Origin of the sequence: Micromonospora sp. CA-111912 (assembly GCF_050948415.1) — a bacterium.
GTDB lineage: Bacteria > Actinomycetota > Actinomycetes > Mycobacteriales > Micromonosporaceae > Micromonospora.
Window position 1 is genome coordinate 4128715 of sequence record NZ_CP192007.1, and the last position, 113838, is coordinate 4242552.

Sequence of the window (113838 nt, forward strand, 5' to 3'; positions counted from 1 at the left end):
GTCACCGCTTCCGCGCGGCCTTCCCCGACCGCCACCTCCTGCACGAGCCGGATCGAGTCCTCCGGGCCGATGATCCCGATCACGATGCTGCCTCCACGTGGTGTCCCGCTGGCCTAGAGGATGGGTGCTCAGCCCGTGCAGACCGTGCCGACCAGGCCGGCGCTGACCGGCGACGCCAGCAGCACCAGCACCGAGGCGACGTCCTCGGGGCGGCCTAGCGCGGCCTCGATCGCGGCGACCCGCCCGCCGTCGGTGCCGTTGACCCGCGCCTCGTCCAGCGACCGCCGCATCAGCGGTGTGTCGATGTCTCCCGGGCAGAGCGCGTGCACGCGGATCCCCTGTGGACCGAGCTGTCGGGCCAGCGTGATCGCCAGGCCGTGCAACCCTCCCTTACTCGCGCCGTAGGGTACCGAGCCGGAGCCGGTCTGGATGCCCGCCTTCGATCCGACCAGCACGAGCACCCCGTCGCCGGGGCTCAGGTGCCGGGCGGCGTGCTTGGCGACCAGGAACGGGCCGGTGAGGTTGACGGCGATGACCCGCGCCCACAGCTCGACCGGCACGTCCCGCACGTCCAGGCCCTGGCCGCCCATGATCCCGGCGACGTGCAGCACGGCGTCGACGCCGCCCAATTCGGCGGCGACGGCGTCGAGCGCCCCGGCGACCTCGGCCTCGACGGTGACGTCGACGCCCCGGGCGCAGGTGCTCGCCCCGGCGGACCGGGCCTCGGCGGCGGCCTCGGCCGCGCCGGTGGCGTCGGCGTCCAGCACGGCGACGGCCGCGCCGGCCCCGGCGGCGGCCAGCACGGTGGCCCGGCCGATGCCGGACGCCCCGCCGACGACGACCACCCGCCGCCCGGCCAGCAGGCCGACCGACGGGCCGACCGACGTGGTTCCGCCGTCCAGGCCCGGTCCGACCGACGCGGTTCCGCGGCCCACGCCCGGTCCGGGCGGCGGGGTGCCACCGCCGCCCGGGCCGGCCGCCGGGACGCCGCCGCTCATGCGCGGACCGTGCGGCGCACCGCGTCGGCCACGGTCGCCGCCTCGGGCACCACGGCCGCCTGGAGGGCGGGCGCGGCGGGCATCGGCACGTCCGGGGCGGCCACCCGGGCGACCGGGGCCCGCAGGTCGGCGAAGCACTCAGCGGCGGCCCGGGCGGCGATCTCCGCGCCGAAGCCGCCGGTCAGGTTGGCCTCATGGGCGACGACCAGCCGGCCGGTGCGGGCCACCGACGCGGCGACCGTGTCGAAGTCCAGCGGGTTGAGCCAGCGCAGGTCGATCACCTCGACGTCGACGCCCTCCTCGGCGAGGGTCGCGGCGGCGTCCAGGGCCGCCGACACCATCCGGGACCAGGCGACGACGGTGACGTCGGCGCCGGGCCGGACCACCCGGGCCCCGCCGATTTCCTCGACGGGGGCGTCGGTGCGCACCGGGCCCCGGGTCGGGTAGAGCATCCGGGCCTCGGCGACCACCACCGGGTCGTCGCTGACGACCGCGGTGCGCAGCATCTGGTACGCGTCGTCCGGCGTGGCCGGCAGCGCCACCCGCAGGCCGGGGGTGTGCGCGAAGTACGCCTCCGTCGAGTGCGAGTGCTGGGCGCACGCCCCGGGCGAGTAGCCCTGCTGCATCCGGATCACCAGCGGGGCCTTCCACCGGCCCGCGCTGGAGTAGTGGATGTTGGCGATCTGGTTGACGATCTGGTCCATCGCCACGAACGAGAAGTCGGCGTACATGATCTCGGCGATCGGCCGCAGGCCGGTCATGGCCGCGCCGAGGGCCATGCCGAGGAAGCCGGTCTCGGAGATCGGGGTGTCGAAGATCCGGTCGGAGCCGAACCGCTTGTGCAGCCCCTTGGTGGCGCCGAACGGCCCGCCGGGCAGCGCGACGTCCTCGCCGAAGTAGATGGTGTCGGTCCGGCTGTCCAGGGCCCAGGTAAGCGCCGCGTTGACGGCCTGGATGTAGCGCATCGACTCAGACATAGACGTGCTCCTTGGCGGTCGCCGGGTCCGGGGTGGGCACGGCGCGGGCGGCGGTGACGGCGGCCTCGATCTCGTCGGCCACCTCGGCGTCGATGGCGTCGAGCCGGGCGGCCAGGTCGGCGTCGGCGGCCCGGCGGATGCGGGCCAGCGGCTCGCGTTCCCGGGCGGCGGCGATCTCGCCGGCCGGGCGGTAGTGCTGCACGTCGCCGCTGTAGTGGCCGACCAGGCGCTCGGTCATGGCCTCCACGATGGACGGTCCGGAGCCCTCCCGGGCCCGGTCCACGGCCTCGGCCATCGCCTCGGCGACGGCGTCGGGGTCGTTGCCGTCGACCACCCGGCCGGGCAGGCCGTAGCCGGCGGCCCGCTCGGCGAGCTGCCGGACCCGCACCATGTCCTCGATCCGGGACATCTCGGAGTAGACGTTGTTCTCCACCACCAGCACCAGTGGCAGGTCGAGCACGGCGGCGAGGTTGAGCGCCTCGTGCACGTTGCCCTGGTTCATCGCGCCGTCGCCGATGCTGACCACCGACACGGCCCCGCTGCCGGTGCGCTGGGCGCTGAGCGCCGCGCCGGTCGCGATCGGCACCCCGGCGCCCACGATGGAGTTCTCGCCGACGAACCAGCGCCCCGGGTCCGACAGGTACGGCGACGCGGCCCGCCCGCCGCAGAGCGCGGAGTCGCGGCCCATCATCTCGGCGAACAGGCCGGTGAGGTCGACGCCCCGGGCGATCGCCCAGCCGTGTCCCCGGTAGGTCGCGGTGACGTGGTCCCCGTCGCGCAGCGCCCGGCAGGCGCCGACCGGGACGGCTTCCTGGCCGTTGCACAGGTGGATCGAGCCCGGGATCTCGCCGGCGTCCTTGAGGGCGGCCAGCCGCTCCTCGAACCGGCGGATCCGGGCCATCAGCCGATAGTCGTCGGGCAGGCCCATCACACCCCCTGAGATAATTGAGCCTTATTCCGGCTCGTTGGTTGAGGAGCCTAGACCAGCAGTCCAAGGCTATGGAAGAGTGCACAAGCAAGTTTGTGGCCGTTATTGGTCTCTAATTTGGGGAGCGGGCATGGAGATCGCCGAGGTGGAGTCCGTGGTGCGCGGCGACGCGCACTTCGTCCAGCTGCGCACGTCGGACGGGCTGACCGGGGTCGGCCAGTCCGCCTGCTGGGGATACCCGACGGCGGTGCACGCCGTGGTGGAGACGTTCCGGCCGTACCTGCTCGGGGCGGACCCCAACCGGATCGAGCACCACTGGCACCACCTCTACCGGATGGGGCCGTTCCGCGGCTCGGTGCTCACCGCCGCCGTCTCGGCCGTCGACCTGGCCCTGTGGGACCTGCTGGGCAAGCGGCTCGGCGTGCCGGTGTGGCAGCTGCTCGGCGGCCGGGTCCGCGACCGGATCCGGCTGCACCTGCTGCTGGGCGGCACCGGGGCGGAGGCCCTCGCGGCCCAGGCCGCCGCAGCCGTCGCCGACGGCTTCACCGCCGTGAAGTTCGACCCGCTGCCGGCCGACTACGGCGACGTGTCGCTGGCCCGCCTCGTCGCCGAGACCGAGGCCACCACGGCGGCGGTGCGCGACACCGTCGGCCCGGACGTCGACCTGCTCGTCGAGCTGCACCGCAAGCTCACCCCGTTGCAGGCCACGGCCGTGGTGCCGGCGCTGGCCCGGCACCACCCGCTGCTGGTGGAGGACCCGATCCAGATCGACAGCGTGAGCAGTCAGGCCGAGGTGGCCCGCCGGGCGCTCGGCGTGCCGATGGCCAACGGGGAACGGCTGCACACCATCTGGGAGTTCAAGGAGCTGCTCGCCCAGGGCGGCGCCCAGTACGTCCGGCCCGACGTCGGGCTCGCCGGCGGGCTCAGCCACGGCCGGAAGATCGCCGCGCTCGCCGAGGCGTACCACGCGGCCGTGGTCACCCACAACTGCCTCGGCCCGCTGCTGACCATGGCCTCGGTGCAGCTCGACACTGTCATCCCGAACTTCGTCACCCAGGAGTACTCCCCGATCGACGACCGGCTCGCCGACGGGCCGGCCCGGGCCTGCGTCCGCCGCGAGGGCGGATTCCTGCCGGTGCCGCAGGACCCGGGGCTGGGCGTGACGCTCGACCTGACCGACGAACGACCGCTGGACCTCACCGGCCGGCCGCTGACCCGCATCCCGCTGCGCGCCGACGGTTCGGTCGCGTACGCGGTGTAAGGAAGGGCACCTTCTACCCGCCGCCGCCTGCGGCGACCCGCGATACGACCGGGGTCAGGCTGGTCCCCCGGCGTCTGGTGATCGGCGCGAGGGCGAGCAGGAAGCCGGGTACGGAGATCCCCCGCATCCTCAGACCACCACCCGGTAGTGGGTGGTCAGCAGCCCCGCTTCGTCGTAGAGGTGGAACGCCACCCCGGGCGGCTGTCGCAGGTCGACCAGCGGCCCGTCGCCCTCCCAGGGCAGCCGGAGCGTGGAGACGACGCCGGGCGCGATCCGCAGTGGCCGACCGGCGAAGGTGCTCGCGGCGGCGGTGTGGAAGTGCCCGGTCAGCACCGCGACGACCTGCGGATGGGCGGCCAGCAGCTCGGCCAGCGGCTCGGTGGGAAGCAGCCGGGTCGGGTCGATGACGGGGTGGTGCAGTTCGACCGGCGGGTGGTGGAAGGAGACGAAGACCGGCGTCCGGGCCGGCACCGAGCCGAGTTGGCTGGCGAGCCAGTCCATGGTCTCCGCGTCGAGGTGGCCGTCGTCCTGGCCCGGGATCGACGAGTCGGCGAGCAGGAAGACCGCGCCGGCGACGTCGTGCCGGGTGTTGATCGGGCCGTTGCCGCCGACCTCGTCACCGAGCAGGCCCTTGCGGTACGCGTCACGGACATCGTGGTTACCGGGGCAGACCATCACAGGCAGTGGGGACGCGAAGAGCTTCGCGGCGGTCCGATACTCGGCCACCTCGCCGTGGTCGGCGATGTCCCCGCTGATCAGGATCGCGTCGACCGGGCGGGGCAGGGCGTGCAGGTGGTCCATCACCCGGGCGGTCCGTTCGGCTGACCGAGGATGGCTGTCGAGGTGCGTGTCGCTGAGATGCGCGATGACGAGCATGCTTCCCCTAATGGTCGTTCGCATCCTGGACATTAGGGAGGCTACGCTCGCTGACCATGCCCGCGGCAGGTAGCGGCGCGACAGTTCAGCGGGTCGGCGGGCGGCCGGGGTGGTGGAAGACCGGGTGCGCCCACAGCGGCTCGCCGTCGGCGTCGGCGATCTCGGCGAACAGGTGGGCCAGCGACGCCGTCCAGCGGGCCTGCACGTCCGAGGCGCCGGTGACCGCGCCCGCGCGGGCGAAGCCCCACCGGGTGCGCAGCACGCAGATCAGCAGCAGGTCGCGCCGATAGATGGCGTAGTCGTAGATGCCCGCCTCGTCCAGCAACGCGGACAGCTCCGGCCATATCTCGGCGTGGCGGCGCTCGTACTCGGCCTCCGCGCCGGGGCGCAGCCGGTACAGGTGGCAGACCTGCTCCCCCGGCCCGGCGGTCGCGCTCACCGCGCGCCCCGCCGGGCCGACTTCGCTGGGACCGTCACTTGCCGGAGCCGGCGAGCGCGCCGGAGACGAGCTGCCGCTGGAAGACCAGGTAGATGATCAGCACCGGCAGCAGGGCGACGATCAGCCCGGCGCTGACCAGCGGCACCGACACGTCGTACTGGCCGCTGAGCATGGAGACGCCGACCATCAAGGTCTTGCTGTCCGAGCCGCCCATGATGACCAGGGGCAGCAGCAGGTCGTTCCACATCCAGACGAAGTTGAAGATGGCCAGCGCCGCCAGGGCCGGGGTGGCGATCGGGGCGAGCAACCGGAACAGGATGGTCAGGTGTCCCGCGCCGTCGACCCGGGCCGCCTCGATCAGTTCGTCGGGCACCTGCTGGAAGTACCCGGCGAGCTGGTACGTGCCCAGCGGCAGCCCGAACGCGGCGTACGCCAGGATCAGGCCCTGGTACTGGCCGGACATGCCCAGGTCCAGCACCGTCTGGTAGAGCGGGTAGATGATCGCCTGGCTGGGGATCGTCAGCGTGACGATGATCAGCAGGAAGACGATCTTCCCGCCCCGGAAGCGCATCTTCGTCACCGCGTACGCGACGAACAGCGCGGCGAGCACCGACAGCACCAGCCCGCCGAGCGTGGTGATCAGCGAGTTGAGCAGCAGCCGGGGCATGTTCATCCGGCGGAACGCCTCGAGGTAGTTGTCCAGGGTGATCCCGGCCGGCAGGCCCAGCGGGTCGTGGGCGAAGCCGGACTGCGTCTTCAGGGAGCTGACCACGGTGAACAGCAGCGGGTAGATCGCCGCGACCGCGACGACGACCAGCGCGAAGGTCAACAGGTAGCGCCCGATCCGGGCGGAGTGGCGCGGGTTCATCGCGGCTTGCGGGTCCCCTCTGTGAACATGTGCCGCACGCTGAAGATCGACAGCACGGCGACGAAGACGAACAGGGCGATGCCGATGGCCGAGCCGTAGCCGCGGTCAAGGAACTGGAAGGTGGTGAGGAAGACCAGGTACTCGGGGAGCATGGTGGCGTCGCCCGGCCCGCCCTGGGTCAGCGCGTAGATCAGCGGGAACAGCCAGATCAGCACGCCGGAGGCGCAGACCACGCTCCAGTACGCCACGGTCGGGCGCAGCATCGGCACGACCACCGACCACAGCCGCCGGAAGAACCCGGCGCCGTCGAGGTACGCCGCCTCCAGCATCTCGTCGGGGATGGTGGACAGGCCGGCCAGGTAGGTCATCACGCCGAGCCCGAAGAAGCTCCACAGGGCGACCGCCACCAGCGAGAACAGCGCGCTGTACCGGCCGTTGAGCCACTCGATCGCCAGCGGTTCCAGGCCGACGCCGCGCAGCAGGGCGTTCAGCGGCCCGTCGGGGGAGAGGATCTGCCGGAACATGATGCCGACGACGATGGGCGCGATGGTGTACGGCACGAAGTAGACGGCCCGGAAGAACTTCCAGCCCGGCGAGCGCTGGTGAATCAGTAACGCCAGCACCAGCGGGAGCACGATCCACACCGGCAGGGTGGCCACCACCAGCAGGGCGTTGCGGAAGCTGGTGAGGACCATCGAGTCGTCGAACATCCGGGTGTAGTTGTCCGCCCCGGCGAACTCGCTGCCGCCGAACCCGCTGGACGACTCGAAGCTGGTGAGCACGCCCCGCACGAGGGGCACCAGCTTGAACAGCACGGCCAGCACGAGGGCGGGCAGCACCAGCGCGACGGCCAGCCACCACTCCCGGGCCCGCCCGGGTCGTGGCGGGCGGCGGGCCGGCGCGGGCGGGGTGTCGGCGGCCACCGGCTCCGACACCGGCGCGGTGGAGATCGTCATCAGGGTTCCTTCCCCCGGGCTGGCCGGGCGGGGCGACACGGCGTCACCCCGCCCGGAGTGCTGCTACTTGGTCTGCTTCTTCGTCGGGCTACGCTCCAGTGCCTGCTGCATCTGGTCGGCCCACTTGTCGACGGTGAGTTGGCCTAGGGTGACCTGCTGCCAGCCGCGGGCCAGGGCGTCGGCCTCGGGGCCGGAGAGCATCACCCCGGCGTGCAGGGTCGGCTGGGCGACCATTTCCTGGATCTTCTGGAAGGCCGGCGACGAGGGCAGCAGCGCCTTGTCGACGTTCTTGTTCAGCGGCTGGCCCTTGCCGTGCTTGACCCACAGCTCGCCGTTCTCCTTGCCGGCCAGCCAGCTGATGAACTCCAGGCCGGCCTGCTTCTTCTCGCTCCACTGGGTCACGCCGTAGACGGCGCCCTCGATGCCGGAGAACTTCTGCGCCAGCGGCGCGGACGGGTCGACCGCCGGCCACCGGGTGACGCCGAGCTTGTCGTCGCCGAGGGCCTTGCCGAACGCCTCCCAGTTCACCGCGTCGGAGATGATGGTGCCGGCGAACGCGGCGTCGCCGCGCTGGAAGATGTCGGCGCCGTCGGGGAGCATGGTGATCGACGGGGCGTTCTTGTTGGCCCAGCCCTTGGTGGTGATCTCGGCGAGCTTCTCCAGCACGGCAACGAGCTTGGGGTCCTTCCAGGACAGCTTGCCGGCGAGCAAAGCCCGGATGTCGTCCTCGGTGAGGTAGTTGCGGGCGATCTCCGGGAAGTCCCAGTAGGCCGGGAAGGTGCCGGACAGCCCGAGGGCCAGGCAGGTCTTGCCGGCCTTCTTCACCGCGTCGCAGGCGGCGCCGAACTCGTCCCAGGTCACCGGCGGCTTCTCCGGGTCGAGCCCGGCGGCGGTCAGGACGGCCTTGTTGTAGTAGAGGACGTTGCCCTGGTAGGAGAAGGGCACGCCGTAGCAGGGCTTGGCGGTGTCGAAGCCCTCGCAGGCGCCGCTGTAGGTGACCAGGTCCTTGGTGATCTCGGCGGCCTTGTCACCCAGCGGCACGTACGCGCCGCGCCGGTCGAACAGCTCCAGCCCGGCGTTGTTGGCCATCACGTCCGGCCCCGACTGCGAGGTGATGTACGGGCCCTGCACCTCGGGGTACTTGTCGAACGGTACGGACTGCATCTCCAGCTTGATGTCCGGGTGGCCGGCCTCGAAGCTGGTCTTGACCTGCTTCCAGTACTCGGTGCCACCCGGCTCCCAGGTCAGCACCTTGAGGGTGACCGGGCCGTCGGCGGCGTCGTCGCCGCCGCATGCGGTCAGCAGCGCGGCGGCTGCCATGCCGGCGGCGAGGACGCCGGCCAATCTCCGTCGAAACATCGGGTAGCTCCTGTCACAAGTGGGGGCTCGGGGGGATCCGGCGGACCGCGCCGCCGGCGGTGGCGCTGTCGGCCACGGCCTCGGCGACCCGCACGACGTGCAGGCCGTCGGCGAGCGGGACGACCGCCGTCGATTCGGTGCCGTCGACCTGGCCGAGGAAGTGCCGCAGCTCGGCGGCGAGCGCTCCGCCGCCGTCGACCGGGGAGAGGAGCCAGTCGGGCGCCTCGGTCGACTCGCCCTGGACGAGCAGGGTGGGGTGGCCGAGGTCGACGTGCGCGACCCCGTCGGTGCCGTACACCTCGACCAGGTCCGAGGTGTGGTTCGGGGTGTGCTCGGGGAGCAGGTAGCTGTTGCGGATCGACGACACGACGTCGTTGGCGTGCCGCAGCTCCGCCCACACCAGGACCGGGGTGGCCGATCCGGGTCGGGTCCGGGCCGCCGCGCGGACCTCGACCACGGGCGCTCCGGCGTACCAGAGGGCCAGGTCGATGTCGTGCACGGCGGTGAGCAGCGCGGGGTGTTCGCGCGGGAAGAGCCGGCTGAGCGTCCGGGGCCGGTCGCGGCGGGACGAGACGGCGAGCACGTCGCCGAGCCGGCCGGCGCGGACCGCGTCGTGCAGGGCCCGGTGCGGGGCGCTGTAGCGCAGGATGTGCCCCGGCTGGCAGAGCACGCCGGTGCGCCCGGCGGCGGCCACGATGGCGGCGGCGTCGCTGACGGTCGCGGCCAGCGGCTTCTCCACCAGCACGGGCACCCCGGCGGTGAGCAGGTCCACGGCCACCGGGCGGTGCGCCGGGCCGGGCACGCACACCGACGCCGCGTCGGGCGGGGCGGCGGCGAGCAGGTCCGCCACGGAGGCGTACGTCTGCGGCACCCCGTACTCGACGGCGACCCGCTGCCGGGTCGCGGCGTCCGACTCGACCAGCGCCCGCACCGGCACGCCGAGCGACCGGTACGCGGCCAGGTGCCGGACGCCGAACGCCCCCGCGCCGACCACGGCGACCGACGGGCGGCTCATGCGCGGACCGCCTCGACGGCGCGGTCGCCGGGGCCGACCCCACCGGCTGCGTCGGTGCCGGCCTCGGCGAGCCGGCCGGCGAGGACGGCCCGGGTGAGGCGCTCCAGGGCGGTCACCCCGACCCCGATGCACCGCTCGTCCACGTCGAACGCGCCGGAGTGCAGCGGCGCGCCGCCGCGCTCCCCGGTGACCCCGAGCTTGACGTACAGGCTGGGGCCGAGCGCCCCGAGCAGGGCGAAGTCGTCGGTGGTCAGCGGGGGCGCGGTCAGGTCGGCGACCTCGACCAGGCCGGGCAGCTCGGCGTGCGCGAGCGCCACCAGCGAGGCGGCGTTGCGCACCGGGGGCATCTCGTTGGCCCAGGTGAACCGCAGGCCGAGGTCGAGCGCGGCGGCCTGCTGCCGGGCGATCCGCTCGATGACCTCCTTGAGCCGGGCGCGGGTGGCCTCGTCGTGGGTGCGCAGCGTGCCGGTCGCCTCCGCCCGCTCGGCGACCTGGCTCTGGCTGGCCCCGCCGTCGATCGTGCCGATGTTGAAGGCGACCAGCTCGTGTGGGTTGCGGGAGCGGGCCACTCCGGCGTGCAGCAGGGTGATGATGCCGGCCAGGCCGAGGATGGCGTCGCGGCCGAGCGCCGGGGTGGCGGCGTGCGCGGCCCGGCCGAGCACCTCGACCCGGAAGGCGTCCTTGGCCGCCATCGCGGTCGTCCGGTCCACGCCGACCGTCCCGACGGGCAGGTCGGGCCAGCAGTGCAGGCCGAGGACGGCGTCGAAGCGCCGGCCGCGCAGGGCGTCGTCGGCGAGCACCGCGGCGGCGCCGGAGTCCTCGCCGAACGGGATTTCCTCGGCCGGCTGGAACAGTACGGTCACCGAGCCCCGGGCGGGCGGGTCGGCCGCGAGCCGGGCCGCGACGCCGTGCACGACGGTCATGTGCACGTCGTGCCCGCAGGCGTGGCAGACCCCGGCGTTGCCGGACGCCCAGGGCACCTCCTTGGCGTCCTGAACCGGATAGGCGTCCATATCGGCCCGAAGCAGAACGGAGGGTCCCGACGCACGTCCTTCGATCTCGGCTACGAGGCCGGTTCCGGCGACTCCGGAGCGGACCCGAGCGATCGGGGTGAGCCGGTCGGCGAGAACCGCTGCGGTCTGCCGTTCCGTGAACCGCAGCTCCGGGTGCTGGTGGAGCTGCCGACGCAGCCGTACCAGATCGTCAACGTCCTCGTGCGCCTGCACCACGCGGTCCACCCCTCACCTGCGGCCGATAATCCGGACCTAATTGAGACAAGAACCTAAAGGAGGGGTCCTCCCACGTCAATGGGGCTGCCGGAATCGGTTAGGGTCCGGCCATGCCACGCGCCGACGCACACCTGCACCTGTTCGCCGACGGTTACCCCGGCCGCTACGGACGGTCCCCGGCCGGGGGCGACGAATTCGCCGTCTACCAGACGTTGCGCCGCGAACACGACATCGACCGGGCGCTCGTGGTCGGCTACGAGGGCGCACCCGAGTTCGCCGGCAACAACGGCCATCTCGCGCGGCTCGCGGCCGAGCACGACTGGATCGCGCCGCTGGCGTATTTGCCGGCCACCGGAACGGACCGGCGCGGCCTGGACCGGCTCCGGTCGGCGGGGTTCTCGGGCGTCGCCGCGTACCTGCCGGACCCGGCCTCGGCCGACGCGTTCGCCGGCTGGGCCGCGACGGCCGCCGGGTCGCTCAACGACGCGGCGGCGGTGGTCAGCCTCAACGCCGCCCCGGAGGCCGCCGGCCGGCTCGGTCGGGCGTTGGCCGCCCTCGACGGGTGCGCGGTGCTCCTCAGCCATCTCGGCCTGCCCGGCCGGCACGCGACGGTCCCGACCCCGGAGGCGGTCGCGGGCCGGCTCGCCCCGCTCACCGAGCTGGCCCGGCTGCCCCACGTCGGGGTCAAGGTCTCCGCCCTGTACGCCGTCAGCGACCCCGCCGACGCGTACCCGCACGCCGCCGCCCGGCCGTTCGTCGACCTGCTGCTGGACCGCTTCGGCCCGGCACGGCTGTACTGGGGCTCGGACTTCTCCCCCAGCCTGGACCACGTGTCGTTCGCGCAGACGCTGCACCCGATCGGGCTGGACGGGCTCTCCGCCGCCGAGGCGGCCGACGTGTTCGGCGGCAACCTCCGCCGCGCCCTGGGCCGGCGCTGACGCGGGCGCGTCACGTCCACCCGGCCCGCGCGCACGTGGCCCCGACGGAGTTCCGGCGGGGCTCCCGGGACCGGGCGGAGATAGGGTCGGCACCCATGCGGACGAAGCAGGAGTTGGGCGCGGACATCCGGCGGGAGCGGCGGGCGGCGCTGGTGGTCAACGCCCGCTCGCGCCAGGGCCGCCGGCTCTACGAGCACGCCCGTTCCCGGCTGGCGGAGGCCGGCTTCACCCTGCTCGGCTGCTACCCGGCCGATCGCCCCGGCGAGCTGGAACGGAGCCTGGACGACGCCCTCGCGCTCGGGCCGGACCTGCTCGTGGCGGGCGGCGGCGACGGCACGCAGAGCGCCGCCGCGCGGCTGCTCGCCCACCGCGACGTCGCGCTGGGGCTGCTGCCGCTGGGCACCACCAACAACTTCGCCCGCACCCTCGGCCTCCCGCTCGACCTCGACAGCGCCGTGGCCGTCCTGGCCGAGGGCAAGGTGATAGACGTCGACCTGGGGCTGGCCGGGGACGTGCCGTTCGCCAACCACGTCGGCGTCGGGCTGTCGGCCGACATCATGCTCCGGACGCCTCCCGCCCTGAAGCGGGTCACCGGCCGGCTCGCGTACCCGGCCACCGCGCTGGCGCTGCTGGCCCGGCACCGGGCGCTGCGGGCCACCGTCCGGACCGGGGGGACGACGCACGAGTTTCACACCCACCAGATCTACGTGGCCAACGGCGGCTTCCACGCCGGTCGGCCGATCACGGCGGACGCCGACGCCGACGACCGGCTGCTGGTCGCGTACCCGGTCGGCGGGCCGACCCGGCGCGGGCTGTTGCGGGACACGGCCCGCAACGCGGCGACGGGTCACCGCCGCACGCTGGCCGAGACCCCGTTCCTCGCCGTCGGCGAGCTGTGGCTGGAGACCGACCGACCGGCGCGCGTCGAGGTCGACGGCGAGCTGTGCGGCCACACCCCGATCCGGATCGGCCTGGCCGCCAACGCGCTGCGCGTGATGGCCCCCGCCGACACCGAGGACCGCTGACCGGCCGCCACACCGCCCCAGGCCGCACGCCCCTCCGGCCGTCCGCGCAGGGTGGAGCCGGGGTCGGCGCGGTGCGCCGACCCCGGCGGGGTGGTGGGTGGTGGTAGGTCAGTGCTGGGCGCCGGCCGTCGCCGGGGCCGGCCAACTGCCGGTGAAGACGCCGGGGGCGGTCGCGCTACGTGCGGCGAAGCCGAAGAGCGAGTCGACCCTGGCGGCCTCGGCGGAGCTCGGGTACGGGTTGGTGCAGGAGGTGCCGGCGCTGCCGCCGGACATCAGGAGGGCGCAGTTGCCGTTGTAGTTGTCCGGCAGGCCGAGGATGTGCCCGATCTCGTGGGTCATGATCCGCAGCGGGCTGTACTGCTGGGCCTGGTAGTAGTCGATCACCACGCGGCCGTTGCCGAGGCTCGTGCGCTGGGCGTACGAGCCGCCGCCGTAGGTGTAGGAGATCACGAGGTTCGAGCCGCACTGGGCCATGTTGATGTTGTTGGTGTAGTTGTTCCAGATCGTGGCGGCCTGGTTGGCGTAACTGGCGAAGGGGCCAGCCTGGCTGGTGTTGTAGCAGACGTTGCGGACGGCGGCGGAGGCCGGCGCGGCCTGCACGGCGGTGAGGCCGAGCGTCGCCATCGCGGCGGCGGCGAGGGTGGCGAAAATCCGGGACACCTTGGACAGACGCATGGGTCACGCTCCACTGAGTGACGGGACGAGCGGGGACGGGGTCAGCGTATTCATCGACATAGATCGATTGCAACGCCTCTTTTTATTTAACAATCTTTACTGATACGCTCCCGCCCATCGACGAGAGGAGATGTCATGAGACTTCGACGCGGGGCCATCGCCCTGATGGCGGGGGCGACGCTGGTCGTCGCCACCGGGGCCCTCACCGCCACGGGCGGTCTCGCCGCGGCGGCCACCGACCCGGCGACGGTCGCCGCCGTGGCCTGCTCCGCCCCCGGCTGGGCCGAGGGCACCAGCTATCCGGCGGGCACCCGGGTCAGCTACGCCGGCCGGATCTACCAGGCCCTCGTGACGCACACCCCGCCGGCCGGCGCGGGCTGGAACCCCGCCGCCGCGCCCGCGCTGTGGAAGGACTTCGGGCCCTGCGACGGCACCCCCTCCCCCACGCCCACCGTGTCCTCGTCGCCCTCCCCCACCGTGTCGCCGACCGCATCGCCCACGCCGACGCCGACGCCGACCACGACACCCTCGCCGGGCACCGAGACCTGCGCGGTCAAGCCGAGGCCGGCCGGCAAGGTGCTCCAGGGGTACTGGGAGAACTGGGACGGCGCGGCCAACGGCGTGCACCCGCCGCTGGGCTGGATCCCGATCACCGACTCCCGGATCACCGCCCACGGGTACAACGTGGTCACCACCGCGTTCCCGGTGATCCGCGCCGACGGCACCGCGCTGTGGGAGGACGGCATGGACGTCACCGTGAAGGTGCCCACCCCGGCCGAGATGTGCCGGGCCAAGGCCGCCGGCCTGACCGTCCTGATGTCCATCGGCGGCGCGGCGGCCGGCATCGACCTCGGCTCGGCGACCGTCGCCGACCGGTTCGTCGCGACCATCGTGCCGATCCTCAAGCGCTACAACTTCGACGGCATCGACATCGACATCGAGACCGGCCTCACCGGTAGCGGCAACATCAACCAACTCTCGACGTCGCAGGCGAACCTGATCCGCATCATCGACGGCGTGCTCGCCCAGATGCCCGCCGGGTTCGGCCTCACCATGGCGCCGGAGACCGCGTACGTCACCGGTGGCAGCGTCACCTACGGCTCGATCTGGGGCGCGTACCTGCCGATCATCAAGAAGTACGCCGACAACGGCCGGCTGTGGTGGCTGAACATGCAGTACTACAACGGCTCGATGTACGGCTGCTCCGGCGACTCCTATTCGGCCGGCACCGTGCAGGGCTTCACCGTGCAGACCCAGTGCCTCAACAACGGGCTGACGATCCAAGGCGTGACGATCAAGGTTCCGTACGACAAGCAGGTGCCCGGCCTTCCCGCGCAGCCCGGAGCGGGCGGTGGCTACATGACCCCGTCGCTGGTGTCGCAGGCGTACAACAGCGTCAGCGGCCTCAAGGGCCTGATGACCTGGTCGATCAACTGGGACGGATCGAAGGGCTGGACCTTCGGCGACAACGTGAAAGCCCTCCAGGGTCGCTGAGGCGGGTCCACCCGCGTGGCGTCCGGCCCGGTGCAAACCGGGCCGGACGCGCCCCGGCCGGCTTGTCCATCAGGCCAGCAGCGGACGGACGTCCCGGGCGACGAAGCGTACGAAGCCCTCCGGGTCGGGATCGTCCGGGGTCGGTTGCAGGACGATCGTGTCCGCCCCCGCCTCGGCCCACCGCCGCACCCCGGCCGCCACCGTCTCGGCGTCGCCGGAGACAGACCGGTCCACCATCGTCGAGTAGCCCCGGCGTTCCCGCTCCCGCTCCAACCGCGCGTCGGCGTTTGGTCCGGTGGCCGCGTGCAGGTAGACGACGACCGGGTACGCGCCGACCCGCCCGGCCTGCTCGCGCCCCTCTTCGACGAGGGCGAACGCGTCGCGTACCCCCTGCGGGGTGGTGCCGCCGGTCAGCACCAGGCCGTCGGCGGCGCCGCCGCACAGCCGCATGGACTTCGGTCCCGTCGCCCCGGCCAGCACCGGGGTCGGGGCCGCCGGAGGCCAGTCCAGCGCCACCTCGGAGAGCTGCACGTACCGGCCCTCGGTCGTCACCCGCTCCCCGGCCAGCAGCGCGCGCAGCGCCGTGAGGTACTCCCGCAGCAGGGTCAACGGCGACTCGACCCGGGCACCCACCTGCCCCATCCAGTCCTGCACGCCGTGGCCCACGCCGACGCGGAACCGGCCGGGGAAGAGCCGTTCGAGGGTGGCGACCTCCATCGCGGTCAGCGCCACGTTGCGCAGCGGCGCCGGCAGCACGCCCACCCCGATGCGGACCCGCCCGGTCCAGGCCAGGGCGGCCGCGGCCGTAGCGATGCCGCTCTCCAGGAAGCAGTCCTCCCAGAGCCACAGCTCCTCCAGCCCGGCCTCGTCGGCGGCCAGGACGATGTCACGCAGCCGCTCCGGCGGCGACTGCGGCAGGAACACCACACCGAGATCCGTCATGCCGGTATTGTCTCCCGGCGCGGCGGGGTGACTCAAACACCGGTGTTCGTCGCGGCGTCCGAAGGGCCGGCGGCTGCCACGGGACACCGAACCCGATCCCCCCTTCTCGAAGGCGCTCAGCCGCGGAAGGTGCGGTCCAGCAGGTCGAACAGGGCGGCCCAGTGTCGCTCGGCGGCCCGCTCGTCGTACGCGGCGGTGTCGGCCATGGTAAACCCGTGGGCGGCACCGACGTACAGCTCGGAGCGGTGCCGGACCCCGGCCGCGTCGAGCGCCGCCTCCAGCGTCGCGATCTGCTCGGGCGTCATGGACCGGTCCTGGTCGGCGTGGGCGAAGTACAGCTCGCCGGTCACGGAGCCGACGCCCAGGTGGGGGCTGTCCGGCGCGTCGGTGACGACCCGCCCGGCGTGGAAGCTGGCCATCGCCGCAATCCGGTCGGGATGCGCCTCGATGGCGCGCAGGGCGTTCGTGCCTCCCATGCAGTAGCCGGTGACCACCACCGGGCCGGACGCGACGTCGTCCCGGGTGGCCAGGGAGTCCAGGTAGGCCGCCGCGTCCCCGGCCATCACCTCCGGGGTCAGCGCGGCGACGAGCGGCATGATCCGCTCGAAGGCCCGGCCGCGCTCCTGCGGGTCGTCCAGGCGGGAGAGGTCGAACAGCGGGGCCCGGCCGGCCCGGTGGAACAGGTTGGGCGCCAGCACGACGTGCCCCCGCGAGGCGATCCGCTCGGCCATCTCGACCAGCCGGGGTCGCAGGCCGAACGCGTCCATGAAGAACAGCACGGCCGGGAACGGGCCGTCGCCGTCCGGCCGGGCCAGGATCGCGTCGGCGACCCCGTCGCCCACCGGCACGTCCACCGTCGTCGTGTGCGCCACGTCATCCTCCGTCGGGTCGTCGTCCCGCCGCACCCTATCCGCCTGGTCGTGCTTCGGCCCGCCGGCGCGGTCGGCCCGGGTCGCGGCGCGGTCAGCCCGGGTCGCGGCGCGGTCAGCCCGGGTCGCGGCGCGGTCAGCCCGGGTCGCGGCGCGGTCGGGGTGGCCGGTCGTCCCGGTCGATGCGCAGCTCCCGCTCCAGCTCGCCGATGACGGCCCGCAGGTCGTCCAGCCGCTGGGTGAGCGCGATCCGGTCCACCTCGTCGGGCACCCCGTCGCCGTCCTCGTCGTGGCCGGGTGCGAGTCGCTCGGTCATCTCCAGCCGGCGGGCCTCCTCCATCGAGTTGACGATGACCGCGATCAGGATGTTGAGCAGCAGGTTCACGGTGATGATGACGTAGCTGACGTAGTAGACCAGGGTCCACGGCGACAGGGCCATGCCCTGCTCGACGAGGTCCGGCAGCGTCTCCAGGGACAGCAGCACGAACAGCGTCAGAAGCGACCGCCCGATGTCGCCGTACTGCTCCGGCTGGGCCTCGCCGAAGATGAGCCAGCCGGCCATCCCGTACACGTAGAGGGTCACCCCGGCCAGCGCGAGGAAGCCGGCGACGCCCGGCAGGCTGCGCAACAGTGCCGCGACGATGGTGCGCAGCCCGGGCGAGAACCGCACCAACCGCAGCATCCGGGCGACCCGCACGACGCGCAGCAGCGCGGAGTCGCCGTGCAGGCCGGGTAGGAAGATCGCGACTGTCACGACGAAGTCGAAGACGTTCCATCCGTGCCGGAAGAAGTCCTGCGGCCGGCGACCGTAGGCCAGCACCCGGACGGCGATCTCGGCGACGAAGGCGGCCCGGAAGACCCACTCCAACCATTGCAGCACCGGCCGCGCCGGCCCCAGGTCGCGGTACGTCTCGACGCCGAGCACCACCCCGTTGGCCATGATGAGCACGACGATGGCGACCTCGAAGAGCCGCGACCGGACGACCCGTAGGCACCACCCGGCCAGCCCTGGCGGCCCGGCCCGGCGCCCCGGTCGATCCTCGGTCGACGCCGGCCAGGGTACGTCGAGCATGGCCCCACCCTACCGAGGACACCGACCGGCGACGCCACGCGCCGGGACGGGCGTACGCAGGTAGCGTCGAACGACGACCCCGCCACCGACGGGCTCAGGCCCCGCCACGAGCGCGGAGCCTGACCCACCACAGGAGCACCGCCGGGATCAGCCCCAGGTTCCGGCGTACGCGAGCCGCCAGTGCTGGTTGGTCCCACCCCAACAGTCGCCCTGCACGACCCGGGCCGCGTGGGCGGTGCTGGCGTTCGCCACGTCCAGGCACTTGTCACTGTGCCGCGCCCGGATCTCGTAGAAGCCGTTGGAGAGCAGAACGAAACGCCAGTGCTGGTTCGTCCCGCCCCAGCAGTTGCCCTGCACGACCGGCGTGCCGTGGGCGGTGCTGGCGTTCGCCACGTCCAGGCACTTGTCACTGTGCTGCGCCCGGATCTCGTAGTAGCCGTTCCCGACCGCGATCCACCGCCAGTGCTGGTTCGTCCCGCCCCAGCAGTTGCCCTGCAGGATCGGCGTGAGGTGGGCGGTGCTGGCGTTCGCCACGTCCAGGCACTTGTCGCTGTGCTGCGCCCGGATCTCGTAGTAGTCGATCGCCTGAGTTCCCGGTGTCGCACTCCCCCGATCCTGCGGCGTGCCGGCGGCCTGGGCTGCTCCGGCGCCGAGCAGCAGCAGGCTGCTGGCCAGGAACACACCGAGCAGCGACTCCAGCACGACACGCAGGGTCCCCCGGCGATCGCGTGCCCTGCCGGGCGGGCTTTCCGACTGTGTCTTTCCGCTTACTTCGATCACTACAGCTCCTCACCTGTGGTGGTAATCGGACGGTGACCAGGTCGATCCAGCATCGCGGCGGCCGGTGCTGTCCGGTGGTTTCCCGGACAGCACCGGACAGGGGCGACTCGTCGCAGCGCCCCGGCCGGGAGCGTCGACCGGGCGATCCGAGCGGTGGGCCGCGCCGCCTCGGCGCGCAGCTTCGGGCTCATGCCAGCACCCCGAGGGGGCCGCGGCCTACCCGGCCGGGTCGTGGTCGGCCGCCCGCCGGGCGGCGTTGCGGATGGCGCGCAGGCGCAGCAGCACGTCGTCGCCGCCCCGGCCGAAGTGGTCGTGCAGCCGCCGGTACTCGGCGTACAGCGCGTCGTAGGCGCGGGCCCGCTCCGGATCGGGCCGGTACCCGTCGCGGTCGACCCGGCCCATCGCCGCCGAGGCGGCCGACACGTCGGGGTACGCGCCGGCGGCGACCGCCGCGTGGATCGCCGAGCCCAGTGCCGGGCCCTGCGCGGAGCCGATGATGCCCAGCGGGCGCTTCGTGACGTCCGCGTAGATCTGCATCAACAGGGCGTTGGCGGTGAGCCCTCCGGCCACGATCAGCTCGTCGACCGGCACGCCCGCCTCGGCGTACGCCTCGATGATCATGCGGGTGCCGTACGCGGTGGACTCCAGCAGGGCACGGTAGACGTCCGGCGGCCGGGTGGCCAGGGTGAGCCCGACGATCAGCCCGCTGAGGTCGTGGTTGACCAACGGGGAGCGGTTGCCGTTCCACCAGTCCAGCGCCACCAGGCCGTGCGCGCCGACGGGCTGAACGGCGGCGGCAACGGTCAGTGCCTCGTGCGAGGCGTAGCCGGCGGGGGCGGCGTGCGCGACGTACCAGCCGAAGATGTCGCCGACGGCGCTCTGGCCGGCCTCGAAGCCCCAGGAGCCGGCGCTGATCCCGCCGTCCACGACGCCGCACATGCCGGCCACCTCGGCCGGCTCGGTGGCGTTGACCAGGTGGCAGGTGGAGGTGCCCATGATGACGACCAGCCGGCCCGGGTCGAGGGCTTGCGCGGCGGCGGCGGTGACGTGGGCGTCGACGTTGCCGACCGCCACGGTGACGCCCTCGGGCAGGCCGGTCCACGCCGCGGCCCGCGCGGTCAGCCCGCCGGCCCGGGCACCCAGCGGGGCGAGCGGACCATCGATCTTGGCGACGAAGTCGGCGAAGCCGGGGTGCAGGGCGGCCAGGTAGTCCCGGGACGGGTACCGGCCGTCCTGGTAGAGGCCCTTGTAGCCGGCGCCGCACACGTTGCGGGTCTCCACGCCGCAGAGCTGCCAGACGATCCAGTCGGCGGCCTCGATCCACCGCTCGGCCCGGTGGTAGACCTCCGGGTCCTCCTCCAGCAGTTGCAGGCCCTTGGCGAACTGCCACTCGGCGGAGACCTTCCCGCCGTAGCGGCCGATCCACGGCTCGTCGCGGGCGTGGGCCAGGGCGTTGATCCGGTCAGCCTGGGGCTGGGCGGCGTGGTGCTTCCACAGCTTGACCCAGGCGTGCGGGCGGGTACGCAGCTCGGGCAACTCGCACAGCGGGGTGCCGTCGGCCAGGGTGGGCAGCACCGTGCAGGCCGTGAAGTCGATGCCGACGCCGACGACGCGACGCGGGTCGACGCCGCTGGCGGCCAGGGCAGCCGGGACCGCGTGTCGCAGCACGTCGCGGTAGTCCTGCGGGTCCTGCAGGGCCCAGTCCGCCGGCAGCGCCCGCCCGTCGACGGCGAGCGCCGAGTCCATCACGCCGTGCCGGTAGTCGTGCACCGCCGTGCCCAGCTCGGCGCCGTCGCCGACGCGTACCACCAGCGCCCGACCCGACAGCGTGCCGTAGTCGACGCCGACGACGTACCGGTCCCCCGGCCCTGGCGAAACGCTCATGACACCCTCCGCTCACCCGCTCGCGACATGTTCGGCAACGCTCGATCAGTCACCGCCGGCCCTCGACCCTCGACCTGCGTCCCTCGGCCCGCGACGGAGCGTTCGCGTGGGTCATCGCATCGGCTGGCCGACGCGGGGTGCGATGGATCGCCGTAGCGGCAGGCCGATGAGCAGTGCGACCGCCACCAGGAGACCGCTGACCCACACCGGGCCGAGGTCGCCAGCATCGGCCCCGAGGGTCGCTGCCGCAACGACGGGGCCGCCAGCGGCACCGATGTTGAGCGCCGCGGTCGCATAGGACCCTCCCATGGTGGGGGCGCCCGCCGCCTCATAGAGCACCCTGGCGATCAGGGTGCTGCCCAACGCGAAGGAGAGCGTGCCCTGCACGAACACGAGGAGCAGAAGCGCCACCGGCTGGGCAGCAAGGGTCGCCAACGCGACCCAGCCGAGCAACAGCACCGGGCCGCCGACAGCGATCACGGTGCCGGGACGCTGATCGGAGAGCCGTCCCGCAAGGGTGACGCCGACGAAGGACCCCACACCAAAGAGCACCAGCACGACCGGGACCCACAGCTCGCCCAGGCCGGCGGTGTCAGTCACGATCGGTGTCAGGAAGGTGAACGTGGCGAAGGTGGCAGCGTTGACCAGGGCGCCGAGCAGCATGACCAGGACCAGCCTGGGCATCGCGAGTTGGGCGATCTCGTGCCGAAGGGACGAGCCGGCCCGAGTGTCCCGAGGGGTCCTTCCGACCCGGGCCGGGATGCCCTTCACGACGCCGAAGGCAGCGGGAAGGCAGAGCAGTGCGATCGCCCAGAAGGTCGCCTGCCAGCTGAGCACCGTGCCGAGCACCGCACCGCCGGGAACCCCAGCGATGGTGGCCACCGTCGTACCCGAGAGCAGCACCGCCAGCGCGCGCCCTTTCTGATCAGGTGCGACGAGCGTGGCCGCCGTGCTCAGTGCCACAGCCAGGAAGCCCGCGTTGGCCAGGGCGGCGATCACCCGGGTGACGAACAGAACCGCGAAGCTCGTGGTGAGGGCGCCCGCGACGTGGGCCACGGCGAAAACCAGCACGAAGGCCAGCAGGCTGGCCCGGGCGGGCCACCAGCGCGCAAGCGCCGCCATCAGCGGCGCACCGACGATCATCCCGACGGCGAACGCCGAGGTCAGGAGCCCGGCGGCCCCGACCGACACGTCGAGGCTTGTGGCGATGTCCGGCACCAAGCCGGCGAGCATGAACTCCGAGGTGCCCATGGCGAAGACCGCCACGGCAAGCAGGTAGAGCGGCAGAGGCATCAAGAGCTCCGAGGTGAGAGGAAACGAGGAGACGTCTCGTCACCGCGGCCAGCGCCCCAGGGGCGCGCGCGAATGTCCCATGCAGCGAGACTGCTGGGAAGCGGGCGATGAACTCAGTGGTTCAGGGGGCTGACGGCGTGACCGAAAGCCCCCACCTTGGATGCCTCAGGGCTCGACATGGCGCGAACACTACCCAGAACCACCGGTCATCACGCAACCGGGTTTTGCCCCGGGCCGCGTGTCGTCCACCTCGCGCCCCACGACAGCGCTCGCATACATCGTCGTCGAGATGCTGGCCATCGAGGTCTGCGGCCGACCCCGGGCGACCGGAGGTTTCGGAGATGTTTCGGCTGCCGAGCGGTGGCGGAGGAGACGGCCGCGACGACTGGAGCGGCACCGGTTCCGGGAGGGCCGACCGCCGAAAGTTTCGGGATATGCTGCGGCCGGGCCGATCTCGTGAGGGAGATGTCATGGAGCAGCGGCGGGCGACACTGGCGGAGATCGCGCACGCCGCCGGCGTGTCGGTCCCCACCGTCTCGAAGGTGCTCAACGGCCGACCCGACGTCGCGCCGGGCACCCGCCAGCGAGTGCAGACGCTGCTCGACGAGCGTGGCTACACCGCGCGCGGGTCCAGCCGGCCGGCTGCCCGGGCCGGGCTGATCGACCTGGTGCTGCGGGACCTGGGCAGCCCGTGGGCGATGCAGATCATCGACGGGGTGGAGGAGTTCGCCTACCGCGCCGGGTTCGGCGTGGTCGTCTCCGCGGTGCACGGCCGGCACCGCAACCGCCCCGACCGCCGGTGGACCGAACAGCTCGCCGCCCGGCGCTGCGACGGCGTGCTCCTCGTGCTGTCCGACATCTCGACCGGCCAGCGCGGGCAGCTCGACGAGCTGGGCATCCCGGTGGTGATCATCGACCCGGCCGGGCAACCCGAGGCGAACATTCCCTCCGTCGGCGCCACGAACTGGGCGGGCGGGCGCGCCGCCACCGAGCACCTGCTCGGCCTCGGGCACCAGCGGATCGCCGTGATCGGCGGGCCGGCCGCCGTGCCGTGCAGCCGGGCCCGGGTCGACGGGTACCGCGCCGCCATGGACGCCGCCGGGCGGCGGATCCCCGCCGGCTACGTCCGCGCCGGGGACTTCACCTCACCGTCGGGCTACCGGGAGACGAACGCCCTGCTCGACCTGACCCGGCCGCCCACCGCGATCTTCGCGTGCTCCGACGAGATGGCCTGGGGTGCGCACGAGGCCCTCTACGAGCGCGGGCTGCGGGTGCCCGACGACCTGAGCGTCGTCGGCTTCGACGACCTGGACGCCGCGCGGTGGGTGGTGCCGCCGCTGACCACCGTCCGCCAGCCGCTGACCGAGATGGCGGGGATGGCCGCCCGGATGCTGCTCAACCTGATGGACGGCGAGGAGTTGGGCAGTCACCGCATCGAGCTCGCCACCCCGCTGATCCTCCGGCACAGCACACGCGCCCGCTGACCGCACGACGCCGCACGCACCACACGGGACCGGGCAGCGGGCTTCCCGGACTTCGATGTATCGACATGTTGCATGAAGGTTACGGACGCCTCTAAGCTGCCGTGGGAGCGCTCCCGAGGATTTCGCCGATCTGCCGGCGGATGCGCGCGTAGGCACGTCCCGCACCACACCCCCACCGCCGGGGCGACCCCCGTCCCGGGCCCCGCCCCACCACCCCGACGGAAGAGACGGTCCGATGAAGAGAGTCCCCCGCCCGTCCCGACGACACCTGGCCGTGGCAGCCGCCGTCGGCGCGCTGACCCTGGGCGCGACGGCGGTCCTGCCGGCCACCAACGCCATCGCGGCCACCGGCTGCGCCGTCACCTACACGACCAACAGCTGGGCCGGCGGGTTCACCGCCTCGGTCACCATCAAGAACCTCGGGGCCGCGGTCAACGGCTGGACCCTCGGCTTCAGCTTCCCCCACTCCGGGCAGCGGGTGGTGCAGGGCTGGTCGGCCACCTTCAACCAGACCGGCAGCGCCGTCACCGCGCAGAGCCTGAGCTACAACGGCTCGCTGGCCACCGGAGCGAGCACCAACATCGGCTTCAACGGCTCCTGGACGAGCAGCAACCCGGCGCCGACGTCGTTCACGCTCAACGGCACGGTGTGCACGGGCGGGACGACGCCCACCACCGCGCCGCCGACCACGCCGCCACCGACCAGCACTCCCCCGCCGACGACGCCCCCGCCCACCACGCCGCCGCCGGGGGGCACGACGCCCGTGGCGATCAACGGCCAGCTCCGGGTGTGCGGGGTCAACCTGTGCAACCAGTACGGCAAGCCGATCCAGTTGCGGGGCATGAGCACCCACGGCCTCCAGTGGTTCTCCCAGTGCTACAACGACGCGTCCCTCGACGCGCTGTCCAAGGACTGGCTGGCCGACCTGCTGCGCGTCTCGATGTACGTGCAGGAGGACGGCTACGAGACCGACCCCGCCGGCTTCACCAACCGGGTCAACACGCTGGTCGACGAGGCCACCGAGCGTGGCATGTACGCGCTGGTCGACTTCCACACGCTGACCCCCGGTGATCCGATGTTCAACCTGGAGCGGGCCAAGACGTTCTTCGCCGCCGTGTCGGCCCGGCACGCCAACAAGAACAACGTCATCTACGAGATCACCAACGAGCCCAACGGCGTGAGCTGGTCGACCATCAAGAACTACGCCGAGCAGGTCATCCCGGTCATCCGCGCCAACGACCCGGACGCGGTCGTCGTCGTCGGCACCCGCGCCTGGTCCTCGCTCGGGGTCTCCGAGGGCGGCAACTCCACCGAGGTCGTCAACAACCCGGTGAACGCCGGCAACATCATGTACGCGTTCCACTTCTACGCCGCCTCGCACAGGGACAGCTACCGCGCCGAACTGGAGCGCGCCGCCGCCCGGCTGCCCATGTTCGTCACCGAGTTCGGCACCGTCACGTACACCGGTGGCGGCGCCGTGGACGCGGCCAGCAGCACCGCCTGGCTGGACCTGCTGGACCGGCTGAAGATCAGCTACGCCAACTGGACGTTCTCGGACGCCGACGAGGGCAGCGCCGCGTTCCGCCCGGGCACCTGCTACGGCGGGACGTACACCGGCCCCTCCGTGCTGACCGACTCCGGCACCTTCATGCGCAACCGGATCCGCACCCCGGACAACTTCCCCACCAGCTGAGCCCGCCACCCGTACCCGGTGGGACCGCACGTGCTCGGCGGCCCCACCGGGTGCGTCGTGGTCAGAGCGGCTGCACGAAGTACGGGGAGACGTCGAACCAGCCGTTGCCGGCCGCGCCGCCCAGCCGGCCGCTGCTGGCAGTGGACAGGGTGTACCAGGAGTCCACATAGTCCGGGTCGTCGGTGTACCAGGAGGTCGGGATGGCGTCGAGGATCGCGCTCACCAGCGGCTGGTACACCCCGCCGTCCACGATCACCAGCAGCGCGCCGACGATCGCCTGGACCAGGGCCTTGTAGTTGGTGTCGCCGTCGTCCTCCATCATCACCACGTCGGCCAGGTTGTACTTGTAGGCCGAGAAGTGCACCAGGAGCTGGTTCGGGCGGTAGGTCGTGCCGTCGTGGTCGAGGTAGGGCATCTGGACCAGGTCGACCGTGGGCTTGCCGTCGAGCCCGAACCCGGCCACGAGGCTGTAGATCTCGGCGTCGCCCTTGAGCCAGGGCTCGTGGTCGTCGTTGAGCCGTACCGCGTCGACTTTGGTGGCCCAGTAGCCGGACGCCGCCGAGGTCCGCGCGGTGGTCGCCGCCCGTGCGGCGGCGGTGTCGGTGACGCCCCGGCGGGCCAGTTCCCCGCGCATCAACTTCAGGCCGGCGGACAGCGCCCGGCCGGTGTCGACCTCCACCAGCAGCACCGGGCGGTCGGGAACCCGGGCGACGTCCAGCCGCACCGGCCGGGCACCCCGGTCGTAGGCGGTGACGTTGGTCAGTTCGTCGTCGGTGGGGGTCGCCGCCACCAGCGGAACCGCGCCCCGGGTCGCCGCGGCGCGCATGTCCGGGGTGGCCCAGCGCAGCCGCAGCAGCGATCCGGCCGTCGCAGGCAGGCCCTTGGCCGCGAGCACCCGCCGGTTCGCGGCCCGCGCCTCGCCGGACAGGCCCGACGCCCCGAGCGGGACGGCGAGCAGGTCGGCCGGGCCGTCGGCGGTGGCCGCGAGGACCGCCCGGGTCGCCGCCGGGTCGGCGAGGGCCCCGGCGAGCCGGCGGGCCAGCCCGTCGGTGACCGAGAGGACGGCGCCGGCCGGGACGGCGGCGGGCGCGGGGCCCCGGTGCTCGGGGAAGGCGTACGCGGGGGTGGCAACCGGGGCGGCCAGGACGGCCGCCGCGAGGCCGGCCGCAAGCGCGGCGCGGCGGAGGGTGGGAGTGTGCACGCGGGCTCCTCTGCATGGTCCGACCGCCGGCTCGTGGCGACGGTGCAGAGAAGATATACATCCAGACTGTTGCACTTATCAATGTTATGGGTCGGCCCGCATCGCGCGGACGGCCTCCCCCGCGTACAGGCAGGCGGCCTCGTGCCCGGCGGCGACCTCGACCAACGCCGGGTCGGTCTCGGCGCAGTCGGGGCGGGCCTGCGGGCACCGGGTGCGGAACCGGCAGCCGCTCGGCGGGTCGACCGGGCTCGGGACGTCGCCGCTGAGGATGATCCGCCGACGGTGCCGCTCCACCTTCGGGTCGGCCACGGGGATGGCCGACAGCAGCGCGGCGGTGTACGGGTGGGCGGGCGCCCCGTACAGCTGCGCCGGCGTGCCGGTCTCCACGATCCGGCCCAGATACATCACGGCGACCCGGTCGCTCATGTGCTCGACGGCGGCCAGGTCGTGCGCGATGAACAGGTAGGTCAGCCCGAGATCGCGCTGGAGCCCGCGCAACAGGTTCATGATCTGCGCCTGCACGCTCAGGTCGAGCGAGGCGATCGGCTCGTCGAGGACGATCAGGTCGGGTTCCCCGGCCAGCGCCCGGGCGATGCCGACCCGCTGGCGCTGGCCGCCGGAGAGCTCGTGGGGATGCCGGCCGGCGAGGTCGGCGCGCAGGCCGACCATCTCCAGCAGCTCCGCGACCCGCCGGTGGCGGGCGTCCGCGGAGTCGACGAGCCGGTGCACCACCAAGGGCTCGGCGATGCTCGCGCCGATCGTGAGCCGGGGGTCCAGCGACGCCTGCGGGTCCTGGAACACCATGGCCACCTGGCGGCGCAGGCCACGCAACTGGCGGCGGGACCACCACGTCACGTCCCGGCCACCGACGCGGACCGACCCGCAGGTCGCGTCGACCAGGCGCAGCAGTGCCAGGCCGGCGGTCGACTTGCCGCTGCCCGACTCGCCGACCAGCCCGAGCGTCTCGCCCCGCCGGATGTGCAGCGACACCCCGTCGACGGCGCGGACGGCGGTGCCACCGGGCGCGGGGAACCACACCCTGAGCTGGTCGAGCTCGGCGACGGGCTCGCCCGGACCGGCGGCGGGAAGGGGTACGCCCCGGGCGGTGTCGGCGGTCATGCGTCCTCCGAGAGCGGGTAGAAGGTGCGCACCTGGTGACCGGGGGCGACCGGGACCAGGGGCGGCAGCTCGTGCTCGCAGCGGGCGTCGCCGCGGACCGGGCAGCGGGGCCAGAAGGCGCAGCCGGCGGGCAGTTCGAGAGGGCTCGGCGGCGACCCCTCGATCGCCGGCAGGTCCCCGTCCCGGAGGCCAGGGCCGGGCCGAGCCGCCAGCAGCGCCCGGGTGTACGGGTGCGACGGCGCGTCGAACACGGCGTCGACCGGCCCCTGCTCGACGATCCGCCCCCCGTACATCACGGCGACGGTGTCGGCGACCCCGGCGACCACGCCGAGGTCGTGGGTGATCCAGACGACGGCGGTGCCGAGCCGGCGGCGCAGGTCGGCGACCAACTCGACGATCTGCGCCTGGGTGGTGACGTCCAGCGCGGTGGTCGGCTCGTCGGCGATCAGCAGGGCCGGCTCGCAGGACAGGGCCATCGCGATGACGACCCGTTGCCGCATCCCGCCGGAGAACTGGTGCGGGTACGCGTCCACCCGCTGCCGCGGCGACGGGATGCCGACCAGGTCGAGCAGTTCCACGGCCCGCTCCCGGGCCTGGCGGCGGGTCATGCCCAGGTGCTCCTCGCACGCCTCGGAGACCTGCCGGCCCACGGTCAGCACCGGGTTGAGCGAGGTCATCGGGTCCTGGAAGACGAAGCCGACGTGCCGGCCGCGCAGCCGGCGGCGGCGCGGCTCGGGCAGCGCGGTCAACTCCTCGCCGAGCAGCCGGACCCGGCCGGCGACCCGGGCCGTTCGGGGGGCCAACCCGGTGGCGGCCAGCACGGTCATGCTCTTGCCGCTGCCGGACTCGCCGACCAGGGCGAGGGTCTGCCCGGCCCGCACCGACCAGCTCACGCCGGCGACCGCCCGCGCCGGGCCCCGGCGGGTGCCGAGCGTCACCGTCAGGTCCTCGATGGCCAGCACCGGCTCGGCGTCGGGGTCGCGGTGGGCCGTCCCGTGGTCGGTCACGGTGCCGGGGTCGCGGTGGGCCGCCCCGGCGTCGCGGCCGGACTGTGCCGGGGTTCCCGTCCGCTCGTTCATGCCCCGCTCCTCCTCGCCTCGTTGACGGTGAGCTGACGCGGGTCCAACACGTCCCGCAGCGCGTCGCCGACCAGGTTGAAGGCGAGCACGGTGAGGAAGATGGCGGCGCCGGGGAAGACGCCGAGCCACCACGCCTCGGTGACGAACCCGCGCCCGTCGTAGAGCATCCGGCCCCACGCCGGGTCGGGCGGCTGAATGCCGAGGCCGAGGAAGGACAGCGCCGCCTCGGACAGGATGGCGAAGGCCAGGGACAGCGACGTCTGCACGATCAGCGGGGCCGCGATGTTGGGCAGTACGTGGCGGCGGATGATCCGCGCGTCCGACGCCCCGATCGACACGGCCGCCCGGACGAAGACCTGCTCCCGCACCGAGAGCACCCCCGCGCGGGTGACCCGGGCGAAGATCGGGGTGTAGACCACCCCGATGGCGACCATCGCGGTGAGCAGGCCCGGCCCCAGCACGGCGACGATCGCGACGGCGAGCAGCAGCACCGGGAACGCGAAGAGCACGTCCATGCCGCGCATCAGGACGTTGTCCACCCAACCCCGGTACCAGCCGGCGAGCAGCCCGACGGTGACCCCGACCAGCAGCGCGATGCCGACGCTGACCAGGCCCACCTGCAACGACACGCGGGCGGCCACGAGCACCCGGCTGAGCACGTCCCGGCCCAGCTCGTCGGTGCCGAACGGGTGGTCGACGCTGGGCGGGCGCAGCATCCCGTCGACGTCGACGTCGTTGACCCCGTCCGGCGCCAGCCACCGGCCGGCCACCCCGACCACGAGCAGCAGGAGCAGGACGACGGTGCCGACGACGGCCGGCGGGTCGTGCCGCAGCGCGGACAGCGCCCGGCGCAGCGTGCCGTCCCCCGGGCCGTTCTCCCGGCCGCTCACCGGACGCCGATCCGCGGGTCGAGGCGGGCGTAGAGAATGTCCACCAGCAGGTTCATCAGCAGGAACAGGGCGGCAACGAACAGCACCGCGCCTTGGAGCACCGGGTAGTCGCGGGCCTGGACAGCGTCGTAGGTGAGCCGCCCGACGCCCGGCCAGGCGAACAGCACCTCGATCACGATCACCCCACCGATCAGGCTGGCGAACTGCACCGCCACCACGGTGACCACGGGGATCAGCGCGTTGCGCAGCACGTGCCGGACGACCACGACCCGGGAACGCAGCCCCTTGGCCTCGGCGGTGCGCACGTAGTCCTCGGAGAGCACCTCTAGCACCGAGGAGCGGATGAACCGGGTGAGGATCGAGGCGGTGACCAGCCCGACCGCCGCAGCCGGGAGGAACACGTGGGACGCCCACCCCGCCGGGTCCTCGGTCAGCGCCACGTACCCCGACGGCGGCAGCCAGCCGAGCACTCCGGCGAAGAGCAGGATGCCCATGATGCCCATCCAGAAGTCGGGCACCGACACCCCGAACTGGCTGAACACCCGGGCGGCGTGGTCGAGGGCCGAGCCGCTGCGCACGGCGGAAAGCACCCCCAGCGGGAAGGCGACCAGCAGGGCGAGCAGCACGGCGGTCACCGCCAGGGACAGCGTGGCCGGCAGCCGCTCCAGCACGATGGTGGTGACGGGCTGGCCGCTGCGGAAGCTGACCCCGAGGTCGCCGGTCAGCGCGTGGCCGACGTAGCTGACGTACTGCGCGACGAGCGACCGGTCGAGGCCCGACCGCTCCCGCAGCGCGTCGTAGGTCTGCTGGTCGAAGCGGGTGCCGAGGGCGACCCGGACCGGGTCGCCCGGCACCAGTTGGAGCAGGAGGAAGACGACGAGCGTCACCCCCAGCAGGACGACGACCGACTGGAGCAGCCGGCGGAGGACGAAGCGTGCCACGCGAGGCTCCCGTCAGCTCACCGGTCGAGGCCGACGTCGCGGAACCGGACGGCCCGGTCGGAGCGGACCTGGTACCCGGTCACCTGCTTCGACCAGCCCTGCACCACCTCGGGGTTGTACAGGTAGAGATAGCTGGCGTCGTCGACGATCTGCTTCGCGGCCTGGTCGTACGTCTGCTTGCGGGCCGCCGGGTCGGTCTGGGTCCGGCCGGCGTCGAGGAGCTTGTCGACGGCCGGGTTGCTGTACTTGTGGAAGTTGAACGTCGCGCCGGTGCGGTGCTGGGCGTAGTAGAACTCGTCCGGGTCGATGTTGCCGAGCCAGCCCAGCATGAACGCGTCGAAGTTGCTCTTGCCCTGCTCGTCGAGCCACTGGGCGAAGTCGAGGGTGCGGATCTTGACGGTGATCCCGACGTCCTTGAGCTGGGCGGCGATCACCTGGGCGGCGGCAACCGTCTCCGGGTACTCGTTGGTCACCATCAGGTCCATGGTCAGCCCGCGCACGCCGGCCTGCCCGAGCAGCTGCCGGGCCTGGGCCGGGTCGTGCCGGTACGGCGCGTACTCGTGGTACCAGGAGCTGCCCTCGGGGATGGCGGTCTGGTTCGGCTTCGCCAGACCGAACTTGGCCGCCTTGGTGATCGCCTCGCGGTCCAGGGCGAAGGCGATCGCCCGGCGCACGTTCGCGTCGTCGTACGGCTTGCGGCCCTGGTTGAGCGCCAGGTACCAGTAGTCGGTGGAGGGCCTCGACTCGACGGTGACGCCGCCGCCTTTCTCCTTCAGCGCCGCGACCTGCTGGGGCGGGAGGTTGTCGGTCCACTGGACCTCGCCGCCGCGCAGGTTCTGCAGCGCCACGGTGGGGTCCTTGACGAAGGTGAAGGTGACCCCGTCGAGCTTGGGCCGGCCGCCCCAGTAGGCGTCGTTGCGGACCAGCTTGACGCTGTCGCCGGAGGTGTAACCGGCCACCGCGAACGGCCCGCTGCCGACCGGTTTGGTCTTGACCGCCCCGGACTCCACGTTGGACTTTTCGACGATCGCGACGCCCTTGAAGCCGCCGAGGTTGGCCAGCAGGTTCGGGGTGGGCTTGGTGAGCGTGACGACCACGGTGGTCGGGGCCGGCGCGGCCACCGACTTCACGGTCTCGAACTTGTACGCCTGGTTCAGCTTCTCGGAGATGATCCGGTTGTACGAGTAGGCGACGTCCTCCGAGGTCAGCGGCGATCCGTCGGAGAACCTGACCCCCTCGCGGAGGGTGAAGGTCCAGGTGAGCTGGTCGTCGCTGGTGGTCCACCTCGTCGCCAGCGACGGGCCCATGCGCAGATCCGCGCCCGGCTCGACCAGGGTGTCGTAGACGTTCTCCAGCACCTGGAAGCTGTAGTAGGCCGAGGTCCGGTGCGGGTCGAGCTGGTCCGGTTCCCCGCCGATGGCCGCCGCGAGCGTCCCCCCGGCACTCCCGCCGCCCGGGTCACCGGCGCCGCCGACGTCGACGCTCTCGCCGGAGCTGCACCCGGCTGTCGCAGTGAGCGCGAGCGCGAGCGCCGCGCCGGCCAGCCTGGATCTGGTCATGGACCGGTCCCCTCCCCTGGTGAGCGGGGCGGGCCCCGCGGCCGTCGAGCGCCGCGATCCGTCCCGTCCACTTTCGACGGCTTCCCACCACCATGCCCGCCCCGGCCCGAATGCGAAACCTGAGGCGACGAAACCAGGGGGCGTCACCGCCGCGACCCCGCCGATCCCGGCGGCCTTCGGTTTTGTCACACAACTGTCATACGACTGGGAGATCCCCTCCAAAACCACGTAGCAGGGTTGCGGTTGCCCAGCCGCCGCGGCGGCCCCGTGCCGCCGCCAGGCGGTGACCGACGGGTCCGGGCCGGGTCGGTCTGCGTCACCCCGATGCCCGGCCGACGTCCTCCGGGGCCCGACCGCGGCAGCGGACAACGAGAGGAATCCGGGATGACCGTCGTACCGGACGATCGCCTGATGACGCTGATCTGCGACGACTGCGGCGACACCACCACCGGTCACGCCTGCGTGCTGCCCGACGCCGAGGTCGTCTGGACGCTGGTGTCCGAGCACGGCTGGAGCGGCTCACCCTTCGCGGTCGGCCCGCACCGCTGCCCGCCGTGCAGCATCGCCGGCCCGGAGGGCGGCCCCCGCTGGGCCGGGCCGGCCCTCGGTCTGGACCACGTCGACGACTGCGACGAGGTCGCGGGCCGGGACGAGGGGGCCCTGCGCGCCGCGCTCGACGACACGGTCGAGTTCGACGGGCGGGCCGTCGTGGACCTGCACGGCGTGGCGCAGATCGACCCGGCCGGGCTGGGCCTGCTGGTGCGCGCGCACCAGCAGGCCAGGAACCGGGGCGTCGTGCTGTGCCTCGCCGCCCCGTCCCGGTTCGTCCGCACCGTGCTGCACACGATGCGACTGGACGGCGTCTTCCCGGTCTTCGACACCCAGCGCGAGGCCCTGCTGGACCGCCCCCGGCCCGTTCGTACCCCCGGGCGGTGAACCCCAGCCCGCCGCCCGGGCGCTGCGGGTCACCCGACCGGGCGCCGTCGTGCTCGGTGCGGTGAACCCCGGCCCGCCCCGGCCGGGGTGACCACCGGACCGGGCGGGTGTGGATCCGGCCGGTTCAGCGGCCGTCGGGCCGCCCGGGCTCCGGCTGGTAGACGTCGGGCACCCCGTCGCGGTCGAGGTCGACGTTCTCGGCCTCGTGCACCTGCCGGTACAGCCGGCTGCGCCCGCGCAGGATCACCGTGGCCAGGACTGCGGAGACCAGGGAGCCGGTGAGCACCGCCACCTTGACGTGGCCGTCGCGCTCGCTGCCGAGCCCGAAGGCCAACTCCCCGATCAGCAGCGAGACGGTGAACCCGATCCCGCCCAGCAGCGCCAGGCCGAGGACATCGAGCCAGTTCAGCCCTTCGTCGAGGTCGGCCCGGGTGAACCGGGACACCAGCCAGGTGGCCAGCATGATGCCGATCGGCTTGCCGAGCACCAGGCCGACCACGACGCCGACCGCCGCCCGGTCGGTCAGGGCGGTGGCCAGCCCGGCGAGGCCGCCGATGGTGACACCGGCGGACAGGAACGCGAAGACCGGCACCGCGACGCCGGCGGAGAGCGGACGGAACCGGTGCTCGAAGTGCTCGGCCAGGCCCGGACCGGCGTCCGGGCCGCCGGCGGCCCGGCTGCGGAGCACCGGCACGGTGAAGGCCAGCAGCACACCGGCGACGGTGGCGTGCACCCCGGAGGCGTGCATCAGGGCCCAGGTCGCCGCCGCCAACGGCAGCAGCAGCCACCAGGAGCGCACCCGGCGCCGCACCAGCAGGGCGAAGACCGCCAGCGGGACCAGCGCGCCCAGCAGTGGCCCGACGGCCAGGTCGGAGGTGTAGAACACGGCGATGATGACGATGGCCAGCAGGTCGTCGACCACGGCGAGGGTGAGCAGGAACGTGCGCAACGCCGCAGGCAGGAACCGCCCGACCACGGCGAGCACGGCCAGCGCGAAGGCGATGTCGGTCGCGGTCGGGATCGCCCAGCCCTGCGCCGCGTCGGCGTCGGCGATCAGGGAGTAGAGGACCGCCGGCACGAGCACCCCGCCTGCGGCGGCGGCCACCGGCACCGCGGCCCGGCGCGGGTCGCGCAGGTCACCGGCGACGAACTCGCGCTTGAGCTCCAGCCCCGCGACGAAGAAGAAGATCGCCAGCAGGCCGTCGGCGGCCCAAGTGGCGAGGCTGAGGTCCAGGTGCAGCGCCGCCGGGCCGAACCGGAGGTCCCGCAGCGCCTGGTATCCGTCGGACCAGGGCGAATTCGACCAGATCAGGGCCAGCAGGGCCCCGGCGAGCAGGAGCGCCCCCCCGACGGTCTCCTTGCGCAGGATGGCCGAGATGCGACTGGTCTCACCCCACGAGCGTCGGGCGAACAGGCTGGTACGGCGCCGGGGGGCGTCGGTCACGGGGTCTCCTCGTCGGCAGGGGTCGCGTCATCCATCGCCGACCAGACTTCCCGGCACACCAGGACACCAACTTTAGCCTGCACTCGGGCCGGACCGCAGCGGGGGAAGGATCACCCGCCGGCGCCGGCCGCCCCGCCCACCCCCGCCGCGGCAGGGGCGCGGGCACCGGGCACGGGTGCGGATGACACCGCCACCCCGGCCCCCGAGGTTGCCAGACGGACACAGGCTATCCATACTGATGGATGTTTCTGAGCCGGACATGATCGGGCGCCGGGCAGCCTCGATCGGCAACCCTGTCGCAGTCGCATTCTCCGGAGGAACCCGTCCATGAGAGCGAAGATCAGACTGCTGTGCGCCGCCCTGGCCGCCGCCGCGGTGACCGCGCTGACGGCGCTGGCCGTCCCCACCCCCGCGTCGGCCGCGGCGCTGACCGAGGTCACCGGCTTCGGCACCAACCCGAGCAACCTGCGCATGTACCTGTACGTTCCGGACAACGTCGCGCCCCGACCGGCGCTGGTGGTCGCGGTGCACTACTGCACCGGCACCGGGCCGGCCATGTACTCCGGCACCCAGTTCGCCGCCCTGGCCGACCGGTACGGCTACATCGTGGTCTACCCGTCGGTGACCCGGAGCAGCCAGTGCTTCGACGTCGCCTCGCCCCAGGCGCTGCGCCGCGACGGTGGCAGCGACCCGGTGGGCATCAAGTCGATGATCGACTACGTCCGGCAGCACTACCCCGTCGACCCGAACCGGATCTTCGCCACCGGCATCTCCTCCGGGGCGATGATGACCAACGTCCTGCTCGGCCTCTACCCCGACGTGTTCGCCGCCGGCGCGGCGTTCGCCGGTGTTCCGTTCGCCTGCTTCGCCACCACGAACGGCTCGGAATGGAACAGCGAGTGCGCCAACGGGCAGCTCACCAGGACCCCGCAGGCGTGGGGCGACCTGATCCGCAACGCCTACCCCGGGTACACCGGCATGCGGCCCCGGATGCAGCTCTGGCACGGCACGAACGACGAGGTCCTGCGCTACCCCAACTTCGGGGAGGAGGTCAAGCAGTGGACCAACGTGCACGGGCTGAGCCAGACCCCGACGTACACCGACACCCCGCAGTCCGGCCACACCCGCACCCGGTACGGCGGCAGCGGCCCCACCGCGCCGATCGAGGCCATCAGCATGAGCGGCGTGTCGCACAACCTGCCCGTGGACGCCGCCCAGGTCATCCGCTTCTTCGGCCTCGACAGCACCACCCCACCGACCACACCGCCGCCGCCCACCACGCTGCCGCCCACCACGCCGCCGCCCGGCGGGGCCTGCCGGATCGGGTACGCGGTCAACGCCTGGAACAGCGGCCTGACCGCCTCCGTCACCATCACCAACACCGGCAGCGCTGCGGTCAACGGCTGGACCCTGGCGTTCACCCTGCCCAGCGGACAGACCATCACCAACGGCTGGAACGCGTCCTACTCCCCCAGCGGCGGGGCGGTGAGCGCCCGTAACGTCTCCTACAACGGCGCCATCGCGCCGAACGCCTCGGTCGACATCGGCTTCCAGGCGACCCACACCGGCAACACCGCGAAGCCGGCCTCGTTCACCCTCAACGGGGCGGCCTGCGCCGTGGCCTGACCGTCCGCGCGGGCAGCGGTGGGCGTCGAGGACGCCGACGCCCACCGCCACCCCGCCCGCGCGTCGGTGAGGCCGGCTCCTGCGACCGGCTCAGCTCCGGGACATGATTGCCGTCGCGCTTCATCCAGGCAAAGATCCATGGATGCCTACGAGCGTATCCACTGACCGGCTCCACGACCTACGGACCCGCACGGCCGAGATGGTGGGGCAACTCGGCCGTCTGGTCTCGGTCGAGACGCCGTCCAACGACCTGTCGGCCTGCCAGGCCGGGGCGGAGACGGTGTCCGGTATCGCCGAGGAGATCATCGGCGTGCCCGCGGATTCCGTCGAGGTCGACGGACGTACCCACCTGCGGTGGCGCTGGCCCGCCGCGTCAGGCCAGCCGACCGTCGCCCTGATCGGCCACTACGACACCGTCTGGCCGTTGGGCACTCTGGAACGCTGGCCGTTCACCCTCGACGACGCGACCGGGACCGCCACCGGCCCCGGCTGCTTCGACATGAAGGCCGGGATCGTGCAGCTCTTCCACGCCGTGGCTGCGCTGCCGGATCGCGCCGGGCTGGAGATCCTGCTGACCTGCGACGAGGAGATCGGCTCTCCCACCAGCCGGAAGCTCGTGCAGGAGACGGCCCACCGCTGCGACGCCGCTCTCGTCCTCGAACCGTCCGTCGACGGCGCGGTGAAGACGAGTCGCAAGGGGATCGGCCGGTACCGCTTCGACGTGCACGGACGCGCGGCCCACGCCGGGCTGGACCCGGAGCTCGGCCGCAACGCGCTGACCGTGCTGGGTCGCCTGCTGCTCGACGTCGGGGAACTCGCCCGGCCCGACCTCGGCACGATCGTCACGCCGACCATGGCCGGTGGCGGCACCGCCGGCAACGTGGTGCCCGCGCACGCCTGGCTGGGGGTCGACGTCCGGGTCGCCGTGGAGAGCGAGGCGGAGCGCGTGGACGGGGAACTGCGCTCCCTCAAGCCCATCCTGCCCGACGTGTTCGTCGAACTCGCCGGTGGGGCGAGCCGGCCGCCGCTGCCGGCGTCCTCCACCGCGGCCCTGTTCGCGCGGGCTGCGGCCCTCGCGCCGGCACTGGGCCTCGGTCCGCTGCGGGGCGCCGACGTGGGTGGCGGGTCGGACGGCAACTTCACCGCGGCCGTGGGCTGTCCCACGCTCGACGGTCTCGGCGCCGTGGGGGACGGCGCGCACTCCGAGGGCGAGCACGTCGTCGTCGCCGCCATGCCGGAGCGGGCGGCGCTGGTGGCGGAACTGATCGAGGACATCCGCCGGAACCAGAACGGGATTCCACAGGATCGCTGACAGGGTGTCTGCGGGCCGCTTGCCGGCGACGGTGTCCTCCTGTCGAGGGCCGTCGCCGTGGCGGCCTGCGCCGGTGGGTCGATCGGTGCGCTGACCGGACGGTCTCCGTGCTGGCGGCCGCCGGGGTGGTCGGGCTGGCCCTGGTCGCGGGCCGCCTCGCAGCCGGACTCGCCGTCCGCTGCTCCGGCACCGACCCCGTCTTCCTGCTGGTAGAGCAGGGGCACGCAGATCAGGGGTGCCTGTTCGTCAGTGGCGATCGGCGTACGCCCGGACCTTGGCCCGGTTGCCGCAGACGGCCATGCTGCACCAGCGCCGCCGGCCCCGGGGGTCGAGGAACAGCCACCCGCAGTCGGCCCCGGGGCAGGCGCGGACATGGGCCCGCGCCGGCGTGCAGAGCAGGTCCGCGGCGGACCGCGCGCACGCGAGCAGCGGCAGGTCGAGGGTGTTGTCCGGAGAGAGGATCCAGGACGCGACGCCGTCGGCGCCCGCCGTCAGCCGTGCGGCGGCGGCGGCGCGCCGGGCCTGGGCCGCGACGGCGCGGAACGCCCCGGCGTCGCCCGGGTCGAGAAGGAGGGTACGCAGCGAGGTGCGGAAGGACCGCGCCGCGGCCAGGGCCCGCTCGGCCGTGGCGGGCTCCCGACGCGCGGCGGCGCGCAGCCGCCGTACGGTGGACACGTCGATCAGCGAGGCGTGCCCGGCCCAGGTGGCGAGGTGGTCGTAGCCGCGCAGCCACTCCCGGTGCGGGCCGGGGGGATGGCCCCAGCCCGCCCAGGTGTTGCAGAGCTCCAGCCCTGGGTGACCGGCGAGCAGCACTGGCATCCGGAGGCCGTCGACATCGGTCCAATGCACGACACCAGTATGCCTTGACCAGCCCTCCACTAACCAGACATTGTCAACACACCGGTTAATCCTATGAGAATGGTTAGGTGAGGCATGTTGCTCTCCAAGGTCGCTTCCCCGGGCCTACGGGTCGTGCTGGTGCTGGCCGCGGTGGCGGCGGCAGTCCCCGCGCCCGCAGTGGCAGCCGGCGCCGACCTTTCCGCCCAACGGTCCCGCCAGCCCGAGCCCTGGCGGCCCTGGACGCAGGAGGAGTGGACCGCTCCGGCCGGCCGGTACTGCGCGTTCCCGCTGCGGGTCCAGGTGGTCTCACAGGACGTCCGGGTCCGGGTGGTCGACCGGTATCCCGACGGGGCCGTCAGGCGAGAGGAGTTCGCCGGTCCGCTCGTGGTCGACTTCGTCGACGTCACCACGGGACGGATGACGCGCCGGGACGCGGGCGGGTCCGGCGCGGCCGACTACCGCCAGGACGGCGGGTGGCTGCGGTACACCATCGTCGGCCCCGCAGGCTTCGGGTTCCGGGCCGGGGATCACTATCCGCAGGGCTACTACCTGCTCGACGGGCTGCACGTCATCACGTTCGACGCCGCCGGAACCCGCCGGATGGCGGTCGCCGTCGGCAAGCAGGACAACGTCTGCCAGACGCTCGCCGGCCCGGCCTGACCGGCCCGGTCAGGTGGGCGGCAAGGTGGTCCCGACGATCGTGTCGGGCCCGGCAGGGGCTGGTCCGGCCGGGCCCGACACGATCGCCGGGACCGGGCCCCGGTGGCGGGTCGTGGCGTGGGCGGTGTTGACCGGTACCAGCGGGTTGACCGCCGCCTCCGTGGTGGCATGGTGTGTGGCGGCGCCGCCCTGGCACCCGTGGATGCTCTACACGCTGGTGGACCTGGTGGTCGGCGCGATCTACGGGGTGGTCGCCTGGCTGACCCTGCTGCGCCGCACCCACCTGGCCGCCTGGATCATGGCCGTGGCGGGCGTCGGCGGGTCGCTGTCGGCGGCGGCGGCCTGCTGGAGCATGGTGGTGTACCGCTGGCCCGACCTGTGGACGACCGGACAGCTCGCCGGCGTCGCGTACTGGGCCTGGGTGCCCGGCTTCTACGCCCTCGTCGTGTTGCTGCCCTGGCTCCTGCCGGTACGGCCGCTCGACCGGAGTACCCGGGTCGCCGTCGGCGCCGGTGCCGTCCTCATCGTGGTCGCGCAGGCGTGCGCCCTCACCCTGCCCGGTGGCCTGCACGCGATCCCCCTCACCGACGACACCCTCCTCGCGGCCCGCGCGGCGGTCGATCCCTGGCTGGAGCCCGCGCTCGTCGTGCTCGGCGTCGCCGCCGCCGTCGGCGTGCTGGCCCGGCGCCGTACCCTGCCCCGGCAGCAGCGGCACGGCCTCGGTTGGCTCGCCATCGGCACCCTGCTGCTGGCGGCGGCCTTCCTGCCGCTCGCGCTGAACCCGGCCTTCCACGTCTCCGTCCCGGTGCCGTTCGCCCCGCTGCTCATGCTCGGTGCCCAGGCCTTCTTCCCCGCCTCCGTGCTGGTCGTGGTGCTGCGTCAGCGGCTGTGGGGCCTGGAGTTGACCATCCGCCGGACACTGGTCTGGGCGTTGATGACCGGGCTGGTGATCGGCGCGTACGTCGTGGGTGTGCTGCTGCTCGGCACGGTCCTGCCGGCGACCTCGGCGGTGCCCGAGGCCGTGGTGACCGCGCTGCTCGCCGCCGGGTTCCAACCCGCGCGCGCGTGGGTGCAACGCAGGGTGGACCGACTGGTGTACGGCGACGACGGGCCACGCCTGATCCGGCAGGTCGCCGACCGGCTGCGCGCGGCGGAGCACAGCACCCGGATGCTCGACGCGGTGGCGGACGGCATCGCCGACTCGTTGCGGCTGGCCTCGGCCACGATAACCCTGACGGGAGTCCCGCCCGTACCCCCGCGCCGCGCCCCGGCCCGGGAAGGTCCGTCGGCGCGCGGGCCGGCCCTGGTGGTGTGTCTGGACGGCGGGAACGGGTCGGTGGGAGAGCTGTGGGCCTGGCCGCGCCCCGGTGAGCGGCTCGACGGGCGGACCGCCGCGCTGCTGCACGACCTGGCACCGGTCGTCACCGCGCTCGCCCTGCTCGCCCTCGCCCAGCGCGACCTGGACCGCTCCCGGGTGCGGCTGGCGCAGAGCAGGGACGAGGAGCGCCGCAAGCTGCGCCGTGACCTGCACGATGACCTGGGGCCGGCGATCAGCGGAGTCGGGCTCGCACTCACCGCCGGCCGCAACATGCTGCGCCCGCACCGCCACCTGTCCGAGATCGCGGCAGCCGACGACCTCCTCGGCCGGCTCGTCGCCGAGATGGACCGCCAGGCGGCGGGAGTCCGGGAGATCGCCCGGGACCTCGTGCCGCCACCGCTGGAGGGCGGCGGGCTGCGGCCGGCGCTGTACCGGCTGCGGGAACGCTACGCCGATGCCGGGTTGACGGTGCTGGTGCGGGCACCCGACGTGGAGCTTCCCGACACCGTGGCGACCGCGGTGTACGGCATCGTGGGCGAGGCCGTGCGCAACGTGCGCCGGCACGCCGGTGTGGACCGGTGCGCCATCGACGTCTCCGTGGAACCGGACAGCCTGGTCGTGTGCGTCACGGACCAGGGGGTGGGCATCCCCGCCCCGCTGGTCGCCGGCGTCGGCACCGCGTCGATGCGGGAACGCGCGGAGGGCATCGGGGCCGCGCTCACCATCGCGTGGGCGGATCCCGCCCACGCCCGCCCCGGCACCACCGTCCAGCTCGTGCTGCCCGTCCCGGCGCTCGTGGCCCGCTGATTCATCCCGGCGGTGCCAGACTGGCCGCCATGACGGCGATCGACAACCTGGCGCTGACCAACTACGGGCACTTCACCACGATGCGGGTGCAGGACGGTGCGGTCCGCGGCCTCGGCCTGCACCTCGACCGGTTGGTCACCGACTGCGCCACGGTGTTCGGGGCCGAGCTGTCCCGCGGGCACGTCCGGGAGCGGATCCGCGCGGCGATCGCCGAAGCCGACGGCCCGCTGACGATCCGGGTCACCGTGGCCGACCCCGGCCTGCGGCTCACCCACCCCGCCGCCCCGGCCGATCCGCAGGTGCTGGTCACCACGCGCGCCGCCACGCCGCAGGCGCAGCCGCCGATGCGGGTGCGCTCCACCACCTACGTGCGCGACGTGCCCGCGGTCAAGCACACCGGGCTGTTCGGCCCGCTGTTCGAACGCCGCCGAGCCCAGCTCGACGGCTACGACGACGCGCTGTTCGCCGACGGCGGTGGGCGGGTCGCCGAGGGACCGACCTGGAACGTCGGCTTCGTCGACGGCGACACCGTGGTCTGGCCCCTGGCCGACATGCTGCCCGGCGTGACCATGCGGCTGCTCGCCGCGGCCCACGACGGCCCGCAGCGCACCGAGCCGGTCGAGCTGTCCCGGCTGGCCGGCATGGCGACCGCCTTCGCCACCAACGCGGCCGGCGCGATCCGGCCGATCGCCGCCGTCGACGGGGTCACGTTCGCGACCGGTCACCCGATCATCGGCCTGCTGCGCCGACGGTACGCCGAGGTCGTACCGGAAGCCGTCTGACCGCGACGGGCGGGCCGGTCGGCTGAGCTGTCCTCCGTAGACCGGGCACCGCTCGCCGGGTACAGCCACGGTGGCCTCCGTCAGTGGGGTTCGGTGAGATAGGCGCGGTACTCGTCGGCCGTCATCAGCGCCGGCGGGTCGGTCACCCGCAGCCGAAACAGCCAGCCGTCCCCGTAGGGGTCACTGCCGATCAGGCTCGGGTCGGCGACGACCGCCTCGTTGGTCGCGAGGATCCGGCCAGTCACCGGCATGTACAGCTCGGCCACCGACTTGGTGGACTCGACCTCGCCGCAGACCTCCCCGGCCCCCAGGTCAGTACCCGGGTCGGGCAGTTCGACGTAGACCACGTCGCCGAGCGCCGAGGCGGCGAAGGCGGTGATGCCGACCGACGCCGGCTCGACGCTGTCGTCGACCCACTCGTGGTTGGCGCTGTAGCGCAGGCGCGCGGGAACATCCATGTCCACTACCTCTTCGGTCCGCGGGCCTCGGCCTGTCCGAGGTGGAGCAGGCCGGCCCGTTCTCGTACGGCCCGGCCCTCGGCGGTCTCGCTGCCGTGGCGCAGCCGCATGGACCAACCGGCGAACCCGGGGGACCGGGCGCCCAGTTCGACGTGCAGGGGTGGGCGGGTCAGGGTCGTCGGACGCTGATGCATGGAGGCTCTCCTTCGTCCCGACGCGGTCGCGTCGTACGGTCGGTTGCCTCCCGCTCTGTCATGGACCTGAGAGCTTCACCGCCGGACGGCGGTTTGCACCGTGGGTGAGACGACGAATCGTCTACTTTCCAGAGTTCACCTCACCCGCGCGGTAACGGGGCCTGAGAGTTTCTTGGGAGTTTGCTCCTTCGGCGCCCCGACCATGGCCGGGGGCTCTCCCGCGCGGGTTCGAACGGTGTCTGTGCAGTTGTGGGCGATGCTGCCCGCGACCCTAGGCGACCGGCCGAACACGTGTCAACGATGCGGCACCGACTGTCCAACCCGGACCGCAGCGGAGCGCCCCGGCCCGCTGGGCGGTCGAAGGCCCAGGCCAGCGCGGCCCGACAGCAGTCCCGATGATCGATCATTAACATTGCTTTACACGATGTGTGATGTGTGCCATTGTACTGGCCACGCCCGGTGCGACGCCGATCTATATCGACGACTGCCAGTTGCGATCGACGATGTCCGTCCCCCGCCGAACCCCAACCGCACTCCCCGCCGGCCGGCCCCAGCCCGGTCAACATCCCGCCAAGGAGGCGACCCGTGACGATCAGACTGTTACGAGAGCGACGTACCCGACTGGCTGCCGTGCCCCTGGCGCTGGCGCTGGCACTGGGAATGAGCCCGCTGACCACCCCCGCCGCCGCAGTCGCGGCACCGGCGGCGAAGCCCGCTCAGGGCGCCGCCCCGGCCGACGCCGGCACCGGCGACCGGCACGTCCAGCGGGATCCGCTGCCGCTGGACGAACGCGCCCCGCTGCCCGCCGTCCGCGACGAGCTGCGCCGCGACTACGACGAGCCCGACGGCGGGCAACGACGCGCCGCGCCGTCCATGCGCGGCCGGGCCGCCCTGGCCGCCGCCCCCTGCGCGACCAGCGACTTCACCAGCCGCACCGGCAGCGCCCTGGTGCAGCAGATCAAGGCGTCCAGCACCGCCTGCGTCAACACGCTGTTCAGCCTGACCGGCAACGACGCCTACCTGGCGTTCCGCGAGGCGCAGATGACCAGCGTCGCGTACGCGCTGCGGGACGACGCCGCCTCCTACGACGGCACCAACCGCACCGGCACCGCCTCCCTCGTGCTGTACCTGCGGGCCGGCTACTACGTGCACTGGTACTACCCGTCCACGGTCGGCGCCTACGGCAGCGGCCTGCGCACCGCGATCCGCGCCGGCCTGGACGCCTTCTTCGCCAACGGCCACTCCGGCGACGTCAGCGACGCCAACGGTGAGATCCTGGCCGAGGCCGTCACCCTCATCGACAGCGCCGAGGAGAACGCCCGCTACCTGTACGTGGTGAAGCGCCTGCTGACCGGCTACAACAGCTCGTACAACACGTCCTGGTGGATGCTGAACGCGGTCAACAACGTCTACCTCGTGCTGTTCCGGGGCCACCAGCTGCCCGAGTTCGTCACCGCCGTCACCGCGGACCCGAGCGTGGTGGACACGCTGTACGCCTTCGCCTCCGGCCACCGCTCCCTGCTCGGCACCGACCAGGGCTACCTGGTCTCCAACGCCGGACGGGAGCTGGGCCGGTTCCTGCAGCACACCGCGTTGCGGGCCAAGGCCCGGCCACTGGCCCGGGGGCTGCTCACCCTGAGCGCGATCACCGGCCCCACCGCCGCCCTCTGGGTCGGCGTCGCCGAGATGACCGACTACTACGACCGCTCCAACTGCGCCTACTACGACACCTGCGACCTCCAGGCACGGCTGGCCGCCGTCATCCTGCCGATCACCTACACCTGCGGCGCCAGCATCCGGCTGCGCGCCCAGCAGATGACCACCGCCGAGCTGGACCGGGCCTGCGCCAGCATGCGCGGCCAGGACGCGTACTTCCACTCCGTGGTGGCGGACCCCGGGCCGGTGGCCGACGACCGCAACACCACCCTCGAGGTGGTGGTCTTCGACTCCAGCACCGACTACCAGACGTACGGCGGGCCGATGTTCGGCATCGACACCAACAACGGCGGCATGTACCTCGAGGGCAACCCGGCCGCCACCGGCAACCAGCCGCGCTTCATCGCCTACGAGGCGGAGTGGCTGCGCCCCACCTTCGAGATCTGGAACCTCAACCACGAGTACACCCACTACCTCGACGGCCGGTTCGACATGTACGGCGACTTCACCGCGAACATCTCCACCCCGACGATCTGGTGGATCGAGGGCTTCGCCGAGTACGTGTCGTACTCGTACCGGAACCAGACCTACCAGGCCGCGATCACCGAGGCCGGGAAGAAGACGTACGCCCTGCGCACCCTCTTCGACACCACCTACGACCACGACAGCACCCGGGTCTACCGCTGGGGATACCTGGCCGTGCGGTACATGCTCCAGTCGCACCGCGCCGACCTGACCACGTTGCTCGGCCACTACCGCGCCGGCAACTGGAACGCCGCCCGGACGCTGCTCACGAGCACCATCGGCAGCCGCTACGACGCCGACTGGTACGCGTGGCTGGACACCTGCGCGGCCGGCGACTGCGGCGGCGGCACCAACCCGCCCGCCAACCAGGCCCCGGTCGCCGCGTTCACGGCGGTCACCAGCGGCCTGACCGCCACCTTCACCGACCAGTCGACGGACGGCGACGGCAGCATCGCCTCCCGGGCCTGGACCTTCGGCGACGGCACCACCTCGACCGTGGCCAACCCCACCAAGACCTACCGCACCGCCGGCACCTACCCGGTCACGCTGACGGTCACCGATGACAAGGGTGCGACCGGCACCACCTCACGCAGCGTCACCGTCACCGGTGGCACCACGCCGTTGCCGGAGTGCACCGGGAGCGACATCCGGACGCTGGGCAAGAACTGCCGGCGCGGCGGCCTCCAGGCCACCGTCGGGAACCTGTACCACCTGTACTTCTACGTCCCGGCCGGCACCACCAGCGTGAAGCTCACGTCGTCCGGGGGCACCGGCGACGCGGACCTGTACTACAGCTCCACCGGCTGGGCCACCACGACCAGCTACACCCGCCGGTCGGTCAACACCGGCAACGGCGAGACGATCACGGTCAGCAACCCGGCGGCCGGCTACCACTACGTGAGCCTGTACGCCCGGCAGGCGTTCACCGGGGTCACGGTGACCTCGGAGTACTGAGCGCGCCGCAGCGCCGTCCTCTTCTGAGGCGGTGTTCCCGCCCCGGCGGGACCACCGCCTCAGCGAAGGGCGGCGCGGTCCGTGCGGCGTCGCCGCCGGACAGGAGCGGTCAGCCGCCGGGCCGGAGCGGTCAGACCCGGCGGCCTGGTACGGCGCGGTGGCCCGGTACGCCGGCGCGGACAGCGCTTCCGGACAGGAGCGGTCAGCCGCCGGCGGCAAGGTCGCCGAGCGTGACCGGCTGCGCGACCGGGCGGGTGGCGAACCCGGCCAGGTCCGCCCCGGTGAGGGCACGGCCGGCCGTCCGCGCGGACAGGCAGGCGGTGGCGTAACCGCACGTCCGCCCCTGGCACCAGCCCATGCCGGCCCGGGTCATCAGCTTCGCGCCCCGCGCGTCGGCGGCGGACAACTCCCGCACCGCCTGCCGTACCGCCCCGACCGGCACGTCCTCGCAGCGACAGACCAGCGTGTCGTCGGCGCACCAGTCCGGCCAGCCGGCCGGCACCGGGTGCACCGCGTGCAGCGCCGAGGCGAACCGGCGCAGCCGGCGCCGGGTCCGCAGCAGCCGGCCGTGCCGCCGGCCCGACCAGGGCAGCGGGCGGCCCAGGGACAGCGCCGCGCCGGCCCCGGCCAGCTCCCCCTCCACCAGCGCGAGCCCGGCCCCGCCCACCCCGGTCACCTCACCGGCGGCGTACACCCCGGGCACCGAGGTCGCCTGCGCCGCGTCGACGGTGAGCACCAGGCTCCCGTCGCCGTCGAGCCGGGTCGCGCAGCCCAGGGCGAGGCCCAACTCCACCTGCGGGGTGAAGCCGAAGCCCACCGCGAGCCCGTCGCACTCCAGCTCGGACTCGGTGCCGGCCAGCACCGCGCCGCCGGCGTCGACGCAGGCGAGGGTGACCCCGGTCAGCCGGTCGGTGCCGTGCGCGGCCACCACCACGGTCCGACGCCGGTACGGCACCCGGTGCCGCAACATCCGCCAGCCGTACCGCCCCGCCTCGGCGAGCTTGCCCGCCGCGCCGGCGACCGGGCGGAGCTGGCGGGCGTACCCGAGCGGGTCGTTCGCCTCGCAGACGCCGACCACGACGCTGCCGGCGGCGGCCAGGCCGGTCGCGACGGGCAGCAGGAACGGGCCGGTGCCGGCCACCACGACCCGGCGCGCGAAGCTCACCCCCTGCCCCTTGAGCAGGGCCTGGGCGCCGCCGGCCGTGACCACCCCGGGCAGGTCCCAGCCAGGGAAGGGCACCACCCGGTCGTGGGCGCCGGTGGCCACCACCAGCCGCCGTCCGTACACCGTCCCGGCCCGGGTGTGCACCGCGAAACCCGGCTCCCCGGCGGTGGTGTCGGCCTCGACGAACCAGACGGCGGCGTCGGCCCGGTAGGTGACCCGGCCGAGCTGTTCGCGCAGCCGGGTGAACGTCTGCCAGTCGGGGTGGCCGGACCCGTCAGCCCCGGGGCGGTGCCGCCAGAACTGCCCGCCGGGCCGCGCCGCGGCGTCCAGCACCACCACCAGGCAGCCGGCCCGCGCCGCGCCGGCCGCCGCGGCCAGCCCGGCCGGGCCGGCGCCGACCACCACCACGTCGTACCCGGTCATTCCCGCTCCTCGCCGTCGTCCTGGCTGTCGACCACGTCGCCCGGGCGGGCCACCACCAGGCAGGCCCGCTGCGCCGGCACCCCGTTGACCCGTACCAGGCAGTCGAAGCAGACCCCGATGCCGCAGAAAACGCCCCGGGGGCGGCCCTCGACCCGGCTGCGCCGCCAGGAGTTGATCCCGACGGCGAGCAGCGCGGCGGCGATGCTCCGCTCCCCGTCGCTGGGCACCGGCCGGCCGTCAAATGTGAACATCGTGGCGCTCCGGGGCGAAGGGTCGGAGGTCCACCTGCGGGGGACGCCCGGTCAGCAGGGCCGCGACGGCGTGCCCCGTCGCCGGGGCGAGCCCGATCCCGGCGCCCTCGTGGCCGCAGGCGTGGAACAGGCCCGGCACCCGGGGGTCTTCCCCGATCATCGGCAGGTGGTCGGGGCTGTACGGCCGGAACCCCCGGTACGCGCGGATCACCGACACCGAGGCGAGGGCCGGGAAGAGACGCACCGCGCCGGCCGCGAGCCGGCGCAGGGCCGACAGCGGGACGGTCCGGTCGAAGCCCACCCGCTCCCGGGTGGAGCCAATCAGGACGGTGCCCGCCCGGGTTCCCTCGACCACCGGGGAGACCTCCAGCCCCTCGGAGCTGCGCCCGACGTTGGCGACGTAGCCGGCCGCGTACACCTTGTGCCGGATCAGCGGCGGCAGCGCCTCGGTGACCAGGACGAACCCGCGCCTGGGCAGGATCGGCAGCGCCACCCCGGCCAGGTCGGCGATCCCGGCGGCCCACACCCCGGCGGCGTTGACCACCGCCGGGGTGGGCAGCGGTCCCCGGTCGGTGACCACGCCCCGGATCGCGCCGGCCGCGTCGCGTTGCAGGCCCGTCACGGTGGTCCCGGTCAGCACCGGCACCCCGGCCGCGCGCAGCAGGTGCGCGGCGGCCAGCATCGGCTGGACCTGCATGTCCTGCGGGTAGTGCAGACCACCGGCGAGGTCCCGGGCCAGGTGCGGCTCGTGCTCGGACAGCGCGTCGGCGGGCACCTCCGCCACCTCGACCCCGGCGGCGCGCTGGCCGGCGGCGAACGCCCGCAGCGCGGCCTGCTCCACCGCCGAGGCGGCCACCACCAGCCCGCCCTTGCGTTCCAGCTCGATCCGCTCGCCGCCCAGGGCTTCGCCCAGCTCGTGCCAGAGCCGCACGGAGTGCCGGGCCAGCGCCAGCTCCGGCCCGGGCGGCTTGTCCGACAGCAGGATGTTGCCCTCACCAGCGCCGGTGGTGCCGCCGGCCACCCCCGCCCGGTCGACCACGGTCACCGCCAGCCCGGCCCGGGCGGCGTAGTAGGCGCAGGCCGCGCCGACCATGCCCGCCCCGATGACGACGACGTCCGCGCCGGTGGCGCTCATGAACCGATCCGGTGCATCCACGCCTCGACGTCGTCGGCCCGGCGGGGCAGGCCGTCGGAGAGCATCCGGTAGCCGTCGTCGGTGATCAGGATGTCCTCCTCGATGCGGAAGCCCAGTCCGCGCAGTTCGACCGGGATCAGCTCGTCGTCCGGCTGGAAGTACAGCCCCGGTTCCACGGTGAGCACCTGCCCGGCCGCGAGCCGACCGTCCAGGTAGGCGTCGGCCCGGGCCGCGGCGCAGTCGTGCACGTCCAGACCGAGCATGTGGCCGGACCCGCACAGGGTCCACCGCCGGTACAGGCCGGACTCCTCCGCCAGCGCCTGCTCCGGCGGGCAGGGCAGCACCCCGAGGTCCGCCAGCCCGTGCGTCAGCACCGTCATCGCCGCCCGGTGGAACGCCCGGAACTCCACGCCCGGCCGCAGGCAGTCCAGCGCGGCGTCGTTCGCCCGCCGGCACAGCTCGTACAGGTCCCGTTGCAGGGGGCTGAACCGGCCGGAGACCGGCAGCACCCGGGTGATGTCGGCGGTGTAGAGCGACCGCGTCTCCACCCCGGCGTCGAGCAGCAGCAGGTCCCCGTCGCGGACCGGCCCGTCGTTGTCGGTCCAGTGCAGGGTCGCCGCGTGCGCGCCCGCCGCCACGATCGAGTGGTAGCCGACGTCGTTGCCCTCCAGCCGGGCCCGCTGCCAGAACACCCCCTCCAGGTGACGCTCGGAGGTGCGCATCGCCGTCGGCAACGCCCGGACCACGTCCTCGAAGCCCCGGGTCGTGATCGCCACCGCCTCCTCCAACTGGGCGATCTCCCACTCGTCCTTGACCAGGCGGAGTTCGGCCAGCACGGAGGCGAACTCCGCGTCGGCGCCCCCGGCTCGGCCGGGCACCAGGGTGTCGACGTGCCCGTCGACGCCGCGTAGCACCCGGGTCGGCGCGGCCACGGACACCGCCTCGGCCAACTCGGCGACGTGCCGGGTCGGCAGCCCCAGCCGCCGGCTGCTCTCCCCCAGCGTCGGGCGCCGACCGGCCCACAGCTCGCCGTAGACCCGGTCCCGGAAGAACTCGCCGTCGGCCCGGCCGGAGCGGGGACGCAGGAAGAGCGTCGCCTCCCCGTCCGGCTCGACCACCAGCACCCCGTCGGAGGACTGGTCACCGGTCAGCCAGGCGTAGGCCGAGTGCGGCCGGAACCGGTGGTTCTGGTCGTTGGCCCGCCGCTGGTAGCCACCGGCCGGCACCACGAGCCGCTCGCCGGGGAACATCCGGTGCAGCCGGGCGCGGCGCGCGGCAGCCCAGTCGGCCACCTCGTCGACCGGCAGGTCGCGGTGCTCGGTGTCCGCCCAGCCGGTCAGCATGAACTCCTCGAGCGCGGAGCTGACCGGCAGGTCGTGGCTGCCGGTACGCAGGTTGGTACGGGTCACAGCGACTCCTTCACGGACGGGGTGGGGGCGGCCGGGCGGGGGCGGTGGCCCGGTCACGGCTCCGACGGGGCCGCGAAGGTGACGGTGCGGGTGGCGGTGTAGAAGTCCAGGGCTGCGGTGCCCTGCTCGCGCGGGCCGTAGCTGGACGCCTTCTCGCCGCCGAAGGGCGCGTGGAAGTCCACCCCGGTGGTCGGCGCGTTGACCCGGACCAGGCCGGTGTCGAGGCCACGTACGGCGTGCAGCAGCGCCCCGACGTCCCGGCCGTGCACCGAGGTGACCAGGCCGTAGCGCACGCCGTTGGCCAGCTCGACGGCGCGGGCCAGGTCCGGCGCGGACAGCACGGTCGCCAGCGGGCCGAAGGTCTCCTCCTGGGCCACCGGGTGGGTCGGGTCGACGCGGTCCAGCAGCACCGGTGCGACGAAGAAGCCGTCCCCGGTTTCGGGCCCGCCCCCGGTGAGCACCCGTGCCCCGGCCTCCCGCGCCGCCGTGACGGCGTCGCGCATCCGGGTCCGGGCGGCGGCGCTGATCACCGGACCGGCGGCGACCGCCGGGTCGGCGGGATCACCGACCCGGACCGCCTCGACCGCCGCCACCAGCGCCTCGGTGAACTCCGCGGGGTCACCCACGACCACGATCCGCCGGGTCGCGGTGCACTTCTGCCCGGCGTACCCCATGGCGGCGCCGGCCAGCAGCGCGGCGGTCGGGCCGGGGTCGGCGTCGGGCAGCACCACGGCGGCGTTCTGGCCGCCCATCTCCGCCTGCACCGGCAGGCCGGCGCGGGCGGCGGCGACCGCGACCTCCGCGCCGACCGAGGCGGAGCCGGTGAACGAGACGACGTCGCTCGCCGCGACGACCGCTCGCCCGGTCTCCGGCCCGCCCTGTACGACCTGCAGCAGCCCGTCCGGCAGCAGCCCGTCGAACAGCCGCTGCACGGCCTCGCCGCAGGCCATTGCGTCCGGGGAGGGCTTGAGCAGCACCGCGTTGCCGGTGGCGAGGGCCGGTGCGGCCTTCCACAGCGGGATGGCCAGCGGGAAGTTCCACGGGGTGAGCAGCCCGGCGACGCCGCGCGGCCGGCGTTCGGTGTAGAGCAGTCCGGGCTGGTCCGCCGGCAGGGACGGTGGCAGCAGCTCGCCGGTGGCGGCGAGGCACGCCTGCGCGTAGTAGTCCAGGATCGCCGCGCCCCGGGCCACCTCGGCGCGGGCCTCGCCGACCGGCTTGCCCACCTCGCGGACGATCAGGTCGGCGAGCACGGCGGCCCGCTCCCGCAGCCGGTCCGCGGCGGCCCGCAGGGCGACGGCGCGTCCGGTCGCCGGCTCCCGACACCAGCCAACCTGCGCGGTACGGGCCCGCGCGGCCAGCGCGCGGACCTGGTCCGGGGCGACCGCCGCCCGCTCGGCGACCAGCTCGGTGGGGCGCTGCGGGGAGCAGCTACGGATCAGTTCGCTCACAGCTGGAATCCTGCCGGGAAGGGGTCATCGGGGTCGAGGAAGAACTGTGCCGTGCCGGTCAGCCAGGCCCGCCCGGTCACCGTCGGCACCACCGCCGCAGCGCCCGCCACCGTGGCGGTGTCGACCAGCCGACCGACGAACCGGGTGCCGAGCAGCGACTCGTTGGTGAAGTCCCGATTCAGCGGAAGCAGCCCCCTGGCGTGCAACTGCGCCATCCGGGCCGAGGTGCCGGTGCCGCAGGGCGACCGGTCGAACCAGCCCGGATGGATCACCATGGCGTGCCGGGAGTGCTGCGCGTCCGAGCCCTCCCCGGCCAGGTACACGTGGCGGCAGCCGGAGATCTCCGGCTGCTCGGGGTGCACCGGCCGGTCGGCGGCGTTGATCGCCGCCATGATGGCCAGGCCCGCGTCGAGCAGCCGCTGCCTGTCGCCCCGGTCCAGCCGCAGTCCCACCTCGGCGAGGTCCACGATGGCGTAGAAGTTGCCGCCGTAGGCCAGGTCGTAGCGGACCCGACCCAGGCCGGGCACCTGCACCGAGGCGTCCAGCGCCACCACGAAGGACGGCACGTTCCGGATGGTCACCGCGGTGGCGCGACCGCCGGTCACGGCCACCGACGCCACCACCAGCCCGGACGGGGTGTCCAGCCGTACGGTGGTGACCGGCTCGGTGACCTCGACCATTCCGGTCTCGACCAGCACGGTCGCCACCCCGATCGTGCCGTGGCCGCACATCGGCAGGCAGCCGGACACCTCGATGTAGACCACGCCGACGTCGGCGTCCGGCCGGGTCGGGGGTTGCAGGATCGCCCCCGACATCGCCGAGTGGCCCCGGGGTTCGTACATCAGGAAGGTCCGCAGGTCGTCGAGGTGCGCAATGAGGTGTTCCCGGCGCTGGGCCATGGTGGCGCCCGGGATCACCGGAACGCCGCCGGTCACCACCCGGGTGGGCATCCCCTCGGTGTGCGAGTCGACCACGTGGATCACCCGGCTGCTGCGCATCAGCGGTGACCCGCCGCGAGCAGCCGTTCGGTGGTCTCCCGGATGGCCGTGGCGGCCGCCGGCGACAGTGGCTGGCGCGGTGGGCGGGTGGGCCCGCCCGGGCGGCCGGCGACGTCCATGGAGAGCTTGATCGCCTGGACGAAGTCGGGCCGGGAGTCCCAGCGCAGCAGCGGGTGCAGCGTGCGGTAGAGCGGCAGTGCGGTTGCCAGGTCCCCGGCGACGGCGGCCTGGTAGAGGCGGACACAGCTGACCGGGACCGCGTTCTGGTAGCCGCCGATCCAGCCGACCGCCCCGCCGAGCAGAAGTTCGAGGGACACGTCGTCGGCGCCGGCCAGCAGGTCGAGACCGGGGGCGAGCTCGGCCAGCTCGTACGCCCGGCGCACGTCGCCGCTGAACTCCTTGACCGCGCCGATCAGGCCCTCGTCGTAGAGCCGGCGCAGCAGGGCCGGGGTGAGGTCGACCCGGGTGTCGAGCGGGTTGTTGTAGGCAATCACCGGCAGGCCCGCCTTGGCCACCTCGCGGTAGTGCGCAACCACGGCGGCGTCGTCCGCCCGGTAGGCGGTGGGTGGCAGCAGCATGACGGCCGGGCAGCCCGCCTCGGCGGCCTGGTCGGCCCAGCGCCGCGCCTCGTCCGCGCCGTACGCCGACACGCCGGGAACCACCGAGAAGCCGGGCGGGGCCGCCGCGACCGCGGTGCGCACGACCTCCGTGCGTTCGGCCGCGGTGAGCGTCTGGTACTCGCCGAGCGAGCCGTTCGGCACGACGCCCTGGCAGCCATTCTCGGCGAGCCACCTCACGTGCGTAGCGTAGGCCTCGTGGTCGACGCCCAGGTCGGGAAGCCGGAACGGCAGTGCGGTGGCCACCAGGACGCCCCGCCACGGAATTTGTTCCACCGAACCTCCAGTAGTATGTTACATGGCACCGTAGCACGGTCGACGAGGTCGACCAATAGCCATGAATGTCTCCCGACAGGCGCCGCCGCCCCCGATTCGTGGGTGGCGGCGGCTGTGAGGGACGGTGCGGCCGGAGACCGCGGGCGGCGTCGGACGCCGCCGCGCCGCTACTGCTCGGGCCGGGCGGCCCAGATCCCCCGTACGTGCTGCAGGTGCCGGCGCATCAACGCGACGACCGCCGGCCGGTCCTTCGCCTCCAGCAGGTCCACGAGCTGGACGTGCTCGTCCGCCGAGCCGACCAGCTGGCCGTTCTTGACCAACCCGTCCAGCCCGTACAGCCGGGTGCGGTTACGCAGGTCGGCCACGGTCTCCACCAGTCGCAGGTTGCCACCGGCGCGCAGCAGGGTCAGATGGAACGCGCTGTCCGCCTCGATGTACGCGACGACGTCGCTCCGGCTCGCCGCGGTCACCACGGCTTCCGCCAGGGTCCGCAGTTCCCGGAGTTGCTCCTCGCCGAGCCGGCCCACCTGGTCGGCGACGACCGGGATCTCCAGCAGCTCGCGGATCTCGGTGATCTCGTCGAGCTCCCGGTCGGAGAGGGACTTGATCCGGAAGCCCTTGTTCTTGACGATCGTGATCAGGCCCTCCTTGGCCAGATCGAGAATCGCCTCCCGCACCGGCGTCGGGGAGACGCCGAACTGGGCCGCCAGGGTCGGCGCCGAGTAGATGGTGCCGGGCCGGATCTGGCCGGCCACGATCGCGGCGCGGAGCGCCTGGGCCACCTCCTCGCGCAGGCTCAGCCGGCCCTGCAGGGCCACCAGCGCCAGTCCCGACCCTGCTGCGCCGGCACCCCCTCCTGCCTGCCAGTCCACTGTCACGACCACTCCCACCCCGGCTCGTCCGCCCACGTCACGACCCACCACGCCCGGCGTCACCGCCGGGTCTCCCGGGGTCGACCGGGCCGGCCGGACGACGATCGGCGACCGGTCCGCCGGCGCGTGCTCACCCGCCGACAGTACGCGCGCTGGAGGATGCAGCTTACCGACCGACCGGCCCGCACCGGGCCAGGTGACCGCCGGCGGCCCACCGGCCCGAGACCGGCAGGGAGCACGGTCAGGGCTCGGGCCCCACCCGCTCAGCGGCGAATCAGGCCGAGATCCGTCGCCGCGGCGACGGCGGCGGTACGGGAGTCGACGCCGAGCTTGGCGTAGACATGGGCCAGGTGGGACTTGACGGTGCCCTCGGTGAGGTGCAGCCGCTGGCCGACGGCCTGGTTGGACAGCCCCTCGGCGACCAGGGCGAGAACCTCGATCTCGCGCCTGGTCAGGGCGGCCCTGGGGTCGCGCAGCCGGTTCATGAGCCGGTCGGCGACGGTGGGAGCCAGGGTGCTGCGGCCGGCGGCGGCGGTGCGCACGGCGGCGGCCAGGTCCTCGGGCGGGGCGTCCTTGAGGAGGTAGCCGGTGGCGCCGGCCTCGATGGCGGGCACGACGTCGGCGTCCGTGCCGTACGTGGTGACGATCAGGACCCGGGGGGCTCCGGGCCGGGCGGTGATCACGGCGGTGGCCTCGGCCCCGTTCATCCCCCTGCCGAACTGCAGGTCCATCAGGACGACGTCGATGTCGCCCTCGGCGGCGCGGGTGACGGCGGCCTCGGCGGTGGCCGCCTCGGCCACGATGGTGAAGCCGGGCTCGGTCTCCAGCACGGCGCGCAGCCCGGCTCGCACCACCGGGTGGTCGTCGGCCAGGAGCAGCCGGATGAGCGACTCAGTCCTGGTCACGGGTGGTCCCGGCGGTGGTGAGCGGGAGCTGGGCGGCCAGGGCGGTGCCGCGGCCGGTCGCGGACTCGATGGTGAGCGAGCCACCCAGGGCGTCCACGCGGGCGCGCATGGCGGCCAGACCGAAGCCGCCGTGGGGCGGGCCGGCGGTGGGCGGCCGGTCGTGGGCGAAGCCGGCTCCGTCGTCGACGACGTCGACGGCGACGCGGTCGCCGAGATAGCTGAGGGTGACCTCGGCGTGGACGGCGCGGGCGTGACGGACGGTGTTGGACAGGGCGGACTGGGCGATGCGCAGCAGGGCGACCTCGTGCGCGGTGGGCAGGGGCACGGGATCACCGGTGAGGTGGAAGCGGGCGGTGAGCGGGTGGCGGGTGGAGGTGGTGGCGCACAGGCGTTCCAGGGCGCCGGCCAGGGTGGCGCCCTCCAGGGTGGGCGGGGTGAGCGCCGCGACGAAACGGCGGGCCTCGGCGAGGTTGTCCACGGCTGCCTGACGGGCCTGGTCCACGTGGCGGGCGGCGGCGTCGGGCCTGCCGGGCAGGGCGCGTTCGGCGGCGCGCAGCAGCAGTTGGATGCTGGACAGCCCCTGGGCGAGGGTGTCGTGGATCTCGCGGGCCAGGCGTTCGCGTTCGGCCAGCACACCGGCGGCGTGCTGGGCCTCGGCCAGGTCGGCGCGGGTGGTGGTGAGTTCCTCGATCAGCCTCCGGCGCTGTTCGCTCTCCCGGTACAGCGCCTGGTACCCCCACACCACCGCCACTGCCACGGCCGCCCCGAGGGCCGGGCCGACCGCGATGGCCAGGGTGAAGGCGCCGTTGTGGGCGGCGAAGGCCGCGACGGCCGCCGCGGCGGTGGCGACGACCGCGACCAGGCCGGCGCGGCGCGGCAGCAGGTGGAGCTGGAGGAAGTACAGCGGGAAGGCGACCCAGACCCCGTCGGAAGACAGGGCCAGCAGCACCAGCCACACCGCGCCGACGGCGGCCAGCCACACCGCGGCGGCGCGGCGGTCGGCGCGGACGCGCGGCAGCAGTTGGCCGGCCGCGTACGTCATCCCCATCGCGGCGGCCGTCACGACGACGGCCGTGGACCGTGGTGCCCCGTCGGCCACGGCCCTGGCCGCGGCCAGGGCGAGCAGGCCGACGACCAGCAGGTGCAGGCACCACGAGAGTGTGCGGGTGGTGGGGGTCGGCGCGGGAGCGGTCGTGTTCACGGTCCTTCCAGCGTAGGAGACGACGACCCGCCGGCGCGTCGATCGAAAGTTAGAGACCGCCGGCCACCCTCCGACCCGGGAACTGTCCCCCTGCGCCAGATGTCCCGACCGGGGACCGGCTGCGACGGTGGACGGGTACCACTTCCACCGAATGAAAGTGCAGGTCATAGCATGTTTGTCGCCTGGAGGGACCTCAGGTTCGCCAAGGGGCGGTTCGCCCTGGTCGGGGCCGTCATCGTGCTGATCACCCTGCTGGTCGGGCTGCTGTCCGGGCTGACCGCCGGACTGGGCCAGCAGAACGTCTCCGCGATCACCGGCCTGCCCGCGAACAAGATCGCCTTCGAGCCTCCAAGCGGCGGGCAGGAGCTGTCCTACGCCAACTCGACGGTCACCGAGGAGCAGTGGCGGCAGTGGGCCGGGGCCCCCGGCGTCACGAGCGCCGAGCCGCTCGGGATCACCACGACCAAGGCCACCGCCGGGGACAGGAGCGCCGGCGTGTCCGCCTTCGGCGTCCGGCCCGGCGCCTCGCTGGCCCCGGACAGCGACAGGATCGACGATGAGTCGGCGGTGCTGTCCCGCGACGCCGCCGACGAACTCGGGCTCGGGCCCGGCGACACCCTCAGCATCGCCGGCCACCCGCTGACCGTCGCGGCCGTGAGCGGTGACGCCTCCTTCAGCCACACCCCGGTGGTCTGGGTCAGCCTCGACGCCTGGCAGAAGATCACGCCCACCGTCGGCGACGACCACGCCCCCAGCGCCACCGTCATCGCCCTGAACACCACCTCCGGCGTCGACGTGAAGGCCACCGACCAGGCCACGGGCACCAGGACGGTCTCCACGAGCAGTTCGCTGTCCGCCATCGGCTCCTACTCCTCCGAGAACGGCTCGTTGCAGCTGATGCGCGGCTTCCTGTTCGCCATCTCCGCCCTGGTCATCGGCGCCTTCTTCACCGTGTGGACGATCCAGCGCAGCGCCGATGTCGCCGTCCTCAAGGCCCTGGGCGCCTCCACCGCCAACCTGCTGCGCGACGCGCTCGGCCAGGCCGTCGTCCTGCTCGCCGGCGGCACCCTCGTCGGCACGGTCGTCGCCGTCGCGCTGGGCGCCCTCCTCGGCGGCACCGCCGTACCGTTCCTCCTCACCCCCGCCACCGTCCTCACCCCCGCCGCGGTGATGATCCTCCTCGGCGCGCTCGGGGCCGCCCTGTCCATCCGCCGGATCACCTCCGTCGACCCGCTGACCGCCCTGGGGAGCGCCCGATGAGCCTCAACCTGACCGACGTCACCCTCACCTACCCGGACGGGGACAGCCGCCTGACGGCCCTGGACCACGTCACCCTGGACGTCCCCAAGGGCACCCTGACCGCCGTCATCGGCCCCTCCGGCTCCGGGAAGTCCAGCCTGCTCGCCGTCGCCGCCACCCTGATCACCCCCGACTCCGGCACCGTCACCGTCGACGGCACCAGCACGACCGGCATGACCCGCGGCGAACTCACCGACCTGCGCCGCCACAAGATCGGCATCGTCTTCCAGCAGCCCAACCTGCTGCCCTCCCTCACCGCCGCCGAACAGCTCCAGGTGATCGCCCACCTCGACGGCCGCTCCCCCGCCCGGGCGCGCGGTCGCGCCATGGAACTGCTCGACGCCGTCGGCCTGGCCGCCCAGGCCGACCGCCGCCCCCACCAGCTCTCCGGCGGCCAGCGCCAGCGGGTGAACATCGCCCGCGCCCTGATGAACGACCCCACCGTCCTGCTGGTCGACGAACCCACCAGCGCCCTCGACCACGAACGCGGAGCGGCCGTCATCGACCTGATCACCCGGCTCACCCACCAGCAGGCCACCGCCACCGTCCTGGTCACCCACGACCGCACCCTCCTCACCGCCGTGGAACAGGTCGCCGAGGTGGACGACGGGCGCCTGCGGCTGCCCGCCCAGGCGCGCTGAGCAGCACCCGGCCGGCAGCATCGAGAGCGATGAACTCCAACTACCCGCGCTGGTCGGCGGAGTAGCTCCGCCCCGTGCTCCTCGATCTGGCGATCCCGGCTGACCACAGCAGCGCGCCGCCGCCGGGTTCCGGTCTCCACGTACACGTCGAACAACGGGGACGGACCGACTGACGTCGCTGGGCCTGGAGCCGGCAGAACCTACTAACCAAGATCGCCGAAGACACCGTTGACGAGAAAGCCCCACGTCGCTCGGGCGGGGCTCGCCAACGCCGGGAACGGTGGCCGGTGGTGTCGGAGAACCGTTGCGGCGCCACGTGTGTCGATCGACCAATATAGAGGCATGGTGTGGCTGGAACACAACGATCGTGCGGGGGACGACACGGTGGGCGTCAGGGTTCGGGACGTGGTTCGCGATGTCGTCACGGAGGTCGCCCCGGCCGAGTTGCCGGTCGTGACGGGGCTGGCGACCTTCGACGACGCCGTGGTGGTGCGGCGGTTGGGCCGGCGGTCCCGGCGGCGTGAGCCGCTGGGGTTCGGTCTGGGCGAAATTGTGCCACTGGTGACCGCAGTGGTGTGGCTGGTGCTGGACCAGGTGGCACAGCAGGCGGCGGGCTCGGTGGCGGACCGCGCGGGCAGGGGCGTGGGTGCCCTCTGGCGCAGGCTGTTCCGCCGCAGGTCCCTGGCCGTGGTCGTCCCCGCGCTGACCCCGGCGCAGCTCGCCGAGGTGCATCAACAGGTGATCGAGGTGGGCGTGCGGCAGGGCCTGGAGAGGGAACGGGCGGCGGCAGTCGCCGACGCGGTGCTCGCCAGGCTGGTGCTGGCGTCGCCCGAGCGCGGGGGGCAGGGACGGCTCGGTCCTGGCGACGCAGTCGGCGGCGACCAGGGCTGACGAGGGCGCCTGGCGCCGCCCGGCCACGGGTCACCGGGTCCGGTCCTGCTCCGGCCTCTGCGCCTGCTCCCGCCTCTGCTCCCGCAGCGAGGGCCGGAGCTGACTCCGCCGTACCCGCAGCGACCAGCTCGCCGTCGGTGCCGTACCGCGCACGCCTGACGGACCGAACCGGGGCATGGTCGGGTGACACCACCGGCCCGACCCGATCGGACGGACGTGGCAGGCATCGACGCGTCGCTTCTTTAAGATCTTGAAATTAGCCATGTTTCGTTATCTGCACGTTATTGACGTGGCCCGCGTCACTCCGGTTGACTGCGACCGGAACCGCTTCCGCAACCGGTTCCGAAACATCCCCTCAACACCTCCGACCCGGGAGCGTCACGTGCCGATCACCATCGCCGACGTCGCCATCCGGGCGGGGGTGAGCAAGACGACCGTCTCCCGGGTCCTCAACGGCAAGGGCGAGCTCGGCCAGGCCACGGCGGCCCGGGTCCGCGCCGTGATCAAGGAGCTGGGCTACGTGCCCAGCGACCGCGCCGTCGGGCTGGCCCGGGGCCGGGCCCGGGTGGTCGGCATGCTGGTCCCCTCGCTCACCTGGCCGTGGATGGGCGAGGTGCTCCAGGGAGCGGTCGACGTGGTGGAGAGCGAGGGCTACGGCCTGCTGCTGTTCACCTGCAACCGGGGGGACGAGTCGATGCGGCGGTTCGCCTCCCAGGTCTCCGCGAAGTCCTTCGACGGCCTGCTGGTGGTCGAGCCGGAGGGCACCCTGGACTACATCACCGCGCTGCACGACCGGGGGCTGCCGGTGATCCTCATCGACGACCGGGGGCACCAGCCGCAGTTCCCCTCCGTCCAGACCACCAACCGGGCCGGTGCACTGGCCGCAGCCGAGCACCTGCTCGCCCTCGGCCGGCACCGCCCCCTGGTCGTCACCGGGCTGCACCGGTTCGGCTGCACCGGTGAGCGGCTGGACGGCTTCGCCGAGGGCTACGCCCGGGCCGGCCTGCCGCTGGACCCGAACCTGGTGGTCGAGGGCGACTTCACCCTCGACTGCGGACGGGCGGCGGCGCAGCGGCTGCTGGCGGCCGGCACGCCCTTCGACGCCGTCTTCGCCCACAACGATCTGTCCGCCGCCGGGGCACTCCAGGCGCTGCGCGCCGCCGGCCGGCGCGTCCCCGAGGACGTGGCGGTCGTCGGCTTCGACGACCTGCCGCTGGCGGCGCACACCCACCCCCCGCTGACCTCCGTGCACCAGCCGTTGCGCCAGATGGGCGAGGCCGCGGCCCGCGCCCTCATCGCCCACTTCGACGGCACCCCGATGCCCGGCACACCGACCGTCATACCCACCACGTTCACCGTTCGTGGCTCGACCGCCGGGGCCTGAGCCGGCGACGCCCACCCGCAACCCGAGAAGACACACCATCCACGCCACCGGTCGGGGCTTCGAACCGACCGGGCGCGACACCGCACACCCTTGCCCCCACCACCGACCCCGCGCCCGCAGCGGGGAGCATCGAGGGAGACCACCATGAGAAGACGCCAGTTCGTCGCCGTCGCGCTGGCCGGCGCGATCGCCGCCACCGGGACCGCGTGCAGCGAGACCGCGAACACCCGCAACCGGGACAAGGGCGGCAGCGGCGCGACCGTGCTCAACGTCGGCATGCCCAACGGCCCGCAGACGGAGAACCACAACCCGTTCCTGACCACCTCGTCGGCGGCGTCGCTGGGTTACCGGTGGCAGATCTACGAGCCGCTGATGATGTGGAACCCGGTCAAGCCCGCCGATCCGTTCAAGCCGTGGCTGGCCACGAAGGCCGAGTGGACGGCGGACTACCGCTCGGTCACCGTCACCCTCCGGGACAACGCCACCTGGTCCGACGGCAAGCCGGTCACCGCCGCCGACGTCGCGTTCACCTACAACCTGCTCAAGGCCAACGAGGCGCTCAACATCGCGGCCACCCCGTACACCTCGATCACCACCGCCGGCAACCAGGTGACCCTCGGCTTCGCCTCGCCGCAGTTCGTCAACCAACAGAAGATCATCGCCCAGGTGCCGATCGTGCCGCAGCACATCTGGTCGGCGATCAAGGACCCGGGCACCAACGTCAACAAGAACCCGGTGGGCAGCGGCGCGTACACGCTCACGTCGTTCACCCCGCAGACCACCACCCTGACCGTGCGCACCAGCGGCTACTGGCAGGAACTGCCGAAGGTCAAGGAGCTGCGCTACACCTCGTTCACCGACAACAACGCGCAGACCACCGCGCTGGCCAACGGCGAGTCCGAGTGGAGCTTCGTCTTCATCCCCAACGTCAAGACGGTGTTCGTCGGCAAGGACCCGGCCAACCACAAGGTGTGGGCGCCGCCGGTGCTCGGCATCCACGGCCTGTACATCAACACCACCCGTAAGCCGTTCGACAACCCCGCCCTGCGCCGGGCGATGAACATGGTCGTCAACCGGGAGGACATCTTCCAGCAGGCCTCGGCCGGGTACTTCCACCCGGTGGTGACCAGCGTGACCGGGCTGCCGAGCCCGGCCGGCGACGCCTACGTCGCCGCCGAGTTCAAGGGCCAGCAGCAGCGGATCGACGTCGACGGCGCGAAGAAGGTGCTCACCGAGGCGGGCTTCCGGTACGCCGGCGAGAAGCTGGTCGACCCGAGCGGCAAGCCGGTCACCCTCACCCTGACCGACCCGTCCGGCTGGTCGGACTACCAGACGAGCCTGGAGATCGTGAAGGACAACCTGTCCACCATCGGCATCACCGCCACCGTGGAGAAGGCCAACCAGGACGCCTGGTTCCGCAACGTCGAGGAGGGCCGGTTCGACGCGACCTTCCGGTGGACCAACGGCGGGGCGACCCCGTACGACATCTACCAGACGGTGATGGACGGCCGGCTGCTCAAGCCGATCGGCAAGGCCTCCCCCGCCGGCAACTTCGGCCGCTTCGACAACCCGCAGGCCACCGCCGCGCTCGCCGCGTACGCCAACGCCACCGACGACGCCGCCCGCACCGCGGCCCTGGCCACGCTCCAGAAGGTCTTCGTCGAGCAGACGCCGATCATCCCGGTCGGCGCGGACAACGTCGGGGCCGCGTACAGCACGAAGAACTGGACCGGCTGGCCGGACGACGCGAACGCCTACGGCGCGGGGCAGCCGACCCAGCCCAACGCGGCGGACGTCGTGCAGCACCTGCGGCCCGCCGGATCCTGAGCCGGGCGCCGGTGGCCCGGGCGGTCCACCCTCCGCCCGGGCCACCGGCGGCCCCGCCGCGACCATCCCTGAGCAGACAGGAACCCGGCATGACGACGCCCACCCCGTCGGCCCCGGCCGCCGGCGAGGAGGTGCTGGAGGCGATCGGCCTGACCAAGCACTTCCCCGTCCGCAGGCGGCTGCGCGGCCTGTTCTCCCGTACCCGAACGGCCGTGCACGCGGTCGACGACGTGCAGCTGACCCTGCGCCGCGGCCGGGTCACCGCCCTGGTCGGCGAGTCCGGCTCCGGCAAGTCGACCGTCGCCCGGCTGCTCGCGCAGCTCTATCCGCGCACGGCGGGCACCATCGCGCTGCACGGCAAGCCGGTCACCGTCCGTGGCGGGCGGCCGTTCCGGGCGTACGCCCGGCAGGTCCAGCTGATCTTCCAGGACCCGTTCGCGTCGCTGAACCCGGTGCACACCGTGCGCTACCACCTGACCCGGGCGCTGCGCGTGCACGGCAACGCCGGCCGCACCGACGCCGACCTCGACGCCGCGCTGCGGCGGCTGCTCGAACGGGTCCGGCTCACCCCAGCCGAGCGCTACCTGGACTCCTTCCCGCACGAGCTGTCCGGCGGGCAGCGGCAGCGGGTCGCCATCGCCCGCGCGCTCGGCGCCGACCCGGAGGTGCTGCTCGCCGACGAGCCGGTGTCCATGCTCGACGTGTCGATCCGGCTCGGCGTGCTCAACCTGCTGCGCGAGCTCAAGGAGCGGTTCGACCTGGCGATCCTCTACATCACCCACGACATCGCCTCGGCCCGCTACTTCGCCGACGAGACGCTGGTGATGTACGCCGGCCGCCTCGTCGAGGGCGGGGACAGCGAGACGGTCACCCAGCACCCGGCGCACCCGTACACCCGGCTGCTGATCGGCTCGGCGCCCGACCCGGACCGGATCACCGGCGACGGCGGGGCGGAGGTGGCCGAGCGCGGCGACGGCGAGCCGCCCAGCCTGATCCGGCCGCCCACCGGCTGCCGGTTCCACCCGCGCTGCCCGGTGGCCCTGCCGCGCTGCGCCGAGGAGCTGCCCCCGAGGCTGACCGTCGGCGACCACGACGGGCACTGGACGGCCTGCTGGCTCTACCACCCCGACGTCACGGGGGCCGGCGCGGCGGCGGCGACGGTGGGCGGGGAGGCCGGCCGATGATCTTCCTGCTGCGGCGCGTCGCCTTCTACCTGTTCACCGCCTGGGCGGCGCTGACCATCAACTTCTTCATCCCCCGGATGATCCCCGGCGACCCGGTGAAGTCGCTGGTCTCCCGCTTCCAGGGGCAGCTCAGCACCGACGCCATCCACTCGCTGTACGTGCTGTTCGGCCTCGACTCCGACGACAGCCTGTGGGACCAGTACGTCGACTACTGGCGACAGCTCGCCCACGGCGACCTGGGGCTGTCGTTCACGGCGTTCCCGTCGCCGGTGTCGGAGGTCATCGGCGACGCGCTGCCCTGGACCCTCATCCTGGTCGGCGTCACCACCGCGGTCAGCTTCGTGCTCGGCACCGGGCTCGGGGTGCTGGCCGGCTGGCGACGCGGCTCCTGGGTGGACGGGCTGCTGCCGGTCACCACGTTCCTGTCCTCGGTGCCGTACTTCTGGCTGGGCCTGGTGGCGATCGCGGTGCTGGCCGGGCCGGGCAGTTTCTTCCCGTCCTCCGGCGGCTACGAGCCGGGCCTGGTCCCCGCCCTGGACAGCATCTTCCTGGGCAGCGCGGTGCAGCACAGCCTGCTGCCCGCAGCCACCATCCTGATCTCCTCGATGAGCGGCTGGATCCTCAGCATGCGCAACATGATGGTCACCGTCGCCGCCGAGGACTACATCACGGTGGCGCACGCCAAGGGCCTGCCCGAGCGGCGGGTCGCGATGAGCTATGCGGCGCGCAACGCGCTGCTGCCCAACGTCGCCGGGTTCGCCCTGTCGCTCGGGCTGATCGTCGGCGGCACCCTGCTCGTGGAGATCGTCTTCTCGTACCCCGGGCTCGGGTTCCTGCTCTTCCGGGCCGTCAGCGCCAAGGACTACCCGCTGATGCAGGGCATCTTCCTGGTCATCACGTTGTCGGTGCTGGTGGCCAACCTGCTCGCCGACGTGGTGTACCTGTTCCTCGACCCGCGTACCCGCAAGGAGGGCTGAGCCGTGAGCATTCCCACCTCCAGCGTGGAGCAGGTCATCCCGGAACAGGGCGCGATGGCCCAGCCCAGCGTCCGGCCGGGCCGCCGCCGTCGGTTGCGGTTCGTCAGCGGCGGCAAGGCCGCCACCGGGCTGGCCGTGGTCGCCGGGTACCTGCTGCTCGCGGTGATCGGCCCGTGGATCGCGCCGTACGACCCGGACGCCCGCAGCGCCGACCTGCTCCAGCCGCCGTCGGCGGCGCACTGGTTCGGCACCACCCACCTCGGGCAGGACGTGTTCAGCCAGATCCTGGTCGGCACCCGCGGGGTGATGCTGGTCGGCCTGACCGCGGGCGTGGTGGCCACCGTGCTGTCCGTCCTGGTCGGGGTGACCGCCGGCTACCTCGGCGGGCTCGCCGACGACGGCCTGTCCGCGCTGTCCAACGTGTTCCTGGTGATCCCGGCGCTGCCGCTGATCATCATCGTCACGTCCACGGTCGAGGGGGCCGGCGACCTGGTCGTCGCCCTGGTCATCGGGCTCACCTCGTGGGCCTGGGGCGCCCGGGTGCTGCGCGCCCAGACGCTGTCGCTACGCCGGCGCGACTACGTGGAGGCCGCGCGGGCCACCGGCGAGCACACCTGGCGGATCATCGGCTTCGAGATCCTGCCGAACCTCACCGCGATCATCGCCTCGGGCTTCGTCGGCACGGTGATCTTCGCGGTCATGTCGGAGATCACCCTGGCCTTCATCGGCATCTCGTCGGTCTCGTCGTGGAACTGGGGCACCATCCTGTTCTGGGCGCAGAGCCAGCAGGCCCTGGCGCAGGGCGCCTGGTGGTGGTTCGTGCCGGCCGGGCTGGCCATCGCGCTGCTCGGCACCGCCCTGGCGCTGATCAACTTCGGCATCGACGAGTTCGTCAGCCCTCGCCTGCGCAGCGCCGGGCGGTCCCGGATCCGCACGGCCGACGGGCGCACCGTGCGGATGCGGGTGGGCTTCACCCCGGTGCTGGCGCCCCGGCCGGCGTCACCGGCCGCGCCCGGACAGCGAAAGGAGGCCGGTCGATGAGCGAACCGGTGCTGGAGATCCGTCGGCTCAGCGTCGACTACGGCCTCGGCGACTCGGCCGTGCGCGCCGTCCGCGAGGTCGACCTCACCCTGCACCGGGGCGAGGTGCTCGGCCTGGCCGGGGAGAGCGGCAGCGGCAAGTCCACCCTGGCGTACGGGCTGACCCGGCTGCTCCCGCCGCCCGGGGTGATCAGCGGCGGCGAGGTGGTCTACCACCCCGTCGACGGCCCGCCGGTCGACGTGCTCACCCTGTCCCCCGCGCAGCTACGGGCGTTCCGCTGGGCGGAGACGTCGATCGTGTTCCAGGGGGCGATGAACTCCCTCAACCCGGTGCACAAGGTCTCCACCCAGCTCGTCGACGTGATCAGGGCGCACCAGCCGGGGCTGAGGCGCCCGGCCCGGCTGGCCCGGGCCCGGGAGCTGCTGCGGCTGGTCGGCATCTCCGCCGACCGGCTGGACAGCTACCCGCACCAGCTCTCCGGCGGCATGCGGCAGCGGGTGATGATCGGCATGGCGCTGGCCCTGGAGCCGCAGGTCGTCATCATGGACGAGCCGACCACCGCCCTGGACGTGGTGATGCAGCGGCAGATCCTCAGCCAACTCGCCGAGCTGCGCGAACGGCTCGGCTTCGCGGTGCTGTTCATCACCCACGACCTGTCGCTGCTGGTGGAGTTCTCCGACCGCATCGCCATCATGTACGGCGGCCGGATCGTCGAGCAGGCCCCGGCCGCGCAGCTGTACGGCGCGGCGCTGCACCCGTACACCGACGGGCTGCTGCACTCCTTCCCCGCCCTGCGCGGGCCGCGCCGGGAGCTGACGGGCATCCCCGGCTCCCCGCCGGACCTGCGCGCGATGCCCGAGGGGTGCGCGTTCCACCCGCGCTGCCCCCGGGCGGTCGCGCCGTGCGACAGCCGGCTGCCGACGCTCGGCCCGCCGGCCGACGACCCGGGCCGGGCGGTCGCCTGCTGGCTGCACCAGGCCGACGAGGCGGTCGCCCGGTGACGAGCACGTTCCCGCGTACCGGCCCGGCGTCGCACCGAGGAGCAGCATGAAGTCCACCGCCGCCGGGTCGGCGACCACCGACCCGATCGACACCCTCCCGGCTTCCTTCCGCTGGGGGGTGGCCACGTCGTCGTACCAGATCGAGGGCGCGGTCGCCGAGGACGGGCGGACACCGTCGATCTGGGACACCTTCTGCCGGGTCCCGGGGGCGGTGGCCGGCGGCGACACCGGCGACGTGGCCTGCGACCACTACCACCGGATGCCGCAGGACGTGGCGTTGATCGCTGACCTGGGCGTGGACACGTACCGGTTCTCGACGGCATGGCCCCGGGTGCAGCCGGGCGGGCGGGGCCCGGCCAACCCGGCGGGCCTGGCCTTCTACGACCGGCTGGTCGACGAGCTGCTCGGCCGGGGCGTCGACCCGTGGGTCACGCTCTACCACTGGGACCTGCCGCAGGAGCTGGAGGACGCCGGCGGCTGGCCGGCGCGGGACACCGCCTACCGGTTCGCCGACTACGCGATGCTGGTCTTCGACGCCCTCGGCGACCGGGTACGGACGTGGACGACGCTCAACGAGCCGTGGTGCTCGGCGATGCTCGGCTACGCGTACGGCGAGCACGCCCCGGGCCGCCGCGACCTCGGCGACGCCGTCGCGGCGGCGCACCACCTGCTGCTCGGCCATGGGCTGGCGACCCGGCGGATCAGGGCGGCGGCCACCACCCCGGTCGAAGTGGGCATCACGCTGAACCTGGCCACCGCCGACCCGGCCACCGACAGCGCCGCCGACCGCGACGCCGCCCGGGCCGCCGACGGGCTGGGCGCGCGGCTCTACCTGGACCCGCTCGTGCACGGCCGGTACCCCGACGACGTGCTGGCCGACCTGGTGGCCGACGGGGTGACGGTCCCGGTGTACGACGACGACCTGGCGGTCATCGCCGCCCCGCTCGACGTGCTCGGGGTCAACTACTACTTCGGGCAGGTCTTCTCCGGGGTGGACGCCGACGGCCGGGACCGGGACGCCGACGGCCGGCCGGTGCGCCGGGTCGTCCCCCGGGGCCGACCGCGCACGGCGATGGACTGGGAGATCGTCCCGGAGTGCTTCACCGACCTGCTGCTGCGGATCAGCCGCGACTACCCCGGCCTGCCGATGGTCATCACCGAGAACGGCGCGGCGTTCGACGACCGCCCGGACGCGCGCGGCTTCGTCGCCGACGACGACCGGGTGGACTACCTCGCCGAGCACCTGCGCGCGGTGGCCCGGGCCCGGCGGGCCGGCGCGGACGTTCGCGGCTACTTCGCCTGGTCGCTGCTGGACAACTTCGAGTGGTCGTACGGCTACGACAAGCGGTTCGGCATCGTCCGGGTCGACTACGACACGCAGGAACGCGTCCCGAAGCGCAGCGCGCTGTGGTTCCGCGACACCGTCCGGCGGGTGCGCGGGCGGGGCTGAGCGACCGGGCCACGACGGCGGGGAGGCGGCGACGATGCCGTCACCCCGCCCCTGTCCATGCCGGCCCGTCGCTTTTTTCAGTGCTTGACATAAGAGTTACTACGATGTTTCCTCAATCATGACCATCGATTCCACATCCCTCACCCCACCCACCATCCACCGCTCGCCGGCCCGCGCCGCGCTGGCCGGGGCCCTCACCCTCTGCCTGACAACCGGCGTCCTGACCCTCGCGGCCTCGCCCGCGCAGGCCGCCGGTGAGAGCGTGAACGTCTGGCTCACCACCACCTCCGACGCCGGCGGCCGCGCCGTCACCCGCGGGCTGCAACAGCAGGCCCCGGTGAGCTTCGCGGCGTCCAGCGGCGGAGCCACGCACACCGTCACCGTCGACGAGAACACCCGATACCAGCCGTTCGAGGGCGCCGGCGCGTCGATCACGGACACCACCGCGTACCTGCTGCGCGGCGGCCCGGTCAGCGCGGCCACCCGCGACGAGGCGATGCGCAAGCTGTTCAGCCCCACCGACGGCATCGGGCTGTCCTTCGTCCGCAACCCGATCGGGGCCTCCGACCTGTCCCGCCCGGGGCACGTCTCCCTCGACGACACCTGCTGCGACCTCACCGACTTCGGCGCCAACGGCTACGACACCGACGTGGAGCTGCTCACCGCCCAGGCCCGGCAGCTCAACCCCGCCCTGCGGGTCAAGGTCGTGCCGTGGAGCGCGCCCGGCTGGATGAAGGACAACGGCCGGATGGATCGGATGGGCTGGCTGAAGTCCCAGTACTACGCCACCTACGCCCAGTACTTCGTCAAGACCGTCCAGGCGTACGCGGCGCGCGGCGTGAAGGTCGACTACCTCTCGGTGCAGAACGAGCCGAACTGCTGCCAGTCGGGCAACCCGACGGCGATGGACTACCCCGGGATGAGCTGGAACTCCTCCGGCCTGGCCGAGCTGACCAAGAACTTCGTCTACCCCGCGTTCCGGGCCGCCGGCATCACCACGAAGGTGCTGGTGCACGACTGGAACTACGGCGACTACGCCACCATGGGCGCCGGGGTGCTCGGCGACGCCGCCGTCCGTAACGACCCGCTCTTCGGCGGCATCGCCTGGCACGGCTACTTCGGCGACCCGGCGGTCGGCAGCCAGGTGCAGGGCCAGTACCCGTCGGTGCCGCAGTTCAGCACCGAGCACTCCGGCGGCACCTGGATCGGCAACCAGCACAACGAGGACATGGCCGACATCGTCAACTACGCCCGGAACTGGAGCCGGAGCATCGTCAAGTGGAGCCTGGCGCTCAACCAGAACATGGGCCCGCACAACGGCGGCTGCGGCACCTGCACCGGCCTGATCACCGTGCAGGAGGGCGGCTCCCGCGCCGGCCAGGTCGACTACACGATCGAGTACTACACGACCGGGCACCTGACCAAGTTCGTCCGGCCCGGGGCGCAGCGGATCGCCTCCACCGCCAACGGCACGGTGCAGAACGTCGCCTACCGCAACGCCGACGGCAGCAAGGCGCTCCTGGCCCACAACGGCGGCACGTCCGCCCAGTCGGTGAAGGTGGTCTGGGGCGGGCAGTCGTTCACCTACACCCTGCCGGCCCGGACCACCGCCACGTTCACCTGGGCGGGCACCCAGTCCGGGCCCGGGACGCCCACCGGGCCGACCGGGCCGATCACCGGCCTCGGCGGCAAGTGCCTGGACGTCACCGACAACAGCAGCGCCGACGGCGCCGCGGCGCAGATCTGGAGCTGCGCCGGCAGCGCCAACCAGAGCTGGACCCGCGCCTCCGACGGGACGCTGCGGTCACTGGGCAAGTGCCTCGACGTCTCCGGCGGCGGCACCGCCGACGGCACGAAGGTACAGCTGTGGACCTGCAACGGCAGCGCCGCGCAGCAGTGGACGTGGACGGCCGGGCGGGACCTGGTGAACCCGCAGGCGAACAAGTGCCTCGACATCACCGGAAACGTCTCCACCGACGGCACGAAGACGCAGGTCTGGTCGTGCACCGGCGGGGCCAACCAGAAGTGGAACCTGCCGGCCTGACGGCCCGTACGGTCGGCGGCGCCCAGGCCAGGGCTCCGCCGACCGGAGATCGAAGGAAAATTTCACGGCTGGGGTTTCGGGGTGTAGACATTATTCTTGCCGCCGCTTATCGTCACCGCATCACCCATAGGTGCAGATCGATCTAAGGAGTGTGTCGATGGGACAGTTGCGGCGGTGGGCTGGCATTCCGATGGCTCTGTTGGCGGCGGGGATCCTGATCGGCGGTAATCCGGCGAGCGCCGGTGCGGCGCCGAAGCCGGTGCCCCCGACCGTCACCGAGGCCGTGACCAACAAGCTGCTCGATCAGGCCGAGCGTTCCAGCACGGGTGAGGTCGCGACACCCGAAACCCGCGTCACGATCAGCCGGCAGGAGGGGCGGTGGGCGTTCGGCACCGCCGTCGCGGTCGCCCCCCGCGAAAAGGACGCCCACCCGACCGGCTCGGTGTTCATCGCGCGCGCCGACGCCGGGCAGTGGCGGGTCGCGTTCGACGGCGAGGCCGACTTCAGCGAGCTGGCCGGCGAGTCACCCCTCGTGTCGGAGCGGGAGCGGCAGGTCTTCAAGACCACGCCGGCCCCCACGTACGCCGGCGGCGACTACCGGACCGGGATGGCCCTGCCGTTCGCGGTCGGCCAGACCTGGACGCTCACCAGCGGCCCGCACGGCTGGGGCGGCAGCGAGTCGCCGTACAGCTCCGTGGACCTCGCCGGCGGCGACCAGGTCGTCCGCGCCGCCCGGGGCGGCACGGCGTACACGATGTGCCAGGGCTGGATCCGGGTGATCCACGACCGGGGCTACTCGACCGACTACTACCACCTGTGGAGCAGCATCTCGGTCAACGGGGCGGCGGTCGGCGCGGGCGCCTACCTGGGCTACACCGGCACCGACGTCACCTGCGGCGGTGCCGCCTACGGCCGGCATGTCCACTTCGGGCTGCGGCAGAACAGCGCGTACGTCCCCATCGCCGGTCACGGCATCGGCAAGTGGGCGTTCGAGAACGGGGCCGCATCCTACCAGGGCGGCGCGCGGCACGGATCGGCCTGGGCCGGGGCCGGCAGCGCCGTTTACAACTACGGCGCGCTCGGCTTCACCCAGGGAGTGGTGGACGCCAACGGCGGTGGAAGCCTCACCCGGCGCGCCGGGCCCGGCACCGGCTACGCCGCGCTCGGATCGGTCGGCGACGGGGCCACCGTCACGATCTCCTGCTCCGCGAACGGAACCTCACACGCCGGGCGGTACGGCACCACGTCGCTCTGGAACCGGCTCAGCGACGGTAGCTGGGTCTCCGACGCGTACCTCTGGACCGGGGTGAACGGCACGATCAACGGCTGGTGCTGATCGCCTGCCCGGCGCGGGGGCTCGCCGCCGCGCCGGGCACGCACGCCTGGCAGGACCTCCCGGTAGGGCACAACGGCCGGGCTGGGACAATGACGGCATGCAGAAGATCTCGCTCGCAGCCCTCGCCCGCCAACAAGTCGATCGCGCAGCTGACGCCGGTGGCCGGCACACCGCCGACACCGTCTACGGCGGCCACGAGAAGGTGCTACGCCAGACGGTCATCGGCATGAGCGGGGGCGCACGCCTCGCGGAGCACGAGAACCCGGGCGAGGCCACGGTGCAGGTGCTCCACGGCCGGGTCCGCATGATCGCTGGTGAGCAGTCGTGGGAGGCGCGCACCGGAGACCTGCTCATCGTGCCCGACGCACGCCACAGTCTCGAGGCGTTGGAGGATTCCGCGATCCTGCTGACCGTTGCCAAGTTGCCCTGATCCGTTGGTGCCGGACAGACCACCGGCAGGCCGGGCCGACGCCCCGTCGCCGGTGGCTGCCGGCCATCCAACCGGGGCTTCGTTGGCGGGAATGGATACCCTAGGGGGTATGTTGTAACGGTCGGGCCGGCGAGAAGCACCCGGGGCCTCGCCTTCGGCAGGGCCGACACCGAGGCTGACCGGATACCCCCCGGGGTAGGTGTACGGTGAGAGCGGAGGTGGTCGAGATGAAGTTGCGTCCCGAGATGACCGGCGAGGCGCTGACCCGCCTGAAGCGAGCGCGAGGGCAGCTCAACGCGGTCATCGAGATGATGGAGAGCGGTCAGGACTGCCGCGAGACGCTGACCCAGCTCGCCGCGGTGTCGAAGGCGATCGACCGGGCGGGGTACAAGATCATTGCCTCCGGCATGCGGCACTGCTCCGGCGCCCGCGATCGCGGCGAGCAGCCGGAGATGACCGAGGAAGAGCTGGAGAAGCTGTTCCTGGCGCTGGCGTGATCCGCCGGGGCTGACGCCCCCCGGGCGGCGTGTTCGCCGCTGGGGCGGGTAAGCGCATGTTCGAGTTCGGCCAAGGGTGACGAATGTCCCCCGCATACCCCCCGGGGTATGCGGGATGGTGAAAGGAGTAGACGGATGACGGTGCAGGTGTCGGTCCTCGCGACCTCGTCCCTCGGGGACCGCAGCTACCTGGCGACGGACGGCCGGGTGGCGGTGGTGGTGGACCCGCAGCGGGACATCGACCGAGTCATGTATCTCGCGGGTGAGAAGGGGGTGCGGATCACCCATGTGGTGGAGACGCACGTCCACAACGACTACGTCTCCGGCGGCCTGCAACTGGCCCGGCTGACCGGCGCGGAGTACCTGGTCTCCGCCGCCGACGAGATGGGCTTCGCCCGGCTGCCGGTCAACGACGGCGACGAGGTGGCCGTGTCCGACCTGCTGCGGCTGCGGGTGGTCGGCACTCCCGGGCACACCTTCCACCATCTGTCGTACGTGCTGGACGAGGCCGGCGACGGCGGCTGGTCCCCGGTGGGGGTGTTCACCGGCGGGTCGCTGCTGTTCGGCACGACCGGGCGTACCGACCTGCTCGGCCAGCAGCACGCCCACACCCTGGCCCACCAGCAGCACGACTCGGCGCGGAAGCTGGCCGACCTGCTGCCCGACGGCACCCAGGTGTGGCCCACCCACGGCTTCGGCAGCTTCTGCTCGGCCAGCCAGGCCGACGCCCCGGAGTCGACCATCGGCCGGGAGAAGCAGGCCAACCCGGCGCTGCGGCTGGCCGCCGACCAGTTCGTCACCGAGACCCTCGCCGGACTGGACGCCTACCCCGCCTACTACGCCCACATGGGAGTGGCCAACGCCGCCGGGCCCGCCCCGGTCGACCTCAGCCCGGCGACCCGGGCCGACGCCACGCAGTTGCGGGGGCGGATCGCTGCCGGGGAGTGGGTGGTCGACCTGCGCCACCGCAAGGCGTACGCGGGCTCGCACCTCGCCGGCACCGTCAGCCTCGGCCTCGACGGGCCCATGTCGACGTGGCTCGGCTGGCTGATCACCTGGGGGGTGCCGATCACCCTCCTGGCGGAGACGCCGGAGCAGGTCGCCGACGCCCAACGGGAACTGGTCCGCATCGGCATCGACCGCCCGGCCGCCCAGTCCACCGGAACCCCCGAGCAGTGGGCGACCGGCCCGGCCGACCTGCGGGAGCTGACCGTCGCCGACTTCCCGGCACTCGCGGCCACACAGGCCGGGAACACCCCCGAGGGCCTGCCCGCCCCGCAGGTCGTGCTCGACGTGCGGATGACCAACGAGTGGAAGGCCGGCCACATCGACGGCGCGGTGCACGTGCCGCTGCCCGACCTGCCCAAGCGGCTCGGCGACGTGCCGGCCGGCACCGTGTGGGTGCACTGCGGCTCCGGCTACCGCGCCACCGCCGCCGCGTCGCTGCTGGCCAACGCCGGCCGTGAGGTCGTCCTGATCGACGACATGTTCGGCCATGCCGAGCAGGCCGGCGTCCAAATGGCCGCCACCGCCTGACCGGAACGACTTTCGACGGAGGAAGAATGACCACGACCCCGACCACCCCCTCGACGCTCGACGCGGCCACCCTGCGCGAGCTGATCGCCGCCGGGCGGACGCCCCGGCTGCTCGACGTGCGCACCCCGGGCGAGTTCGAGACCTCGCACATCCCCGGTTCCTACAACGTGCCGCTGGACCTGCTCAAGGAGCACCGCGAGGAGCTGCGCCGCCACCTCGACGAGGACGTCGTGCTGATCTGCCGCTCCGGGGCCCGCGCCGCCCAGGCCGAGCAGGCCCTCGCCGGGGCCGGTCTGCCCAACCTGAAGGTGCTCGACGGCGGCATCATGGCCTGGCAGGCGGCCCACGCGCCGATCAACCAGGGCAACCCCCGCTGGGACCTGGAGCGCCAGGTCCGCCTGGTCGCCGGCTCCATCGTCCTGGCCAGCGTCCTCGGCTCGGTGTTCGTGCCGCAGCTCAAGTGGGTCGCCGGGTTCATCGGCGCCGGCCTCACCTTCGCCGCGGTGACCAACACCTGTGCGATGGGCATGCTACTCGGCAAGCTCCCCTACAACCGGGGCGCCAGCTGCGACCTGGACACCGTCGTCGGCCAACTCCGTGAGAGGTCGACGGCCGGGCGGCGGGCATGACGGGCAGCGTCGCGCTGACCGTCGGGCTGGCCGTGCTGATCGGGATCAGCCTCGGCCTGCTCGGCGGCGGCGGCTCGATCCTCGCCGTGCCGCTGCTGGTCTACGTCGCCGACCTGCCGGCCAAGGAGGCCATCGCCACCTCGCTGCTCGTCGTCGGGGTCACCAGCGCGGTCGGCGTGCTGCCGCATGCGCGAGCCGGGCGCATCCGGTGGCGCACCGGGCTGATCTTCGGCGTGGCCGGCATGACCGGCGCGTACGCAGGCGGTCGTCTCGCCGAGTTCATCCCGGCCGGGGTACTGCTCACCGGGTTCGCGCTGATGATGCTGGCCACCGCCATCGCGATGATCCGCGGTCGACACGGCGCCGACCGCCGGCCCGTGCCGCACGAGCTTCCCGTCGGGCGGGTCGTCCTCGACGGTGTCGTGGTCGGCCTGGTCACCGGCCTGATCGGCGCCGGTGGCGGCTTCCTGGTGGTGCCGGCGCTGGCCCTGCTCGGCGGCCTGCCGATGCCGGTCGCCGTGGGCACCTCGCTGGTCGTCATCGCGATGAAGTCCTTCGCCGGCCTGGCCGGCTACCTGTCCAGCGTCAGCATCGACTGGCGCCTGGCCGCCGCGGTGACCGCCGCAGCCGTCGTCGGCAGCCTGCTCGGCGGCCGGCTCACCGGCCGGATTCCCGAGGACGTGCTGCGCAGGGCGTTCGGCTGGTTCGTCGTGGTGATGGGCGTCTTCGTCCTAGCCCAGCAGCTTCCCGACGCGGTGCGGACCAACCCGCTGCTGTGGACCGCGCTCGGCCTGGCCGCCGTGGTGACGGTCGGCGTCACCGTCCGGCAGAACCGCCGGCGGGGCCGGCACCCCGCCCGTGAGGCCGTGGTGGCCGGACGGTCGTGACGCGCAGGCAACGTGCCGGGGCGCTCGTGCGGGGTCAGCGGGCGCGCGGCCTGCGGGCCGGTCGGGTGGACGCCACGGGGCGGGCGGCGGCCGTGCGGGGCACGCCGCCGTCGCGCAGCAGCCGGGCCATCGGCAGGGTGGCCGCGCCCATCGCGACCGCGTCGGGCCCGAGCTGGCACAGCTCGATCGAGGCCTGGGCGTACGGCTGGCGCAGCGCATGCCGTGCGGTGGCCTCCCGGATCCGGGGCAGGAACCGCTCGCCGAGGGCCAGCCCGGCCCACCCGCCGAGCACCACCCGCTCGGGGTTGAACAGGTTGATCAGGGTCGCCACCCCGGCGCCGAGGTAGCCCACGGTCTCGTCGAGCACCGCCTCGGCGGTCTTCGTCGAGGCACGCAGCAGTTCGCCCAGCGCGCTCTCCTCGTCGCCGCCGGCCGCCGGCCGGCCCCGGTTGGCCTGCCGGTAGCGGTCGAGGATGCCCTCCGCCCCCACGTACGCCTCCAGGCAGCCCAGGTTGCCGCAGCGGCACCGGCGACCGCCGTACGCGATGGTGGTGTGCCCCCACTCGCCGGCGCTGCTGTGCGCGCCCCGGTAGCTCACCCCGTCGGTGATCACGGCGGCGCCCACCCCGGAGCCGACCAGCGCGACGACGGCGTGCCGGGTGCCCCGGCCGGCGCCGAACCACATCTCGGCCTGGCCGAGCGTCTTCGCCCCGTTGTCGACGTGCACGGGGATGTCGGTGCCGGCGCGGAGCATGGCGCCCAGCGGCACTCCCTCCCAGCCGAGCGTCTGGGCGTGCACGACGGCGTCGGCGGTGCGCTCCACCGTCCCCGAGATTGCCACCCCGAGCCCGAGCACCGCGGCGGGGTCGACGCCGGCCTGCTCGGTCACGGCGGTCAGCCCGTGCAGCAGGTGGGCCACCACCGCGCCGGGGTCGGGCTCAGCGGCGGCGATCGGGTACTCCGCCTTGGCCAGGGCGGTCATCGTCAGGTCGAACAGCTCGACCTGGATCCGGGTCTCCCCGACGTCGGCGCCGACCAGGTAGCCGTAGCTGGGGGTCACCCGTAGCAGCACCCGGGGGCGGCCGCCGTCCGACTCGACCGAGCCGGCCTCCTCGACCAGCCCCTCGTCGATCACCTCGCCGACCAGGTTGCTCACGCTGGCCAGGCTCAGCGCGGTGGACTGCCCCAGCTCGTGCCGACTCAGCGGGCCGTCCAACCAGATCCGGGTGAGCAGCACCGCGCGGTTGGCGCGACGCATGTCGCGCACGGTGGTGCGTCTGGCGTCCATCGGTCCGGTCCTCCCCTGGGGCGCCAATGACCGGCACCCCCACCAGCATGCATCAGCACCACGATTAATGCCATGAACTAAGGTTTGAAGTATGCTGCGGACCGGCCGGCGCGCCGGTTCTGCCCGGCCGGCACCCCGCCCGACGCGCGCCGCCGCGACCACCCCGTCCCACCCCCTCCTGCCGTCCCGCGCCACCCCAACCGGAACCCAAGGAGCACGCCCGTGGCCGACCTGACCGCCCTGCCCGCCCACTTCCGCTGGGGCGTGGCGACCTCCGCGTACCAGATCGAGGGTGCCGTCGACGCCGACGGCCGCGCACCCTCCATCTGGGACACCTTCTGCCAAGTGCCCGGCGCCATCGACAACGGCGACACCGGCGACGTCGCCTGCGACCACTACCGGCGCTGGCCCGAGGACGTCGCCCTCATGCGCGGGCTCGGCGTCGACGCGTACCGGTTCTCGGTGGCCTGGCCCCGGGTGCTGCCCGAGGGCACCGGCCGGGTCAACCAGGCCGGGCTGGCCTTCTACGACCAACTGGTCGACGCCCTGCTGGAGGCCGGCATCCGGCCGTTCGTCACGCTCTACCACTGGGACCTGCCGCAGGCCCTGCAGGACCGGGGCGGCTGGCCGGCCCGGGACACCGCGTACGCCCTGGCCGACTACGCGGCCGTGGTGGCCGGCGCGCTCGGCGACCGGGTCCGCGACTGGACGACGATCAACGAGCCGCTCTGCTCGGCCTGGATCGGCCACCTGGAGGGCCGGATGGCCCCCGGCGACGCCGACCTGGCGCTGGCCGTCCCCGCCGCCCACCATCTGCTGCTCGGACACGGCCTGGCAACCGCGGCGATCCGTGCGAACGCCGTCGAGCCCGCCTCCGTCGGCGTGGTGTGCAACCTCAGCCCGATCGAACCGGCCAGCGACCGCCCCGAGGACGTCGCCGCCGCCGCCCGCGCCGACGGGCACGTCAACCGGTGGTGGCTGGACCCGCTCTTCGGCCGTGGATACCCCGCCGACATGCTGGAGGTGTACCGCACCGCGCCGCCGGTCCGCCCCGGCGACCTGGAGACGATCGCCACCCCGCTGGAGTTCTTCGGGCTCAATTACTACTTCCGGCAGCGGGTCGTCGCAGACCCGGACGGTCCCCCGCCCTACGCCCGCCAGGTGCCGGTGCCCGGGGCGGTCGAGACGGCGATGGGTTGGGAGACCCACGCGGCCGGCCTGGAGCAGTTGCTGGTGCGCCTCGCCGAGGAGTACGGCGCCGGCCCGGTGCATGTCACGGAGAGCGGCTCCGCCTGGCCGGACCGGGTGAACCCGGACGGCACGGTCGACGACCCGGAGCGCACCCGCTACCTGGAGGAGCACCTCGCGGCGTGCGCCTCGGCGGCCCGGCGGGGCGTGGACGTGGCCGGCTACTTCGCCTGGTCGCTGCTGGACAACTTCGAGTGGGCGTACGGCTACGACAAGCGGTTCGGCCTGGTCCACGTCGACTACGCCACCCAGCAGCGCACCGTCAAGGCCAGCGGCCGCCGGTACGCCGACCTGATCCGAGCCCACCGCAGCGTGCTGGCCTGACCGTCGGGCCGGCCGGGACAAAGGTGGCCCGCGGAGCACAACGCTCCGCGGGCCACCGTCACGATCGGTACACCGTCAGGGTCAGAGCAGGCCGAGCCCCTGCACGGCCGTGCGCTCCTCCTGGAGCTCGGCCACGGACGCGTCGATGCGCTGCCGGGAGAACTCGTCGACGCCCAGGCCCTGCACGATCTCGAACCGGCCGTCGCGGGCGACCACCGGGAACGACGAGATCAGGCCCGCCGGCACCCCGTAGGAGCCGTCGGAGACGATCGCGGCCGAGGTCCAGTCGCCCTCCGGCGTGCCGTTGATCCAGTCGTGCACGTGGTCGATCGCGGCGGACGCGGCCGACGCGGCCGACGACGCCCCCCGTACCTCGATGATCTCGGCACCGCGCTTGGCGACGCGGGGGATGAACTCGTCGGCCAGCCAGGACCGGTCGTCGAGCAGCTCGGCCACCGGACGGCCGTCGACCTCGGCGTGGAAGACGTCCGGGTACTGGGTGGCCGAGTGGTTGCCCCAGATCGTCAGCTTCTTCACCTGCGCGACGGTGACCTGGAGCTTGCGCGCGAGCTGCGCGATTGCCCGGTTGTGGTCCAGCCGGGTCATCGCGGTGAAGCGGTCCGCGGGCACGTCGGGGGCGTGCGCCTGGGCGATGAGGGCGTTGGTGTTGGCCGGGTTGCCCACCACGAGCACCTTGATGTCCGGTGCGGCGCCGGCGTTGATCGCCTCGCCCTGGGGCTTGAAGATGCCGCCGTTGGCCGCCAGCAGGTCCCCGCGCTCCATCCCCTTGGTACGGGGCCGCGCGCCGACCAGCAGCGCCACGTTGGCGCCCTCGAACGCCTGCTTCGGGTCGTCGAAGACGTCCACGCCGGCCAGCAGCGGGAACGCGCAGTCGTCCAGCTCCAGGGCGGTGCCCTCGGCCGCGCGCACCGCAGCCGGGATCTCCAGCAGCCGGAGCTTCACCCGCCTCCCGCCACCGAGCAGTTGCCCGGACGCGATCCGGAACAGCAGCGCGTAGCCGATCTGTCCGGCTGCGCCGGTGACGGTAACGGTAAGGGGCGTCTCTGCCATCAGGGCTTCTCCTGCCGAAGGGACGATCGGTGCCGATCAGGGGCGCAGTCACCATATCGCGAGTCCCGAAACGCGGGCTCAGCAGCGCCTGGTGGCCCCGGTCACCTCCCCGCCGCCCGGTTCGGTGGCCGGGTCGGCAGCGGCACCCGGCCCCACCGACGCGACGACGGGCCGCCCCGGGTGGGGGCGGCCCGTCGTCGCGGGTCCGGGCGGGTGTACGCCCGTCAGGTCATCTCGTCGTAGCGGCGGTCGATCGGCGTCGGGGCGGCGACCGGTTCCGGCGTGCCGATCGAGTCGGCGGCCTCGACCCGCTGGCCGGGGGCGACCGGATCGTCGTCGAGCTCCAACGGCGACACCTCGTCGTCGTCGATCCCGGCGTAGGCCTCCTTGCCCCGCCCACGCCGCCGGTCGTTGAGGAACGCCACGCCGACCGCGCCGAAGTACAGCGCGATCAGACAGAGGGCCAGGGCCGTCATGCCGAACGGGTCCGGCGTCGGGGTGACCACGGCGGAGAAGGCGAAGAACACGAAGACCGCGATCCGCCACCAGCTGAGCAGCCGCTTCGCGCTGGCCAGCCCGACGAAGTTGAGCATCAGCACGATGAGCGGGAACTCGAACGCCACCCCGAAGAGCAGGATCAGGTTGGTGACGAACGAGATGTACCGGGTCACCTCGAGGGTCGTCGCGATGTCGTCGCCGGAGATGTTGAGCAGGAACTCCAGCCCCTTCGTGGTGACGAAGAAGGCCAGCACCGCGCCGGCGGCGAACAGCGGCGCCGCGAGCGACGTGAAGATGTACGCGTACCGGCGCTCGTGCCGGTGCAGGCCCGGGGCGATGAACGCCCACAGCTGGTAGAGCCAGACCGGGGCGGCGACGATCAACCCGACCCAGAGGCCGATCTTCAGGTTGAGCAGGAAGACGTCGGCGACGCCGAGCTGCACGAAGTTGCACTTGCCCGTGTCCGGGTCGATCGACGCCGGAAGGTCGCAGTACGGCTTCGACAGCAGCTTCCGCACCGGCTCCGCCAGCCAGAAGCCGAAGCCGAAGCCGACGAGCAGGGCCAGGGACGCCCGGAACAGCCGGTTGCGCAGCTCACGGACGTGCTCGATGAGGGTCATCGAGCCGTCGGAGGCCCGTTCGAAGGTGCTCGGACCACGTTTACGCAGGGCGAAGGCCACGGTGGTGGGCCCTTCGGTCAGTTGTCCCGGACGCGCTGCACCGGGTCGATGACCGGCTGCTGCGGCGCCTGCGGGGCGTAGGGCTGCTGCTGCGGCTGGACATGGGGCTGCGGCGCGTACGGCTGCTGCTGCCCGGCGGCCTGCGGCGGCAGCGGCTGGTAGGCAGCCTGGGCGTCGGCCTTCTCCGCCAGGTCACGGTCGTCGTCGTGCAGGCTCTTCGTCTCGGCCTTGATGATCCGCAGCGAACGGCCCAGCGAACGGGCCGCGTCCGGGAGCCGCTTCGCACCGAACAGCAGGATCAGCACGACCACGAGTACGGCGATGTGCCACGGCTTGAGGGCACCCATGGGAAGCTCCAGTCGCTCTGTGTCGTCTCTGAGGGGTGTACCGGAGCCCATCGTACGTGCGTGAGGGCCCGTTGCCACCCGCCGGGCCGCTGGTGGTCACGGCCGGTCGGTGAAGTCTTGACCAACCCCGCTCGTCCCGTCAACCATCGGCGGCCGACCGATTCTGCGCGCTATCGCCCCAAACGCGCGGCGATCGCGCACCGGACCGACCGCCGCCGATCAGTGGCCGCGCTTGGCCTTGATCACCGCGACCCGCTGCTGGGCGACGGTCACCTGACCCTGGAGGGCCTCCGCGCGGTCCTGGAGTGCCTCCGCGCTGACCTGCAAAGCCTCCGCCTCGGCCTGACGCCTCTGCAACGCCACCGCGGCCCGCCGCAGCCGGGGCAGCCGCGCCACCACCGGCCGCACGGCCAACGCCAGCACCACGAGCGCGAACAGCACCACCGCCACCACGATCCACGTCACCACGGCGGCCAGCCTACCGGGACCCCACGGACCCCGCCGGGGTGGCATCGGGAGTGGCGTACGCCTCCAGGGCGGCGACCGCCTGGGCACGGACCTGCTCGGCCAGCTCCCCCGGGGCCACCACGGTGACGTCCGGGCCCAGCCCCAGCACGAACCGCCGGGCCCAGCCGAGGTCGGTCACCCGCAGCGACACCAGCCACTGGTCGCCGTCGCCGGCCTCGACCCGCTCGCACGGGTAGTACTCGGTGATCCACCGCTCGCCCCGGCCGATCCGCAGGGTGATCAGCGGCAGGTCCGGCGAGGGTCGGAACACTCCCTCGGACAGGTCGTACGGGCGGGCCTGCGGCGGTGCCGCCGCCGGCTCGTCCAGCTCGGTCACCGCGTCGATCCGGTCGACCCGGAACAGCCGCACCGCCTCCGCGCGGCGGCACCACGCCTCCGCGTAGGCCCGGCCGCCCACCATCAGCATGCGCAGTGGGTCGATCACCCGCTCGGTGGTCTCGTCCCGGGCGGCGGTGTAGTAGGTGATCCGCAGCGCCCGGCCCCGCGCCACGGCGGCGCGCAGCTCCTCGACCCGCCGGCTGTCGACGGGGAGGCGCACCTCGACCGGGGCGGCGACCAGGTCACCGGCCGCGTCCTCGATCTTGGCGAGGGCCCGCTCCACGGCCTCCCGGTTGGTCACCCCCGGGGTCTCCGCCAGCATCCGCAGCGCCACCACCAGGGCGAGGGCCTCGTCCGGGGTCAGCCGCAGCGGCCGGTCGATCCCGGCGTCGTAGGTGATGGTCACCCGGTCGCCGTCGAAGGCCATGTCGATCAGGTCACCCGGGCCGTACCCGGGCAGGCCGCACACCCACAGCAGCTCCAGGTCCTCCCGCAGCTGCCGCTCGGTGACCCCCAGGTCCCCGGCCGCCTCGGCGATCTCGATCCCCGGGCGGGCCAGCAGGTAGGGCACCAGGTTCAGCAGCCGGGCCAGCCGGTCCGCCGAGGCCCGGTTGCCGCCGGGGCGCGCAGCCGCCGAGCGGGCGGCGGGACGGGTCATCGGGCACCTCCGGTCACGGTCAGCTCCTCGTGCCGGACGGCGATCTCCTTGAGCCGCTGGATGACCGCCTCGCGCACCTCCGGCGGATCCACCACCCGCACGTCCGGGCCGTACCCCACCAGTTGCCGGGCCAGGGACTCCGGGTCGGCGTACGGCAGGACCAGCCGGTCGCCGTCCGGCCCGGACGCGGCCTCCACCGCCCAACGGCGCAGCCCCACCGCGCGCCCCGACGCGACCAGCACGGTCGCCCGCCCGGTGCGTTCCACCGGCCCCGACCAGCGGGCCACGTGGCTGATCAGGTCCACCCCCGCCGGCGGCTGGTAGCCGCCCGGCGCGCCGGCCACCCGGACGGTGCCGACGACCCGGGAGAGCCGGAAGCAGCGGGTCGCCGCCCGGTCCAGGTCGTGACCCACCACATACCACCGGCCGCGCCAGCAGACCACCCCCCACGGCTGCAACCGGCGGCGGGTCGGGGCGTCCCGGTCGGGCACCCGGTAGTCGAAGCTGACCTCGCGACGGTCCCGGGCGGCGGCGGTCAGCGGCGCGAACGCCGGGTCGACCGTGACCATCGGCTCCAGGCCCAGAGTGGCCTGCGGGTCCACGTCCACCCCGGCGGCACGCAGCTTCGCCAGCCCGGACGACGCCGCAGCGGCCAGCCCGGCGTGCTGCCACAGCCGCGCCGCGATGCCCACCGCGGCGGCCTCGTCGGGCTCCAGCGGGATGTCCGGCAGCGCGTATTCCCGGTGGGCGATCCGGTAGCCGGGCTCGGCGTCGAAGACGCTCGCCGTGCCGGTCTCCAGCGGCACCCCGAGCTCCCGCAGTTCGGCCTTGTCCCGCTCGAACTTGCGCTGGAACGCTTCGTGATCCTTCGCGTCGTCCGGATCGTGCTCGTAGCCGGGCACGGTCGCGGCGATCTGCGCGGCGGTCAGGAACCGTCGCGTCGACAACAGGCAGATCACCAAGTTGACCAGGCGTTCGGTGCGGGTCCGCGACACGGGGTGAACGCTAGCAGCCCGCGTGGCACGCCCGTGCACCCGCGCGGGCGCGTCGCGCCTACGCCTCCGGCGGTGACTCTCCGTCTCCGGGCGAGGACCTCGACGCGGTCATATGGTGACCCCATGTCGGAAGCGGACGTCAGGGCCGAGAGTGTCGGCACCGTGGTGGTGGCGGGCGCGGCGAACCTCGCCATCGCCGTGGCGAAGCTGGCGGCCGGCCTGATCTCCGGCTCCGCGGCCATGCTCTCCGAGGCCGCCCACTCGGTCGCCGACACCACCACCGAGGCGCTGCTCTACCTGGCGCTGCGCCGGGGAGCGCGCCCCGCCGACGTCCGGCACCCCTTCGGGTACGGCAAGGAGAGCTACGTCTGGGCCTTCCTCGCCGCGCTGTTCACCTTCGTCGCCGGCGCGGGCTTCGCCATCACCCACGGCGTCACCACCATCCTGGTGCACGAGCACAGCGGCAACTACCTCGTCTCGTACGTCGTGCTGGCGGTCTCGTTCGCCATCGAGTCGGTCTCCCTGGCTCGGGCGGTGCGGCAGATCCGCCGCGAGTCCCGGCGCTGGCGCACCACCCCCCGGCGGTTCCTGCGGCTCACCGCCGACACCACCGTCAAGGCCGTCTTCCTGGAGGACAGCGCCGCCCTCGTCGGCCTGTTGCTGGCCGCGGCCGGCCTGACCCTGTCGCACTGGACCGGCGACGAGCTCTACGACGGCCTCGCCTCCATCGCCATCGGTGTGCTCCTGCTGGTCGTGGCCGGCACCCTCGCCAAGGCCAACATCTCCCTGCTGGTCGGCCGGGCCATCCCCGAGCGGCTGCGCCTGGAGATCGAGCAGGAGCTCAACGGGCTGCCCGCCGTCGAGCGCATCGACACCCTGCTCACCATGCAGCTCGGCCCGGACGACATCCTGGTCGCCGCGAAGGTCGACTTCCGGGACGAGGCCACCGGCGCCGTCATCGAGGCCGCCGCCGACGAGGCCGAGCGGCGCCTCATCGAGCGCTACCCCGAGATCGGCTACGTCTTCCTCGACCCCACCCCCTCCCGACCCGAGGCCCGGCACCGCCGCGCCCGGCACACCCAGGAGGACCCCTCCCCCTGACCCCTCCGTGGCGGCCCGCACCCGGGGGTCGCTAGCGTGCGGGCATGGTGCGATGGCGGGCGGGAACCGTGACGGCGCTGCGGCGGGAGTGGACCGGCGCGGTGGAGCTGGATGTCGAGCTGACCGACGGCGGCACCATGCGGGCCCTGGCCTACCCGGAGCTGGTCGGCCGGCCGGTACCCGGCGACCGGGTGCTGCTCAACGCGGGCGCGCTGCTGATGGGCCTCGGCACCGGCGGATACGCGCTGGTCGTGGCGCTGCCCGACCGGCTGCCGGCGGATCCGGCCGAGGCGGGCGACACCCGCGAGGCCGGGCACCTGGTCAAGGCCCGCTACACCCCGCTGCAACCGATCCTGCTCGGCGTCGACGAGGAGGCCAGCCCGCACCGGGCGGCGCTGGAGACCGCCGAGGACGTCGCCGGGCTGCCGGTGGTCACCGCCGACCTGCACTCCGCCCTACCGGCGATCCTCGCCGGGGTTCGCGCCGACGCCCCCGACGCCCGGGTGGCATACGTGCTCACCGACGGCGGGGCGCTGCCGGCGTGGTTCTCCCGCACCCTCGACGGGCTGCGCGACCAACTCGTCGGCACGGTCAGCGTCGGGCAGGCGTTCGGCGGCGACCTGGAGGCCACCACCGTGCACAGCGGCCTGCTCGCCGCCCGGCACGTCCTCGCCGCCGACGTGGTCGTCCTCGCCCAGGGCCCCGGCAACCTCGGCACCGGCACCCGGTGGGGGTACTCGGGGGTGGCCGTCGGCGAGGCGGTCAACGCGATCGCCGCCCTCGGCGGGCGGCCGGTCGGCTCGCTGCGGATCTCCGACGCCGATCCCCGCCCCCGGCACCGCGGGGTGTCCCACCACAGCCTCACCGCGTACGGCAGGGTGGCGCTCGCCCCGGCGGACCTGGTCGTGCCCGACGGCCTGGCCCCGGACCTGGCCCGGGACGTGGAGGCCGCGCTGGCCCCGCTCGCCGGGCGGCACCGGATCGTCCGGGTGCCCGCCGACGGGCTCGACGCCGCGCTGCGCGCCAGCGCCGTGCCACTGTCCACGATGGGCCGCGGCCTGGACGCCGACCACGCCTACTTCCTGGCCGCCGCCGCCGCCGGACGGCACGCCGCCGCGCTCGCCCGTTGAGTCGGTCAGGCCTGCCGACAGGGCTGCGGGGCTGCGGGCCGTCAGGTTAGGAAGATCAGCGCCAGCCAGCCGCCGACGATCACCGCCAGCGCGACCGCCAGCACCCAGGTCGGCACCTTGTGATCGCCGCGCCGGTTGCGCTCGACCTCGGCCCGGATCTTCTCGCGCCGGCGCTCCACCCAGTTCAGCTTCTCGGCGCCTCGGTCGCGCTCGGGAGGTTCAGACATCGTCATGGCAGGGCCAGCCTACCCGGCGGGCCCCCGCCCGCCGCGGCCAGCGCCGCGGACGGAAGCCCGGCCGGTCACATGCTGGCGATCAGGCGTTCCACCCGCTCGTCGTACGCCCGGAACGGGTCCTTGCACAGCACGGTGCGTTGCGCCTGGTCGTTGAGCTTCAGGTGCACCCAGTCGACGGTGAAGTCCCGCCGCTTCTCCTGCGCGTGCCGGATGAACTCGCCCCGCAGCCGGGCCCGGGTCGTCTGCGGAGGCGTCTCCTTGGCCTCGAAGATCTCCGGGTCCGTGGCCACCCGGTCCACCTCCCCGCGCCGCTCCAGCAGCCCGTACAGGCCCCGCCCGCGCCGCACGTCGTGGTACGCCAGGTCCATCTGCGCCACCCGGGGGTGCGACAGCGGCAGGTCGTGCTTGCGCTGGTACCGCTCGATCAGCCGCAGCTTCGACACCCAGTCGATCTCCCGGGACACCGGCTCCAGGTCACCGGTCTCCACCGCGCTGAGCACCCGGCCCCACAGCTCCACCACCCGCTTGGCCGTCTGGTCCCCGCCGCGTCGCTCCACGAACTCGGTCGCCTTCGCCAGGTATTCCTGCTGGATCTCCAGGGCGCTGACCTCCTTGCCGGAGGACAGCCGCACCTTGCGCCGGCCGGTGATGTCGTGCGACACCTCGCGGATCGCCCGGATGGGGTTCTCCAGCGTCAGGTCCCGCATCACCACCCCCGCCTCGATCATCCGCAGCACGATGTCCGCGGAGCCGACCTTCAGCAGCGTGGTGACCTCGTTCATGTTCGAGTCGCCGACGATGACGTGCAGCCGCCGGTAGCGCTCCGCGTCCGCGTGCGGCTCGTCGCGGGTGTTGATGATCGGCCGGCTCCGGGTGGTCGCCGACGACACGCCCTCCCAGATGTGCTCCGCGCGCTGGGACAGGCAGTACACCGCGCCGCGGGGCGTCTGCAGCACCTTGCCCGCGCCGCAGATCAGCTGCCGGGTGACCAGGAACGGGATCAGCACGTCCGCCAGCCGGCCGAACTCGCCGTGCCGGGAGACCAGGTAGTTCTCGTGGCAGCCGTAGGAGTTCCCGGCCGAGTCGGTGTTGTTCTTGAACAGGTAGATCTCGCCGGCGATGCCCTCGTCGTGCAGCCGCTTCTCCGCGTCGATGAGCAACCCCTCCAGGATCCGCTCCCCCGCCCGGTCGTGGGCCACCAGGTCCACCACCGAGTCGCACTCCGGGGTCGCGTACTCCGGGTGGGAGCCGACGTCCAGGTAGAGGCGGGCGCCGTTGCGCAGGAACACGTTGCTCGACCTGCCCCACGACACCACCCGACGGAACAGGTATCGCGCGACCTCGTCGGGGGACAGCCGCCGCTGCCCACGGTAGGTACAGGTGACGCCGTACTCGGTCTCGATGCCGAAGATTCGCCGCTCCATGATGTGACATTAGCCCTCTCAGGCCCCGAATGGGCAGGGCTGACCGCCCCGGAGCCCGACCGCCCGGCGGGTACGGCGCCGGCCCGCCCGCCATCCGCCGGGGCGGCGGTGGGCGGCCGGGTCCCCGCCGACACGTCCGGGCCGCTGGGGTGGTGTCCGGACACACGCGACCGGCCGCCCCCTGAGGGGACGACCGGTTGCGTGACGGTGCCGTCGGCCGGGACGGACGGGCTACGCCTCGGGCGTGTCGTCCGCCCGCTGACCCTCCAGGTCCGCCGAGCCGGCCGAGGTGGTCGGCTTCTTCGCCTCCTCGGTCGGCGTGGCCGGATGCTCCGGGCGCTCCTCGGTCGACGCCGAGTCGTTCGCCGCGTCGGCGTCCGCGTCCAGCAGGGTGGTCAGGGCCGCCCCGGTGATCCGCCGGAACGTCCGGCCCACCCGGCCCCGGTCCAGGACCGCCACCTCAAGCTGGTTGGCCGCGATCGTGCGGGCCGCACCGCCCTCGCCGCCGACGCTGCTCAGCGCCGCCAGGGCCAGCCGGACCGCCTCGCCGAGCGACATGTCCGGACGGTGCTTCGACTTGAGCGAACCGGAGATCGCGTCGGCCTGCCCGCCCATCGCCATCCGGCCCGGCTCGTCGTTGACCGACCCGTCGTAGGTCAGCCGGTAGAGCGCGTCGTCCTGCGGCGTCGCGCCCACCTCGGCCACGCAGATCTCCACCTCGAACGGCTTCGACTGCTCGGTGAAGATGGCGCCGAGGGTCTGCGCGTACGCGTTGGCCAGCGCCAGGCCGGTGACGTCGCGCCGGTCGTAGCTCAGGCCGTTGAGGTCGGCCATCCGGACCCCGGCACGGCGCAGGTTCTCGAACTCGTTGTAGCGGCCGACGGCGGCGAAGCCGATCCGGTCGTAGATCTCGCTGACCTTGTGCAGGGTGCTGGAGAGGTTCTCCGCGACGAAGAGCACCCCGCCGGAGTAGCTCAGCACGACCGCGCTGCGGCCCCTGGCGATGCCCTTGCGGGCCAGCTCGGAGCGGTCGCGCATGATCTGCTCGGGCGAGGCGTAGAACTGCATGGCCACGGCGGCGGTTCTCCTTCTGGGCGCTGTGCTGACGACTGCTGACTGGGCGGGGGCGGGCTCAGCCGCCCGGGTTCTCCATCCGGCCGGCGACCACGGCCTCGGCGACGGCGGCCGTCTCGGCGTCGGTGAGCCGGTGGGTGCCCTCCGCCGTCGCGGTCATCACCACCGGGTAGATCCGACGGGTCAGGTCCGGCCCGCCGGTCGCCGTGTCGTCGTCGGCCGCGTCGTAGAGCGCCTCGACCGCGAGCCGCGCCGCGTCGTCGATCGACAGGCCGGCGCGGAAGCGCTTCTTCAGCGCGGACCGGGCGAAGATCGAGCCGGAGCCGATCGCGTCGTAGCCGGTCTCCTCGTAGGGGCCACCGGTGACGTCGAAGCTGAAGATCCGGCCGGCCCGCGCCGGGTCGCTCGCGGCCAGGTCGAAGCCGGCGAACAACGGGATGACCGCGAGGCCCTGCATGGCCGCGCCCAGGTTGCCGCGGATCATGGAGGCAAGCCGGTTGGCCTTGCCGTCGAGCGAGAGCATCGCGCCCTCGATCTTCTCGTAGTGCTCAAGCTCCACCTGGAACAGTCGCATCAGCTCGATGCCGATGCCCGCGGTGCCCGCGATGCCGACCAGCGAGTAGGCGTCGGCCGGGTGCACCTTCTCGATGTCGCGCTGGGCGATCAGGTTGCCCATGGTGGCCCGGCGGTCGCCCGCCAGCACCACGCCGCCGGCGGCCGAGATGGCAACGATGGTGGTCGCGTGCGGCGCCAGGTCGGCGGCCATGCCCGGGGGCAGCGGCCGGCGGCCGGGCAGCATCTCGGGAGCGGCCCTGCTCAGGAATGTGGTGAAGGAGGACGTCCCCGCGTTGGTGAACACATCTGGTAGACGCCCGGATGGATCAAAGCCCGCTGCCACGTGGTTCCTCTCAGGTACGTGATCGCCCTGGCCAGCCTCGTGGGACTGTCACGGAACTGGCCAAGACCACCGTTGCAGTTGAAGCAGAGTATCCCGCGCGATGATCCCGCGCGATGATCGTGGTCCAGATGTTCCGTATCGGGATCGCCACGCAGGGGCACGGCCGCCGCCGGTCATCGACCACTCGCGTGGGCACCCGCGCGCGACGTGCCGACCGCTGCCAGGACGCCCGGCGCGCGGTCAGCTGTCGGCGCCCACGACCGTCGCGCGAGGTGAGCCACCCTCAGGCAAAGCGGACGTTACGCCTATTCTCCGCCTTTCTGGACGTAACCCCTCACGAATTCCTCGGCGTTCTCCTCCAGGACGGAGTCGATCTCGTCGAGCAGGTCGTCGACGTCCTCGGTGATCTCGGCGTGCCGCTCGGCGACCTCCGGGTTCGCCTCGGTGGTGACGTCCTCGATCTCCTCGCCCTGCCGGGCCTTGCCCGACTGCGACTGCCCGCCGCTGTCATGAGTGGCCATTGCCGCCTCCTCCACGATCGTCTCCGATGAACTTACCTCGCGGGAATGACGAAAAGCCCGTCGCGCGCCAGCTTCTCCAGCGTGCGACGGGCTTTTGTCCCGGCGGGTCAGCCGCCGGTCAACGTCTCCAGCAGGTCCTTGGCGCTGACGCACCGGTCGAACAGCGCGCCCACGTGCGCGCGGGTCCCCCGCTCCGGCTCCATCATCGGCACCCGCACCAGCGACTCCCGGCCCACGTCGAAGATGACCGAGTCCCAGCTCGCGGCCACCACCTCCGAGGCGTACTGCGCCAGGCAACGGCCCCGGAAGTAGGCCCGGGTGTCCTCCGGCGGCTCGGTCATCGCGGTACGGGTCTGCTCGTCGGTCAGCAGCGTCTTCATCGAGCCGCGCTGCACCAGCCGGTGGTAGAGCCCCTTCTCCGGCCGCACGTCGGAGTACTGCAGGTCGACCAGCTGGAGCTTGTGCGCGCCCCAGCCGAGCTTCTCCCGCTCCCGGTAGCCCTCCAGCAGCCGCAGCTTCGCCACCCAGTCCAGCTCGTCGGCGCACAGGAACGCGTCGCGGCCGAGCCGGTCCAACACGCTCTCCCACCGGTCCAGCACGTCGTTGGTCTGCGCGTCGGCGTCCGCGCCGTACCGGTCGTCCACGAAGGACCGCACCCGCTCGAAGTACGCCCACTGCACGTCCAGGGCGGTCAGCCGGCGCCCGTCGCGCAGCCGCATCCGGTGATTGAGCGACGGGTCGTGGCTGACCGCGCGCAGCTCCGAGACCGGGTCGGCGATGCCCAGGTCCGGCCCGAGCGCCTTCTCCTCGATCATGGTGAGGATCAGGGCCGTGGTGCCGACCTTCAGGTACGTGGAGATCTCCGACAGGTTCGCGTCGCCGATGATGACGTGCAGCCGGCGGTACTTGTCGGCGTCGGAGTGCGGCTCGTCCCGGGTGTTGATGATCGGCCGCTTGAGGGTGGTCTCCAGCCCGACCTCGACCTCGAAGAAGTCGGCGCGCTGGGAGATCTGGAAGCCACTGGCGCCGCCGTCCTGGCCGATGCCGACCCGGCCCGCACCGCAGACGATCTGCCGGGTGACGAAGAACGGCGTCAGGTACGCCACGATGTCGGAGAACGGCGTCTGCCGGCGCATCAGGTAGTTCTCGTGGGTGCCGTAACTGGCGCCCTTGTTGTCGGTGTTGTTCTTGTACAGGTGGATGGGCTGGGTGCCCGGGATGGTGGCCGCCCGGCGGGACGCCTCGGCCATCACCCGCTCCCCGGCCTTGTCCCACCGCACCACGTCCAGGGGGTTGGTCACCTCCGGTGTGGAGTACTCCGGGTGGGCGTGGTCGACGTAGAGCCGGGCACCGTTGGTGAGTATCACGTTGGCCAGTCCCAGGTCCTCGTCGGCGAGGGCCTCGGCGGGGTCGTACGCGGCACCGGAGTAGGTGAAGCCGCGGGCGTCGCGCAGCGGCGACTCCTCCTCGTAGTCCCAGCGCGCCCGGCCGCCCCGGTTGAGTTCGGGGCGTGCCCCGTAGGCGTTGACCACCTGGGACGAGGTGACCATCGGGTTGGCGCCTGCCTGGCCGGGCACGGAGATGCCGTACTCGACCTCGGTGCCCATGATCCGTCTTACGCTCATCGACCTACCCGCTTCACTCGCCGACCCGGTCCCCCGTCATGTCGAGCGTAGTCCGCGCCGCGCGGTGCGGGGGTGTGGCGGGCGGGCCGCGTCGGGTGTCGCCCGAGGACGGTCCCGGGCGGCGGGACGCGATGGGGCCCGCGACAGTGGTGTCGCGGGCCCCGCAGCGTGCTGGTCGGCCTACAGGTACTGACCGGTGTTGCTGGCGGTCTCGATCGCCCGGCCGGCCTCCGTGCCCTTGCCGCCGGAGACGAGCGTGCGGATGTAGACGATCCGCTCGCCCTTCTTGCCGGAGATCCGGGCCCAGTCGTCCGGGTTGGTGGTGTTGGGCAGGTCCTCGTTCTCCCGGAACTCGTCGACGCAGGCGTCGAGGAGGTGCTGCAGGCGCAGGCCCTTGCGACCGGAGCTGAGGAACTCCTTGATGGCCATCTTCTTGCCCCGGTCGACGATGTTCTGGATCATCGCGCCGGAGTTGAAGTCCTTGAAGTAGAGGACTTCCTTGTCACCGTTGGCGTAGGTCACCTCGAGGAAGCGGTTGTCCTCGGTCTCGGAGTACATCCGCAGCACGACCGCGTCGATCATCGCCGCGACGGTGGCCTGGGGGTCGCCGCCGTGCTCGGCCAGGTCGTCGCCGTGCAGCGGCAGCCCGACGAGGATGTACTTCGAGAAGATGTCCTTGGCCGCCTCGGCGTCCGGCCGCTCGATCTTGATCTTCACGTCGAGCCGGCCGGGGCGCAGGATGGCCGGGTCGATCATGTCCTCCCGGTTGGAGGCGCCGATGACGATGACGTTCTCCAGGCCCTCCACGCCGTCGATCTCGCTGAGCAGCTGGGGGACGATGGTGTTCTCCACGTCCGAGGAGACGCCGGAGCCACGGGTCCGGAAGATCGAGTCCATCTCGTCGAAGAACACGATCACCGGGGTGCCCTCGCCGGCCTTCTCCCGGGCGCGCTGGAAGATCAGCCGGATGTGCCGCTCGGTCTCGCCGACGTACTTGTTGAGCAGCTCCGGGCCCTTGATGTTGAGGAAGAAGCTGGTGTGCCTCTCCTTACCCAACCGCTCGGCGATCTTCTTGGCCAGGGAGTTCGCCACCGCCTTGGCGATGAGCGTCTTGCCGCAGCCTGGCGGCCCGTAGAGCAGGATCCCCTTGGGCGGGCGGAGCTGGTGCTCGCGGAACAGGTCGGCGTGCAGGAAGGGCAGCTCCACCGCGTCGCGGATCTGCTCGATCTGTGACTGGAGGCCGCCGATGTCGGTGTAGTCGACGTCGGGCACCTCCTCCAGGACCAGCTCCTCGACCTCGCTCTTCGGAATCCGCTCGTACGCGTACGCCGAGCGGGGCTCGATCATGAGCGAGTCACCGGCCCGGATCGGCGAACCGATCAGGGTGTCGGCGAGGTGCACGATCCGCTCCTCGTCGGAGTGGGACACCACCAGCGCCCGGTCACCCGGTGCGCCGTCGGGACCCGCGAGGATCTCCTTGAGCATCACCACCTCGCCGACCCGCTCGAAGCCGAACGCGTCGACGATGTTGAGCGCGTCGTTGAGCAGGACCTCCTGGCCACGCCGCAATTCCGCGACGTCCAGCGAGGGTGAGACGGCGACCCGGAGCTTGCGCCCCCCGGTGAACACGTCCACCGTGCCGTCCTCGTGTGCCGCCAGGAAGACACCGTAGCCACTCGGCGGTTGCGCGAGGCGGTCGATCTCCTCCTTGAGCGTCACGATCTGCGCCCGGGCCTCCTTGAGAGTGCCGACGAGCCGTTCGTTGTTCTCGGTCAGCCGCGCCAACTGTGCCTGGGTGGCCGCCAGCCGCTCTTCGAGCTGCCTGACGTGTCGGGGGCTTTCGGTCAACTTGCGCCGCACCAGAGCGAGTTCCTCTTGAAGGAACGCGACCTGCGTGGAGAGATCGTGGGCCTCCTTCTCCCACCGTGCGGCGCGCGAGTCCGCGTCGTCGCTGCGTGCCACGTCCCACCTCCCCGGGGGGCTTGAACGTTCTGCCCTAACACTAGCCGCTATGAGGCCGATTCGGTCCCACGCAACGCCCTCGTCACCGAACCTTGATCGCCAGGGTGGCCGCAGGGGCAGGTCCGGGCGTTCGGGTACCGTCGTGACGTGGGACGGGAGAACATGGGGGGTGCACCGATGGCCGAGGTCGCGACCGACACGTTGCAGGTCTGGGTGGATCAGGACCTCTGCACGGGTGACGGCCTGTGCGTGCAGTACGCGCCGGAGGTCTTCGAGTTCGACGTCGACGGCCTGGCGTACGTCAAGGGCCCCGACGGCGAGCTCCATCTGGCCCCGGCCAGCCGGGTGGACGTGCCCGCACACCTGCGCCTGGAAGTGATCGACTCGGCGAAGGAGTGCCCGGGCGAGTGCATCCATGTGGTGCGCGGCAGCGACGGCGTCGAGGTCGCCGGCCCGGAGGCCGAGGACGACTGACCGCGCCGGGCCGCCCCGACCGGGGCGGCCCGGGTCTTTCAGAGCACCGGACGGCCGACCACCGAGGCGACCAGCCGGGAGAACTCCTCCAACCGGGCGATCTGCCCCGCCCCGCCGTCGTCGAGGGTCTTGCCGAACCGCAGCGCGTCGTGCCTGGGCGCTCCGGCTGCCTCGTCGCCCGGCGGCGCCTCGTCCAGCGAGGTGAGCAGCAGGTAGACGTCGATGCTGTCGACCCGGATCCCGCCGTCGTCGGCCCGGGTGAGCCGCCGCCGGCAGCCCACCTCGGTGACGGTGGACACCGGCACCACCCGCAGCGACGAGGTCATCGCCCCGGGCGGCCCCTCGCCCGGCGGCACGTCCTCGCCGTGCCACAGCACGAGGCGGCTGCCGTCGCAGACCACCACCTCCTGCCACACCCCGTTGACCTCGTTGACGAAGCGTTCCAGGGTGAAGCCGAGCACGGACGCGCCGCGCAGCACCCCGCCGAGGGCCTCCAGGGCGACGTCCGGATCCCGCAGATAGGCCCGCGCCGCCGATTCCAGGTCGGTGTAGGGCGACCAGTCGGGGAAGACCGCCGGCACGTCCTGACCGCCGAAGCCGGGCTGACTCACGACGCCTCCCCCCGTTCGCCGCCGTCGCCGCACCGGCCCGCGCCGGGCCGGTGCGTCCGCTCGCCCATGCCGCCTCCCGCCGGCCGGGCCGGGCCGGCGGGTCGCGCCCCGCCCGGCCCGGTGGCCCGTCCGCTCACGCCCGACCGTTTCGCTGGCTGGTCACGGCGCGTCCCGCTCCTCCGTGGCCTCGGGACGCGCCTCGGCGGCCGAGGCCGCGGCGGCCTGTCGGGCCGCTTCGGCCTCCCGCAGCACCTGCCGCCGCTCGGCGTACGCCTCGGCGCCCTTGCTGGGTTTGCGCCGCCGAGGCGGGGCGGTCACCCCCGGGGCGAGCTTGCGGGCGGAGACCAGGAACGCGGTGTGCGCGATCATCCGGTGGTCGGGGCGCACGGCCAGGCCCTCGGCGTGCCAGTCGCGCACCAGCGACTCCCAGGCCCGCGGCTCGGTCCAGCCGCCGCGCTCGCGCAGCGCCTCCACCAGCTCGGACAACTGCGGGGTGGTGGCCACGTACCCGATGAACACGCCGCCGGGCAGCAACGCCCGCTCGACCATGTCGAGGGTCTCCCACGGCGTCAGCATGTCGAGGATGATCCGGTCGAAGCCGGTCTCGGGGCACCCGGCCACGTCGCCGACGTTCAGGCGCCACGCCGGGTGCGGGCCGTCGAAGAACGCCTCGACGTTGCGCCGGGCGATCTGGGCGAAGTCGTCGCGTACCTCGTAGGAATGCAGCTCGCCGGTGCTGCCGACGGCCCGCAGCAGCGAGCAGCTCAGCGCCCCGGAGCCGGCGCCGGCCTCCAGCACCTTCGCCCCGGGGAAGATGTCGCCCATGGCGACGATCTGCGCCGAGTCCTTCGGGTAGATCACCTGAGCACCGCGCGGCATGGACAACACGTAGTCCGACAGCAGCGGGCGCAGGGCGAGGAACGCGGTCCCGCCGCCGGAGGTGGTCACGACGCTGCCGTCGGGCAGCCCGATCAGGGTGTCGTGGTCCAGGATGCCCCGGTGGGTGTGGAACGCCTTGCCGTGCTCCAGGGTGACCGTGTGCATCCGCCCCTTCTGGTCGGTCAGCTGCACCCGGTCGCCGGGGCGGAACGGCCCCCTGCGATGGTTCCGGCTCGGTGCCTCTGACGCCGCGTCGCGACCTGGAGTCATCGGCACGGGCGGCGGCGCCGAGGGGTCGGCGGGCACCGGTGTGCCGGGGTCGGCCGGCAGGGCGGAGGGATGTGCGGTCACGTGTTCATCTTCCGTTTGGGTTCCAGGAGCTGCGCCAGATCCGCGATGTGCAGAACGCCGACGACATCTTCGCCTGCCGTCACGACGTACTGCGCGCCCGGGTGGGTCTGCACGACCTCCATCACCGCTTCGCCGTCCAGGCCGACCGGCAGGGTGGGCAGGGTGGCCAGGGAGCGGGACACCGTGTCGACGGCGATCCACGGCTGCCGCTCCGGCGGCACCGCGGCGGCGGCGACCGGGTCGAGCAGGGCCACCGGCCGGCCGGTGGCGTCGGTGACGACGAGGGCCGCGTCGGGCCGGGGGCCCTCGGCGCGGCGGCGCTGCGCCTCGGCCAGCGGGGTGCCGGTGGGCACCGGGAAGACCGGGCGGGCCAGCCGGCGCAGGTCGATCAGCGGGAACCGGCGGCTGATCCGGGCCAGCCGCACGGACTGCCCCGCGCCGCGCCACAGGGTGAACGCGACCAGCAGCATCAGCGGCAACGCCAGCGGCACCAGCAGCCGGTTCACCGCGAGGACGACGACCAGCACGGCGGTGCCGACGGCGACGGCCCGGCCGACCCAGCCGGCGACCTCGGTGCCGGTGTGCCGGTCCCGGGTCAGCGCCCACACGGCGGCGCGCAGCGCCCGCCCGCCGTCCAGCGGCAGCCCGGGCAGCAGGTTGAACACGGCGACGATGACGTTGCTCACCGCGAGCTGGAAGGCGAGCTGGTTGGCCAGGGTGCCGTCGGGCAGGGCCAGGGTGGCGGCCACGGCGGCGGCGCCGAGCGCCGCGGAGACCGCCGGGCCGGCCAGCGACACCAGCAGGTCCACCCGGGGACTGGGGGCGTCGCGGTCCATCTCGGTGTACCCGCCGAGCAGCTCCAGGGTGATCCCCCGCACACCGATGCCGTACCGGCGGGCGGTCAGGGCGTGGCCCAGCTCGTGCAGCAGCACCGAGCCGAGCAGTGACACGACGAATCCGAAGCCGATCAGGTAGCCGCCGAGCTGGGACAGGTCGAGCTGGCTGCGGGCGAACTCGGCGTACATGACGGTGACCAGCAGGGTCAGCAGCAGCATCGACCCGTTGAGGTGCAGCGGCACCCCGAACACCCGGCCGACGGTGAATCCGGCGGACCGCTGTGGCCGCCGCCGCGGCCGGGTCGTCTGCTGCTCCATCGCCCCGATGCTACGTACCCGCCGCCGACGCCCACCGCTCGGAGCGGCGGGGACGGGCATGTCGGACCGGTGGCCTAACCTTCCGGGCATGACGGCGGAACCGGTGATCGACCAGCAGCAGGCGCGGGCCACGGCGGGGATGCCGGCCACGACGGGGATGCCGGCCACGACGGAGGTGCCGGCCACGGTCCGGGCGTCGCTGTCGCCGTCGCGGGCGGCCGACTTCAAGACCTGCCCGCTGCTCTACCGGTTCCGCAGCATCGACCGGCTGCCCGAACGGCCCAGCGTGGAGCAGGCCCGGGGCACGCTGGTGCACGCGGTGCTGGAGCGGCTGTTCGACCTGCCGGCGGCCGCACGCACCCCGGAGGCGGCCGGCGATTTGGTGGGCCCGCAGTGGGACCGGCTGGTCACCGAGCAGCCGGAGCTGGCCGGCCTGTTCGACGCCGGCGACCCGGCCGGCACGGCCGAGTTCCTGCGCGCGGCGGCAGGGCTGCTGGAGGGCTACTTCGCGGTGGAGGACCCGCGCCGGCTGGAGCCGGCCGAGCGGGAGGCGCTGATCTCCGCGGTGGTCGACGACGAGCTGCTGATCCGGGGCTACCTCGACCGGCTGGACGTGGCCCCGGACGGGGCGCTGCGGGTGGTCGACTACAAGACCGGCGGTGCCCCCCGGGAGGCGTTCGAGGCCCGGGCGCTGTTCCAGCTCAAGTTCTACGCGCTGGTGCTGTGGCGCACCCGCGGCGTGGTGCCCCGGGTGCTGCGGCTGCTCTACCTCAAGGACGCCGAGGTCTGCGACTACGCCCCCGACGCCGACGAGTTGCTGCGCTTCGAGCGGACCGTGGTGGCGTTGTGGCAGGCGATCGAGGCGGCCACCGCCCGGCAGGACTTCCGGCCCCGCCCGAGCCGGCTCTGCGACTGGTGCAACCACCAGGCGCTGTGCCCGAGCTTCGGCGGCACCCCGCCGCCGTTCCCGGCCGCCGCCGGCAGCGCGAATCCGCTGGTCGACGCCCGGTCCCGGCCCGCACCGCCCGAGGCGGACGAGTGAGCCTCCTCCCTGAGGAGGAGACGGGGTTCACCGCCGGCGACGATCGATCGCGCGGGGCGGCGGCTAGCGTTCCGGTATGACCGGAGGGCCGAGGGCGTTGCTGCGCCGCCACCCGCTCGCCGCCGACGCGCTGTCCGCCGTCGCCGTGGTGCTGGTGGACGTCGTGTTCGTCCTGCTCTCCCCGCAGGAGTTCCAGCTCGGCCCGTTGCCCGTCGCGGTCGGCTGGAGTGTGCTGTGCGCCGCTCCGGTGGCGCTGCGCCGGGTCGCACCGTGGCTGGCGGTGGTCGCCGCCGTGGCCACCCTCGCCCTGCCGGCGCTGCTCGGGCTCGCCCCCACCACGCAGAGCCTCACCTTCGTGGTGCTCACCTACACGATGGCGGCGCACCGGCCGGTGCGGACCGCCGCGGCGGCCACAGTCGTGCTGTGGCTGCCGGTGGCGGCGGTCAACGTCCTCACCCCCGCCGACGACGCGGTGCTCGGGGCCGGCCCGGCGTACCTGGTGCTCAACAACCTGCTCACCGCCGTGGTGGCGTACGCGGTGGGGCGGGCGGTGCACGCCCGGCGCACCTCGACGGAGGCGCTGCGGGAGCGGGCCCGCTCCGCCGAGCAGAACCAGCAGTCCCTGGCCGAGCAGGCCGTCGCCGACGAGCGGCGCCGCATCGCCCGGGAACTGCACGACGTGGTGGCGCACCACGTGAGCGTGATGGGCGTGCTGGCCACCGGCGCCCGGCGGGTGCTGCGCCGGGACCCGGACGCCGCCGACGAGGCGATCGCCACGATCGAGGACACCAGCCGGGCGACCCTGCGGGAGATGCGCCGGCTGCTCGACGTGCTGCGCACCGACGCCGAACCGGCCGCCGACCTGGCCCCGCAGCCCGGCCTGGCCGGCATCGAGGCCCTGGTGGAGCAGGTGCGCGAGGCCGGACTGCCGGTGACGCTGCGCACCGAGGGCACCCCCGGGCCCCTGGAGGAGGGGGTGGCGCTGACCGTCTACCGGATCGTGCAGGAGGCGCTGACCAACGCGCTCAAGCATGCCGGGGACGCCACCGCAGTGGTCCGGCTGACCTTCGGCGCGGCGTTCCTGGCCGTCGAGGTGACCGACACCGGCCGAGGTCCGGGGCCGGCCCCGGACCGGATCGGGCACGGCATGGTGGGCATGCGGGAGCGGGTCGGCCTCTACGGTGGGACGCTGCGCACCGGGGCCCGCCCGGGCGGTGGCTACCGGGTGTACGCGAGGATTCCCGTGGAGCGGTTCGGGGCGGTGCCGGCGTGACCGGGGCCCGTGCCACGATCAGCGGGCCCACGACGGGCCCGGCGCGACGGGAGGACAGGCCATGAGTGACGGCGTGACGACGGCGCGGCCGGTGCGGATCCTGCTCGCCGACGACCAGCCGCTGCTGCGCACCGGCTTCCGGATGGTGCTGGGCACCGAGGACGACCTGGACATCGTTGCCGAGGCCGGCGACGGCCTGGAGGCGGTGGAGCTGTCCCGCCGGCTGCTGCCCGACGTGGTGCTGATGGACATCCGGATGCCCCGGATGGACGGGGTCGCCGCGACCCGGGCCATCGTCGACGCCCGGCTGCCGGTGCGGGTGCTGATCCTGACCACGTTCGACCTCGACGAGTACGTGGTGGGGGCGCTGCGCGCCGGGGCCAGCGGGTTCCTCGCCAAGGACGTGCCGGCGGAGGATCTGGTGACGGCGATCCGCACGGTCGCCGCCGGGGAGGCGGTGGTGGCGCCGCGGATCCTCAAGCGGCTGCTGGACCGCTTCGCGGACGTGCTGCCCGATCCGGCCGCCGCCCCGCCGAAGGCGCTCAACGCCCTCACCGAGCGCGAGCGGGAGGTCCTCGTGCAGGTGGCCCGGGGGCTGTCCAACGCGGAGATCGCCCGGGCCTTGTCGGTCAGCGAGACCACCATCAAGACGCACGTCGGCCACGTGCTGACCAAGCTGGGGCTACGCGACCGGGTGCAGGCCGTGGTGCTGGCGTACGAGTCGGGTCTGGTGCGCCCCCGGGCGTAGCCGTGGCGGCGCCGGGCCCGCCGGCACGCGTATCGAGGTGTTGCGATCATCACCTACCGTGACCGACGGTGAGCTGGCGGGGTTTGACCCTGAGTGGTGCCAGGTCCTGGCGTCCGAGTCCGGGGAACGCCGCCAACGTGGTCGGAAACGGTCAGGGTGAACCCTGAGTCCCCCTCCGGGCCGACCCGCAGCGGGAAATCCGCCACCGCTCCCCCCGGAGTCGGACGGATCGGCGGCACCGGTCGCCGAGGATGGTGACATGCCGCACCGGCCAGCGGGGGCGGTGCGGAAGCAGCCAGACGGAAGAGGTAGATGACGTGACCGCCACGGTAGGCCGCCAGGCGCGGGCCGCAGCCCGGGCAAGCGATGTGTGGAAGGTGTACGGCAGCGGCGAGGCGCAGGTCGTCGCGCTGCGGGGGGTGAGCGCCGAGTTCGAGCGGGGCCGGTTCACCGCGATCATGGGCCCGTCCGGTTCGGGCAAGTCGACGCTGATGCACTGCCTGGCCGGCCTGGACTCAGTCACCCGGGGCACGGTGTCGATCGGCGAGACCACGGTGACCGGCCTCGGCGACTCCGGGCTGACGAAGCTGCGCCGGGACAAGGTGGGCTTCATCTTCCAGCAGTTCAACCTGCTGCCCACGCTGACGGCGAAGGAGAACATCCTGCTGCCGATGTCGATCGCCGGCCGCCGGCCGGACCCGGCCTGGTACGACACCGTGATCGACACGGTCGGGCTGCGCGACCGGCTCGACCACCGCCCGGCGCAGCTCTCCGGTGGTCAGCAGCAGCGGGTGGCGTGCGCCCGGGCGCTGGTGGCCCGCCCCGAGGTGATCTTCGCCGACGAGCCGACCGGTAACCTCGACTCCCGCTCCGGCGCGGAGGTGCTGAACTTCCTGCGCAACTCGGTGCGCGAGCACGGCCAGACCATCGTCATGGTGACCCACGACCCGACCGCCGCCGCGTACGCCGACCGGGTGGTGTTCCTCGCCGACGGGGAAATCGTCTCGGAGCTGATCGAGCCGACCGCCGACACGGTGCTGGACACCATGAAGAAGCTCGACGCCCCGGTCATCACCGAGGTGAAGAACTGATGTTTCGGGCCACCCTCAAGAGCCTGCTGGCGCGCAAGGTGCGGCTGATCCTCTCCGGCCTGGCCGTGGTGCTCGGCGTCATGTTCGTCTCCGGCGCCTTCGTGCTCACCGACACCCTTGGCCGGTCCTTCGACGCGGTCTTCGCCGACGCGTACGCCGGCGTCGACGTCAACGTCGCCGCCAAGCCGAAGCTCGCGGTGGGCGAGGCGGAGGGCGGACAGGTCTCCCCCGCGTTCCCGGCCGACGTGGTGGGCCGGGTCCGGGCGGTGCCCGGCGTGGCCGAGGCCACCGGCATGGTCAACGCCGACGGCGCGCGGCTGATCGGCAGCAACGGCAAGGTGGTCACCTCGTTCGGGCCGCCCCAGCTCGGGCAGAACTGGATCGGCGAGAGCGACCTGGTGAAGCTGCGGGAGGGGCGCGCGCCGCAGGCCGACGACGAGATCGTGGTCAACGCGGCCCTGGCGACGGCCGCGAAGGTCAAGGTGGGCGACCGGGTCGGCGCGCTGACCGCGTTCGAGTCCAAGCGCCGCGACTTCACCCTGGTCGGCGTATTCGGCTACAGCGGCGGGCGGGACTCCATCGGCGGGGTGAATGAGATCGCGTTCACCACCCCGGCCGCGCAGCAGCTGATGCTCGGCAAGCCCGGCACGTTCAACAGCGTGACGGTGCGGGCCGCCGGCGGGGTGACCCCGGAGGCGCTGCGCGACGACCTGACCCGGGCGCTCGGCGCGCAGTACGAGGTCAAGACCGGCGAGCAGCTCTCCGCCGACGCAGCGGCCAGCCTCAAGGAGGGGCTGTCCTTCTTCAACAAGGTGCTGCTCGGCTTCGCCGCGGTGGCGCTGCTGGTCGGCACGTTCCTGATCCTCAACACGTTCTCGATCATCGTGGCGCAGCGGACCCGGGAGCTGGCCCTGATGCGGGCCATCGGGGCCAGCGGGCGGCAGATCATCGGCTCGGTGGTGCTGGAGGCCCTCGCGGTCGGGCTGATCGCCTCGGTCCTCGGCCTCGGCGCGGGCATCGGGGTGGGTGCGCTGCTGGCCTGGGCGTTCGGCACGTTCGCCGGCGGGCTGGCCCTGGCCGGGCTGGGCGTGCCGCCGGCCGCCGTGGTCAGCGCCTTCGCGGTCGGCATGCTGATCACCGTGGTGGCGGCGCTGCTGCCGGCGCTGCGGGCCGCCCGCATCCCGCCGATCGCGGCGATGCAGGACGTGGCAACCCCGGACCGGCCGCTGACCAAGATCACGGTCTCCGGCGCGGTGGTCACCGCCGTCGGCGGCACGCTGCTGGCGGTGGGGCTGACCGGCAACGCCGGCGGCGCCACGCTGCAGGTGATCCTGGCCGGGGTGCTGTTCACGTTCATCGGGGTGGCGCTGCTGACCCCGCTGCTCAGCCGGCCGGTGGTGTCCCTGCTCGGCGGGCTGTTCGCCTGGTCGGTGCCGGGCCGGCTGGGGCGGCTCAACTCGGGGCGCAACCCGCGCCGAACGGCCATCACCGCCGCCGCGCTGATGGTCGGCATCGCCCTGGTCACCGGGGTGACGGTGATCCTCGACTCGGCCAAGTCCAGCATCGCCGGTGCGGCGGAGAGCACCGTCGACGCGCAGTTGGTGATCGCCGGGGCGCAGACCGGGCCCCGGCCGCCGACGTTCGACCCGGCGGTGGTCGACCGGGCGGCCGCGGTGCCGGGGGTGAACACGGTGCTGGGCGTCTACAACGACAACGCGGTCGTCGACGGCGACCGGACGTACGTGGTCGCGCTGACCGACCTGGCCGCGATGGGGCAGATCTACCACACCACCGCGCAGGCGGGCACGATCGCCACACTACGGCCGGACCAGGTGGCGCTGAGCGTCTCCGGCGCGAAGGAGCTGGGCAAGTCGGTGGGTGACCGGCTGACCGCCCAGTTCGTTCGGGGCGAGGGCCCGCACACGTACACGGTGACGGCGGTCCTGCCCGACGACCGGACCATCGGGTCGATCATGCTGCCGAAGGAGGCGGGGGCGGAGTTCACCAGCCCGCAGCCGTTCACGGCGCTGGTTCAGCTCACCCCGGGCACGGCCGTGTCGCAGGTGCAGCCGCAGTTGGAGGCGCTGGTCGCGGACAGCCCCGAGGTGTCGGTGGCCGACCGGGCCAGCTTCATCGAGCAGCAGACCAGCGGCTTCGACACGCTGCTCACGATGATCCAGATCCTGCTGGCGCTGGCCATCGTGATCGCCGTGTTGGGCATCATCAACACCCTGGCCCTGTCGGTGCTGGAGCGGACCCGGGAGTTGGGCCTGCTGCGGGCGATCGGGCTACGCCGGGCGCAGACCATGCGGATGATCACCGTGGAGGCGGTGGTGATCTCCGTCTTCGGCGCGCTGCTCGGCGTCGTCGTCGGCACCGGCCTCGGCGCGGCGGTGGTCCGGGCGCTCCAGGACGAGGGGATCACCGACCTGGTGCTGCCCTGGTCCCAGATCGGGATCTTCCTCGGCCTGGCCGCGCTGATCGGGGTGGTCGCGGCGGCGCTGCCGGCGATCCGCGCCGCCCGGCTCAACATCCTGGGAGCGATCGCCCACGACTGAGCCGCGGGTGCCCCTGCCACCTCGTCGGGTGGCAGGGGCGCCTCGCGCGGGTGCTGACCCCAGCCGGCAGGTCAGGCCGGCGGTTCGCCGAGCAGGGCGGCCAGCAGCTCCAGGTCCGCCCCGGTCAGGCTCTCCAACTGGTGTACGCCGTCGGCCGGCGCGATCGGCACCTCCGCCGGCACGGCCAGCACCGCCGCGCCGGCGGCCAGGGCGCTGGCCACCCCGGTCGGGGAGTCCTCGATCGCCACACACCGGGCGATCGGCACGCCGAGCAGCCGGGCGGCGGTCAGGTACGGCTCCGGGTGCGGCTTCGTCGCGTCCACCTCGTCGCCGCAGACCACCACGTCGAAGCTGTCCCGCCCCAGGGTGTCCAGTGCCACCTCCACCAGGGGCCGGGTGCTGGAGGTGACCAGGGCGGTCGGAACGCCCGCCGCGCGGACCGCGCCCAGCAGCGCCAGCGCGCCGGGCCGCCAGCGCAGCCCGGTACGGAACAGCTCCAGGATCCGCACGTCGATCCACGCCGCGCTGACCAGCGGGTCGCGGTGCGGCTGACCGAGGTCCTCATGCAGGATGCGCATCGAGTCGGCCATGTTGGTGCCGACCATCGACATCCGGGCGGCGGCGGACAGGACGCCCCCGTACTCGGCCGCCAGCTCACGCAGCGCGACGTCCCACAGCTTCTCACTGTCGACCAGGGTGCCGTCCATGTCGAAGAGCACGGCGGCGGGATGGTGGCTGCTCAGCGGGTCCTCCAGTGGTCGCACGTTTCCCGCGATCCTCTCAGCCGCCCCGGCCCTCCGACGCCGGACCCGCTCGGGGGTGACCTCGGCGACCCTTCCGGGGGCAGTCAGCCCAGGTTGCAGGCCGACAGGCCGGACTCGTAGCCGCGGAAGAAGGAGTCGGTGCGCTGCTCGGCGGTGCCGTGCGCGCCCTCGGCGAACCATGGCTGGTCGGGGTCGTCGCCGACGGCGAGCAGCCCCTCCCGGAACTCCTCCAGGTCGCCCTCCTCCAGCGTCAGCTGCTGGGCCCGGATCGAGCCGCCGACGTACGCCCCGGCCATGCAGTCGGCCTGCAGCTCCTGCTGGATGGTGAAGTCGTAGCGGATGCCCAGGCGTACCTGCACGCCGTGGGCGTACTCGTGGCCGAGCAGGTAGTACAGGAACGCGTCGCCGACCTGCCGGAACGCCGAGACCGACCAGTTGACGTCGTAGGCGATGAAGTCGCCCGCCGAGCAGTACACGGCGTTGTTGCGCGGCAGCGCCTGCCCGCCGCAGGACACCTCGCCCTCCCGCTGGTACGCCACCACCCGCCGGATCGGCTCGAACCGCCGGCCGGACTCCCGGAACTGCGCGGTCCAGTACACCTCGGCCTGGTCCACCGCGGCGGCGAGGTCCTCCTTGAACTCGGCGACGCTGGTGGTGCCGTCGGCGCGGGTGCGCTCCGCGCCCGGTGCCGCGGACTGCCGGGGCCGCTCCGGGCCGGGCTGCTGCGGGGCACCCTCGTCCACCCCGCCGACCACGCAGCCGCCGGCCAGCACCAACGCGACCAGCAGACCTGCCAGCGGCCCTCGCGGCCGACGTCCCGCGCGTGCTGTCACAGCGCCTCCCCGGTTCGCCCTCGCCGGTGCATGTACCCCGGCCCCACTTCGATCATGCCGTCGGCGAGGGCTCCCGGTGACCCTCCGATCGGCTCGCGTCGGCACCGCCCCGCGCCCGGGTTCGCCGTCGTCGCGCGGGCACGCCAACACGCCGTCCGGGGCGCGGCCGGCGGCCTGGGCTCGCCGGGCTGGCGGGGCCGAGCTGGCGCGCGTCAGGGGCTGGCGGCGAGGAACACGAACGCGGCCAGCAGGACCAGGTGCACGCCGCCCTGGAGCATGGTCGCCCGGCCCGGCACCACGGTGAGCACGCCGGTGACGACGGTCAACGCCAGCAGGGCCAGCTGAGTGCCACCCAGCCCGAGCAGCAACGGCCCGTCGAGCCAGATCGAGGCGATGGCGATCGCCGGGATGGTCAGGCCGATGCTGGCCATGGCCGAGCCGAGGGCCAGATTGAGGCTGATCTGCACCCGATCGCGGCGCGCGGCGCGGGCCGCGGCCAGGGTCTCCGGCGCCAGCACCAGCAGCGCGATGACCACGCCGACGAACGCCTGCGGCAGGTTGGCGGCGGACACCCCGGCCTCGATGGCCGGTGACACCATCTTCGCCAGTCCCACCACAGCGATCAGCGCCACCACCAGCAGGGCGAGGCTGGCCAGCGCGGCCCCGGGCGACGGCGGGTCGGCGTGCCCGTCCCCGTCGGCGTCGACCACGGCCCCGTCGGCGCCCACGGGCAGGAAGTAGTCGCGGTGCCGGCCGGTCTGCACCAGCACGAACAGCCCGTACAGGGCCAGCGAGGCCACGGCGGCGAAGGCGAGCTGGGCCGGGGAGAACTCCGGGCCGGGCCGGCTCGTGGTGAAGGTCGGCACCACCAGGCTCAGGGTCGCCAGGGTGGCCACGGTGGCCAGCGCCCCACCGGTGCCCTCGGGATTGAACACCGCCACCCGGCGGCGCAGCGCGCCGAGCAGCAGGGACAGGCCGAGTATGCCGTTGCAGGTGATCATGACAGCGGCGAAGACGGTGTCCCGGGCCAGTGCCTGCGTCTTGTCGCCACCGCTGATCATCAGGGTGACGATGAGGGCCACCTCGATGACCGTGACCGCGACGGCGAGCACCAGCGAACCGAAGGGTTCACCCACCCGGTGGGCGACCACCTCCGCGTGGTGCACGGCCGCCAGCACCGCCCCGGCCAGGAACACCGCCACGATCACCACGACCACCGGGGGTAACTCCCTGCCCCAGGTCAGGACCAGGACCACGACGGCGAGCAGCGGAACGACGACGGTCCAGTCGGTGACACGGGAACGCAGGAGGGCGGGCATGGCGCCAACCCTGCCAGAAATCGTGATCATCGCCCACCCGAACTACGCACGCCCCCGCAGGTGGAAAGGGGTCCGACCGCGACGACGTCGGGGGTCGCCTCAATCACGCCCGACGATGCCGGCATCGGGAACCCGCCAGAGCACCAGCTCCGTATCCGGCACCCGCTCGGCGAACCACCCGTCCCGGGCTGCCGCCGCGAGCAAGCCCCGCAGGTCGTCGTCGAACTCCGCAAGCCGCGGCCCGAACAGAGGCGGCACCGCGTCCGACCGCGAGTGCACCCACGCCACCACGTCGTCGACCGACCGCCGCACCACCGCCCCGGACGGCACCCGCAACCGCCGCGGGCCGACAAAACCCGCCGCGGCCAGCACCGCGTCCTCGCCGCCCGGCGTCCCGTGCGGCAGGAGCCCCCGGCCCGCCCGCCGTACCGGGCCCAGATAGGCGCGCACCAGCTCGGCCACCGCCGCGTACGGGGGCGCCGGACAGGGCAGCCCCGTCGTCGACATCGGCTCCTTGGCGTCGCTGATGTGCACGAACGCCCCGCCCGGCAGCAGCATCCGGCGCACCGTCGCCGCGACCCGGTCCTGCTCCATCCAGTGGAAGGACTGCCCGAACACCGCCACCCGGAAGACCCCCAGCCCGGCCGGCAGGTCCTCCGCCCGCGACCGCACCCACCGGACGTCGCCCACGCCCGCGGCGGCGGCCCGCTGCCGCGCCCGCGCCAACATCCCGGGGTCCGGGTCGATCCCCACCGCCTCCGCGAACCACCCGGCCAGCGGCAGCGTCACCGTCCCGGGGCCGCAACCCACGTCCAGCAACCGACCAGACCCGTCCAGGCCGAGGGCCTCCGCCAGCGCAGCCACGAAACCCTCCGCGTACGGCAGCCGCCCCCGCTCGTAGTGCACGGCGGCACCCTCGAACAGCGACTCATCCCAGACCCAGCCCGCCGGCACGCCCCACACTCCCCTCACCCCGCACTCCACCCACCCCGACGAGGTCAGCACCGACCCGATGCGAGGCGAACCGGCGACCACCGCCTCCGTGGCCCACAGTCGCCGAGGCCCGACGGCCACGTCACCTGGCGTTGAACTGTTGCCGATGCCAGACGAACCGTACATAGATATACGTGAGAGGTGACCTCTTCCTCCCGAACTGGCGGTGAGCGGGTCTGTGGAGCTAAAGGCTCTGTCTCAACATTCGACTCTGTCTCACATTCGGTGGTGACGGAGGGTGTTGGTTAGCCGAGCAGGATTCGGTGTCGTAGGAGGGCGAAGCCCGCGCGTCCGTACATCTGTCGCTTGATCATTTTGGTTTTGGTGTTGACGCCTTCGGTGCCGCCGTTGTGGAAGGGGGACGTCAGGGCGGCGTTGACGGCGTCGCGGTCGAGGCCGAGGCCGCGGGTGAATGTGTGTAGGTGGGGCAGGTCGGTGGTCTTGACCTCGGCGATCCACGTGTCGATCCGGTCGTCGTTGCCGTCTGTGGGCTTGAGTAGCGCGGCGAACGAGCCGATGAAGGCGGCCAGCGCGGTCATCTGCGGGCAGGCGCCGGTGAGGGCGTCGATGAGTGTCCGTTGGTGTTCTTTGAGCTGGTCGGGGGCGGTCAGGAGGTAGCGGGTCAGTCGCCTGGGTGATAGTGCTGGGCGGTCGGCTTCGACGCGGCCTTGGGTGATGTAGCGGTAGAGCAGGTTGAGGGTGCCGGTGTAGCCCAGTTGCTTGATCTCGGTGAGGAGTTGGGTGGCGCCGATGGCGGGGTCTTGTTGGCGGCGGCGGCGTAGGTGGTCGCGGTAGGGGTCGACGAGGGTGGGCCGGTATTGCGGTGCGCGGACCAGGCGTTCGGGTTCACTGATCCGGGCGTACCGTTTGACGGTGTTCAGGCCGAGGTTCAGCCGGCGGGCGCATTCCAGCAGGCCGACGTCCTTGTTGAGTAGGTCGTGGATCTGCTGCCACCGCTGCCGGGTGGTCACCGTCCGTTTGCCTTCCTGTGGCGGCGGCCCAGCGGTGGCCCAGCATGAGCTGTGCGCGGTGACTTCCTTGCGTACGGCTTCGGCGAGGTTGTGCCACAGGTGCCAGCGGTCCGCGACCTGCAACGCCTCGGGCAGGGCGCGGCGGACCGCTTCGGCGTAGGCGCCGGAGGAGTCCCGGCACACCACCTCGACACCGGGATGCTCACGCAGCCACGTCTGGAGCGTTGCGGCCTTGCGGTCGGGCAGCACATCGATGCGTTCACGGGTGACCGCGTCGATCAGGACGGTGGCGTAACGCTGACGACGGCGCAACGCGAAGTCGTCGACCCCGAGCACGCGGGGCACCCGCCGCTCGGGCAACGGTAGGCGCAGCAGCGCCCGCAAGGCGGTGTGCCGGGACAGGACGATCATCGCCAGGGCCGACAACAACCGAGCGCCTCCCCGACCGGCCAGCTGACGCACCACCGCACCGACCTGGGAGATCAGCCGGGGCGTGCGGCGCTGGTAGCGGTGCAGAACTCCCGGAAGCTGTTCCCGGAACGTCTGACGGCAGCCCCGCGTCGGGCATACCAGCCGACGTATACGCACCCGGACCACCACCGGCCGGGCATCGACCGACACGTCCGCGAGGGTCCGCTGGTGATATCTGTGCACCCGGCCCGTCACGGCCGCGCAGCCCGGGCAGGCCACCGGCACCTCGGGAGTCCGAGCCCGCACCAGGATCCGTTCGCCCTCGTCCGTCACGTCGTCGATCACCAGCGGCAACAGCCCCGAGAACACCATCTTCGTAAGATCATCGATCTTGCACACACGTTCTCAACGACATCGACTACCTTCGGTCACCACCGAATGTGAGACAGAGCCCTTAGAGGGCATCTGATCCCGCTTGGCGAGGTGAGTCCGATTAAGGGCTTTCATTTCGCCAGGTTAGGGTGGATTCTCCGGTGAGATAGCGGCTCATTGTGTTAGCCATGGCCCAATGGATCATCGCTCGCGCTCGCTGGGGAAGAGTCTCGTAATCGCGGGCGAGCCGTCGGTGTTGCATCAGCCAGCCGAAGGTCCGTTCCACGACCCACCGCCGGGGCTGGACGTGGAACCCTTTCTCGGCGCGGCGTGGCACCCGTTCGACGTCGATGCCGAGCCCGGCGCCGTGTCCACGTACGCGTGTGTTGTAGCCGCCGTCGACCCATGCCTTGACCACGGCCGGATGGTCCGCGGAGACAATGTCGAGCAGGTGCCGGCCGGCGGTGGAGTCCTGCACCGACGCGGCGGTGACGACTACGGCCAGGAGCAGGCCGAGGGTGTCGGTGGCGATGTGTCGCTTGCGTCCCTTGATCTTCTTCGCCGCGTCGATGCCCTGGCTGGACTCACCGACGTTGCTCGAGGTCTTCACACTCTGCGAATCCAGGACCACCGCCGAAGGGCTTGCGCTGCGGCCTCGAGCAACCCGGACCCGTTCCCGCAGCAAGTCGTGGATCCGCTGCGTGGTTCCGTCCGCTTCCCACTTGGCGTAGTAGTCGTACACCGTCTTCGCTGGCGGGAAATCGTGCGGCAGGTACTCCCAGGCAACCCCCGTCCTGGCCACGTACAAGATCGCATTGACGATCTCCCGCAGCTCATGCACCGGCCGATTGATCCCCAAGCCCACCCGGCCAGCCCGCCACGCGGCCAGCACCGGCTCGATCAACGCCCACCGCTCGTCCGACAAGTCCGACCGATACCCACGCCCCTTCACACCCACGACGCAATCAACGAACCAAATCCGCCATCGCCACGACCGAACGTGAATCAACCACTACCCGGATCAGATGCCCTCTTAGCGAGACAGGCCCCGACACACCCGAATGAACCCGCCTTAACTTTTGGGCAGTGGGGCATGTCCCGGCCGAATGCAAGCGACCAGAGCGCGACCAGGGCCGTCATGGAGATCTTGGAGTCGGCCTTGGCGACGATCGCGGCGTGTGAGTCCGTCTCCGTGAGAAGCTCGCGTGGTTTGAACTTTCTGGCGATCACAAGAATTGCTCAGCTGAGCGAGCCGCAAGTCGTTTACAGGCAGGGTTCGTCAGCCCGGGCCGTTGGGATGCGCGAGATCGTAGGCGCGAGAGAGCTTGTTGGGTACGACCATGCGCCAAGCGTCGACGACGAACTCGCGGGCCTCGGTGGGTTCCAGTGACGCAAGATCTGCGTGGACCCAGTTGAAGCGCAGCTCCGACGGCGAGGGCATCTGGAATTTGCGTGGATCCCACGCGACGAGCGCTGCCCGCTCCTCCTTCGGGAAGGCGAAACCCATCACGCTCTCGTCGAGGGAGAACGCCGCGTAGACAATCTGACCGACGCGGAACTTCAACCGCCCACGCACGGACGCATGGTAGGAGCGCTCCAACTCTGTGCCCAGCGCTCGAACGTCGTGGATTACCGCCATGTTCAGAGTCCGTCCGGTATGGCGCCTGGAAGGCAGCCTGTCCGCACACGGTCCCGCTTCGGAGCATCGTTGGCCAAGTCACCGAATGCTGAGAACCCGAGGGCGCTGTAGAAGATGGGCGATACGGAGCGATCCGCGATCGGCAGGCAGGCCGTGGCGAAACGCGTCCATGCTCGGCTCAGTAAGCGTGACGTCGACGACGGTGTCGAGGCGCGTGGCATGGTCCTTGGCACCGGCCACCTGACTACACGCGTCACCAGGAGGTGGCAGCCGAGCGGTGGAGTACCGCGCCTTTGTTGCGTTCGGCAGGCTCGAGCGTCGAATAGGAGGTCAAGAAATCGGGTCTTTCGTGCGATTGGCGAGGATTCCGGTGGCGGTGAGCAGTGTGATCGCGGCGGAGACTGCGGTGATTGTCCACAGTCCGGCGCGGTAGCTGCCCAGCCCGTAGTCGGCGTATGCGGTGAAGGTGGTGGTGATCGCCGCGAGCACGATACCGGCCCCGATCTGGCTGGCGGCGTTGAACAGGCCGGACGCCAGGCCCTGCTCATCCTGGCGGGCGCCTCCGACGGCTGCGATGTTGAGTGCCGTGTAGGCGGCCGCGAATCCGATGCCGCCGAGCACCTGCTGCACGAGCAGGATCAGCATCGGGTTGGTGTGGCCGATGAACAGGGCCCAGGCGAGGTAGCCCAGGCCGAGCGTGAGCAGACCAAGGGTCGCCACCGGCCAGGGTCCGTATCTCGTGACGGCGACGGCGGCGTGTCGAGCCGTCGCGCCGGTGAGTACCGCGCCGAGAAGGAACGCCAGTCCGGCCTGCAAGGGCGACCAGTCCAGCTCGTCCTGGTAGTAGAGCGTGAGGACGAATTGGAAGCCGACGTAGGCGCCGAACATCAGGATGCAGAGGTTGGCCCGTACGAGCTGGGGGCGTGTGAATATGGCGAGCGGGATCAACGGGGTCGGGTGTGCCCGTTCGACCAGGATGAACACTGCCAGCAGTGCGGCCGCGGCCACCAGCGGGCCGATGACGGCGATGTCGGTCCAACCGACGGCCGCGGCGCGGCTGATCCCGTAGACGAGCGCGATGGAACCGCCTGTCACCAGGGCCGCGCCGACGACGTCGATCCGCGGCCGGGTTCGCCCCTGCCGGCCGGAGCCGCCCGGCACCGCGACGAGGGCCAGGGCGACGACGATGGCGGCGGCCGCCGCCGGGAGGAACAGCACCAGCCGCCAGTTGATGCCCGCGAGGAGGCCGCCGAGGACCAGACCGAGCGAGTATCCGACCGTGGTGATGGCCAGGAACGCGCCGAGAGCGCGGTTGCGAGCCTTCTCGTCACGGAAGGCGTCGAGCAGGATCGCCATCGCTACCGGGGCCGTGAAGCCCGCGCTGACGCCTTTGAGTAGGCGCGCGACCACGAGAACGGCGGTCCCGTCGGTCAGGCCGCCGACGAGACTGGCTATGGCGAACACGAGCAGCCCGCCGATCAGCAGCTTCTTACGGTCGAAGAGGTCGGCCAGCCGACCGCCCAGCAGCAGTGTGCTGCCGAAGCCGAGCGTGTAGGCACTCACGACCCATTGCAGGGCGTCCGGCGTCATGCCCAGTTCCCGTTGGATCTGCGGCAGGGCGGGGCCCATGGTCGCGATGTCCATCGCGTCGAGGAACTGCGCCGAGCACACGACGAACAGCAGCAGCGCCGCGTTGCTGACGCGTCCGCCCGTGGCGGCGCCAGCGCCGCTCTCGGTGGGATCCAGCGTGGAGGCGGACGAGGTAGATGTTTCTGTCATGCTCATGCTCCGACTCGGGCTGTTCGTACAGATTCGTAGGGGAACCGGGAAGACGACGCCACCTGGATCGCAAACTCCGGCGGTCGCGGTCCAGGCGGCGGTCTGCAGGCGGCGGTTACTCGGCGAGCAGCTCGACCGGGATGTTGCCGCGGGTGGCGTTGGAGTACGGGCACACCTGGTGGGTGGCCTCGATGAGCTCACGACCGGCTTCCCGGGGCAGGCTCTGCGGCAGCTTCGTCCGCAGGGTGACTTCGAGCTTGAAACCGCCCTGGCCGTTGGGGACGAGACCGACCTCGGCGGTGACCGACATGCCCGAGACGTCGATGTTCTTCTTTTGCGCCACCAGCTGCATGGAGGTGGCGAAGCAGGCCGCATAGCCCGCCGCGAAGAGTTGCTCGGGGTTGGTGCCGTCGCCGGTGCCCCCCAGCTCCTTCTGCAGGGCCAGGTCAACGTTCAACTTGCCGTCCGAACTGAACGCGCGGCCGTCGCGGCCGGTCGCAGTCGCAATCGCGTCATACAGGCTCATGTTCTGTCCTTCTGGTAGACCCATAGGGCAATCTGTTTGGCGTCTTCAGCGTATGAAGATCAGGAGCCGCCTTCCATGGCTCACCGTCTTCGGTTCATGTCTGATCGTCTTGTGGAAGGCTGGTAGGCGATACGATCTGGGGATGGATGTGCTCAGTGATGCGATCGGTGTCATGCGCACGGGGCGCCCGCACTCCGTCGAGATCCGCAAGCACGCTCCGTGGGGAGTGCGGGCCGAGCCGTTCTCCGGGGCCGGCTTCCATGTGGTGCTGGAAGGGACGTGCTGGCTGATCCCCGCAGAGGGCGCCGCGATCGCCCTGAGCGTGGGCGATGTGGTGTGCCTGCCACACGGTTGCGGGCACGCTCTAGCCGACAGTCTGTCGACGCCCCTGGCGGGCGCACCCTCGGCCGCCCTGCGGGAGATGGCGCCGAACGCCGACGACGGCGAGAGGGCCACGACGGTTCTGTTGTGCGGCGCATACACGCTCGACCGAACCCGGCCACATCCGCTGTTCGAGGAGCTGCCCGAGGTCATCCACCTGCCGGCACGTCTCGGCCACCGCACGCCGCTACACGCTGCCGTCAACCTGCTCGGCGACGAGATCGCCAACCCCGACCACGGAACCGAAGCTGTCGTGTCGGCCCTGCTGGACATGATGCTGCTCTACATCCTGCGGGCCTGGCTCGACGAGCAGACCGACGACGGCCCGGCCACCGGATGGGCGGCGACACTGCGCGACCCGGCGATCACCACCGCCGTGCACCACATCCACCAGGAACCCGCCCGGCACTGGACAGTCGAAGCGCTCGGCACGAAGGCCGGACTGTCCCGCGCGGCCTTCTCCCGCCGGTTCACCGCACTGGTCGGCAAACCGCCGCTGGGCTACCTGACCTGGTGGCGGATGACCCTGGCCGCACAGCTGCTACGAGACACCGACAAACCAGTGCAGACCATCGCGCAGCGCACCGGATACACCTCCGAATTCGCCTTCGCCAAAGCATTCAAACGAGAACA

The 113838-nt window shown here is 72.8% G+C and carries 104 protein-coding genes, 1 pseudogene and 2 riboswitches (2 of these 107 cut by a window edge); of the genes and pseudogenes, 40 read left to right on the forward strand and 65 right to left on the reverse strand.

Going from position 1 to position 113838, the window contains the following annotated elements; all coding sequences use genetic code 11:
• The 4 genes in view from ACQPZO_RS17105 to ACQPZO_RS17120 are tightly spaced (at most 45 nt apart) and all read right to left on the reverse strand, a layout consistent with a single transcriptional unit that may run on beyond the window.
• Positions 1 to 83: the start of a hypothetical protein gene (locus ACQPZO_RS17105; protein ID WP_433342151.1), read on the reverse strand. It extends 1240 nt beyond the left edge of the window; the window shows 83 of its 1323 coding nt (coding positions 1-83); the start codon lies at positions 81 to 83; the stop codon falls past the left edge of the window.
• A gap of 45 nt (positions 84 to 128) precedes the next feature.
• Positions 129 to 998 carry an SDR family NAD(P)-dependent oxidoreductase gene (locus ACQPZO_RS17110; protein WP_433342152.1) on the reverse strand — a complete coding sequence of 290 codons (870 nt, stop codon included), beginning with the start codon at positions 996 to 998 and terminating at the stop codon, positions 129 to 131.
• Entirely contained in the window at positions 995 to 1975 is a 981-nt protein-coding gene (locus ACQPZO_RS17115) for an alpha-ketoacid dehydrogenase subunit beta (RefSeq protein WP_433342154.1), read from the reverse strand. The genes ACQPZO_RS17110 and ACQPZO_RS17115 overlap by 4 nt, the downstream gene beginning before the upstream one ends.
• The gene (locus ACQPZO_RS17120) at positions 1968 to 2903 is read right to left on the reverse strand and encodes a thiamine pyrophosphate-dependent dehydrogenase E1 component subunit alpha (RefSeq protein ID WP_396672884.1); all 936 of its coding nucleotides are present in this window, start codon (positions 2901 to 2903) and stop codon (positions 1968 to 1970) included. The genes ACQPZO_RS17115 and ACQPZO_RS17120 overlap by 8 nt, the downstream gene beginning before the upstream one ends.
• A 130-nt stretch (positions 2904 to 3033) precedes the next feature.
• On the opposite strand from ACQPZO_RS17120, the gene ACQPZO_RS17125 reads away from it, so the two are divergent.
• Positions 3034 to 4164, forward strand: coding sequence for a mandelate racemase/muconate lactonizing enzyme family protein (locus ACQPZO_RS17125; RefSeq protein ID WP_433342156.1), 1131 nt, complete (start codon positions 3034 to 3036; stop codon positions 4162 to 4164).
• A 129-nt stretch (positions 4165 to 4293) separates the two neighbouring features.
• On the opposite strand, the gene ACQPZO_RS17130 is transcribed toward ACQPZO_RS17125, so the two are convergent.
• From ACQPZO_RS17130 to ACQPZO_RS17160, 7 genes are all read right to left on the reverse strand, one after another.
• Positions 4294 to 5040 carry a metallophosphoesterase gene (locus ACQPZO_RS17130; protein WP_433342157.1) on the reverse strand — a complete coding sequence of 249 codons (747 nt, stop codon included), beginning with the start codon at positions 5038 to 5040 and terminating at the stop codon, positions 4294 to 4296.
• An 85-nt stretch (positions 5041 to 5125) separates the two neighbouring features.
• The gene (locus tag ACQPZO_RS17135; RefSeq protein WP_433342159.1) at positions 5126 to 5479 is read right to left on the reverse strand and encodes an L-rhamnose mutarotase; all 354 of its coding nucleotides are present in this window, start codon (positions 5477 to 5479) and stop codon (positions 5126 to 5128) included.
• A 34-nt stretch (positions 5480 to 5513) separates the two neighbouring features.
• Positions 5514 to 6347: a carbohydrate ABC transporter permease gene (locus ACQPZO_RS17140; protein ID WP_350883285.1), complete on the reverse strand. Its 834-nt coding sequence runs from the start codon at positions 6345 to 6347 to the stop codon at positions 5514 to 5516.
• Complete coding sequence (locus tag ACQPZO_RS17145; RefSeq protein ID WP_433342161.1) at positions 6344 to 7303, reverse strand: carbohydrate ABC transporter permease; 960 nt, start codon at positions 7301 to 7303, stop codon at positions 6344 to 6346. Before ACQPZO_RS17145 ends, ACQPZO_RS17140 begins: the two co-directional genes overlap by 4 nt.
• Before the next feature lie 63 nt (positions 7304 to 7366).
• Positions 7367 to 8662, reverse strand: coding sequence for an ABC transporter substrate-binding protein (locus ACQPZO_RS17150; protein ID WP_433342163.1), 1296 nt, complete (start codon positions 8660 to 8662; stop codon positions 7367 to 7369).
• A gap of 13 nt (positions 8663 to 8675) precedes the next feature.
• Positions 8676 to 9677: a Gfo/Idh/MocA family protein gene (locus tag ACQPZO_RS17155; protein ID WP_433342165.1), complete on the reverse strand. Its 1002-nt coding sequence runs from the start codon at positions 9675 to 9677 to the stop codon at positions 8676 to 8678.
• Entirely contained in the window at positions 9674 to 10915 is a 1242-nt protein-coding gene (locus ACQPZO_RS17160) for a M20 metallopeptidase family protein (RefSeq protein ID WP_433342167.1), read from the reverse strand. Before ACQPZO_RS17160 ends, ACQPZO_RS17155 begins: the two co-directional genes overlap by 4 nt.
• 101 nt (positions 10916 to 11016) lie before the next feature.
• On the opposite strand from ACQPZO_RS17160, the gene ACQPZO_RS17165 reads away from it, so the two are divergent.
• Positions 11017 to 11844: an amidohydrolase family protein gene (locus ACQPZO_RS17165; protein WP_433342169.1), complete on the forward strand. Its 828-nt coding sequence runs from the start codon at positions 11017 to 11019 to the stop codon at positions 11842 to 11844.
• Positions 11845 to 11939: 95 nt separating this feature from the next.
• On the forward strand, positions 11940 to 12869 hold the full coding sequence (locus ACQPZO_RS17170) for a diacylglycerol/lipid kinase family protein (RefSeq protein WP_433342170.1): 930 nt from the start codon (positions 11940 to 11942) through the stop codon (positions 12867 to 12869).
• Positions 12870 to 12977: 108 nt separating this feature from the next.
• On the opposite strand, the gene ACQPZO_RS17175 is transcribed toward ACQPZO_RS17170, so the two are convergent.
• Positions 12978 to 13544 carry a snapalysin family zinc-dependent metalloprotease gene (locus ACQPZO_RS17175; RefSeq protein ID WP_433342172.1) on the reverse strand — a complete coding sequence of 189 codons (567 nt, stop codon included), beginning with the start codon at positions 13542 to 13544 and terminating at the stop codon, positions 12978 to 12980.
• A gap of 135 nt (positions 13545 to 13679) precedes the next feature.
• Here ACQPZO_RS17175 and ACQPZO_RS17180 point away from each other — a divergent pair, with 135 nt between their 5' ends.
• A complete protein-coding gene (locus ACQPZO_RS17180; protein WP_433342174.1) occupies positions 13680 to 15038 on the forward strand; it encodes a carbohydrate-binding protein in 1359 nt (452 codons plus the stop codon).
• A gap of 69 nt (positions 15039 to 15107) precedes the next feature.
• Here ACQPZO_RS17180 and ACQPZO_RS17185 read toward each other — a convergent pair whose 3' ends face one another.
• From ACQPZO_RS17185 to ACQPZO_RS17210, 6 genes and pseudogenes are all read right to left on the reverse strand, one after another.
• Positions 15108 to 15980 (reverse strand): LLM class flavin-dependent oxidoreductase, encoded by an 873-nt coding sequence (locus tag ACQPZO_RS17185; RefSeq protein ID WP_433342176.1) that lies wholly within the window; start codon positions 15978 to 15980, stop codon positions 15108 to 15110.
• A 116-nt stretch (positions 15981 to 16096) separates the two neighbouring features.
• Positions 16097 to 16852, reverse strand: a complete 756-nt coding sequence (locus tag ACQPZO_RS17190) for a dienelactone hydrolase family protein (RefSeq protein WP_433342178.1) — start codon at positions 16850 to 16852, stop codon at positions 16097 to 16099.
• A gap of 133 nt (positions 16853 to 16985) precedes the next feature.
• Positions 16986 to 17921, reverse strand: a complete 936-nt coding sequence (locus ACQPZO_RS17195) for an ion transporter (protein ID WP_433342180.1) — start codon at positions 17919 to 17921, stop codon at positions 16986 to 16988.
• A gap of 147 nt (positions 17922 to 18068) precedes the next feature.
• On the reverse strand, positions 18069 to 18623 hold the full coding sequence (locus ACQPZO_RS17200) for an RICIN domain-containing protein (protein WP_433342182.1): 555 nt from the start codon (positions 18621 to 18623) through the stop codon (positions 18069 to 18071).
• Positions 18624 to 18917: 294 nt separating this feature from the next.
• Positions 18918 to 20585: a ribulokinase gene (gene araB, locus ACQPZO_RS17205; RefSeq protein WP_433342183.1), complete on the reverse strand. Its 1668-nt coding sequence runs from the start codon at positions 20583 to 20585 to the stop codon at positions 18918 to 18920.
• A 109-nt stretch (positions 20586 to 20694) separates the two neighbouring features.
• Positions 20695 to 21878 (reverse strand): annotated as a pseudogene (locus ACQPZO_RS17210) (Cmx/CmrA family chloramphenicol efflux MFS transporter); the annotation flags it as partial.
• A gap of 470 nt (positions 21879 to 22348) precedes the next feature.
• Between ACQPZO_RS17210 and ACQPZO_RS17215 the strand changes: the two are divergent.
• Both ACQPZO_RS17215 and ACQPZO_RS17220 read left to right on the forward strand, forming a co-directional pair.
• Positions 22349 to 23362: a LacI family DNA-binding transcriptional regulator gene (locus ACQPZO_RS17215; protein ID WP_433342185.1), complete on the forward strand. Its 1014-nt coding sequence runs from the start codon at positions 22349 to 22351 to the stop codon at positions 23360 to 23362.
• A gap of 235 nt (positions 23363 to 23597) precedes the next feature.
• Positions 23598 to 25055: a cellulase family glycosylhydrolase gene (locus tag ACQPZO_RS17220; protein WP_433342187.1), complete on the forward strand. Its 1458-nt coding sequence runs from the start codon at positions 23598 to 23600 to the stop codon at positions 25053 to 25055.
• Between the two features lie 61 nt (positions 25056 to 25116).
• Here ACQPZO_RS17220 and ACQPZO_RS17225 read toward each other — a convergent pair whose 3' ends face one another.
• From ACQPZO_RS17225 to ACQPZO_RS17250, 6 genes are all read right to left on the reverse strand, one after another.
• Positions 25117 to 26256 (reverse strand): DUF3103 family protein, encoded by a 1140-nt coding sequence (locus tag ACQPZO_RS17225; RefSeq protein WP_433342189.1) that lies wholly within the window; start codon positions 26254 to 26256, stop codon positions 25117 to 25119.
• An 84-nt stretch (positions 26257 to 26340) separates the two neighbouring features.
• Positions 26341 to 27375 carry an ABC transporter ATP-binding protein gene (locus ACQPZO_RS17230; RefSeq protein ID WP_433342190.1) on the reverse strand — a complete coding sequence of 345 codons (1035 nt, stop codon included), beginning with the start codon at positions 27373 to 27375 and terminating at the stop codon, positions 26341 to 26343.
• Complete coding sequence (locus ACQPZO_RS17235) at positions 27372 to 28454, reverse strand: ABC transporter ATP-binding protein (protein WP_433342191.1); 1083 nt, start codon at positions 28452 to 28454, stop codon at positions 27372 to 27374. Before ACQPZO_RS17235 ends, ACQPZO_RS17230 begins: the two co-directional genes overlap by 4 nt.
• Positions 28451 to 29344, reverse strand: coding sequence for an ABC transporter permease (locus tag ACQPZO_RS17240; protein WP_433342193.1), 894 nt, complete (start codon positions 29342 to 29344; stop codon positions 28451 to 28453). Before ACQPZO_RS17240 ends, ACQPZO_RS17235 begins: the two co-directional genes overlap by 4 nt.
• Positions 29341 to 30285: an ABC transporter permease gene (locus ACQPZO_RS17245; protein ID WP_433342195.1), complete on the reverse strand. Its 945-nt coding sequence runs from the start codon at positions 30283 to 30285 to the stop codon at positions 29341 to 29343. Before ACQPZO_RS17245 ends, ACQPZO_RS17240 begins: the two co-directional genes overlap by 4 nt.
• A 17-nt stretch (positions 30286 to 30302) precedes the next feature.
• Positions 30303 to 31844 (reverse strand): ABC transporter substrate-binding protein, encoded by a 1542-nt coding sequence (locus ACQPZO_RS17250; RefSeq protein WP_433342197.1) that lies wholly within the window; start codon positions 31842 to 31844, stop codon positions 30303 to 30305.
• A 384-nt stretch (positions 31845 to 32228) separates the two neighbouring features.
• Between ACQPZO_RS17250 and ACQPZO_RS17255 the strand changes: the two genes are divergently transcribed.
• Positions 32229 to 32780 (forward strand): STAS domain-containing protein, encoded by a 552-nt coding sequence (locus ACQPZO_RS17255; RefSeq protein ID WP_433342199.1) that lies wholly within the window; start codon positions 32229 to 32231, stop codon positions 32778 to 32780.
• 124 nt (positions 32781 to 32904) lie between these two features.
• On the opposite strand, the gene nhaA is transcribed toward ACQPZO_RS17255, so the two are convergent.
• On the reverse strand, positions 32905 to 34224 hold the full coding sequence (nhaA, locus tag ACQPZO_RS17260; RefSeq protein WP_433342202.1) for a Na+/H+ antiporter NhaA: 1320 nt from the start codon (positions 34222 to 34224) through the stop codon (positions 32905 to 32907).
• Positions 34225 to 34551: 327 nt separating this feature from the next.
• On the opposite strand from nhaA, the gene ACQPZO_RS17265 reads away from it, so the two are divergent.
• The gene (locus ACQPZO_RS17265; protein ID WP_433342204.1) at positions 34552 to 35850 is read left to right on the forward strand and encodes an extracellular catalytic domain type 1 short-chain-length polyhydroxyalkanoate depolymerase; all 1299 of its coding nucleotides are present in this window, start codon (positions 34552 to 34554) and stop codon (positions 35848 to 35850) included.
• Between the two features lie 142 nt (positions 35851 to 35992).
• Positions 35993 to 37162, forward strand: a complete 1170-nt coding sequence (locus tag ACQPZO_RS17270) for a M20/M25/M40 family metallo-hydrolase (RefSeq protein ID WP_433342205.1) — start codon at positions 35993 to 35995, stop codon at positions 37160 to 37162.
• Positions 37163 to 37408: 246 nt separating this feature from the next.
• On the opposite strand, the gene ACQPZO_RS17275 is transcribed toward ACQPZO_RS17270, so the two are convergent.
• Positions 37409 to 38011: a CGNR zinc finger domain-containing protein gene (locus ACQPZO_RS17275; RefSeq protein ID WP_433342209.1), complete on the reverse strand. Its 603-nt coding sequence runs from the start codon at positions 38009 to 38011 to the stop codon at positions 37409 to 37411.
• An 84-nt stretch (positions 38012 to 38095) separates the two neighbouring features.
• Here ACQPZO_RS17275 and ACQPZO_RS17280 point away from each other — a divergent pair, with 84 nt between their 5' ends.
• From ACQPZO_RS17280 to ACQPZO_RS17290, 3 genes are all read left to right on the forward strand, one after another.
• Positions 38096 to 38662: a hypothetical protein gene (locus tag ACQPZO_RS17280; protein ID WP_433342212.1), complete on the forward strand. Its 567-nt coding sequence runs from the start codon at positions 38096 to 38098 to the stop codon at positions 38660 to 38662.
• A 124-nt stretch (positions 38663 to 38786) separates the two neighbouring features.
• Positions 38787 to 40787, forward strand: coding sequence for a sensor histidine kinase (locus ACQPZO_RS17285; RefSeq protein ID WP_433342213.1), 2001 nt, complete (start codon positions 38787 to 38789; stop codon positions 40785 to 40787).
• A gap of 29 nt (positions 40788 to 40816) precedes the next feature.
• A complete protein-coding gene (locus ACQPZO_RS17290; RefSeq protein ID WP_433342215.1) occupies positions 40817 to 41569 on the forward strand; it encodes an aminotransferase class IV in 753 nt (250 codons plus the stop codon).
• A gap of 80 nt (positions 41570 to 41649) precedes the next feature.
• Here ACQPZO_RS17290 and gcvH read toward each other — a convergent pair whose 3' ends face one another.
• The gene (gcvH, locus tag ACQPZO_RS17295) at positions 41650 to 42027 is read right to left on the reverse strand and encodes a glycine cleavage system protein GcvH (protein WP_433342217.1); all 378 of its coding nucleotides are present in this window, start codon (positions 42025 to 42027) and stop codon (positions 41650 to 41652) included.
• A gap of 5 nt (positions 42028 to 42032) precedes the next feature.
• Positions 42033 to 42221 carry a hypothetical protein gene (locus tag ACQPZO_RS17300; protein WP_433342219.1) on the reverse strand — a complete coding sequence of 63 codons (189 nt, stop codon included), beginning with the start codon at positions 42219 to 42221 and terminating at the stop codon, positions 42033 to 42035.
• A 45-nt stretch (positions 42222 to 42266) separates the two neighbouring features.
• Positions 42267 to 42360, reverse strand: a riboswitch (glycine riboswitch).
• Positions 42361 to 42452: riboswitch (glycine riboswitch) on the reverse strand.
• 354 nt (positions 42453 to 42806) lie between these two features.
• Between ACQPZO_RS17300 and ACQPZO_RS17305 the strand changes: the two genes are divergently transcribed.
• Positions 42807 to 45356 (forward strand): collagenase, encoded by a 2550-nt coding sequence (locus ACQPZO_RS17305; protein ID WP_433342221.1) that lies wholly within the window; start codon positions 42807 to 42809, stop codon positions 45354 to 45356.
• Positions 45357 to 45558: 202 nt separating this feature from the next.
• On the opposite strand, the gene ACQPZO_RS17310 is transcribed toward ACQPZO_RS17305, so the two are convergent.
• The 10 genes from ACQPZO_RS17310 to ACQPZO_RS17355 all read right to left on the reverse strand — a co-directional run bounded on the left by ACQPZO_RS17310 (position 45559) and on the right by ACQPZO_RS17355 (position 56056).
• Positions 45559 to 46944, reverse strand: coding sequence for an FAD-dependent oxidoreductase (locus ACQPZO_RS17310; protein WP_433342222.1), 1386 nt, complete (start codon positions 46942 to 46944; stop codon positions 45559 to 45561).
• Positions 46941 to 47195, reverse strand: a complete 255-nt coding sequence (locus ACQPZO_RS17315) for a (2Fe-2S)-binding protein (RefSeq protein WP_433342224.1) — start codon at positions 47193 to 47195, stop codon at positions 46941 to 46943. The genes ACQPZO_RS17310 and ACQPZO_RS17315 overlap by 4 nt, the downstream gene beginning before the upstream one ends.
• Entirely contained in the window at positions 47182 to 48330 is a 1149-nt protein-coding gene (locus ACQPZO_RS17320; protein ID WP_433342225.1) for an NAD(P)/FAD-dependent oxidoreductase, read from the reverse strand. The genes ACQPZO_RS17315 and ACQPZO_RS17320 overlap by 14 nt, the downstream gene beginning before the upstream one ends.
• A complete protein-coding gene (locus tag ACQPZO_RS17325) occupies positions 48327 to 49673 on the reverse strand; it encodes an aminopeptidase P family protein (protein ID WP_433351047.1) in 1347 nt (448 codons plus the stop codon). The genes ACQPZO_RS17320 and ACQPZO_RS17325 overlap by 4 nt, the downstream gene beginning before the upstream one ends.
• A gap of 119 nt (positions 49674 to 49792) precedes the next feature.
• Entirely contained in the window at positions 49793 to 51187 is a 1395-nt protein-coding gene (locus tag ACQPZO_RS17330; protein WP_433342227.1) for an aldehyde dehydrogenase family protein, read from the reverse strand.
• Positions 51184 to 52185: a proline racemase family protein gene (locus tag ACQPZO_RS17335; RefSeq protein WP_433342228.1), complete on the reverse strand. Its 1002-nt coding sequence runs from the start codon at positions 52183 to 52185 to the stop codon at positions 51184 to 51186. Before ACQPZO_RS17335 ends, ACQPZO_RS17330 begins: the two co-directional genes overlap by 4 nt.
• Complete coding sequence (locus tag ACQPZO_RS17340) at positions 52185 to 53078, reverse strand: dihydrodipicolinate synthase family protein (RefSeq protein WP_433342230.1); 894 nt, start codon at positions 53076 to 53078, stop codon at positions 52185 to 52187. The genes ACQPZO_RS17335 and ACQPZO_RS17340 overlap by 1 nt, the downstream gene beginning before the upstream one ends.
• Positions 53079 to 53245: 167 nt before the next feature.
• A complete protein-coding gene (locus ACQPZO_RS17345) occupies positions 53246 to 53956 on the reverse strand; it encodes a GntR family transcriptional regulator (RefSeq protein WP_433342231.1) in 711 nt (236 codons plus the stop codon).
• Between the two features lie 257 nt (positions 53957 to 54213).
• The gene (locus tag ACQPZO_RS17350; protein WP_433342233.1) at positions 54214 to 54855 is read right to left on the reverse strand and encodes a response regulator; all 642 of its coding nucleotides are present in this window, start codon (positions 54853 to 54855) and stop codon (positions 54214 to 54216) included.
• Positions 54842 to 56056: a sensor histidine kinase gene (locus tag ACQPZO_RS17355; RefSeq protein WP_433342235.1), complete on the reverse strand. Its 1215-nt coding sequence runs from the start codon at positions 56054 to 56056 to the stop codon at positions 54842 to 54844. The genes ACQPZO_RS17350 and ACQPZO_RS17355 overlap by 14 nt, the downstream gene beginning before the upstream one ends.
• Positions 56057 to 56227: 171 nt before the next feature.
• Between ACQPZO_RS17355 and ACQPZO_RS17360 the strand changes: the two genes are divergently transcribed.
• From ACQPZO_RS17360 to ACQPZO_RS17440, 17 genes are all read left to right on the forward strand, one after another.
• Positions 56228 to 57316, forward strand: a complete 1089-nt coding sequence (locus ACQPZO_RS17360; RefSeq protein ID WP_433342236.1) for an ABC transporter permease — start codon at positions 56228 to 56230, stop codon at positions 57314 to 57316.
• On the forward strand, positions 57313 to 57996 hold the full coding sequence (locus ACQPZO_RS17365; protein ID WP_433342238.1) for an ABC transporter ATP-binding protein: 684 nt from the start codon (positions 57313 to 57315) through the stop codon (positions 57994 to 57996). Before ACQPZO_RS17360 ends, ACQPZO_RS17365 begins: the two co-directional genes overlap by 4 nt.
• 342 nt (positions 57997 to 58338) lie before the next feature.
• The gene (locus ACQPZO_RS17370) at positions 58339 to 58887 is read left to right on the forward strand and encodes a hypothetical protein (protein WP_433342240.1); all 549 of its coding nucleotides are present in this window, start codon (positions 58339 to 58341) and stop codon (positions 58885 to 58887) included.
• 382 nt (positions 58888 to 59269) lie between these two features.
• The gene (locus tag ACQPZO_RS17375; RefSeq protein ID WP_433342243.1) at positions 59270 to 60271 is read left to right on the forward strand and encodes a LacI family DNA-binding transcriptional regulator; all 1002 of its coding nucleotides are present in this window, start codon (positions 59270 to 59272) and stop codon (positions 60269 to 60271) included.
• A 144-nt stretch (positions 60272 to 60415) separates the two neighbouring features.
• Positions 60416 to 62098: an ABC transporter substrate-binding protein gene (locus tag ACQPZO_RS17380; protein ID WP_433342246.1), complete on the forward strand. Its 1683-nt coding sequence runs from the start codon at positions 60416 to 60418 to the stop codon at positions 62096 to 62098.
• Positions 62099 to 62187: 89 nt separating this feature from the next.
• Complete coding sequence (locus ACQPZO_RS17385) at positions 62188 to 63282, forward strand: ABC transporter ATP-binding protein (protein ID WP_433342248.1); 1095 nt, start codon at positions 62188 to 62190, stop codon at positions 63280 to 63282.
• On the forward strand, positions 63279 to 64259 hold the full coding sequence (locus ACQPZO_RS17390) for an ABC transporter permease (RefSeq protein WP_350883193.1): 981 nt from the start codon (positions 63279 to 63281) through the stop codon (positions 64257 to 64259). Before ACQPZO_RS17385 ends, ACQPZO_RS17390 begins: the two co-directional genes overlap by 4 nt.
• A gap of 3 nt (positions 64260 to 64262) precedes the next feature.
• Complete coding sequence (locus ACQPZO_RS17395; protein ID WP_433342252.1) at positions 64263 to 65300, forward strand: ABC transporter permease; 1038 nt, start codon at positions 64263 to 64265, stop codon at positions 65298 to 65300.
• On the forward strand, positions 65297 to 66301 hold the full coding sequence (locus ACQPZO_RS17400) for an ABC transporter ATP-binding protein (protein WP_433342254.1): 1005 nt from the start codon (positions 65297 to 65299) through the stop codon (positions 66299 to 66301). The genes ACQPZO_RS17395 and ACQPZO_RS17400 overlap by 4 nt, the downstream gene beginning before the upstream one ends.
• Before the next feature lie 46 nt (positions 66302 to 66347).
• A complete protein-coding gene (locus ACQPZO_RS17405; RefSeq protein ID WP_433342257.1) occupies positions 66348 to 67751 on the forward strand; it encodes a GH1 family beta-glucosidase in 1404 nt (467 codons plus the stop codon).
• A 118-nt stretch (positions 67752 to 67869) separates the two neighbouring features.
• Positions 67870 to 69795, forward strand: coding sequence for a ricin-type beta-trefoil lectin domain protein (locus tag ACQPZO_RS17410; RefSeq protein ID WP_433342260.1), 1926 nt, complete (start codon positions 67870 to 67872; stop codon positions 69793 to 69795).
• Positions 69796 to 69952: 157 nt separating this feature from the next.
• On the forward strand, positions 69953 to 71131 hold the full coding sequence (locus ACQPZO_RS17415; RefSeq protein ID WP_433342262.1) for a peptidase M23: 1179 nt from the start codon (positions 69953 to 69955) through the stop codon (positions 71129 to 71131).
• A 97-nt stretch (positions 71132 to 71228) separates the two neighbouring features.
• Positions 71229 to 71561 carry a cupin domain-containing protein gene (locus tag ACQPZO_RS17420; RefSeq protein ID WP_387018055.1) on the forward strand — a complete coding sequence of 111 codons (333 nt, stop codon included), beginning with the start codon at positions 71229 to 71231 and terminating at the stop codon, positions 71559 to 71561.
• 227 nt (positions 71562 to 71788) lie between these two features.
• Positions 71789 to 72058 carry a metal-sensitive transcriptional regulator gene (locus tag ACQPZO_RS17425; RefSeq protein ID WP_433342265.1) on the forward strand — a complete coding sequence of 90 codons (270 nt, stop codon included), beginning with the start codon at positions 71789 to 71791 and terminating at the stop codon, positions 72056 to 72058.
• Between the two features lie 135 nt (positions 72059 to 72193).
• Positions 72194 to 73594 (forward strand): MBL fold metallo-hydrolase, encoded by a 1401-nt coding sequence (locus ACQPZO_RS17430; protein ID WP_433342268.1) that lies wholly within the window; start codon positions 72194 to 72196, stop codon positions 73592 to 73594.
• A 26-nt stretch (positions 73595 to 73620) separates the two neighbouring features.
• Entirely contained in the window at positions 73621 to 74223 is a 603-nt protein-coding gene (locus ACQPZO_RS17435) for a rhodanese-like domain-containing protein (protein WP_433342271.1), read from the forward strand.
• Positions 74220 to 75110 (forward strand): sulfite exporter TauE/SafE family protein, encoded by an 891-nt coding sequence (locus ACQPZO_RS17440; protein WP_433342274.1) that lies wholly within the window; start codon positions 74220 to 74222, stop codon positions 75108 to 75110. The genes ACQPZO_RS17435 and ACQPZO_RS17440 overlap by 4 nt, the downstream gene beginning before the upstream one ends.
• Positions 75111 to 75144: 34 nt before the next feature.
• On the opposite strand, the gene ACQPZO_RS17445 is transcribed toward ACQPZO_RS17440, so the two are convergent.
• Positions 75145 to 76398 carry an ROK family protein gene (locus ACQPZO_RS17445; protein WP_433342276.1) on the reverse strand — a complete coding sequence of 418 codons (1254 nt, stop codon included), beginning with the start codon at positions 76396 to 76398 and terminating at the stop codon, positions 75145 to 75147.
• A gap of 222 nt (positions 76399 to 76620) precedes the next feature.
• On the opposite strand from ACQPZO_RS17445, the gene ACQPZO_RS17450 reads away from it, so the two are divergent.
• Positions 76621 to 77970, forward strand: coding sequence for a GH1 family beta-glucosidase (locus ACQPZO_RS17450; RefSeq protein ID WP_433342279.1), 1350 nt, complete (start codon positions 76621 to 76623; stop codon positions 77968 to 77970).
• 81 nt (positions 77971 to 78051) lie between these two features.
• Here ACQPZO_RS17450 and ACQPZO_RS17455 read toward each other — a convergent pair whose 3' ends face one another.
• The 6 genes from ACQPZO_RS17455 to ACQPZO_RS17480 all read right to left on the reverse strand — a co-directional run bounded on the left by ACQPZO_RS17455 (position 78052) and on the right by ACQPZO_RS17480 (position 83065).
• The gene (locus tag ACQPZO_RS17455) at positions 78052 to 79041 is read right to left on the reverse strand and encodes a malate dehydrogenase (RefSeq protein ID WP_433342281.1); all 990 of its coding nucleotides are present in this window, start codon (positions 79039 to 79041) and stop codon (positions 78052 to 78054) included.
• Between the two features lie 224 nt (positions 79042 to 79265).
• Complete coding sequence (gene tatC, locus ACQPZO_RS17460) at positions 79266 to 80219, reverse strand: twin-arginine translocase subunit TatC (protein WP_433342284.1); 954 nt, start codon at positions 80217 to 80219, stop codon at positions 79266 to 79268.
• Positions 80220 to 80236: 17 nt separating this feature from the next.
• Positions 80237 to 80566, reverse strand: a complete 330-nt coding sequence (tatA, locus tag ACQPZO_RS17465) for a Sec-independent protein translocase subunit TatA (protein WP_433342285.1) — start codon at positions 80564 to 80566, stop codon at positions 80237 to 80239.
• A 219-nt stretch (positions 80567 to 80785) separates the two neighbouring features.
• Positions 80786 to 81034 (reverse strand): hypothetical protein, encoded by a 249-nt coding sequence (locus tag ACQPZO_RS17470; protein WP_433342287.1) that lies wholly within the window; start codon positions 81032 to 81034, stop codon positions 80786 to 80788.
• 10 nt (positions 81035 to 81044) lie between these two features.
• On the reverse strand, positions 81045 to 82070 hold the full coding sequence (locus tag ACQPZO_RS17475; RefSeq protein WP_433342290.1) for a helix-turn-helix transcriptional regulator: 1026 nt from the start codon (positions 82068 to 82070) through the stop codon (positions 81045 to 81047).
• Complete coding sequence (locus ACQPZO_RS17480; RefSeq protein ID WP_433342291.1) at positions 82067 to 83065, reverse strand: helix-turn-helix transcriptional regulator; 999 nt, start codon at positions 83063 to 83065, stop codon at positions 82067 to 82069. The genes ACQPZO_RS17475 and ACQPZO_RS17480 overlap by 4 nt, the downstream gene beginning before the upstream one ends.
• A 123-nt stretch (positions 83066 to 83188) precedes the next feature.
• Here ACQPZO_RS17480 and ACQPZO_RS17485 point away from each other — a divergent pair, with 123 nt between their 5' ends.
• Both ACQPZO_RS17485 and ACQPZO_RS17490 read left to right on the forward strand, forming a co-directional pair.
• Entirely contained in the window at positions 83189 to 84166 is a 978-nt protein-coding gene (locus ACQPZO_RS17485) for a cation diffusion facilitator family transporter (protein ID WP_433342294.1), read from the forward strand.
• Positions 84167 to 84210: 44 nt separating this feature from the next.
• Complete coding sequence (locus ACQPZO_RS17490; protein WP_433342295.1) at positions 84211 to 85296, forward strand: DUF3866 family protein; 1086 nt, start codon at positions 84211 to 84213, stop codon at positions 85294 to 85296.
• Between the two features lie 41 nt (positions 85297 to 85337).
• Here ACQPZO_RS17490 and ACQPZO_RS17495 read toward each other — a convergent pair whose 3' ends face one another.
• The 8 genes from ACQPZO_RS17495 to arc all read right to left on the reverse strand — a co-directional run bounded on the left by ACQPZO_RS17495 (position 85338) and on the right by arc (position 93036).
• Positions 85338 to 85529 carry a hypothetical protein gene (locus ACQPZO_RS17495; RefSeq protein ID WP_433342298.1) on the reverse strand — a complete coding sequence of 64 codons (192 nt, stop codon included), beginning with the start codon at positions 85527 to 85529 and terminating at the stop codon, positions 85338 to 85340.
• Between the two features lie 68 nt (positions 85530 to 85597).
• Positions 85598 to 86956: a Pup--protein ligase gene (gene pafA / locus ACQPZO_RS17500; protein WP_433342299.1), complete on the reverse strand. Its 1359-nt coding sequence runs from the start codon at positions 86954 to 86956 to the stop codon at positions 85598 to 85600.
• Between the two features lie 231 nt (positions 86957 to 87187).
• Positions 87188 to 88030 (reverse strand): proteasome subunit alpha, encoded by an 843-nt coding sequence (gene prcA, locus ACQPZO_RS17505; protein ID WP_433342302.1) that lies wholly within the window; start codon positions 88028 to 88030, stop codon positions 87188 to 87190.
• Between the two features lie 58 nt (positions 88031 to 88088).
• Positions 88089 to 88928: a proteasome subunit beta gene (gene prcB / locus ACQPZO_RS17510; protein WP_387018101.1), complete on the reverse strand. Its 840-nt coding sequence runs from the start codon at positions 88926 to 88928 to the stop codon at positions 88089 to 88091.
• Positions 88847 to 89089 carry an endonuclease domain-containing protein gene (locus tag ACQPZO_RS17515; RefSeq protein ID WP_243639353.1) on the reverse strand — a complete coding sequence of 81 codons (243 nt, stop codon included), beginning with the start codon at positions 89087 to 89089 and terminating at the stop codon, positions 88847 to 88849. Before ACQPZO_RS17515 ends, prcB begins: the two co-directional genes overlap by 82 nt.
• Before the next feature lie 144 nt (positions 89090 to 89233).
• Entirely contained in the window at positions 89234 to 89449 is a 216-nt protein-coding gene (locus ACQPZO_RS17520) for a ubiquitin-like protein Pup (RefSeq protein ID WP_117667512.1), read from the reverse strand.
• A gap of 107 nt (positions 89450 to 89556) precedes the next feature.
• Positions 89557 to 91074: a depupylase/deamidase Dop gene (gene dop, locus ACQPZO_RS17525; protein ID WP_433342304.1), complete on the reverse strand. Its 1518-nt coding sequence runs from the start codon at positions 91072 to 91074 to the stop codon at positions 89557 to 89559.
• Between the two features lie 180 nt (positions 91075 to 91254).
• Complete coding sequence (arc, locus tag ACQPZO_RS17530; protein WP_405107685.1) at positions 91255 to 93036, reverse strand: proteasome ATPase; 1782 nt, start codon at positions 93034 to 93036, stop codon at positions 91255 to 91257.
• 177 nt (positions 93037 to 93213) lie between these two features.
• Here arc and ACQPZO_RS17535 point away from each other — a divergent pair, with 177 nt between their 5' ends.
• A complete protein-coding gene (locus ACQPZO_RS17535; RefSeq protein ID WP_433342306.1) occupies positions 93214 to 93510 on the forward strand; it encodes a ferredoxin in 297 nt (98 codons plus the stop codon).
• A gap of 38 nt (positions 93511 to 93548) precedes the next feature.
• Here ACQPZO_RS17535 and ACQPZO_RS17540 read toward each other — a convergent pair whose 3' ends face one another.
• The 3 genes from ACQPZO_RS17540 to ACQPZO_RS17550 all read right to left on the reverse strand — a co-directional run bounded on the left by ACQPZO_RS17540 (position 93549) and on the right by ACQPZO_RS17550 (position 96439).
• Positions 93549 to 94121: a hypothetical protein gene (locus ACQPZO_RS17540; RefSeq protein WP_405107680.1), complete on the reverse strand. Its 573-nt coding sequence runs from the start codon at positions 94119 to 94121 to the stop codon at positions 93549 to 93551.
• Between the two features lie 159 nt (positions 94122 to 94280).
• Positions 94281 to 95351: a tRNA (adenine-N1)-methyltransferase gene (locus tag ACQPZO_RS17545; protein WP_433342308.1), complete on the reverse strand. Its 1071-nt coding sequence runs from the start codon at positions 95349 to 95351 to the stop codon at positions 94281 to 94283.
• The gene (locus ACQPZO_RS17550; RefSeq protein WP_433351048.1) at positions 95348 to 96439 is read right to left on the reverse strand and encodes a site-2 protease family protein; all 1092 of its coding nucleotides are present in this window, start codon (positions 96437 to 96439) and stop codon (positions 95348 to 95350) included. Before ACQPZO_RS17550 ends, ACQPZO_RS17545 begins: the two co-directional genes overlap by 4 nt.
• A 154-nt stretch (positions 96440 to 96593) precedes the next feature.
• Between ACQPZO_RS17550 and ACQPZO_RS17555 the strand changes: the two genes are divergently transcribed.
• From ACQPZO_RS17555 to ACQPZO_RS17575, 5 genes are all read left to right on the forward strand, one after another.
• Complete coding sequence (locus ACQPZO_RS17555; protein ID WP_433342311.1) at positions 96594 to 97547, forward strand: RecB family exonuclease; 954 nt, start codon at positions 96594 to 96596, stop codon at positions 97545 to 97547.
• 76 nt (positions 97548 to 97623) lie between these two features.
• A complete protein-coding gene (locus ACQPZO_RS17560; RefSeq protein ID WP_433342314.1) occupies positions 97624 to 98820 on the forward strand; it encodes a sensor histidine kinase in 1197 nt (398 codons plus the stop codon).
• A 61-nt stretch (positions 98821 to 98881) separates the two neighbouring features.
• Positions 98882 to 99568, forward strand: coding sequence for a response regulator (locus ACQPZO_RS17565; protein ID WP_433342315.1), 687 nt, complete (start codon positions 98882 to 98884; stop codon positions 99566 to 99568).
• 317 nt (positions 99569 to 99885) lie between these two features.
• Positions 99886 to 100659, forward strand: coding sequence for an ABC transporter ATP-binding protein (locus ACQPZO_RS17570; protein WP_433342317.1), 774 nt, complete (start codon positions 99886 to 99888; stop codon positions 100657 to 100659).
• Positions 100659 to 103217, forward strand: a complete 2559-nt coding sequence (locus ACQPZO_RS17575; protein ID WP_433342319.1) for an ABC transporter permease — start codon at positions 100659 to 100661, stop codon at positions 103215 to 103217. The genes ACQPZO_RS17570 and ACQPZO_RS17575 overlap by 1 nt, the downstream gene beginning before the upstream one ends.
• A gap of 71 nt (positions 103218 to 103288) precedes the next feature.
• On the opposite strand, the gene ACQPZO_RS17580 is transcribed toward ACQPZO_RS17575, so the two are convergent.
• The 9 genes from ACQPZO_RS17580 to ACQPZO_RS17620 form a co-directional block, all read right to left on the reverse strand.
• Positions 103289 to 103936: an HAD family hydrolase gene (locus ACQPZO_RS17580; RefSeq protein WP_433351050.1), complete on the reverse strand. Its 648-nt coding sequence runs from the start codon at positions 103934 to 103936 to the stop codon at positions 103289 to 103291.
• A 128-nt stretch (positions 103937 to 104064) separates the two neighbouring features.
• The gene (locus tag ACQPZO_RS17585; RefSeq protein WP_433342321.1) at positions 104065 to 104814 is read right to left on the reverse strand and encodes a neutral zinc metallopeptidase; all 750 of its coding nucleotides are present in this window, start codon (positions 104812 to 104814) and stop codon (positions 104065 to 104067) included.
• A gap of 212 nt (positions 104815 to 105026) precedes the next feature.
• On the reverse strand, positions 105027 to 106133 hold the full coding sequence (locus ACQPZO_RS17590; protein ID WP_433342324.1) for a calcium:proton antiporter: 1107 nt from the start codon (positions 106131 to 106133) through the stop codon (positions 105027 to 105029).
• A 99-nt stretch (positions 106134 to 106232) separates the two neighbouring features.
• Entirely contained in the window at positions 106233 to 107105 is an 873-nt protein-coding gene (locus tag ACQPZO_RS17595; RefSeq protein WP_433342326.1) for a class I SAM-dependent methyltransferase, read from the reverse strand.
• Between the two features lie 266 nt (positions 107106 to 107371).
• A complete protein-coding gene (locus ACQPZO_RS17600) occupies positions 107372 to 108880 on the reverse strand; it encodes an ISL3 family transposase (protein WP_433342327.1) in 1509 nt (502 codons plus the stop codon).
• Between the two features lie 121 nt (positions 108881 to 109001).
• The gene (locus ACQPZO_RS17605; protein ID WP_433351052.1) at positions 109002 to 109832 is read right to left on the reverse strand and encodes an IS5 family transposase; all 831 of its coding nucleotides are present in this window, start codon (positions 109830 to 109832) and stop codon (positions 109002 to 109004) included.
• 327 nt (positions 109833 to 110159) lie between these two features.
• On the reverse strand, positions 110160 to 110456 hold the full coding sequence (locus tag ACQPZO_RS17610; protein ID WP_433342329.1) for an MmcQ/YjbR family DNA-binding protein: 297 nt from the start codon (positions 110454 to 110456) through the stop codon (positions 110160 to 110162).
• A 393-nt stretch (positions 110457 to 110849) separates the two neighbouring features.
• Entirely contained in the window at positions 110850 to 112304 is a 1455-nt protein-coding gene (locus ACQPZO_RS17615; protein ID WP_433342332.1) for an MFS transporter, read from the reverse strand.
• Positions 112305 to 112413: 109 nt separating this feature from the next.
• Positions 112414 to 112824 carry an organic hydroperoxide resistance protein gene (locus ACQPZO_RS17620; RefSeq protein WP_433342335.1) on the reverse strand — a complete coding sequence of 137 codons (411 nt, stop codon included), beginning with the start codon at positions 112822 to 112824 and terminating at the stop codon, positions 112414 to 112416.
• 142 nt (positions 112825 to 112966) lie between these two features.
• Here ACQPZO_RS17620 and ACQPZO_RS17625 point away from each other — a divergent pair, with 142 nt between their 5' ends.
• Positions 112967 to 113838: the 5' portion of an AraC family transcriptional regulator gene (locus ACQPZO_RS17625; protein WP_433342338.1), read on the forward strand. The gene runs 43 nt beyond the window's last position; the window shows 872 of its 915 coding nt (coding positions 1-872); it begins with the start codon at positions 112967 to 112969; its stop codon lies beyond the right edge, outside the window.

Bases quoted from the DNA above. Each gene is read 5' to 3' on its own strand.
- ACQPZO_RS17110 (WP_433342152.1), bottom strand. From the start codon at position 998: ATGAGCGGCGGCGTCCCGGCGGCCGGCCCGGGCGGCGGTGGCACCCCG.
- ACQPZO_RS17115 (WP_433342154.1), bottom strand. From the start codon at position 1,975: ATGTCTGAGTCGATGCGCTACATCCAGGCCGTCAACGCGGCGCTTACC.
- ACQPZO_RS17120 (WP_396672884.1), bottom strand. From the start codon at position 2,903: ATGGGCCTGCCCGACGACTATCGGCTGATGGCCCGGATCCGCCGGTTC.
- ACQPZO_RS17125 (WP_433342156.1), top strand. From the start codon at position 3,034: ATGGAGATCGCCGAGGTGGAGTCCGTGGTGCGCGGCGACGCGCACTTC.
- ACQPZO_RS17130 (WP_433342157.1), bottom strand. From the start codon at position 5,040: ATGCTCGTCATCGCGCATCTCAGCGACACGCACCTCGACAGCCATCCT.
- ACQPZO_RS17140 (WP_350883285.1), bottom strand. From the start codon at position 6,347: ATGAACCCGCGCCACTCCGCCCGGATCGGGCGCTACCTGTTGACCTTC.
- ACQPZO_RS17145 (WP_433342161.1), bottom strand. From the start codon at position 7,303: ATGACGATCTCCACCGCGCCGGTGTCGGAGCCGGTGGCCGCCGACACC.
- ACQPZO_RS17150 (WP_433342163.1), bottom strand. From the start codon at position 8,662: ATGTTTCGACGGAGATTGGCCGGCGTCCTCGCCGCCGGCATGGCAGCC.
- ACQPZO_RS17155 (WP_433342165.1), bottom strand. From the start codon at position 9,677: ATGAGCCGCCCGTCGGTCGCCGTGGTCGGCGCGGGGGCGTTCGGCGTC.
- ACQPZO_RS17165 (WP_433342169.1), top strand. From the start codon at position 11,017: ATGCCACGCGCCGACGCACACCTGCACCTGTTCGCCGACGGTTACCCC.
- ACQPZO_RS17170 (WP_433342170.1), top strand. From the start codon at position 11,940: ATGCGGACGAAGCAGGAGTTGGGCGCGGACATCCGGCGGGAGCGGCGG.
- ACQPZO_RS17175 (WP_433342172.1), bottom strand. From the start codon at position 13,544: ATGCGTCTGTCCAAGGTGTCCCGGATTTTCGCCACCCTCGCCGCCGCC.
- ACQPZO_RS17180 (WP_433342174.1), top strand. From the start codon at position 13,680: ATGAGACTTCGACGCGGGGCCATCGCCCTGATGGCGGGGGCGACGCTG.
- ACQPZO_RS17185 (WP_433342176.1), bottom strand. From the start codon at position 15,980: ATGACGGATCTCGGTGTGGTGTTCCTGCCGCAGTCGCCGCCGGAGCGG.
- ACQPZO_RS17195 (WP_433342180.1), bottom strand. From the start codon at position 17,921: ATGCTCGACGTACCCTGGCCGGCGTCGACCGAGGATCGACCGGGGCGC.
- araB (WP_433342183.1), bottom strand. From the start codon at position 20,585: ATGAGCGTTTCGCCAGGGCCGGGGGACCGGTACGTCGTCGGCGTCGAC.
- ACQPZO_RS17215 (WP_433342185.1), top strand. From the start codon at position 22,349: ATGGAGCAGCGGCGGGCGACACTGGCGGAGATCGCGCACGCCGCCGGC.
- ACQPZO_RS17220 (WP_433342187.1), top strand. From the start codon at position 23,598: ATGAAGAGAGTCCCCCGCCCGTCCCGACGACACCTGGCCGTGGCAGCC.
- ACQPZO_RS17230 (WP_433342190.1), bottom strand. From the start codon at position 27,375: ATGACCGCCGACACCGCCCGGGGCGTACCCCTTCCCGCCGCCGGTCCG.
- ACQPZO_RS17235 (WP_433342191.1), bottom strand. From the start codon at position 28,454: ATGAACGAGCGGACGGGAACCCCGGCACAGTCCGGCCGCGACGCCGGG.
- ACQPZO_RS17250 (WP_433342197.1), bottom strand. From the start codon at position 31,844: ATGACCAGATCCAGGCTGGCCGGCGCGGCGCTCGCGCTCGCGCTCACT.
- ACQPZO_RS17255 (WP_433342199.1), top strand. From the start codon at position 32,229: ATGACCGTCGTACCGGACGATCGCCTGATGACGCTGATCTGCGACGAC.
- ACQPZO_RS17265 (WP_433342204.1), top strand. From the start codon at position 34,552: ATGAGAGCGAAGATCAGACTGCTGTGCGCCGCCCTGGCCGCCGCCGCG.
- ACQPZO_RS17270 (WP_433342205.1), top strand. From the start codon at position 35,993: ATGCCTACGAGCGTATCCACTGACCGGCTCCACGACCTACGGACCCGC.
- ACQPZO_RS17280 (WP_433342212.1), top strand. From the start codon at position 38,096: ATGTTGCTCTCCAAGGTCGCTTCCCCGGGCCTACGGGTCGTGCTGGTG.
- ACQPZO_RS17290 (WP_433342215.1), top strand. From the start codon at position 40,817: ATGACGGCGATCGACAACCTGGCGCTGACCAACTACGGGCACTTCACC.
- gcvH (WP_433342217.1), bottom strand. From the start codon at position 42,027: ATGGATGTTCCCGCGCGCCTGCGCTACAGCGCCAACCACGAGTGGGTC.
- ACQPZO_RS17300 (WP_433342219.1), bottom strand. From the start codon at position 42,221: ATGCATCAGCGTCCGACGACCCTGACCCGCCCACCCCTGCACGTCGAA.
- ACQPZO_RS17310 (WP_433342222.1), bottom strand. From the start codon at position 46,944: ATGACCGGGTACGACGTGGTGGTGGTCGGCGCCGGCCCGGCCGGGCTG.
- ACQPZO_RS17315 (WP_433342224.1), bottom strand. From the start codon at position 47,195: ATGTTCACATTTGACGGCCGGCCGGTGCCCAGCGACGGGGAGCGGAGC.
- ACQPZO_RS17320 (WP_433342225.1), bottom strand. From the start codon at position 48,330: ATGAGCGCCACCGGCGCGGACGTCGTCGTCATCGGGGCGGGCATGGTC.
- ACQPZO_RS17325 (WP_433351047.1), bottom strand. From the start codon at position 49,673: ATGCTGACCGGCTGGGCGGACACCGAGCACCGCGACCTGCCGGTCGAC.
- ACQPZO_RS17335 (WP_433342228.1), bottom strand. From the start codon at position 52,185: ATGCGCAGCAGCCGGGTGATCCACGTGGTCGACTCGCACACCGAGGGG.
- ACQPZO_RS17360 (WP_433342236.1), top strand. From the start codon at position 56,228: ATGTTTGTCGCCTGGAGGGACCTCAGGTTCGCCAAGGGGCGGTTCGCC.
- ACQPZO_RS17365 (WP_433342238.1), top strand. From the start codon at position 57,313: ATGAGCCTCAACCTGACCGACGTCACCCTCACCTACCCGGACGGGGAC.
- ACQPZO_RS17370 (WP_433342240.1), top strand. From the start codon at position 58,339: ATGGTGTGGCTGGAACACAACGATCGTGCGGGGGACGACACGGTGGGC.
- ACQPZO_RS17380 (WP_433342246.1), top strand. From the start codon at position 60,416: ATGAGAAGACGCCAGTTCGTCGCCGTCGCGCTGGCCGGCGCGATCGCC.
- ACQPZO_RS17385 (WP_433342248.1), top strand. From the start codon at position 62,188: ATGACGACGCCCACCCCGTCGGCCCCGGCCGCCGGCGAGGAGGTGCTG.
- ACQPZO_RS17390 (WP_350883193.1), top strand. From the start codon at position 63,279: ATGATCTTCCTGCTGCGGCGCGTCGCCTTCTACCTGTTCACCGCCTGG.
- ACQPZO_RS17400 (WP_433342254.1), top strand. From the start codon at position 65,297: ATGAGCGAACCGGTGCTGGAGATCCGTCGGCTCAGCGTCGACTACGGC.
- ACQPZO_RS17405 (WP_433342257.1), top strand. From the start codon at position 66,348: ATGAAGTCCACCGCCGCCGGGTCGGCGACCACCGACCCGATCGACACC.
- ACQPZO_RS17410 (WP_433342260.1), top strand. From the start codon at position 67,870: ATGACCATCGATTCCACATCCCTCACCCCACCCACCATCCACCGCTCG.
- ACQPZO_RS17415 (WP_433342262.1), top strand. From the start codon at position 69,953: ATGGGACAGTTGCGGCGGTGGGCTGGCATTCCGATGGCTCTGTTGGCG.
- ACQPZO_RS17420 (WP_387018055.1), top strand. From the start codon at position 71,229: ATGCAGAAGATCTCGCTCGCAGCCCTCGCCCGCCAACAAGTCGATCGC.
- ACQPZO_RS17425 (WP_433342265.1), top strand. From the start codon at position 71,789: ATGAAGTTGCGTCCCGAGATGACCGGCGAGGCGCTGACCCGCCTGAAG.
- ACQPZO_RS17430 (WP_433342268.1), top strand. From the start codon at position 72,194: ATGACGGTGCAGGTGTCGGTCCTCGCGACCTCGTCCCTCGGGGACCGC.
- ACQPZO_RS17435 (WP_433342271.1), top strand. From the start codon at position 73,621: ATGACCACGACCCCGACCACCCCCTCGACGCTCGACGCGGCCACCCTG.
- ACQPZO_RS17440 (WP_433342274.1), top strand. From the start codon at position 74,220: ATGACGGGCAGCGTCGCGCTGACCGTCGGGCTGGCCGTGCTGATCGGG.
- ACQPZO_RS17445 (WP_433342276.1), bottom strand. From the start codon at position 76,398: ATGGACGCCAGACGCACCACCGTGCGCGACATGCGTCGCGCCAACCGC.
- ACQPZO_RS17455 (WP_433342281.1), bottom strand. From the start codon at position 79,041: ATGGCAGAGACGCCCCTTACCGTTACCGTCACCGGCGCAGCCGGACAG.
- tatA (WP_433342285.1), bottom strand. From the start codon at position 80,566: ATGGGTGCCCTCAAGCCGTGGCACATCGCCGTACTCGTGGTCGTGCTG.
- ACQPZO_RS17475 (WP_433342290.1), bottom strand. From the start codon at position 82,070: ATGACCCGTCCCGCCGCCCGCTCGGCGGCTGCGCGCCCCGGCGGCAAC.
- ACQPZO_RS17485 (WP_433342294.1), top strand. From the start codon at position 83,189: ATGTCGGAAGCGGACGTCAGGGCCGAGAGTGTCGGCACCGTGGTGGTG.
- ACQPZO_RS17490 (WP_433342295.1), top strand. From the start codon at position 84,211: ATGGTGCGATGGCGGGCGGGAACCGTGACGGCGCTGCGGCGGGAGTGG.
- ACQPZO_RS17495 (WP_433342298.1), bottom strand. From the start codon at position 85,529: ATGACGATGTCTGAACCTCCCGAGCGCGACCGAGGCGCCGAGAAGCTG.
- pafA (WP_433342299.1), bottom strand. From the start codon at position 86,956: ATGGAGCGGCGAATCTTCGGCATCGAGACCGAGTACGGCGTCACCTGT.
- ACQPZO_RS17520 (WP_117667512.1), bottom strand. From the start codon at position 89,449: ATGGCCACTCATGACAGCGGCGGGCAGTCGCAGTCGGGCAAGGCCCGG.
- dop (WP_433342304.1), bottom strand. From the start codon at position 91,074: ATGAGCGTAAGACGGATCATGGGCACCGAGGTCGAGTACGGCATCTCC.
- ACQPZO_RS17535 (WP_433342306.1), top strand. From the start codon at position 93,214: ATGGCCGAGGTCGCGACCGACACGTTGCAGGTCTGGGTGGATCAGGAC.
- ACQPZO_RS17555 (WP_433342311.1), top strand. From the start codon at position 96,594: ATGACGGCGGAACCGGTGATCGACCAGCAGCAGGCGCGGGCCACGGCG.
- ACQPZO_RS17560 (WP_433342314.1), top strand. From the start codon at position 97,624: ATGACCGGAGGGCCGAGGGCGTTGCTGCGCCGCCACCCGCTCGCCGCC.
- ACQPZO_RS17565 (WP_433342315.1), top strand. From the start codon at position 98,882: ATGAGTGACGGCGTGACGACGGCGCGGCCGGTGCGGATCCTGCTCGCC.
- ACQPZO_RS17575 (WP_433342319.1), top strand. From the start codon at position 100,659: ATGTTTCGGGCCACCCTCAAGAGCCTGCTGGCGCGCAAGGTGCGGCTG.
- ACQPZO_RS17590 (WP_433342324.1), bottom strand. From the start codon at position 106,133: ATGCCCGCCCTCCTGCGTTCCCGTGTCACCGACTGGACCGTCGTCGTT.
- ACQPZO_RS17600 (WP_433342327.1), bottom strand. From the start codon at position 108,880: ATGGTGTTCTCGGGGCTGTTGCCGCTGGTGATCGACGACGTGACGGAC.
- ACQPZO_RS17615 (WP_433342332.1), bottom strand. From the start codon at position 112,304: ATGAGCATGACAGAAACATCTACCTCGTCCGCCTCCACGCTGGATCCC.
- ACQPZO_RS17620 (WP_433342335.1), bottom strand. From the start codon at position 112,824: ATGAGCCTGTATGACGCGATTGCGACTGCGACCGGCCGCGACGGCCGC.